Origin of the sequence: Leifsonia sp. fls2-241-R2A-40a, from assembly GCF_030209575.1 — a bacterium.
Classification (GTDB): Bacteria; Actinomycetota; Actinomycetes; order Actinomycetales; family Microbacteriaceae; genus Leifsonia.
Genome location: NZ_JARVRS010000001.1, coordinates 502,329 through 616,700, shown reverse-complemented (window position 1 = coordinate 616,700; position 114,372 = coordinate 502,329). Strand labels below are relative to the sequence as shown.

At 69.9% G+C, this 114,372-nt stretch carries 104 protein-coding genes, 2 tRNA genes and 1 riboswitch (2 of these 107 running past the window's edge); of the genes, 67 read left to right on the top strand and 39 right to left on the bottom strand.

Going from position 1 to position 114,372, the window contains the following annotated elements; translation table 11 throughout:
- The 11 genes from QRN40_RS03000 to msuE form a co-directional block, all read left to right on the top strand.
- Window positions 1-1,612: the 3' portion of an ABC-F family ATP-binding cassette domain-containing protein gene (locus QRN40_RS03000; RefSeq protein ID WP_285114000.1), read on the top strand. Its footprint begins 2 nt before the window's first position; 1,612 of the gene's 1,614 nt are visible here — the last part of the coding sequence; its start codon straddles the left edge of the window (only 1 of its three bases is visible, at window position 1); its stop codon occupies window positions 1,610-1,612.
- Between the two features lie 27 nt (window positions 1,613-1,639).
- A complete protein-coding gene (locus QRN40_RS02995; protein WP_285113999.1) occupies window positions 1,640-2,827 on the top strand; it encodes an Rv2578c family radical SAM protein in 1,188 nt (395 codons plus the stop codon).
- A gap of 92 nt (window positions 2,828-2,919) precedes the next feature.
- Window positions 2,920-4,137 (top strand): sensor histidine kinase, encoded by a 1,218-nt coding sequence (locus tag QRN40_RS02990; protein ID WP_285113998.1) that lies wholly within the window; start codon window positions 2,920-2,922, stop codon window positions 4,135-4,137.
- Complete coding sequence (locus QRN40_RS02985) at window positions 4,134-5,375, top strand: hypothetical protein (protein WP_285113997.1); 1,242 nt, start codon at window positions 4,134-4,136, stop codon at window positions 5,373-5,375. The genes QRN40_RS02990 and QRN40_RS02985 overlap by 4 nt, the downstream gene beginning before the upstream one ends.
- Window positions 5,372-6,076, top strand: a complete 705-nt coding sequence (locus tag QRN40_RS02980; protein WP_285113996.1) for a response regulator transcription factor — start codon at window positions 5,372-5,374, stop codon at window positions 6,074-6,076. The genes QRN40_RS02985 and QRN40_RS02980 overlap by 4 nt, the downstream gene beginning before the upstream one ends.
- A gap of 54 nt (window positions 6,077-6,130) precedes the next feature.
- The gene (locus tag QRN40_RS02975) at window positions 6,131-6,805 is read left to right on the top strand and encodes a thymidine kinase (protein ID WP_285113995.1); all 675 of its coding nucleotides are present in this window, start codon (window positions 6,131-6,133) and stop codon (window positions 6,803-6,805) included.
- 46 nt (window positions 6,806-6,851) lie between these two features.
- Window positions 6,852-8,159, top strand: a complete 1,308-nt coding sequence (locus QRN40_RS02970) for a UDP-glucose dehydrogenase family protein (RefSeq protein WP_285113994.1) — start codon at window positions 6,852-6,854, stop codon at window positions 8,157-8,159.
- A gap of 142 nt (window positions 8,160-8,301) precedes the next feature.
- Complete coding sequence (locus tag QRN40_RS02965; protein ID WP_285113993.1) at window positions 8,302-10,119, top strand: DUF4012 domain-containing protein; 1,818 nt, start codon at window positions 8,302-8,304, stop codon at window positions 10,117-10,119.
- A 54-nt stretch (window positions 10,120-10,173) separates the two neighbouring features.
- A complete protein-coding gene (locus tag QRN40_RS02960) occupies window positions 10,174-10,737 on the top strand; it encodes a hypothetical protein (protein ID WP_285113992.1) in 564 nt (187 codons plus the stop codon).
- Between the two features lie 84 nt (window positions 10,738-10,821).
- A complete protein-coding gene (locus QRN40_RS02955) occupies window positions 10,822-11,838 on the top strand; it encodes an LLM class flavin-dependent oxidoreductase (protein WP_285113991.1) in 1,017 nt (338 codons plus the stop codon).
- A gap of 88 nt (window positions 11,839-11,926) precedes the next feature.
- Complete coding sequence (gene msuE, locus QRN40_RS02950; RefSeq protein WP_285113990.1) at window positions 11,927-12,520, top strand: FMN reductase; 594 nt, start codon at window positions 11,927-11,929, stop codon at window positions 12,518-12,520.
- A 220-nt stretch (window positions 12,521-12,740) separates the two neighbouring features.
- On the opposite strand, the gene QRN40_RS02945 is transcribed toward msuE, so the two are convergent.
- The 3 genes from QRN40_RS02945 to QRN40_RS02935 all read right to left on the bottom strand — a co-directional run bounded on the left by QRN40_RS02945 (window position 12,741) and on the right by QRN40_RS02935 (window position 16,382).
- A tRNA-Pro gene (locus tag QRN40_RS02945) sits at window positions 12,741-12,814 on the bottom strand.
- A 65-nt stretch (window positions 12,815-12,879) separates the two neighbouring features.
- Window positions 12,880-13,860: a metallophosphoesterase gene (locus tag QRN40_RS02940; protein WP_285113989.1), complete on the bottom strand. Its 981-nt coding sequence runs from the start codon at window positions 13,858-13,860 to the stop codon at window positions 12,880-12,882.
- A complete protein-coding gene (locus QRN40_RS02935) occupies window positions 13,857-16,382 on the bottom strand; it encodes a transglycosylase domain-containing protein (protein WP_285113988.1) in 2,526 nt (841 codons plus the stop codon). The genes QRN40_RS02940 and QRN40_RS02935 overlap by 4 nt, the downstream gene beginning before the upstream one ends.
- Window positions 16,383-16,463: 81 nt before the next feature.
- Here QRN40_RS02935 and sp36 point away from each other — a divergent pair, with 81 nt between their 5' ends.
- Both sp36 and QRN40_RS02925 read left to right on the top strand, forming a co-directional pair.
- On the top strand, window positions 16,464-16,631 hold the full coding sequence (sp36, locus tag QRN40_RS02930) for a Sp36 family protein (protein WP_285113987.1): 168 nt from the start codon (window positions 16,464-16,466) through the stop codon (window positions 16,629-16,631).
- Window positions 16,631-17,101: a RidA family protein gene (locus QRN40_RS02925; RefSeq protein ID WP_285113986.1), complete on the top strand. Its 471-nt coding sequence runs from the start codon at window positions 16,631-16,633 to the stop codon at window positions 17,099-17,101. The genes sp36 and QRN40_RS02925 overlap by 1 nt, the downstream gene beginning before the upstream one ends.
- A 64-nt stretch (window positions 17,102-17,165) precedes the next feature.
- Here the strand turns inward: QRN40_RS02925 and acs are convergent, their stop codons facing one another.
- Window positions 17,166-19,115: an acetate--CoA ligase gene (acs, locus tag QRN40_RS02920; RefSeq protein WP_285113985.1), complete on the bottom strand. Its 1,950-nt coding sequence runs from the start codon at window positions 19,113-19,115 to the stop codon at window positions 17,166-17,168.
- A gap of 342 nt (window positions 19,116-19,457) precedes the next feature.
- Here acs and QRN40_RS02915 point away from each other — a divergent pair, with 342 nt between their 5' ends.
- From QRN40_RS02915 to QRN40_RS02895, 5 genes are all read left to right on the top strand, one after another.
- On the top strand, window positions 19,458-20,438 hold the full coding sequence (locus QRN40_RS02915; protein WP_285113984.1) for a TadA family conjugal transfer-associated ATPase: 981 nt from the start codon (window positions 19,458-19,460) through the stop codon (window positions 20,436-20,438).
- Window positions 20,435-21,340, top strand: a complete 906-nt coding sequence (locus QRN40_RS02910; RefSeq protein ID WP_285113983.1) for a type II secretion system F family protein — start codon at window positions 20,435-20,437, stop codon at window positions 21,338-21,340. Before QRN40_RS02915 ends, QRN40_RS02910 begins: the two co-directional genes overlap by 4 nt.
- Window positions 21,341-21,434: 94 nt before the next feature.
- Window positions 21,435-21,632, top strand: coding sequence for a DUF4244 domain-containing protein (locus tag QRN40_RS02905; protein WP_285113982.1), 198 nt, complete (start codon window positions 21,435-21,437; stop codon window positions 21,630-21,632).
- A 28-nt stretch (window positions 21,633-21,660) separates the two neighbouring features.
- Window positions 21,661-21,966: a hypothetical protein gene (locus tag QRN40_RS02900; RefSeq protein ID WP_285113981.1), complete on the top strand. Its 306-nt coding sequence runs from the start codon at window positions 21,661-21,663 to the stop codon at window positions 21,964-21,966.
- A complete protein-coding gene (locus QRN40_RS02895) occupies window positions 21,963-22,334 on the top strand; it encodes an Rv3654c family TadE-like protein (protein ID WP_285113980.1) in 372 nt (123 codons plus the stop codon). Before QRN40_RS02900 ends, QRN40_RS02895 begins: the two co-directional genes overlap by 4 nt.
- A gap of 24 nt (window positions 22,335-22,358) precedes the next feature.
- Here the strand turns inward: QRN40_RS02895 and QRN40_RS02890 are convergent, their stop codons facing one another.
- On the bottom strand, window positions 22,359-22,604 hold the full coding sequence (locus QRN40_RS02890) for a hypothetical protein (protein ID WP_285113979.1): 246 nt from the start codon (window positions 22,602-22,604) through the stop codon (window positions 22,359-22,361).
- Window positions 22,605-22,877: 273 nt separating this feature from the next.
- On the opposite strand from QRN40_RS02890, the gene topA reads away from it, so the two are divergent.
- From topA to QRN40_RS02805, 17 genes are all read left to right on the top strand, one after another.
- The gene (topA, locus tag QRN40_RS02885; protein WP_285113978.1) at window positions 22,878-25,715 is read left to right on the top strand and encodes a type I DNA topoisomerase; all 2,838 of its coding nucleotides are present in this window, start codon (window positions 22,878-22,880) and stop codon (window positions 25,713-25,715) included.
- The gene (tmk, locus tag QRN40_RS02880; protein WP_285113977.1) at window positions 25,712-26,332 is read left to right on the top strand and encodes a dTMP kinase; all 621 of its coding nucleotides are present in this window, start codon (window positions 25,712-25,714) and stop codon (window positions 26,330-26,332) included. Before topA ends, tmk begins: the two co-directional genes overlap by 4 nt.
- Window positions 26,333-26,376: 44 nt before the next feature.
- Complete coding sequence (locus QRN40_RS02875; protein WP_285113976.1) at window positions 26,377-27,567, top strand: DNA polymerase III subunit delta'; 1,191 nt, start codon at window positions 26,377-26,379, stop codon at window positions 27,565-27,567.
- On the top strand, window positions 27,564-29,123 hold the full coding sequence (locus QRN40_RS02870) for an alpha/beta hydrolase (RefSeq protein ID WP_285113975.1): 1,560 nt from the start codon (window positions 27,564-27,566) through the stop codon (window positions 29,121-29,123). Before QRN40_RS02875 ends, QRN40_RS02870 begins: the two co-directional genes overlap by 4 nt.
- A gap of 71 nt (window positions 29,124-29,194) precedes the next feature.
- On the top strand, window positions 29,195-29,881 hold the full coding sequence (locus QRN40_RS02865; RefSeq protein WP_285113974.1) for a TetR family transcriptional regulator: 687 nt from the start codon (window positions 29,195-29,197) through the stop codon (window positions 29,879-29,881).
- A gap of 80 nt (window positions 29,882-29,961) precedes the next feature.
- A tRNA-Thr gene (locus tag QRN40_RS02860) sits at window positions 29,962-30,037 on the top strand.
- 153 nt (window positions 30,038-30,190) lie between these two features.
- Window positions 30,191-32,749, top strand: a complete 2,559-nt coding sequence (locus tag QRN40_RS02855) for a PKD domain-containing protein (protein WP_285113973.1) — start codon at window positions 30,191-30,193, stop codon at window positions 32,747-32,749.
- A gap of 51 nt (window positions 32,750-32,800) precedes the next feature.
- Window positions 32,801-33,016, top strand: a complete 216-nt coding sequence (locus tag QRN40_RS02850; protein WP_285113972.1) for a hypervirulence associated TUDOR domain-containing protein — start codon at window positions 32,801-32,803, stop codon at window positions 33,014-33,016.
- Window positions 33,017-33,065: 49 nt separating this feature from the next.
- Complete coding sequence (locus QRN40_RS02845; protein ID WP_285113971.1) at window positions 33,066-34,565, top strand: D-alanyl-D-alanine carboxypeptidase/D-alanyl-D-alanine-endopeptidase; 1,500 nt, start codon at window positions 33,066-33,068, stop codon at window positions 34,563-34,565.
- Between the two features lie 58 nt (window positions 34,566-34,623).
- Window positions 34,624-35,199 carry an isochorismatase family protein gene (locus QRN40_RS02840; RefSeq protein ID WP_285113970.1) on the top strand — a complete coding sequence of 192 codons (576 nt, stop codon included), beginning with the start codon at window positions 34,624-34,626 and terminating at the stop codon, window positions 35,197-35,199.
- Between the two features lie 76 nt (window positions 35,200-35,275).
- Complete coding sequence (locus QRN40_RS02835; protein WP_285113969.1) at window positions 35,276-37,477, top strand: MMPL family transporter; 2,202 nt, start codon at window positions 35,276-35,278, stop codon at window positions 37,475-37,477.
- A gap of 67 nt (window positions 37,478-37,544) precedes the next feature.
- Window positions 37,545-38,459, top strand: coding sequence for a thiamine pyrophosphate-dependent enzyme (locus QRN40_RS02830; protein WP_285113968.1), 915 nt, complete (start codon window positions 37,545-37,547; stop codon window positions 38,457-38,459).
- Between the two features lie 4 nt (window positions 38,460-38,463).
- Window positions 38,464-39,192 carry an alpha/beta fold hydrolase gene (locus QRN40_RS02825; RefSeq protein ID WP_285113967.1) on the top strand — a complete coding sequence of 243 codons (729 nt, stop codon included), beginning with the start codon at window positions 38,464-38,466 and terminating at the stop codon, window positions 39,190-39,192.
- Window positions 39,193-39,250: 58 nt separating this feature from the next.
- Window positions 39,251-39,754: an Lrp/AsnC family transcriptional regulator gene (locus tag QRN40_RS02820; RefSeq protein WP_285113966.1), complete on the top strand. Its 504-nt coding sequence runs from the start codon at window positions 39,251-39,253 to the stop codon at window positions 39,752-39,754.
- Complete coding sequence (locus QRN40_RS02815; RefSeq protein WP_285113965.1) at window positions 39,754-41,217, top strand: NAD-dependent succinate-semialdehyde dehydrogenase; 1,464 nt, start codon at window positions 39,754-39,756, stop codon at window positions 41,215-41,217. Before QRN40_RS02820 ends, QRN40_RS02815 begins: the two co-directional genes overlap by 1 nt.
- Window positions 41,217-42,407 (top strand): thiolase family protein, encoded by a 1,191-nt coding sequence (locus QRN40_RS02810; RefSeq protein ID WP_285113964.1) that lies wholly within the window; start codon window positions 41,217-41,219, stop codon window positions 42,405-42,407. The genes QRN40_RS02815 and QRN40_RS02810 overlap by 1 nt, the downstream gene beginning before the upstream one ends.
- 43 nt (window positions 42,408-42,450) lie before the next feature.
- Window positions 42,451-43,212: a 3-hydroxyacyl-CoA dehydrogenase gene (locus QRN40_RS02805; RefSeq protein ID WP_285113963.1), complete on the top strand. Its 762-nt coding sequence runs from the start codon at window positions 42,451-42,453 to the stop codon at window positions 43,210-43,212.
- Between the two features lie 97 nt (window positions 43,213-43,309).
- Here QRN40_RS02805 and QRN40_RS02800 read toward each other — a convergent pair whose 3' ends face one another.
- Window positions 43,310-44,764 (bottom strand): helix-turn-helix transcriptional regulator, encoded by a 1,455-nt coding sequence (locus QRN40_RS02800; protein ID WP_285113962.1) that lies wholly within the window; start codon window positions 44,762-44,764, stop codon window positions 43,310-43,312.
- Window positions 44,765-44,877: 113 nt separating this feature from the next.
- On the opposite strand from QRN40_RS02800, the gene QRN40_RS02795 reads away from it, so the two are divergent.
- Complete coding sequence (locus tag QRN40_RS02795; RefSeq protein WP_285113961.1) at window positions 44,878-46,710, top strand: phosphoenolpyruvate carboxykinase (GTP); 1,833 nt, start codon at window positions 44,878-44,880, stop codon at window positions 46,708-46,710.
- A gap of 35 nt (window positions 46,711-46,745) precedes the next feature.
- Here QRN40_RS02795 and QRN40_RS02790 read toward each other — a convergent pair whose 3' ends face one another.
- Both QRN40_RS02790 and QRN40_RS02785 read right to left on the bottom strand, forming a co-directional pair.
- Window positions 46,746-48,737, bottom strand: coding sequence for an ABC transporter ATP-binding protein (locus tag QRN40_RS02790; RefSeq protein ID WP_285113960.1), 1,992 nt, complete (start codon window positions 48,735-48,737; stop codon window positions 46,746-46,748).
- A 50-nt stretch (window positions 48,738-48,787) separates the two neighbouring features.
- Complete coding sequence (locus QRN40_RS02785) at window positions 48,788-49,003, bottom strand: hypothetical protein (RefSeq protein WP_285113959.1); 216 nt, start codon at window positions 49,001-49,003, stop codon at window positions 48,788-48,790.
- 95 nt (window positions 49,004-49,098) lie between these two features.
- Here QRN40_RS02785 and QRN40_RS02780 point away from each other — a divergent pair, with 95 nt between their 5' ends.
- Genes QRN40_RS02780 through QRN40_RS02770 form a run of 3 tightly spaced genes read left to right on the top strand, consistent with a single transcriptional unit; the run spans window position 49,099 to window position 51,733 of the window.
- Complete coding sequence (locus QRN40_RS02780) at window positions 49,099-50,025, top strand: ABC transporter ATP-binding protein (protein WP_285113958.1); 927 nt, start codon at window positions 49,099-49,101, stop codon at window positions 50,023-50,025.
- A complete protein-coding gene (locus QRN40_RS02775) occupies window positions 50,022-50,906 on the top strand; it encodes an ABC transporter permease (RefSeq protein ID WP_285113957.1) in 885 nt (294 codons plus the stop codon). The genes QRN40_RS02780 and QRN40_RS02775 overlap by 4 nt, the downstream gene beginning before the upstream one ends.
- Window positions 50,903-51,733 (top strand): ABC transporter permease, encoded by an 831-nt coding sequence (locus tag QRN40_RS02770; RefSeq protein WP_285113956.1) that lies wholly within the window; start codon window positions 50,903-50,905, stop codon window positions 51,731-51,733. The genes QRN40_RS02775 and QRN40_RS02770 overlap by 4 nt, the downstream gene beginning before the upstream one ends.
- 93 nt (window positions 51,734-51,826) lie before the next feature.
- Here the strand turns inward: QRN40_RS02770 and QRN40_RS02765 are convergent, their stop codons facing one another.
- Window positions 51,827-53,224: an MFS transporter gene (locus tag QRN40_RS02765; protein WP_285113955.1), complete on the bottom strand. Its 1,398-nt coding sequence runs from the start codon at window positions 53,222-53,224 to the stop codon at window positions 51,827-51,829.
- A 157-nt stretch (window positions 53,225-53,381) separates the two neighbouring features.
- Between QRN40_RS02765 and QRN40_RS02760 the strand changes: the two genes are divergently transcribed.
- Window positions 53,382-53,810 (top strand): DUF2269 family protein, encoded by a 429-nt coding sequence (locus QRN40_RS02760; RefSeq protein WP_285113954.1) that lies wholly within the window; start codon window positions 53,382-53,384, stop codon window positions 53,808-53,810.
- 27 nt (window positions 53,811-53,837) lie between these two features.
- Here QRN40_RS02760 and QRN40_RS02755 read toward each other — a convergent pair whose 3' ends face one another.
- From QRN40_RS02755 to QRN40_RS02730, 6 genes are all read right to left on the bottom strand, one after another.
- Window positions 53,838-54,293, bottom strand: a complete 456-nt coding sequence (locus QRN40_RS02755; RefSeq protein WP_285113953.1) for a DUF1801 domain-containing protein — start codon at window positions 54,291-54,293, stop codon at window positions 53,838-53,840.
- A gap of 31 nt (window positions 54,294-54,324) precedes the next feature.
- Entirely contained in the window at window positions 54,325-54,801 is a 477-nt protein-coding gene (ribH, locus tag QRN40_RS02750) for a 6,7-dimethyl-8-ribityllumazine synthase (protein WP_285113952.1), read from the bottom strand.
- Complete coding sequence (gene ribA, locus QRN40_RS02745; RefSeq protein ID WP_285113951.1) at window positions 54,798-56,096, bottom strand: GTP cyclohydrolase II; 1,299 nt, start codon at window positions 56,094-56,096, stop codon at window positions 54,798-54,800. Before ribA ends, ribH begins: the two co-directional genes overlap by 4 nt.
- A complete protein-coding gene (locus QRN40_RS02740) occupies window positions 56,093-56,722 on the bottom strand; it encodes a riboflavin synthase (protein ID WP_285113950.1) in 630 nt (209 codons plus the stop codon). Before QRN40_RS02740 ends, ribA begins: the two co-directional genes overlap by 4 nt.
- 5 nt (window positions 56,723-56,727) lie before the next feature.
- Window positions 56,728-57,813 (bottom strand): bifunctional diaminohydroxyphosphoribosylaminopyrimidine deaminase/5-amino-6-(5-phosphoribosylamino)uracil reductase RibD, encoded by a 1,086-nt coding sequence (gene ribD / locus QRN40_RS02735; RefSeq protein WP_285113949.1) that lies wholly within the window; start codon window positions 57,811-57,813, stop codon window positions 56,728-56,730.
- Window positions 57,814-57,886: 73 nt separating this feature from the next.
- Window positions 57,887-58,039: riboswitch (FMN riboswitch) on the bottom strand.
- A gap of 66 nt (window positions 58,040-58,105) precedes the next feature.
- Window positions 58,106-59,158, bottom strand: a complete 1,053-nt coding sequence (locus tag QRN40_RS02730) for a sugar-binding transcriptional regulator (RefSeq protein ID WP_285113948.1) — start codon at window positions 59,156-59,158, stop codon at window positions 58,106-58,108.
- A gap of 121 nt (window positions 59,159-59,279) precedes the next feature.
- Between QRN40_RS02730 and QRN40_RS02725 the strand changes: the two genes are divergently transcribed.
- From QRN40_RS02725 to glpK, 3 genes are all read left to right on the top strand, one after another.
- On the top strand, window positions 59,280-61,019 hold the full coding sequence (locus tag QRN40_RS02725) for a glycerol-3-phosphate dehydrogenase/oxidase (RefSeq protein ID WP_285113947.1): 1,740 nt from the start codon (window positions 59,280-59,282) through the stop codon (window positions 61,017-61,019).
- Between the two features lie 133 nt (window positions 61,020-61,152).
- Window positions 61,153-61,929 carry an MIP/aquaporin family protein gene (locus tag QRN40_RS02720; RefSeq protein ID WP_285113946.1) on the top strand — a complete coding sequence of 259 codons (777 nt, stop codon included), beginning with the start codon at window positions 61,153-61,155 and terminating at the stop codon, window positions 61,927-61,929.
- Between the two features lie 69 nt (window positions 61,930-61,998).
- Window positions 61,999-63,519, top strand: coding sequence for a glycerol kinase GlpK (gene glpK / locus QRN40_RS02715; RefSeq protein WP_285113945.1), 1,521 nt, complete (start codon window positions 61,999-62,001; stop codon window positions 63,517-63,519).
- 103 nt (window positions 63,520-63,622) lie between these two features.
- On the opposite strand, the gene QRN40_RS02710 is transcribed toward glpK, so the two are convergent.
- From QRN40_RS02710 to sdhC, 9 genes are all read right to left on the bottom strand, one after another.
- Complete coding sequence (locus tag QRN40_RS02710) at window positions 63,623-64,360, bottom strand: HAD family hydrolase (protein ID WP_285113944.1); 738 nt, start codon at window positions 64,358-64,360, stop codon at window positions 63,623-63,625.
- Window positions 64,357-64,950 (bottom strand): GNAT family N-acetyltransferase, encoded by a 594-nt coding sequence (locus QRN40_RS02705; protein ID WP_285113943.1) that lies wholly within the window; start codon window positions 64,948-64,950, stop codon window positions 64,357-64,359. Before QRN40_RS02705 ends, QRN40_RS02710 begins: the two co-directional genes overlap by 4 nt.
- Window positions 64,950-65,960: a tryptophan--tRNA ligase gene (gene trpS / locus QRN40_RS02700; protein WP_285113942.1), complete on the bottom strand. Its 1,011-nt coding sequence runs from the start codon at window positions 65,958-65,960 to the stop codon at window positions 64,950-64,952. Before trpS ends, QRN40_RS02705 begins: the two co-directional genes overlap by 1 nt.
- 43 nt (window positions 65,961-66,003) lie before the next feature.
- On the bottom strand, window positions 66,004-66,840 hold the full coding sequence (locus tag QRN40_RS02695; RefSeq protein ID WP_285113941.1) for an exodeoxyribonuclease III: 837 nt from the start codon (window positions 66,838-66,840) through the stop codon (window positions 66,004-66,006).
- 9 nt (window positions 66,841-66,849) lie between these two features.
- Window positions 66,850-68,094 carry a YihY/virulence factor BrkB family protein gene (locus tag QRN40_RS02690; RefSeq protein ID WP_285113940.1) on the bottom strand — a complete coding sequence of 415 codons (1,245 nt, stop codon included), beginning with the start codon at window positions 68,092-68,094 and terminating at the stop codon, window positions 66,850-66,852.
- A 78-nt stretch (window positions 68,095-68,172) separates the two neighbouring features.
- Window positions 68,173-68,934, bottom strand: coding sequence for a succinate dehydrogenase iron-sulfur subunit (locus QRN40_RS02685; protein ID WP_285113938.1), 762 nt, complete (start codon window positions 68,932-68,934; stop codon window positions 68,173-68,175).
- Complete coding sequence (gene sdhA, locus QRN40_RS02680; RefSeq protein WP_285113937.1) at window positions 68,934-70,736, bottom strand: succinate dehydrogenase flavoprotein subunit; 1,803 nt, start codon at window positions 70,734-70,736, stop codon at window positions 68,934-68,936. Before sdhA ends, QRN40_RS02685 begins: the two co-directional genes overlap by 1 nt.
- A gap of 47 nt (window positions 70,737-70,783) precedes the next feature.
- Window positions 70,784-71,227, bottom strand: a complete 444-nt coding sequence (locus QRN40_RS02675; RefSeq protein WP_285113936.1) for a succinate dehydrogenase hydrophobic membrane anchor subunit — start codon at window positions 71,225-71,227, stop codon at window positions 70,784-70,786.
- A 1-nt stretch (window position 71,228) separates the two neighbouring features.
- A complete protein-coding gene (sdhC, locus tag QRN40_RS02670) occupies window positions 71,229-71,645 on the bottom strand; it encodes a succinate dehydrogenase, cytochrome b556 subunit (RefSeq protein WP_285113935.1) in 417 nt (138 codons plus the stop codon).
- Between the two features lie 162 nt (window positions 71,646-71,807).
- On the opposite strand from sdhC, the gene QRN40_RS02665 reads away from it, so the two are divergent.
- The gene (locus tag QRN40_RS02665; protein WP_285113934.1) at window positions 71,808-72,014 is read left to right on the top strand and encodes a hypothetical protein; all 207 of its coding nucleotides are present in this window, start codon (window positions 71,808-71,810) and stop codon (window positions 72,012-72,014) included.
- A gap of 3 nt (window positions 72,015-72,017) precedes the next feature.
- On the opposite strand, the gene QRN40_RS02660 is transcribed toward QRN40_RS02665, so the two are convergent.
- Entirely contained in the window at window positions 72,018-73,157 is a 1,140-nt protein-coding gene (locus tag QRN40_RS02660) for a mannose-1-phosphate guanylyltransferase (RefSeq protein WP_285113933.1), read from the bottom strand.
- A 74-nt stretch (window positions 73,158-73,231) separates the two neighbouring features.
- Between QRN40_RS02660 and QRN40_RS02655 the strand changes: the two genes are divergently transcribed.
- The 11 genes from QRN40_RS02655 to QRN40_RS02605 all read left to right on the top strand — a co-directional run bounded on the left by QRN40_RS02655 (window position 73,232) and on the right by QRN40_RS02605 (window position 84,820).
- Window positions 73,232-74,401, top strand: a complete 1,170-nt coding sequence (locus QRN40_RS02655) for a glycosyltransferase family 4 protein (RefSeq protein WP_285113932.1) — start codon at window positions 73,232-73,234, stop codon at window positions 74,399-74,401.
- A gap of 67 nt (window positions 74,402-74,468) precedes the next feature.
- Window positions 74,469-75,602, top strand: a complete 1,134-nt coding sequence (locus tag QRN40_RS02650; RefSeq protein WP_285113931.1) for a magnesium and cobalt transport protein CorA — start codon at window positions 74,469-74,471, stop codon at window positions 75,600-75,602.
- 180 nt (window positions 75,603-75,782) lie between these two features.
- Complete coding sequence (locus tag QRN40_RS02645; protein ID WP_285113930.1) at window positions 75,783-76,865, top strand: BMP family lipoprotein; 1,083 nt, start codon at window positions 75,783-75,785, stop codon at window positions 76,863-76,865.
- 212 nt (window positions 76,866-77,077) lie between these two features.
- Entirely contained in the window at window positions 77,078-78,598 is a 1,521-nt protein-coding gene (locus tag QRN40_RS02640; protein ID WP_285113929.1) for an ABC transporter ATP-binding protein, read from the top strand.
- A complete protein-coding gene (locus QRN40_RS02635; protein WP_285113928.1) occupies window positions 78,595-79,881 on the top strand; it encodes an ABC transporter permease in 1,287 nt (428 codons plus the stop codon). Before QRN40_RS02640 ends, QRN40_RS02635 begins: the two co-directional genes overlap by 4 nt.
- Window positions 79,878-81,170: an ABC transporter permease gene (locus QRN40_RS02630; RefSeq protein ID WP_285113927.1), complete on the top strand. Its 1,293-nt coding sequence runs from the start codon at window positions 79,878-79,880 to the stop codon at window positions 81,168-81,170. Before QRN40_RS02635 ends, QRN40_RS02630 begins: the two co-directional genes overlap by 4 nt.
- Complete coding sequence (locus tag QRN40_RS02625; RefSeq protein ID WP_285113926.1) at window positions 81,167-81,604, top strand: cytidine deaminase; 438 nt, start codon at window positions 81,167-81,169, stop codon at window positions 81,602-81,604. Before QRN40_RS02630 ends, QRN40_RS02625 begins: the two co-directional genes overlap by 4 nt.
- Window positions 81,605-81,617: 13 nt before the next feature.
- A complete protein-coding gene (locus QRN40_RS02620; RefSeq protein ID WP_285113925.1) occupies window positions 81,618-82,925 on the top strand; it encodes a thymidine phosphorylase in 1,308 nt (435 codons plus the stop codon).
- Window positions 82,926-82,935: 10 nt separating this feature from the next.
- On the top strand, window positions 82,936-84,051 hold the full coding sequence (locus tag QRN40_RS02615; protein WP_285113924.1) for an adenosine deaminase: 1,116 nt from the start codon (window positions 82,936-82,938) through the stop codon (window positions 84,049-84,051).
- Between the two features lie 24 nt (window positions 84,052-84,075).
- Window positions 84,076-84,534, top strand: coding sequence for a PTS sugar transporter subunit IIA (locus tag QRN40_RS02610; protein ID WP_285113923.1), 459 nt, complete (start codon window positions 84,076-84,078; stop codon window positions 84,532-84,534).
- A 13-nt stretch (window positions 84,535-84,547) separates the two neighbouring features.
- A complete protein-coding gene (locus QRN40_RS02605) occupies window positions 84,548-84,820 on the top strand; it encodes a PTS sugar transporter subunit IIB (protein ID WP_285113922.1) in 273 nt (90 codons plus the stop codon).
- Between the two features lies 1 nt (window position 84,821).
- On the opposite strand, the gene QRN40_RS02600 is transcribed toward QRN40_RS02605, so the two are convergent.
- Window positions 84,822-85,124, bottom strand: coding sequence for an ArsR/SmtB family transcription factor (locus QRN40_RS02600; protein ID WP_285113921.1), 303 nt, complete (start codon window positions 85,122-85,124; stop codon window positions 84,822-84,824).
- A 49-nt stretch (window positions 85,125-85,173) separates the two neighbouring features.
- Between QRN40_RS02600 and QRN40_RS02595 the strand changes: the two genes are divergently transcribed.
- The gene (locus tag QRN40_RS02595; protein ID WP_285113920.1) at window positions 85,174-86,361 is read left to right on the top strand and encodes an MFS transporter; all 1,188 of its coding nucleotides are present in this window, start codon (window positions 85,174-85,176) and stop codon (window positions 86,359-86,361) included.
- A 36-nt stretch (window positions 86,362-86,397) separates the two neighbouring features.
- On the opposite strand, the gene QRN40_RS02590 is transcribed toward QRN40_RS02595, so the two are convergent.
- Window positions 86,398-88,104 (bottom strand): phospho-sugar mutase, encoded by a 1,707-nt coding sequence (locus QRN40_RS02590; protein ID WP_285113919.1) that lies wholly within the window; start codon window positions 88,102-88,104, stop codon window positions 86,398-86,400.
- Entirely contained in the window at window positions 88,101-88,934 is an 834-nt protein-coding gene (locus QRN40_RS02585; protein WP_285113918.1) for a purine-nucleoside phosphorylase, read from the bottom strand. The genes QRN40_RS02590 and QRN40_RS02585 overlap by 4 nt, the downstream gene beginning before the upstream one ends.
- A gap of 82 nt (window positions 88,935-89,016) precedes the next feature.
- Between QRN40_RS02585 and QRN40_RS02580 the strand changes: the two genes are divergently transcribed.
- The 3 genes from QRN40_RS02580 to QRN40_RS02570 all read left to right on the top strand — a co-directional run bounded on the left by QRN40_RS02580 (window position 89,017) and on the right by QRN40_RS02570 (window position 93,449).
- The gene (locus QRN40_RS02580; protein ID WP_285113917.1) at window positions 89,017-90,453 is read left to right on the top strand and encodes an NAD(P)H-quinone dehydrogenase; all 1,437 of its coding nucleotides are present in this window, start codon (window positions 89,017-89,019) and stop codon (window positions 90,451-90,453) included.
- A 16-nt stretch (window positions 90,454-90,469) separates the two neighbouring features.
- The gene (locus QRN40_RS02575) at window positions 90,470-92,347 is read left to right on the top strand and encodes a cation:proton antiporter (RefSeq protein ID WP_285113916.1); all 1,878 of its coding nucleotides are present in this window, start codon (window positions 90,470-90,472) and stop codon (window positions 92,345-92,347) included.
- Window positions 92,348-92,591: 244 nt separating this feature from the next.
- A complete protein-coding gene (locus QRN40_RS02570) occupies window positions 92,592-93,449 on the top strand; it encodes a PDDEXK family nuclease (RefSeq protein WP_285113915.1) in 858 nt (285 codons plus the stop codon).
- A 61-nt stretch (window positions 93,450-93,510) separates the two neighbouring features.
- On the opposite strand, the gene QRN40_RS02565 is transcribed toward QRN40_RS02570, so the two are convergent.
- Entirely contained in the window at window positions 93,511-95,274 is a 1,764-nt protein-coding gene (locus QRN40_RS02565; RefSeq protein WP_285113914.1) for an acetyl/propionyl/methylcrotonyl-CoA carboxylase subunit alpha, read from the bottom strand.
- 94 nt (window positions 95,275-95,368) lie between these two features.
- On the bottom strand, window positions 95,369-96,007 hold the full coding sequence (locus QRN40_RS02560; RefSeq protein WP_285117427.1) for a Maf family protein: 639 nt from the start codon (window positions 96,005-96,007) through the stop codon (window positions 95,369-95,371).
- A 24-nt stretch (window positions 96,008-96,031) separates the two neighbouring features.
- Between QRN40_RS02560 and QRN40_RS02555 the strand changes: the two genes are divergently transcribed.
- Genes QRN40_RS02555 through QRN40_RS02540 form a run of 4 tightly spaced genes read left to right on the top strand, consistent with a single transcriptional unit; the run spans window position 96,032 to window position 100,421 of the window.
- The gene (locus tag QRN40_RS02555; RefSeq protein WP_285113913.1) at window positions 96,032-97,375 is read left to right on the top strand and encodes a class I SAM-dependent RNA methyltransferase; all 1,344 of its coding nucleotides are present in this window, start codon (window positions 96,032-96,034) and stop codon (window positions 97,373-97,375) included.
- Window positions 97,376-97,421: 46 nt separating this feature from the next.
- The gene (locus QRN40_RS02550; RefSeq protein WP_018190023.1) at window positions 97,422-98,081 is read left to right on the top strand and encodes a response regulator transcription factor; all 660 of its coding nucleotides are present in this window, start codon (window positions 97,422-97,424) and stop codon (window positions 98,079-98,081) included.
- Window positions 98,068-99,381: a sensor histidine kinase gene (locus tag QRN40_RS02545; RefSeq protein ID WP_285113912.1), complete on the top strand. Its 1,314-nt coding sequence runs from the start codon at window positions 98,068-98,070 to the stop codon at window positions 99,379-99,381. Before QRN40_RS02550 ends, QRN40_RS02545 begins: the two co-directional genes overlap by 14 nt.
- Complete coding sequence (locus QRN40_RS02540) at window positions 99,378-100,421, top strand: DUF8320 family protein (RefSeq protein ID WP_285113911.1); 1,044 nt, start codon at window positions 99,378-99,380, stop codon at window positions 100,419-100,421. The genes QRN40_RS02545 and QRN40_RS02540 overlap by 4 nt, the downstream gene beginning before the upstream one ends.
- A gap of 428 nt (window positions 100,422-100,849) precedes the next feature.
- On the opposite strand, the gene QRN40_RS02535 is transcribed toward QRN40_RS02540, so the two are convergent.
- Window positions 100,850-101,101, bottom strand: coding sequence for an acyl-CoA carboxylase epsilon subunit (locus tag QRN40_RS02535; RefSeq protein WP_285113910.1), 252 nt, complete (start codon window positions 101,099-101,101; stop codon window positions 100,850-100,852).
- The gene (locus tag QRN40_RS02530; protein ID WP_285113909.1) at window positions 101,098-102,744 is read right to left on the bottom strand and encodes an acyl-CoA carboxylase subunit beta; all 1,647 of its coding nucleotides are present in this window, start codon (window positions 102,742-102,744) and stop codon (window positions 101,098-101,100) included. The genes QRN40_RS02535 and QRN40_RS02530 overlap by 4 nt, the downstream gene beginning before the upstream one ends.
- 70 nt (window positions 102,745-102,814) lie before the next feature.
- Here QRN40_RS02530 and QRN40_RS02525 point away from each other — a divergent pair, with 70 nt between their 5' ends.
- Together QRN40_RS02525 and QRN40_RS02520 are read left to right on the top strand one after the other, a co-directional pair.
- On the top strand, window positions 102,815-103,576 hold the full coding sequence (locus QRN40_RS02525) for a biotin--[acetyl-CoA-carboxylase] ligase (protein WP_285113908.1): 762 nt from the start codon (window positions 102,815-102,817) through the stop codon (window positions 103,574-103,576).
- A 6-nt stretch (window positions 103,577-103,582) separates the two neighbouring features.
- A complete protein-coding gene (locus tag QRN40_RS02520; protein ID WP_285113907.1) occupies window positions 103,583-104,140 on the top strand; it encodes a PH domain-containing protein in 558 nt (185 codons plus the stop codon).
- Here QRN40_RS02520 and QRN40_RS02515 read toward each other — a convergent pair.
- Window positions 104,102-104,635, bottom strand: coding sequence for a GtrA family protein (locus QRN40_RS02515; protein ID WP_285113906.1), 534 nt, complete (start codon window positions 104,633-104,635; stop codon window positions 104,102-104,104). The genes QRN40_RS02520 and QRN40_RS02515 overlap by 39 nt on opposite strands.
- A gap of 119 nt (window positions 104,636-104,754) precedes the next feature.
- On the opposite strand from QRN40_RS02515, the gene QRN40_RS02510 reads away from it, so the two are divergent.
- Window positions 104,755-105,897, top strand: a complete 1,143-nt coding sequence (locus QRN40_RS02510; protein ID WP_285113905.1) for a 5-(carboxyamino)imidazole ribonucleotide synthase — start codon at window positions 104,755-104,757, stop codon at window positions 105,895-105,897.
- Here the strand turns inward: QRN40_RS02510 and QRN40_RS02505 are convergent.
- Together QRN40_RS02505 and purE are read right to left on the bottom strand one after the other, a co-directional pair.
- Window positions 105,894-107,252, bottom strand: a complete 1,359-nt coding sequence (locus tag QRN40_RS02505) for an LCP family protein (RefSeq protein ID WP_285113904.1) — start codon at window positions 107,250-107,252, stop codon at window positions 105,894-105,896. The two genes, QRN40_RS02510 and QRN40_RS02505, sit on opposite strands and share 4 nt — an antisense overlap.
- A gap of 10 nt (window positions 107,253-107,262) precedes the next feature.
- Window positions 107,263-107,766, bottom strand: coding sequence for a 5-(carboxyamino)imidazole ribonucleotide mutase (purE, locus tag QRN40_RS02500; protein ID WP_285113903.1), 504 nt, complete (start codon window positions 107,764-107,766; stop codon window positions 107,263-107,265).
- 138 nt (window positions 107,767-107,904) lie between these two features.
- Here purE and QRN40_RS02495 point away from each other — a divergent pair, with 138 nt between their 5' ends.
- Window positions 107,905-109,197 carry an acyltransferase family protein gene (locus tag QRN40_RS02495; RefSeq protein ID WP_285113902.1) on the top strand — a complete coding sequence of 431 codons (1,293 nt, stop codon included), beginning with the start codon at window positions 107,905-107,907 and terminating at the stop codon, window positions 109,195-109,197.
- On the opposite strand, the gene QRN40_RS02490 is transcribed toward QRN40_RS02495, so the two are convergent.
- The 4 genes from QRN40_RS02490 to rfbB all read right to left on the bottom strand — a co-directional run.
- Window positions 109,182-110,330 (bottom strand): glycosyltransferase family 4 protein, encoded by a 1,149-nt coding sequence (locus QRN40_RS02490; RefSeq protein ID WP_285113901.1) that lies wholly within the window; start codon window positions 110,328-110,330, stop codon window positions 109,182-109,184. The genes QRN40_RS02495 and QRN40_RS02490 overlap by 16 nt on opposite strands.
- A 57-nt stretch (window positions 110,331-110,387) precedes the next feature.
- A complete protein-coding gene (locus QRN40_RS02485) occupies window positions 110,388-112,718 on the bottom strand; it encodes a cell wall-binding repeat-containing protein (RefSeq protein ID WP_285113900.1) in 2,331 nt (776 codons plus the stop codon).
- Between the two features lie 115 nt (window positions 112,719-112,833).
- Window positions 112,834-113,685, bottom strand: coding sequence for a dTDP-4-dehydrorhamnose reductase (gene rfbD, locus QRN40_RS02480; protein WP_285113899.1), 852 nt, complete (start codon window positions 113,683-113,685; stop codon window positions 112,834-112,836).
- Window positions 113,685-114,372: the 3' portion of a dTDP-glucose 4,6-dehydratase gene (rfbB, locus tag QRN40_RS02475; protein WP_018190037.1), read on the bottom strand. 302 nt of this gene lie beyond the right edge of the window; the window shows 688 of its 990 coding nt (coding positions 303-990); its start codon lies beyond the right edge, outside the window — the gene reads right to left on this strand; it ends in the stop codon at window positions 113,685-113,687. Before rfbB ends, rfbD begins: the two co-directional genes overlap by 1 nt.

The window sequence follows — 114,372 nt, the reverse complement described above, 5'->3', positions numbered from 1 at the left end:
GCCAACGATCACACTCTCCCCCCTGCGCGCCGAAGGCGTCTCCGTGACCTACGGTGAGCGCCGTGTGCTCAGCGACGTCTCGCTGACGGTCGGCCCGGGTTCGCGGCTCGGCCTGATCGGCGAGAACGGAGCAGGCAAGTCGACGCTGCTGCGCGTGCTCGCCGGCGCCGAGGTCCCGGACGCGGGCGTGCTCGCCCGGCCCGAGCGCACCGGATTCCTCTGGCAGGAGGTGCGGTTCCAGCCGCACGACACGCTCGGCGCCATGATCGAGCAGTCCCTCGCGGCCGTCCGCGCCATCGAGCGCGAGCTCGAGCACGCGGCCACGGCGCTGGGCGCGGGCGAGCCGGGCGCCGAGGCGCGCTACGACACCGCCCTCGCGGCGGCGGAGCGCGCCGAGATCTGGAGCGTGGATGCGCGCCGCGACGAGCTGCTCGACGGGCTCGGGGTGGGCGGCATCCCGCTGGCCCGGCGGCTGAGCGAGGTGTCCGGCGGCCAGCGCAGCCGCTTCGCGCTGGCCGCTCTGCTGCTCGGACGCCCGGACGCGCTGCTGCTCGACGAGCCCACCAACCATCTGGATGATGAGGCCGCGGCCTTCCTCGAGGGCCAGTTGAGGGGATGGGCGGGCCCGGTGGTCTTCGCCAGTCACGACCGGACGTTCCTTGACGCTGTCGCGACCGGCCTGCTGGACCTCGATCCCGCCCGCTCGGGGACGACGGTGTTCGGCGGCGGCTACAGCGCCTATCTGGCCGAGAAGTCGGCCGAGCGTGCGCGGTGGGAGAAGCAGTTCTCCGACGAGCAGCAGGAACTGAAGGCGCTGGAGCACGCGGCGGCGGTGACGGCGCGCTCTATCGCCTGGTCCGGGAAGGTGCGCGACAACGACAAGTTCGTCAAGTCGGTGAAGGGGAACGCGCTCGACCGGCAGATCTCCCGCCGGATCCGCAACGCCGAGGGGCGGCTCGAGGAGTTGCGCACCACCCAGGTGCGGAAGCCTCCGGCGCGTCTGGGCTTCTCGGGCATCCCGTCCGGGTTCCAGGTGCTGGGCGACGGCTCCGGGCTGCTGGTGCAGGCGAGACAGGTGCGCATCCCCGGGCGGCTGGAGGTCGGCGAGCTCTCCGTCGCTCCCGCCTCGCGGATCCTCATCACGGGGGCGAACGGGGCGGGCAAGTCGACGCTGCTCTCGGTGCTCGCCGGGCGGCTCGATCCCCCGTCGGGGTCGGTGCAGCGCCGGAAGGGACTGCGGGTCGGGCTGCTGGAACAGGATGTCCGGTTCGGCGATCCGTCTGCGACTCCCCGCCGGGTCTACGAGTCGGCTGTCGGCGACCGCCGTGCGGAGACGGTGCCGCTGACCTCCCTCGGCCTGATCGCTCCGCGCGATCTGGACCGCCCGGTCGGCGCGCTCTCGATCGGCCAGCAGCGCCGTCTGGCGCTGGCGCTGATCATCGCGCGACCTCCGCACCTCTTCCTGCTGGATGAGCCGACGAACCACCTGTCGCTCGCCCTGGCCACCGAGTTGGAGGAGGCACTGGGCGCGTATCCCGGCGCGGTCGTGGTGGCTAGCCACGACCGCTGGCTACGCGCCGGATGGGAGGGGGAGACGGTGCACCTTGCTTAACCTTCGAACATATGTTCGAATGGAAGCATGAGATGGAGCGGTCAGGAGTTGTCGGTCGACGAGCCCTCGGCGCTGCCGGGGCTCGCTCGACTGAACAACCTGGTGCGCTCCGTGCGCACACCCGACTTCGCCGGCATCACCTTCCACGAGGTGCTGGCGAAGTCGGCCCTCAACAAGATCCCCGGCGGGGGAGGGCCCATGCCGTTCGGCTGGACGATCAACCCGTACCGCGGCTGCTCGCACGCGTGCGTCTACTGCTTCGCCCGTCCCACGCACACCTACCTCGACCTCGACTCGGGCAAGGACTTCGACAACGAGATCATCGTCAAGGTGAACGTGGCCGAGGTGCTGCGCAAAGAGCTGGCGAAGCCGAGTTGGGCCCACCATCCGGTCGCACTCGGTACGAACACCGACCCGTATCAGCGTGCGGAGGGGCGCTACGGGCTGATGCCCGGCATCATCGATGCCCTCGCCGATTCCGGGACGCCGTTCAGCATCCTGACCAAGGGTTCGCTGCTGCGACGTGATCTGGATCGCCTCGCCGAGGCGAACGAGCGGGTTCCGGTCGACCTGGCGATGTCGATCGCGGTTTACGACGACGAGTTGCAGCAATCGGTCGAGCCCGGCACTCCGACCACGAAGGCCCGGCTCGCGACGGTCACGGCGGTGCGCGAGCACGGCCTCGATTGCGGCGTCTTCCTCATGCCGATCATCCCGTACCTCACCGATACGAAGGCGCACCTCGACGACGCCCTGCGTCAGGCGAAGGAAGCCGGAGCGACGTACGCGCTGTACTCCGCCCTGCATCTGAAGCCCGGTGTGAAGGAGTGGTTCTACCTCTGGCTCGAACGCGAGCATCCCGAACTCCTGCCCCAGTACCGGCGCATGTACGGCCGCGGCACGTACGCGCCGCAAGAGTACCGACGCTGGCTCGCCGGGCGGATCAAGCCGCTCATGCGGTCGTACGGGCTCGAACGCGGGCAGGAGGACCCTCTGACCGGAGGCGTCCGGTCGAGTGCGCTCGGGATGCTGCGCGACGACGAGGGGGAGCGGCAGCCGGTCGGCTCTGCCGCGCGAAGCGCTTCCGGCGGGTCGAACGCGGTCCGCGCGGCCCGCGCGGCCGGGCACGCGGGCTCGTCCGCGGAGGCTCCGGACGCCGCCTCGATCGTCAGTGCATCGCTCACAGGGTTGGGCGTGCAGCCGACCCTCTTCTGAGGGGTACATCCGGCCGGGGTACACAGCGCCGCCGAGCGATGCCATAATCCCGAAGGGACCGAGCCGTTCTCGGTCCCGGAAGGGATGACGTCGTGTCACTCGGCCTGCCCAGCCACCTGGCGCGACCCGCGAACTCGCGCGCCCTGGCCACGGCAGCGCGGTGGGCCGGCCTGGTCTGCCTGGCAGCGGCCGTGGTGAACGTCGCCACCACGAGCCTCGCCAACGGCAACGTCACCTCGTGGCTGACGCTGCTCGTCCTCGCTCCGATGGTCGTCCTGCTGCTCGCCCTGGCACGGGGCCGCACCGTCGCTCTGACGATCTCCTACCTGCTGGTGGGCGCCGTCTGCACCTACTTCTACGTCGTCGCCCTGTTCATGGGCACCCCGGCGTATCACGACACCAATCTCTTCGTCGTCGCCTTGCCGGTCGTCGCGATGACTCTGGTCGGTGGCACCGGCACGGGCGCGCCGGCCGGCATCCTGTGGGCGACCCTCGGCTTCGCACTGGCCGAGGCCGCCGTGATCCTCGCGGCCGCGACGACCGACCGAGACTACGTGCCGGACGCCATCTCGCTCGGCGCGTACCTGCTGCTGGTCGGTGTCCTCGCCTTCGACGGGTTGACCCGCGGGACGCGCTCGCGAGCGCAGTCCGCGCTTCACCGTGCCGTGCGCGACGCCCGGCTCATCGACCTGCGTCGCGAGCTGGTCGCCGCATCCACGGCCGACCTCCACGACACCGTGCTGAGCGAGCTCGCGGCAGTCGCGCGCTCGCAGCCCGGCCCGCTGGACGAGCGGCTGGCCCAGCGGATCGAAGCAGACCTGCGCGGCCTGGCCGAGGGGATGCTGCAACCCGCCGGCGACGGTGCGGCCGCCCTCGCCGACGCCGACCCCTGGTACGACAGTGAGCTGCACCGGGCGATCGAGGCCGCGCGCGACGAGGGCCTCACCGTCGACATCTCCGGGGATCGTGCGCCTTACGCCCGCCTCGACGAGGACGCGCGCCGGGCGTTGGGCCTCGCGGTACGCCAGTGCCTCGTGAACGTGGTCCGCCACTCGGGAAGCGCCAGCGCCGAGGTCGCCCTGTCTGCGGGCGCCGGCTCACTGTCGGTGATGGTGGTGGATGCCGGAAGCGGGTTCCCCGCCTCGGCGCCGGCCGGAGACCGGCTCGGTCTCCGCCAGTCCGTCGGCGATCGCATCGCCCGCGTCGGTGGGACCGTCGACATCTATTCGAGCACCGATGTGGGCACGACCGTCATCCTGACCGTCCCGACCGAGCCGGGCGCCGCGGTTCCCGGAGGTCGCGCCGGATGACCGCCCTCAATCCGCGCACCATCGTCGGGGCGCGATCGGTCCCGCTCGAGCGCACGCCCCAGCGGCTGGACCCGCTCGGCGCCCAGTCGGCGTGGCTGCTCGTCCCGCTGCTCGGCGCCGTGGCCGTCGTGTACGCCGTGTTCTCGACCTTCCGGCACGCCGGCCAGGTGCGCGACCTCGCGCTGGCCCTGATCGCGATCGGGGTGCTGCTCCTCGCCGTGATCGTGGCGAGCATCCGCACGCACCCGGGCTTCGCCCCGTTCGGGCGCTGGTCGCACTTCTCGGTGATCGGTGTCGCCCTGACGGCCGGGTGCCTCTTCACCGCCTCCGTGTGGGGTCGCAACGAGCGCATCCAGGACGACTGGGGTCAGATCGCTGTCGCACTGCTGCTGGTCGCGATGCCGCTCTACCGGCCGATCGGCGAAGTGGCCGGGTCCGCGGTGGTGTCGGCGCTCGTCGTGGGCGGTCTTGCCGCGGCGCAGCACTCCATCGTGATCGCCAACAACCCGGTGGTGTACGCCACGGTGGCGGCGACGCCGATCCTCGCGCTCGCCGCGGGCGGCGCCGGCTACGCCTGGACCCTGACCGGCGAGACGCTGCGGTGGCGCGAGGTCGCCCGTGAGGGACAGTCGCGTCTCGAGGGGGAGTTGCGGCAGGCCGCCGGCCGCATGATCGCCCAGGAGCGGATGACCGCCCTGAACACGGAGGCCGTGCCGTTCCTCACGGCACTGGTGCGGGCAGGAACCGTCACGGCTGAGGACATCGAGCACGCTCGCACGATCTCGGACCGCCTCCGAGGCATGTCCGTCCGCGCCGTCGATCGCACATGGCTCGAAGAGACGGTCGACCTGGCGCTCGCGCCCCGGCTCGTGAACCCGGGGCCGCCCAGTTCGGACGGGCCGAATGCGCACGTCGACGACCCGTATCGCCTCGAACGGGTGCTGAACGCCGACCAGCGGGCCATCGTCGGCGCCCTGATCGCCACCGTTGCCGCCCGACCGGGCCTGGACGCGACCAGCCTCCGCGTGACCGCGAGCGACCCCGCCCGGCCGACCTTCCTCCTGGAGGCGGACATCGACGAGCCACGCGCCGAGCTGCGACGGGAGCTCCTGCCGCTGGTCAGCTCCCTCAACTCGGTGGCCGTGGAGGCCACCATGCGCGTTCGCGCGGGGCAGGTGGCCGTGCGTTTCGCCTACCCTGAAGGCGGCCATCTCGATCGTGGAGCGAGGAGACGATGACGAGCACCCGTCCGGAACAGCCGGGAATCAACGCACCGTCCGGAGGGCGGGACGCAGAGCCGCCGATCCGGCTGGCGATCCTCGACGACCACGAACTGCTGCTCGACAGCCTGGCGTCCTGGATCGAGAAGAACGCGCCCGAGTTCGACCTCGTCCTGCGCGCAGGCAGCTGGCTCGAACTCGTGCACAGCGACGCCTTCCCGACCGACCTCGTCATCATGGATCTGCAGCTGAAGGAGTCGGTCTCGATCGGCGCGCGCGTGCGCACCTGTCGCGCTGCCGGCGCGAAGGTCGTCATCCTGAGCGCCGTCGACACTCCTGAGGACCGGGATGCGGCGCTCGCCGCAGGCGCCGTCGCCTACGTCACGAAATCGCAGCCGATGACCGAGTTGGTGGCGGCCGCGCTCTCAGCTTCCGGACGCGGCGCCGGCCGGAGCGCCCCCGCGCCGACCGCGTGGCGGCCCAAGCCCCTCATCCCGGAATCGGCGCGGCCCCGGCTCAGCGACGGGGAGCGGCAGGCGCTGGTGCTGTACGCGGACGGACGCACCACCTCGGAGGTCGCCCGCGCGATGAACGTCCAGTACGAGACGGCGAAGACCTACCTGCGGCGCGTGCGCGAGAAGTACGGCAAGGCCGGGCGTCCGACGAGCTCGCGGGCCGACCTGATCCGGCGCGCAGCGGAGGACGGCTACCTCACCTGACGCGGCATCGCGGCGTCGCGGCGTTCATCCTCCGCTCCCGCATAGGATCGGTGCGTGGCAAAACTGTATTTCCGGTACGGCGCGATGAACAGCGGTAAGAGCACGGCTATGCTTCAGGCCGCGTACAACTATGAGGAGCGCGGTCACCGCGTCCTGCTCGCGAAGCCGTCGATCGACACCAAGGGCGACCTGGGCATCCTCTCGCGCCTCGGGGTCACCCGGGAGGTCGACTTCCTCATCACACCGGACACCGATGCGTACGGCGCCTTCCAGCGGCACCGCGAGCGGACCATCAAGCGCTTCGACACCGATGTCAGCGCGCTCCTGGTCGACGAGGCGCAGTTCCTCACCGAGGCTCAGGTCGACGATCTGCTCCGCATCGCGCTGCTCGACGGCGTCCCGGTGCTCGCGTACGGCATCCGCACCGACTTCCAGACGGTCGCCTTCCCCGGCAGCCGCCGCCTTCTCGAGGTGGCGCACAGCCTCGAGGAGCTGAAGACGATCTGCCGGTGCGGACGCAAGGCGATCTTCAACGCCAGGAAGATCGACGGCGTTTTCGTGTTCGACGGCGACCAGGTCGCGATCGACGGCGCGTCGGTGTCCTACGAGTCGCTCTGCGGCAACTGCTACCTTCAGGAAAGCCGAGGCGTCCTCAACAATGGCCGCCGGCACTGGCCCGTCGATGCAGCACCCGCCTATGTCGACGAGCCCGACCCCGATTTCACTTGAGGCCCGCTCCGCCCGAAGGCCCGAACCACCCGAAGGAACAGGACACATGAGAATTTCCGTGATCGGCTGCGGCTACCTGGGGGCCGTGCACGCCGCCTCGATGGCCCACCTGGGTCACCACGTCGTCGGCATCGACGTCGACGAGGCGAAGATCGCCTCGCTCTCCGCCGGCCGGGCGCCGTTCTTCGAGCCCGGGCTGCCGGAGGTGCTGGAGGGCGCTGCGGCGTCGGGGCGACTGCGGTTCACGACGGATTTCGCTGCTGCGGCTGACGCGGACGTGCATTTCGTCGCCGTCGGCACCCCGCAGGCCGCGGACGGTGACGCAGCCGACATGCGCTTCGTGGATGCCGCATTCGCGACCCTTCTCGAGTACGCGAAGCCCGGCGATCTCATCGTGGGCAAGAGCACCGTCCCGGTCGGCACCGCCGCCCGGCTCGCTGCTCTCGTGGCCGAGAAGCAGCCGGGCGCGACCCTCACCTGGAACCCCGAGTTCCTGCGCGAAGGATTCGCGGTGAAGGACACGGTCAGCCCCGACCGTCTCGTCTACGGTGTCCCGGACGGCGAGCCGGGGGAGCGCGCCGCTCGTCTGCTCGACGAGGTGTACGCCTCCGCCGTCGCGACGGGCACCCCGGTCATCGTGACGGACTATGCGACGGCAGAGCTCGTGAAGGTCTCGGCGAACGCCTTCCTCGCGACCAAGATCTCGTTCATCAACGCGATGGCCGAGATCGCCGAGGTGACCGGCGCCGATGTGACGAAGCTGGCGGACGCGATCGGCCACGACGCCCGCATCGGGCGCCGGTTCCTGAACGCCGGGGTCGGCTTCGGTGGTGGATGCCTGCCGAAGGACATCCGCGCCTTCAGTGCCCGCGCCCGCGAGCTCGGCCTGGGGGAGTCGCTGCAGTTCCTCGACGAGGTCGACAAGATCAACCTGCGCCGCCGCGCCCGGGTCGTCGACATGGTGCGCGAGGAGACCGGCCGTTTGGAGGGCGTGCGCGTCGGCGTGCTCGGTCTCGCCTTCAAGCCGCACTCCGACGACATCCGCGACTCGCCGGCTCTCGAGATCGCCATGCGGCTCGCCGAGTCCGGTGCGATCGTGACCGCGACCGATCCGCAGGCGGTGGAGAACGCGCGTCGGCGGGCGCCCGGCCTCGCGTTCGCCGAGAGTGCCGAAGAGGCCGTCCGGGATGCGGATGTGGTCCTGCTGATCACGGAGTGGCCCGAGTTCACGGGACTCGACCCGGAGGCGCTCGGCGCCCTTGTCGCTCAGCGAACGGTGATCGACGGACGGAACGCCCTCGATCCGGCCGCCTGGCGCGCCGCAGGCTGGACGTATCGCGGCCTCGGCCGCTGACCGCTCCCCGGCCGCTGGCCGATCCTCGGGCACTCCCGTATTGGGGGACGCCAAAAAAGTGAGGATTTGTTAGATTTGACGCATGGCGACAAGTCTGACCGACCCTGACGCGCCGCCGCGTCCCGCAGAAGCACCCCCCAGAGTGCCCCGACGGAGATGGCGGCTCGGCCACCCCGTTGCCATCGGCGTGCTCGTCGGCATCGGCATCATCCTGCTTTTCGCGATCGTCTGGATCTGCGTCCGCGGCTATCTGGCGCAGCGAGCGCTCAACGACGCGGTGCCCGCAGCCGACACGATCAAGACGGCGATCACCAGCGGCGACCTCGCCGCCGCCCGCCGCGCTTCGGACGAGCTGAGCAGCCACACCCACACTGCCGCGAGCCTGACCTCCGACCCGATCTGGATGACCGCGGAGGGCATCCCGTGGATCGGTCCGAACCTCGGCGCTGTGCGGACGGCCGCCGCGGCCTCCGACTCCGTCGCCTCGCACGTCGTCGGGCCGCTCGTCGCCGCCGGCGCCGCCGTCGACCTCCGCGCGCTGGCGATCCACGACGGCCGCATCGACCTCGCCCCGATCTCGGCCGCACAGCCGGCGGTCGCCAAGGCGGCGACCGCCTTCACTGCCGCACGGGCGAGCGTGGCGGCCATCGAGACCGGCGCGCTGTTCAGCCCGGTCGCCGGCGGCATCGACCGGTTGCACGGCGTCCTCGATCACGCGGCGCCGCAGATCGACGCCATCGACAACGCCGCCCGCCTCCTTCCCTCGATGCTCGGCGCCGCCGGTCCCCGCGACTACCTGCTGGCCGCCCAGAACCCCGCAGAACTGCGTTCCACCGGCGGGCTCATCGGAGCCGTTGCGCTCGTCCATGCGGAGAACGGCTCCCTCAAGCTCCTGCGTCAGGCCGCAGGAACCTCCATCGGGCCCTGGGATGCGCCGGTCGCGGACGTCCCCGTCGCCACCACGGGCCTCTACGGCCCGCTCGTCGGGCGGTTCTTCCAGGACGCCAACCTGACGCCCGACTTCCCGCTGGCCGCCGCCACCGCATCCCGGATGTGGACGACGACCTACGGCGACCAGATCGACGGCGTCATCGCCGTGGACCCGGTCGTGCTCAGCGGGCTGTTGAAGTCCACCGGTCCCGTGACGCTCCCGACGGGCGATCGGCTCACGTCGCAGAATGCCGTCAAACTGCTGCTCAGCGATGTCTACCAGCGCTACGCGGAGCCCGCGCAGCAGGACGACTTCTTCGCCTCAGCGGCGCGGGCGGTGTTCGACCGGCTGTCCTCGGGCGATGTCAATTCGAAGAAGCTCGTGAGCGCCCTGGCCGACGCCGGCGAGTCGCGCCGCGTGCTCATCTGGAGCGCGCATCCGAGCGATCAGAAGATCCTCGGCCAGACCACTCTCGCGGGCGGCCTGCCCGAATCCGATCTCTCCACCGCCGGGATCGGCGTCTACTTCAACGACGCGACCGGCTCGAAGATGGACTACTACCTGGGCAGTTCCGTCGCCGCCGGTTCGGCGGTCTGCCGAGCCGACGGGAAGCCGTCGACCGTCGTTCAGGTGACGCTCACGAACCACGCGCCCGCGGACGCGGCGACGTCCCTCCCGAAGTTCGTGACCGGCGGCGGCACCTACGGTGTCACTCCCGGCTTCATCAAGACCCGCGTCGCCGTGTACGGACCCACCGGCGGCCTCCTGGCGGCGACCCTCAGCGACGGGAAGAATCTGCCGACCGTGTCGGGCCTCGACCGCTCGCGTCCGGTGAGCCTCTTCACCGTGCAGCTCGCGCCGGGGGAGTCGCAGACCGTCACGGTCCAGTTCCTCAATGAGCAGCAGTCGGCGGCGAATCTGAGCGTCGTGACCACTCCCACGCTCCCCGGGGACGGATCCACCCCCGATGTGGGGGCACAGAACACCGTCAAGCCCATTGTTGTGCAGTGCTCTTCCGTCGTAAAGTGAGAATTACTCAACTACCCCGACCGTGAGCCGGGCCCCAAGAAGAAAGGCGGGCCGATGTTCAAGAAAATCCTGGCGGCTGTCGCCGTGACCGCGGGGCTGCTGCTTGCGGCTCCCGTAGCGGCTAATGCTGTCCCCTACACACACGGCGCCGAATGCCAGTTCGACGTGAGCGTGGTGCAGACCGGTGGCAGCGCCACCCTCATCTGCGTGCCGGGCACCTGGGCACCTGGTGAGTCCATCGACTGGACCGTCAACGGACAGGATGGAGGGTCCTTCACCCTCGCGTCCCTCCAGACGGGACCCAGCACGCTGCACTTCACCAAGCAGTCCAACGCAGACGGCAGCGATGTGCTCGCCGTCAAGCTCCCCGCTGACGCCTCCGGCACCTACACGGTCGTCGGACACGGTGCGACCAGCGGCCACGAGTGCTCTGCGACCCTGACGGTCCTTCCGGCCGACCAGGCGAGCACGGTTCTCGACCCGGGAAGCAGCAACGGGCTGGCCCACACGGGCTCGGTCGTCGCGACCTGGGCGGCATGGATGGGCGGCTCGCTCGTCGTCCTCGGTCTGATCGCCCTCGCGGTGGTCGGCTGGGTCCGCAAGCTCAAGGCCTCCTGACACCACACCCCTCAAGACGATTCCCGGTCGGACCTTCCTGGTCCGGCCGGGAATCGTCGTGTAGGGGGCTGCGTTGCAGCTGTGGTGAGCGCCACCAGCATCCCCCTCAACGTCCTCGACCTCGCCAGCCGTCCCGCCGGAGGCAGCAATGCCGACGCCGTCGCCGGCACCATCCAGCTCGCTCAGGCGGCGGAGCGCCTCGGCTACGACCGCTTCTGGGTCGCCGAGCACCACGGGATGCCGGCCATCGCCTCCAGCGCCCCGGCCGTGCTCATCGCGGGCGTCGCCGGCGCAACGGAGCGGATCCGCGTCGGCAGCGGCGGCGTGATGCTCCCCAACCACGCGCCTCTGGTCGTCGCGGAACAGTTCGGCACCCTCCGGGCGCTGTACGGCGACCGCATCGACCTCGGCATCGGCCGCGCTCCGGGCACCGACGGGGCCACCGCCATGGCGCTGCGCCGCAGTGCCGAGGGCCTCGGGGTGGAGGACTTCCCGCAGCAGCTGCTCGACCTGTTCGGCTTCTTCTACGGCGGCATGAGCGATGCCAATCCACTGAACGGCGTCGTGGCCATCCCGGGCCTCGGCGACGCACCGCAGATCTGGCTGCTGGGCTCCAGCGGCTACAGCGCCCAGGTGGCCGCGGCGCTCGGGATCCGGTTCGCCTTCGCGCACCACTTCGCCGGAGAGAACACCGAGGCCGCCCTCGACCTCTACCGCTCGCGCTTCGAGCCGAGCGACGCGCTGGCAGAGCCGCACACGATGATCGCCGTCAACGTGGTCTCCGACGAGGACCCGGAGACCGTGCGCGCCCTGTCGCTGCCCGGCCAGCTGTCCTTCCTGCGGATGCGCCGCGGCCTGAAGCCGGAGCCGGTGAGCGTGGAAGAGGCGCTCGCCTACGACTTCAGTCCGATGGAGGAGGAGTTCATCGCCAACCGCAACGCGCGGCAGGCGGTGGGGACGCCGGACGAGGTGAAGTCGCGGATCGACTCGCTGCTCGCCTCCACGCAGGTCGACGAGTTGATGGTCTCCTCCGGCGCTGCGACCATCGAGGGCCGCATCCGTTCGCTCGAGATCGTCCGGGAGATGTACCCCGCCGCATGACGGACCGTGACGGCGCCCCGCGCGGTGGCGGGCGTCCCCGGGTACCGTTGGGCCTCATCCCGGTCCCGAGCAAGAAGGCGGTTCCCACATGTCGCAACCACTCAGCGTGGTCGGAGTGAGCGGAAGCCCCACCCACCCGTCGCGCACCACCGTGCTCGTCGACGAGGTCTCGCGCTCTTACGCGGAGGCCGTCGGCGGGGTGTCCCGCACCATCCGCCTCGCCCCCCTGCTGCCGGAGCTCGGCGCCGGACCGTTCCGGACCAACCTCAGCCCGGTGGTCGTGGAGGCGCTGGAAGCGGTCGAGAACGCGGACATCCTCGTCGTCGGGTCTCCGGCCTACCGCGCGACCTACACGGGGCTGTTCAAGCTCTTCTTCGACCACATCGGCCAGTACGCCCTGGTCGACAAGCCTGTCGTGCTCACCGCCACCGGCGGCAGCGACCGCCACGCGCTGCTGGTCGAGCACCAGATGCGTCCCCTGTTCGGCTTCTTCTCGTCGCTCACGCTGCCCCTGGGGATCTACGCGAGCGAGAGCGACTTCGAAGACTACGAGATCCGCTCGCAGGACCTCCGAGACCGCATCGACACGGCGGTCTCCCGCACGCTGCCCCTCGTCCGGTCCGACGTCGAGACCGCGGCGCGATTGGCTGAGCCGGAGTTCGCTCGGCCGGATGCGTTCTGAGGGTTCACCGCGACATCGCCACGAGATCGCCACGAGATCTCCACGCCAGTCGCCGGGTGCGCCCCACCCGCTACCCCAGACGCCGCTCCTCGCTTCGCTCGGGGCGTCGCCTGGGGCCCCTCGCGGGCGGGGACCCCAGTAGTCGCCAGCGAGTGGTGAAAAGGAAGGAGCCCCGCCAGCTCGCAGAGCGAGCCGGCGGGGCTCCTTCCTTTTCATTACGTCGGGGTGACAGGATTTGAACCTGCGGCCTCTTCGTCCCGAACGAAGCGCGCTACCAAGCTGCGCCACACCCCGAAGGCCTCATCCAGGATACACGAGCCCGGGAGGGTTCATGACCACGGTGGCTGCCCCAGGACGGCTCAGGGAGCCGCGGTCAGCGTGACCAGGGTGGCCTCCGGCCGGCACGCGAACCGCACCGGCGCGTAGATCGACGTGCCCAGGCCGGCGGACACGTGGAGGTAGGCGGAGCGGAACGCGTGGCGCCACACGCTCAACCCCTTCACCTGTGCCCGGGGGATGTCGCAGTTGGTCACGAGCGCGCCGAAGCCGGGGACGCACACCTGTCCGCCGTGCGTGTGACCGGCGAAGATCATCGCGGCGCCGTACGTCACGAAGGCATCGAGCACGCGACGATACGGGGAGTGCGTCACACCGATGGTGACGGCCTGTCGCTCGGTTCGCGGACCCTGGTCCGGCCAGGTGTCGTCGTCCGAGAACGGGTCGTTCTCGCGCAGCTCGTCCAGCGCTCCCGGGATCGCCTCGACGCGGTCGAAGCGGATGTGCGGGTCGTCGACGCCGAAGAACTCCAGGTGGGTGCCGCGCACTTCGAGGCCGGCGGCCCGGTTGTCGAGGTCGACCCAGCCGAGGTCGCGGAAGAAGGCCGTCAGCGAGGCGATGTCGAGGCGCGCAGCCGTGGATCCCTGCTTCTTGGACGGCCCCATGAAGTACTTCAGCGGGTTCTTCGCCTGCGGGCCGAAGTAGTCGTTGCTTCCGTGGACGAAGACGCCCGGGATGCCGGCGAAGCCCGCATACGCGGCGCGAACGCCCTCGAGACCTCGGTCGTGGCCCAGCACATCCCCTGTCTCGACGATCAGGTCCGGCTTCAGTCGCGCAAGCGACCGGATCCACTCCTGCTTGTCGTGCTGCCATGGCGCCATGTGGAGATCGGAGAGATGCAGCACCCGGATGGGCTCAGCGCCTGCCGGGAGTACGGGAGCGCTCACTTCGCGCAGCGTGTACGCCTTGCGCTCCACGAGCGAACCATACGCGAACGCCGCAGCGCCCGCCCCGGCCAGGAGGGCCAGGGCGGACGCGGCCGGACGAAAAGCTCCGCGCGTCACTTGCCGCCGGCGCCCGGGGTCGGCGGTGCACTGGGCGCGCTGAGCGCCACGGTCACCTGCGAGCCGGATTTCGCCGCAGCGCCTCCGGCAGGGTCCTGCCCTTGCACGGTGGCGGTCGGGCTGTTGCCGCCGGTCGTCTTCACCTTGAAGCCCGCCGCGGTGAGCGCCGCGAGGGCGTCGGAGTACTTCTGTCCGACGACGTTCGGCACGGCGACGAGCGACCCGTTGCTGGTGAACAGCGTCACCACGGTGCCCTTGCCGACCTGGGTGCCGGGAGCGGGATCGGTCGCGGAGACGGTTCCCGCCGGCGCCACGGAGTCCTGCGGACCGCCGTCGGCGGAGTCCAGACCGAGACCGTTCAGGATCGACTTCGCCTCATCCGGCGATTTGCCGGTGAGGTCGGGGATGCCGACCTGGATACCGATGGTGAGCTTGTTAGGGGCGGCCGGGAAGTCGTCTCCGCCGTACTTGTCGACCGCCGCACCCATCATCGTGCGCATGACCGCGACGCGGGCGCTCGCCGGACTGGTGCCGTGCGTCGGATAGACCTTGCGGAAGTCGATGTGGCCCTGGATGTTCCCCACCCAGTAAGCGCCGGCGACCTTCGTCGTCGCGGCCACCAGCCACAGCTGGTCGTTGTACTCGGTGGTTCCGGTCTTGCCCAGCATGTCCTTGCCGGTCCGGTTCATACCGGAGGCCGTGCCGCCGCCCTGGAGCGGCCCCATCAGAGCCTTGGCCATGGTGTTCGCGACGGCCGGGTCGACCGACTGGGTGCAGGTGGTCGCGGGCGGCTTGACGTCCTTGCCCGTCGCATCCACGATCTTGTCGATCGCGATGGGGGTGCAGGTCTTGCCGTTGTTGGCGATTCCGGCGAAGGCGGTCGCCATCGTCAGCGGCGCGATGTAGTTGGTGCCTAGTACGGCCGCCGGGTTGGTGTCGAGCGGCTCGCCCTTCGCGGTGTGGACTCCGAACGCTTCGGCGTCCTTCTTGATCTCGCACAGGTCGAGCTGGCTCGCCATGCTGATGAATGCGGTGTTGATCGAGTAGGTGGTCGCACTCTGAGCGTTGCGGATGCCTGTCTCGCCGGAGGAGTCGTTCTGCGGCGTGTAGGTGCCGCCCCAGCCTCCGGTGCAGGAGTCCTTGAACGACCGGTAGGTGCGGATGTTCGCGTTGACGGACTCGTTGAGCGAGTGACCCTGCTTCAGCCACTCCGCAAGGGTGAACACCTTGTACGTCGAGCCCACCTGGAAGCCGCCGGAGCCGCCATACTGCTGATCGGTTGCGAAATTGATGGACGAGTAGCGCGGGTCCTTAAGGACGTCGGGGTCTTGGCTGTACAGCTTGTTCTGGGCCATGTACAGGACACGGCCGGTGCCCGGCTCGACTCCCGTCAGGACGCCGCCGATGTCCGCCCTCTCGTACACGGCAGGAACATACGACTGCATCGTCTGCTCCGCCACCTGCTGCAGCTGCAGGTCGAGGGTGGTGTAGATCTTGTACCCGCCGCGGTTGAAGTTCGAGGCGCGGGTGTCCTCGTCGGCGCCGAAGGTCGGGTCGTTGAGGATGGTCTTCTGGACGTAGTCGCAGAAGTATGCGGAGCCGCCGGCGGTCTGGCAGCCGCGCTCCGACTTGGTGATCACGGGCTGGATCGGCGTCTTGACCGCTGCCTCGTACTGCGCCTTGGTCAGCTTCTTGTACTGGTACATCTTGCCGAGGATGTAGTCGCGGCGTTCCTTGTTCTTCGCGTACCCGTTCGCGGCGCCGTTGGTCTTCGACTCCGGGTCGTCGATCTTCAGGCTCGTCGGTTCGTTCACGATCGCCACAAGGCTGGCCGCCTGCGGGGGCGTCAGCGCCGCCGCGGTGGTGTTGTAGTAGTACTTGGCCGCCGCTTCGATCCCGTAGACCGAGCCGCCGAATCCGGCGATGTTGAGGTACCCGACCAGGATCTGGTCCTTGGTGTACTTCTTCTCGATGCCGATCGCGTACTTCATCTCCTTGACCTTGCGGTCGGGGGAGACGCCGGTCGAGTCGGTCACGCACTGCTCGTACTTGGTCTTCTGCTCCTTGGTCTTCACCGGGAGCGCTTCGCACTTCTGGAGCAGCACGTTCTTCACGTACTGCTGCGTGATGGAGGAACCACCCTGCACGCCTCCGCCGGCGACCGTGGACAGCACACCACGGACGGTGCCCTGGATGTCGACACCGCCGTGGCTGTAGAAGCGGGGGTCCTCTCCGGCGATCGCCGCATCCTTCGCGGCCTGGGAGATCTGGTTGAACGCGACGGGCAGACGGTTCTGCGAATAGAACGTCGCCAGAGGCACGTCCTGGTCGCCGTTCTTGGCGTAGATGGTGGTCGGCTGGGCGAGCTGGTCGACGTTCAGATACTCCGGAAGACCCTCGAACACGCCGATGCTGTTGTTGGCGGCCATACCCGTGACCGCGATAGCGGGGGTGACGGCGGCGGTGACCAGAAGACCGGCCACGACACTCATGCCGATGAACGCACCGGCGGCGCCGAGCACACCTCTAGCCTGTGGTTTTTGCGCAGACATAGGATCAGAGTAGGTGATGAACCTGCAAAAACCCCCGATCCAAGGAGCACGATGCCGCGCTGGGAGTACCTGACCACCCCGCTGATGATCCACAACACCGCCGCGATCCTGAACAACTGGGGCTCGGACGGCTGGGAGCTGGTCCAGGTGGTGACCGGCCCGGAGGGCGGGCTCGTGGCCTACCTCAAGCGTCAGCTCCCGAACGAGGAGCAGGCCTGATGGCCGACGTGGAGGCGCGCCTCGCGGAACTCGGGATCGTTCTTCCCGACGTGGTCCCGCCCGTCGCCGCGTACACGCCAGCGGTGCTCGACGGGTCGTACGTCTACACCTCGGGGCAGCTGCCGATGGTCTCGGGAGCGCTGCCCGCGACCGGCAAGGTCGGGGAAGGCCCCGGGCTCGTCCCGCCCGCGGACGCGAAGGGCTATGCGCGGACGTCGGCGTTGAACGCGCTCGCGGCTGCCAAAAGCGTCCTCGGCTCGCTCGACCGCGTCCGGCGCGTCGTCAAGGTGGTCGGCTTCGTCTCGTCCGACCCCGCATTCACCGGTCAGCCCGCGGTCATCAATGGTGCCTCCGAGGTGCTCGGCGAGATCTTCGGCGACGCCGGAGTCCACGCGCGCTCGGCGGTGGGGGTGGCCGTACTGCCGCTCGACTCGCCCGTCGAGGTCGAACTCGTGCTCGCGGTCGACTAGACCCGCCTTCGACGAAGGGGCGGTGCCGATGGCGCCGCCCCTTCGTCGTACCGTCGTCGTCGCGCTACGAGAGCTTGGCCTGGATCGAGCTCATCACCGCGGTGTCGGCGAGCGTCGTCGTGTCGCCGACCTCGCGCCCCTCGGCCACATCCCGCAGCAGCCGCCGCATGATCTTCCCCGAGCGGGTCTTCGGCAGCTCCGTGACGATGAAGATGTCGCGCGGTCGGGCGATCGCGCCGATCTGCTCGGCGACGTGCTTGCGCAGTTCGGCCGCCACATCCAGCGCACCGGCCTGCTCGAGCTGGTTCTGCTTGATGATGACGAACGCCACCACCGCCTGACCGGTCGTCTCGTCGTTCGCGCCGACCACCGCTGCCTCCGCTGTGAACGGATGCGCGACCAGAGCGGATTCGATCTCGGCCGTCGACAGGCGGTGGCCCGAGACGTTCATGACGTCGTCGACACGGCCCAGCAGCCAGATGTCGCCGTCGGAGTCGTACCGCGCGCCGTCGCCGGCGAAGTACTTGTCGCCGAACTTCGACCAGTACGTCTCCTTGAAGCGCTCCGGGTCGCCCCAGATGCCGCGCAGCATGCTCGGCCACGGCTCGGTCACCACGAGGAGGCCGCCCTGGTCCTTGCCCACGGGCGTGCCGGTCTCGTCGATGATGTCGATGGAGATCCCGGGCAGCGGCACCTGGGCGCTTCCCGGCTTCAGCGTCGTCACGCCGGGGAGAGCCGACACCATGATCGCGCCGGTCTCGGTCTGCCACCACGTGTCCACGATCGGCGTCTTGTCGCCTCCGATGACCTCGCGGTACCACATCCACGCCTCGGGGTTGATCGGTTCACCGACCGATCCGAGCACGCGCAGGCTCGAGAGGTCGAACTTCTGCGGGTGCTGCCGCCCGATCTTCATGAACGAGCGGATGGCGGTCGGCGCCGTGTAGAAGATCGAGACCTTGTACTTCTCGATGAGCTCCCACCAGCGGCCGGGATGCGGGGTCTCGGGCGTGCCTTCGTACATGACCTGCGTGGCGCCGTTGGCGAGCGGCCCGTAGACCACGTAGGTGTGGCCGGTGATCCAGCCGACGTCCGCGCTGCACCAGTAGACATCGGACTCCGGGTGGAGGTCGAAGACGAACTTGTGGGTGAACGACGCCTGGGTCAGATAGCCACCGGTGGTGTGCAGGATGCCCTTCGGCTTTCCCGTCGTCCCGGACGTGTAGAGGATGAACAACGGCTGCTCGGCCGGGAACGCCTTGGCGACGTGGTCGGCATCCACGAGTGCGATCTCGTCGTGCCACCACAGGTCGCGGCCCTCGGTCCAGGCCACCTCGTTCTCGCCGCGCTTGACGACGAGCACGTGCTCGACGCTCGTGGCCTCCCCGGTCAGCGCCGCATCCACTGCGTCCTTCAGGGGGAAGACGCGACCCTTGCGCCAGCCGCCGTCCGCCGTGATGACGAGCTTGGCCTCGGCGTCGTCGATGCGGGAACGCAGGCTCTCGGCGCTGAAACCGCCGAAGACGACGGAGTGCACGGCGCCGATGCGGGCGACGGCGAGCATCGCGATCACGGCCTCCGGGATCATCGGGAGGTAGATGGCGACGCGGTCGCCCGCGCGGATGCCGAGGCTGGTGAGCAGGTTCGCGGCCTTCTTCACCTCTGCGGTGAGCTCGGCGTACGTGATCGAGCGGCTGTCGCCCGGCTCGCCCTCCCAGTGGATGGCCACGCGGTCGCCGTTGCCTGCCACCACGTGGCGGTCGAGGCAGTTGTACGCGACGTTGAGCTCTCCGTCGTCGAACCACTTGGCGAAGGGGGGCTCGCTCCAGTCGAGCGTGCGGGTGAATGGGGTGTGCCAGTGGAGCAGCTCCCGCGCCTGATCGGCCCAGAACCCGAGGCGGTCGGCCGCCGCGCGCTCGTAGAGTGCCGCGTCGGCGATGGCGTTCGCGGCGAATTCGTCGCTCGGCGGAAACCGGCGGGCTTCATGGAGCAGATTGTCGATTGTGTTGCTCATGGGGAGTTTTTTCGCTCCTTTGCGATGCGGTCGATACGAGTCGTGGCGCGACAATGCCTGACTCTACAACCTGCTGTGAGGGCGCCCCCAAGAGACTTGCGTTTGCATCGATTCTGCGTAAACTGGACCCCGGCCGAATGTAAATTCGTGCGTGCGGCGCAATCGATTCCCCCCAATCCTGCGCCGCAGTGGCCGCACCTGTTCCCCCCAATAGGTGCGGCCCCCCTTTGTTTAACGGCCCTTCGCCCTACTGAGGTGTCCACAGCGACGTCGCGCGGCGGGTTATGCACCGGTCTCGAGCACCCCGGCACGCGCAGTGTGCGGCGTCCGTAGCGTCGCAACATGACAAAGAACGACCTGCGACCTGCGGCAACCGAACCCGGACTCTGGCGCACCTTCGGCCCCCTGGCGCCCTACCTTCTGCGCCCCGGCATCACCGATCTCTTCGTGACCGGCGATGGGGAGTTGTGGAGCGACGGCCAGCCGGCCGGGCTTAGACGCGAGGGCGGTTGGCACGCCGACCAGCCGAGTGCGCGCGAACTGGCCGTCCGCCTGATCGCCGCAGGCGGCCGTCACATCGACGAGGCGACGCCCTTCGTCGATGTGCGGCTGCGGGGAGGTGTGCGTGCCCATGCCGTGCTGCCTCCCATCTCGACGGGAGGGGCTCTCCTCTCGATCCGCGTCCCGGCCCGGGAACAGCCATCGCTCGACGACCTCGTCGCGGGAGGGGGAGTGCGGCACGACGAGCGCGACCGGTTGCTCGCCGCCGTGCGAGCGCGAGCGAACCTTCTCATCACCGGGGCGAGTGGAGCGGGCAAGACCACCCTCCTCGCCGCGCTGCTGGGGAATGCCCCGCCGGACGAGCGCATCGTCGTGATCGAGGATGTCGCGGAGCTCCGCATCCCGCATCCGCACGTGGTCGGGCTGCAGACGCGCCAGCCGAACCTCGAAGGCGCGGGCGGCGTGGACCTGCGCCGCCTGGTGCGCGAGGCGCTCCGGATGCGGCCCGACCGGCTGGTGCTCGGTGAATGCCGGGGGGAGGAGGTGCGAGACCTCCTCGGTGCCCTCAACACCGGTCACGACGGAGGAGCCGGGACGCTGCACGCGAACTCGCTCGAAGACGTCCCGGCCAGGCTGGAGGCGCTGGGCGCTCTCGCGGGACTGGGCGAGCACGCGCTCGCGCGCCAGGCCATCAGTGCGATCGGCCTGGTCGTCCATCTGGATCGGGTGGAGGGGAGGCGGCGGCTCTCGGGCTTCGGTAGGCTGCGGCTCGATGGCGACGGCCGCCTGACCGTCGAGCGGACGGATGGCGCCGAGCCGTGAGAGGCACGCAGCCCGGCGCGGAGGCGGACGCGATCGCCGCTCTGGTGGAGTCGCTCGCGGTGCTGCTCGACGCCGGGCTCACGCCGCGGTCGGCGTGGGAGGTCGCAGCGGGGCACGGCGCGCATCCCGTCGCCGACCGGGTGGTGAGCGCACTGCGGCAGCATCGGTCCTCCGCCGAGGCGCTGCTCGGATGCGCGGACACCGACGACCTGCGGAGGATCGCCGCCGCCTGGCGCGTGGCGGAAGAGGCAGGCGCGCCGCTGGGTCCCGCGCTGCGCACGGTCGGTGAGACGCTGCGCGATGTCGCCGAAGCCGAGCGCGAGGCCGATGTCGCGTTGAGCGGCCCCCGGGCGACGGCGCGGCTGGTCTCGTGGCTTCCGGTAGCAGGCGTGGCTATGGCGGCAGCGATGGGCGCCGACCTGGCCGGGGCGGCGACGTCGGCGGTCGGTGCGGCAGCCATCGGGCTCGGAGTCTCGCTCCTGGTCGGCGGCCGGTGGTGGATGCGCGCTCTGGTGCGTCGCGCGGTCGCGCGCCGTCCGGCTGCGGGATTTCCGGAGGCGCTGGTCGCTATCGCGCTCGGCGGCGGTTCGTCGGCCGACGCCGCCCACACGATGGCCACGACAGCAGCGCGGGCGGCCGGTCTGGCGACGCAGGATGACTCCCGGGTCCGGCAGGTGCTCGCCCTGGCGAGCGCCGCCGGTGCCCCCGCAGCCGAACTGCTCACGGCCGCTGCTCGGCAGGAGCGACGCACCGCGCGCGCGGAAGGGCGCCGCGCGGCGACGACGCTCGGTGTGAAGCTCATGGTCCCGCTCGGTGTGTGCGTGCTCCCGAGCTTCCTTCTTCTGGCGGTGGTTCCCGTGATCCTCTCGCTGCTGTCGTCCACAACGACGGGTTTACGGTGACCGTCCACAGATCCGGTAGCGATCGCCGGGAGCGTCGATCCGCCCCGAAGGATGGACGTACGGGAACGACGAGAGGGGACCGGAAATGGGACGGATGATCGAGAGGACGGGAAGGCTGGGCCGGAAGCTCCGGTGGCGACTGGCCGAGGATCGTGGTGCGGCGACGGCGGAATACGCGATCACGATCCTCGCGGCGGTGGGCTTCGCCGGGCTCCTCGTCGCTCTGCTCAAAGGCGACGAGGTCAAGGCGCTGCTCGCCGACCTGGTGCACCGTGCGCTCTCCGGTGGCTGAACCGGCGCGCGAGAGTGAGCGGGGCAGCGTGACCGCTGAGTTCGCTCTCGCACTGCCTGCCGTCCTCGCGTGCGTGGCCCTCTGCATCGGAGCGGTGCACGGTGCCGCGCAGTTCGGAGCCCTGGCGGCAGGCGCGGCCTCGGCGGCGCGGCTGGCAGGTCGCGGCGACGATCCTGCGAGTGCGCCGGTTCCGGCGGGGACGGGGATGAACGTGGAAAGAGAAGGGAGCGCGGTATGCGTGGTCATGACTGCACCGGAGAACGGAGCGCTCGGTCGCCTCGGCATCCGGCTGAGCGCGCGGGCGTGCGCGCTCGACGAAGCGGCCGCGGAGTGACGGGAGGAGTTCCCTTCCTCCGGGCCGTGTCGGCCGACGACCGAGGAAGCGGTTCGATACTGGCGCTCGGCATCCTTGCCGCGGTCACCACGGTGGCGGCGGGAGGGATCGTCGTGGTGGGGGCCGGCGCGGCGCACTCCCGAGCGGCGGCCGCGGCGGACCTCGCGGCGCTCGCCGCGGCCGATGTCGCGAGCGGACGGGACGCGGGCGTGCCGTGCGAGACGGCGTCGGCCATCGCAGAGACGAATCACGCCGCGCTGTCGGCCTGCGAGCAGCAGGCGCTGGTCGTCACGGTGACCGCTTCCGTGTCCTACCTCGGGCTCGCGGCGACCGCCTCGGCGCGCGCAGGACCGCCCGGTGAGCGGTGACTCGCTTCCGGTGGGGTCGTCGGGTCAGTCGAAGACGGTCTCGAGGAAGCGGTAGCTGACCGCCGTCGGCTGCTGGCCTCGGCCGTCGTCGGAGGCGTACTCGAGCTCCGAGCCCGAGGCCCGGACGTAGAGGTAGTGCTTCGCGCCCACCGGGGCGGAGATCTCCAAGCGCGGTCGAGCGTCTCCCGAGTCGAGGAAGCCGGTCGCGATCGTCTTGCCCTCGAGGGGTCCGTCGATCAGTTTGGCGGTGTACGTCATCGTCGTTGCCATGCTGTCATTGTCCTCCCGAGCGGGCGCGCGGCAAAGGGTCCGGCAGGGCCGTCCCGCCGATGCGCGGCAGGACGGTTCGCGGCTGCGCCCAGGGCGAACGGCGACGAAGCGATTAGGTGTACAAGCGGCGAAGGTGTGTATGGTTTGCCTGTCGGACGCACGGACCACACTCGAGTGGACCGGGTCTGCAGGGGGAGCGCGCCACGCCGGTCCGGTCGTGAAGCAACGCAGTCAGCTGTGGCGACACAGTGTGTGCATATTAAGAGGAGTCAGGTGCCTGACACGAAGAAGCTCGTCATCGTCGAGTCGCCGAACAAGGTGAAGTCGATCGCCCAGTATCTGGGCGACGGCTACGAGGTCATGGCCTCGGTCGGGCACATCCGCGACCTGATCGAGCCGAAGAACCTTCCGCCGGAGCTCAAGAAGGGCTCGCTCGGCAAGTTCTCGGTCGACGTCGACAACGAGTTCGAGCCCTACTACGTGGTGTCCGACCAGAAGAAGAAGACGGTCGCCGACCTCAAGCGCGCGCTGAAGAACGCCGACGAACTCCTGCTGGCCACTGATGAGGACCGCGAAGGAGAGGCCATCGCCTGGCACCTCGTCGAGGTGCTCAAGCCGAAGGTCCCCGTCAAGCGCATGGTGTTCCACGAGATCACCCGCGAAGCGATCGAGCAGGCGCGGGACAACACCCGGGAGATCGACACCGCACTGGTCGACGCCCAGGAGACGCGACGCATCCTCGACCGGCTCTACGGCTACGAGGTCTCGCCCGTGCTCTGGCGCAAGGTCGGTCCCGGCCTGTCCGCCGGACGCGTGCAGTCCGCTGCGACCCGTCTCGTCGTCGACCGCGAGCGGGAGCGACTCGCCTTCGTCGCGGCCTCCTACTGGGGCCTGACCGCACAGCTCGCACCGGAGGACGCCAACGCGTTCGAGGCACGGCTGGCTCGCCTCGATGGCGACCGGGTCGCCACTGGCCGCGACTTCGACGACCACGGCCGCCTGACCTCCGGCGCCCGAACGCTCGACGAGGAATCCGCCACGACCCTCGCCGCCGCGCTGCGCCAGCCCAGCACTGCGGTCACCGTCGCCAAGGTCGACTCCAAGCCCTACTCGCGGCGGCCCGCCGCGCCGTTCACCACGTCGACCCTGCAGCAGGAGGCGGCGCGCAAGCTCCGCTTCTCCGCCCGGCAGACGATGAGCGTCGCGCAGTCGCTGTACGAGAACGGCTACATCACCTATATGCGTACCGACTCGGCGTCGCTGTCGCAGCAGGCGACCAACGCGGCGCGGACCCAGGCGGCTAAGCTGTACGGCCCCGAGACGGTGCCCGACAAGCCTCGCACCTACGCATCGAAGAGCAAGAACGCCCAGGAGGCGCATGAGGCCATCCGTCCGTCGGGCGAGACCTTCCGCACCCCGGCCGAACTCGAGCGCTCCCTGCGCGGACCGGAGTTCCGTCTCTACGACCTCATCTGGAAGCGCACGGTCGCCTCGCAGATGGCCGACGCAAAGGGACAGACCGCCTCGGTCACCGTCGAGGCGCGGATCACCGACGGACCTCTCGACGGAACCGTCGCCGAGTTCACCGCGAGCGGGACGGTCATCACCTTCCGCGGCTTCCTCAACGCCTACGAGGAGAGCCGCGACGAGGAGCGCAACGCCGCCGACTCGGCCGAGGCGAAACTGCCGCCGCTGATTGAGAAGCAGGCGCTCACCATCCGGGACATCGCAGCGGACGGTCACGAGACCACCCCGCCGCCGCGCTACACGGAGGCGAGCCTCGTGAAGAGCCTCGAAGAGCTCGGCATCGGCCGGCCCTCGACCTTCGCGAGCATCATCTCGACGATCATCGACCGCGGGTACGTCACCCAGCGCGGCCAGGCGCTCGTACCGAGCTGGGTCGCGTTCTCGGTCGTCCGGCTGCTCGAGGACTACTTCGGAGACCTCGTCCAGTACGACTTCACCGCGGAGATGGAGGACGACCTCGACCGGATCGCCGACGGCGAGGCCGAGCGGGTCGACTGGCTCAACAGCTTCTACTTCGGCAGCGACAAGCACAAGGGCCTCCGTCGCGTCATCGACAACCTCGGCGAGATCGATGCGCGCAGCATCAACTCGATCGCCATCGACGACGGGGTGACCCTCCGCATCGGCAAGTACGGCCCGTACCTCGAGGTCCCCGAAGACGGCGCAGGACCGGACGACCCGCCCCGGCGCGTGAACATCCCGCCGGAGCTGGCTCCGGACGAGCTGACACCGGCGAAGGCGCGGGAGCTCATCGAGGCGCCCGTCCAGACCGACCGCATCCTCGGCACGAACCCCGAGAGCGGCAAGGTCGTGCTCGCCAAGGACGGCCGTTTCGGCCCCTACGTGACGGAGGCGGATCCCGAAGAGGAGCCGTCGGTCGACGCGAAGACCGGTGAAGTCGTGGAGCCGGCCAAGCCGGCGAAGAAGGTCGCAGCGGCGAAGCCGCGCACCGCCTCCCTGTTCAAGTCGATGGACCTCTCGGCCATCGACCTCGACACTGCGCTCAAGCTGCTCGACCTGCCGCGCGTCGTCGGAGCCGACCCGGAGAGCGGGGAGGAGATCCAGGCCCAGAACGGCCGCTACGGTCCGTACCTCAAGAAGGGAACGGACACCCGGTCCCTTCCGAGCGAGGACGACATCTTCGAGATCGACCTCCCCGGGGCCCTCGAACTGTTCGCTCAGCCGAAGTACGGCAACCGCCGCGCGTCGAGCGCCCTGAAGGAATTCGACGCCGACCCGGTGAGCGGCAAGCCGATCCGCGTGAAGGACGGCCGCTTCGGCCCGTACGTGACGGACGGCGAGACCAACGCGACGATCCCGCGCGGCGAGACCGTCGACGAGGTCGACTTCGCCCGAGCCGTGCAACTGCTCGCCGACAAGCGGGCGAAGGGACCGGCCAAGAAGCCGACCCGCGCGGCGAAGGCCACCACCGCCAAGAAGCCGGCGGCCAAGAAGCCCGCAGCCAAGAAGCCCGCAGCGAAGGCCGCCACTGCAGCATCCACGGCCGCGAAGTCCACCACCGCGAAGGCGACGACGACGCGATCGACGACCGCGAAGGCGGCGACGAAGAAGTCCGCCGAGTGAGCGGCGGGCTCTTCATCACACTCGAGGGCGGGGACGGCGTGGGGAAGTCCACCCAGGCCGCCCTCCTCGAGGAATGGCTGCGCGAGGAAGGCCGCACCGTCGTCCGCACGCGCGAACCGGGCGGGACGGACGCCGGGGTCGAGATCCGCGAGATCGTCCTCCATCACCGCGGCGACATCGCCCCGCGGGCCGAGGCTCTGCTCTACGCGGCCGACCGGGCGCATCACATCGCGACGGTCGTGCGCCCGGCGCTCGCCCGCGGCGAAGTGGTGGTCCAGGACCGCTACATCGACTCCTCCGTCGCCTACCAGGGCGCCGGACGCGTCCTGGACGCGCAGCAGATCCGCGACCTGTCCCTCTGGGCCGCCGAAGGGCTCCTTCCCGATCTCACGATCCTGCTCGACCTCGACGAGGACGCGGCGCGTGCACGACTCGACACCGCCCGCACCCGCTACGACCGGCTGGAGGCGGAGCGATCCGACTTCCACGCCCGCGTCCGCGCGGCGTACCTCGAACTCGCGGCGCAGGAGCCGGACCGCTTCCTCGTGGTCGACGCAGCCCGCCCCGTGGAGGAGATCGCCTCGGAGATCCGCGACCGGCTCGCCGCCCGCGTCTGACCGGAGGGCACGGGGTGTCCGCGGTGCCAGCTAGCCTGGAGACCATGACGGTGTGGGACGAACTGACGGGGCAGGACGACGCCATCGAGGTCGTCCGCGCCGCGGCGGAAGGTTCCGGCGCCGGCGACGGCGGAGGTGCCGCCGAGCGCGGCATGACGCACTCCTGGCTCATCACGGGCCCGCCCGGATCCGGCCGATCGAACCTCGCCTACGCGTTCGCGACCGCGTTGCTCAGCCCCGGAACCCCCGACGGCGACCTCGCGACGCAGCGTCAGGTCGAGGCCCGAACCCACCCGGACCTCGCGGTGCTCAGCACCGAACGCGTGATCATCTCCATAGACGAGGTGCGCGCCCTGGTCTCCAGCTCGCAGTTCGCGCCGTCGGTCGGCCGCTACCGCGTGATGGTCATCGAGGATGCCGACCGCATGACCGAGCGAACGTCCAACGTGCTGCTGAAAGCGCTCGAAGAGCCTCCCGAGCGCACGGTGTGGATCCTCTGCGCACCCAGCGATGCCGACCTGCTGCCGACCATCCGGTCGCGGGTCCGCACCGTACGACTGCGCATCCCGAGCGTCGGCGACGTCGCGCGGCTGATCCAGCGGCGCGACGGTGTGGATGCGACGACAGCCGAGCGCGCTGCGCGGCACGCGCAGAGCCACATCGGGATGGCGCACCGCCTGGCGACCCACGACGAGGCGCGGCGTCGCCGGGAGCAGACGCTCGAACTGGCCCTCGGCATCCGCTCGGTCTCCGACGCGGTCCTCGCTGCCGCGACCCTGCTCGAGATCGCCGGCGCCGACGCCAAGGCGATCACCGAGGAGCGGGACGCCGAAGAGCGCGAGCACGCCCTGCGGTCCCTCGGGATCGCGCCGGGCGGCACGATCCCGCCCGCTCTGCGAGGCCAGCTCCGGCAGCTCGAGGAGGACCAGAAGCGCCGGGCCACCCGGAGCCTCCGTGACGGCATCGACCGCATCCTCGTCGACCTGCTGTCGCTCTACCGCGACGTCATGATGCTCCAGCTCGGGAGCGACAGCGAGCTGGTCAACCAGGAGCTGCGCCCGGAGCTCGACGCTCTCAGCGCCCACACGACTCCGGCCGCTACGCTCGCCGCGATGGATGCCGTTGCGACCGCCCGCGAACGCATCGACGGCAACGTCGCCCCGGCTCTCGCCCTCGAAGCCATGCTGACCACCATCCTGCGCGGCGCCACCGCGCGAAAGGGGATCGACCTGTGACCATCAGACCCGGCCGCCCAGGGGCCCGCCGGCATGCGGCGCGCACGGTCGTCGTCGCGCTGGCCGCCGTGGTCGCGCTGACCCTCACCGGATGCGTCACCTGGTTCCTCCCCGCGAAGACGGTCACGACCTCGAGCCCCGCCCCCGACAACGTCTCGGCCGCGCTGCAGCCGTTCTACAGCCAGGTGCTGCACTGGACCAACTGCTCCAGCGGGAAGCAGTGCGCGACCGCCAAGGCCCCGCTCGACTGGAACGACCCCGGCGCCGGGCAGATCGAGCTGGCACTCATCCGGCAGCCGGCGACGGGCACCAAGCAGGGGTCGCTGCTCACCAACCCGGGCGGCCCGGGCGCATCGGGCTACGACTTCGTGAAGGACTCGGTCGACTTCGTCGCCGACAAGACGCTGCAGGAGCACTTCGACATCGTCGGCTTCGACCCCCGCGGTGTGGGACGCTCGACGGCCGTGAAGTGCTACGACGCCTCCCAGATGGACGAATACCTCTACGGGATCACCCCGGGGACCCGCGGGTCCGACCAGTGGATCGCCGAGAACACCGCCACCGCCAAGGACTTCGGTGACGCCTGCCAGAAGAACACCGGGGCGCCGCTTCCCAAGGTCGACACCGTCAGCGCGGCGCACGACCTCGACCTGCTCCGCGCGACTCTGGGCGACACGAAGCTGAACTACCTCGGCTACTCCTACGGGACGTACCTCGGCGCGGTCTACGCGGGCCTCTACCCGGGCAAGACCGGGCGGCTGGTCCTCGACGGCGCGCTCGACCCCGCCGCCAGCAACTTCGAGGTGACGGAAGTGCAGGCGAAGGGCTTCGAGAGCGCCTTGCGCGCCTATCTCACCGACTGCCTCACGCGGAAGGACTGCCCGTTCAGCGGCACCGTGGACGACGCGATGGGGACGGTCGGACAGCTCCTGGCCGTCGTGGAGAAGAGCCCGATCCGCAACTCGGACGGCCGCGAGCTCGGTGCCAACACGCTGGTCACGGCCATCATCACCCCGCTGTACGACGCCACCGCGTGGTCGTACCTCGACAAGCTGTTCGATTCGGTGATGAAGGGCAGCGCGTCGGTGGCGTTCACCCTGGCCGACACGTACAACAACCGTCAGGCCGACGGCACCTACTCCGACAACTCGACCGAGGCGTTCGTCGCGATCAACTGCCTCGATTACACGTACGACGCCGACCCGGCGGTCATGCGCCAGCAGGCCGCCGAGCTGGCGAAGGCGGCTCCGGTGATCGGTCCGTACATGGCCTACGGCGACATCGGATGCGCCAACTGGCCGTATAAAGCGACGGGCCACCGCGGTCCGATCTCGGCGGACGGCTCGGCGCCCATCCTCGTCGTCGGCACCACCAACGACCCGGCGACGCCCTACGTGTGGGCGAAGAACCTCGCCTCCGAACTGCAGAACGGCCACCTTCTCACGTACAAGGGCGAGGGCCACACCGCGTACAACAAGTCGAACTCTTGCGTGAACAACACGGTCGACTCCTACTTGGTGAAGGGCACCCTCCCGTCGACGGGCAAGACCTGCTGACGGCGGCATGCGCAGAGCGAGCAGCGCGAGTGGTGCAATTTTGCAGGGAATGAAATAATCGAGCCGTGTCAGTGGCTACCGATTCCACGCTGAGCGAACTCGGGCTCCGCGAGCGGAAGCGCATCGCGACCCGCAGGGCGATCCAGCTCGCCGCCGTCGAGCTCGCGGGCGAGCGCGGTTTCGACCGCGTCACGATCGACGAGATCAGCCACGTGGCGAACGTCTCGCCGCGCACCTTCTTCAACTACTTCCCGTCCAAGGAGTCCGCGATCATCGGCGAGCTCCCGGAGCTGCCCGACGAGGACAGCATCGAGCGGTTCATCGCCGCGGGCCCCGAGGAGCCCATCCTGGACGGCATCAGCACCCTCCTCGTCGCGGCCATCGACGTCGGGGACACGGGCGGCCACGAGCTCGACGAGACGGACGGCGGCCCGGTGAGCATGCAGCGCCTCCATACCCTGCGGCGTGCGCTCCTCAAAGACAACCCCGAGCTGTTCGCCCTCCGCATGGCGAGCATGCACAAGTTCGAGGATGCGCTCAGCGGCGTGGTGCAGCGCCGCCTGGCCCACGACGATCCTGCTCTCGCTGACGATGTCGAGGGGCTGCATCAGCGGGCGCGGCTCGTGACCTATGTGGCCTTCGCGGGCATGCGGCACGCGTGGTCCTGCTGGGCCGACCACGGGGGAGTGGAGCCGCTCGCGGACCGGTTGCGGAGCTCCTTCCAGCAGCTTTCCGCGCTCGGCACTCAGGTGCGCTGACCTCCTGCAGGCACGTTCCGCAGCACCCCGCCGGATCAGGTAAGCTATCTGACTGTGCGTCGGGCGGAAGCCCGGCCCACGCCGCCCTAGCTCAGTCGGCAGAGCATCTCACTCGTAATGAGAAGGTCAAGGGTTCGATTCCCTTGGGCGGCTCCACACTCGCCTCGCACGCACCCGGGCATTTCCTCGACCGCCACTTCTGCGACGGCCACTTCCTGGACGGGCATTTCTACTATGCGCGCCTCCGTTCGGTGGCGTAGCCTGGACCCAAGCAAAAATGAGGATCAATCAAGTCTGCCCGAGGCTGTCATGGATGCAACGACGAGGTCCCTCCGAGTGCGTGCGCTCGGTCTGCTCACCGCAACGCTGAGTGCGCTGCTGCTGGTCGGGGGAGGTGTCGGCCTGGCGACGCCCGCGGCGGCGGATACGATGCCGCCGGACCCGACCAATCCCGCCTCGCCGCCGACCGTCGGCGCCACCGCTCTGCCCACTGTCCAGATGGACGGCGTGGCCTGGGCGCAGGTGGTGGTCGGCGACACCGTGTACGTCGCGGGCAAATTCACGACGGCGCGGCCCTCCGGCTCGCCGGCGGGTTCCAACACCACACCCCGCAGCAACCTGCTCGCGTACAACATCACGACGGGCGTCCTCCTCAGCAGCGTGAACATTCCGCTGAATGCGCAGTCCATGGCGATCACGGCCTCTCCCGACGGCTCGCGCGTGTACGTCTCCGGAGACTTCACGAGCGCCGGGGGTGCCACGTACTACCGGATCCTCGCGATCAGCACGGCGACCGGTCAGCCGATCGCGTCGTTCCGGCCGGTCGTCGGGAGCCAGGTGCGCGCCCTCGCCGCGACCAATTCCGCCGTCTACGCGGGAGGCGCGTTCACCAGCGTCAACGGCACCACCCACAACCACATCGTGAAGCTCGACCCCTCGAACGGCGCGGTGATCGGCTCCTTCAACCCGTCGGCCAATGACGCCGTGTGGGCGCTCGCCGTCAGCCCCGACGGCAACCGTGTCTACGCCGGCGGCCCCTTCACGATCATGAACGGGGAGTCCCACTACGGGCTCGCGATGCTGAACGCCTCGACGGGCACGGCCCTGTCGTTCCCGGTCAACAACATCGTGCGCGACGCGGGAGCGAAGGCGGCGATCATGTCGCTCGCGGCGACCTCGGACCGCGTCTACGGCTCCGGCTACGTCTTCGGCCCCGGGGGCAACCTCGAAGGCAGCTTCGCGGCAGACGGCACCACCGGCGCGCTGATCTGGCTGGAGGACTGCCACGGCGACACCTACTCGGTCGCGCCCCTCGGTGACGCGCTCTACGTGGCCGGGCACCCGCACGACTGCCGCAACGTGGGCGGTTTCCCCGAGACGAATCCACGCACGCACCACCAGACGATCTCCTTCTCCAAAGCGCGGACAGGCACGCTCACCAATGACGGGAACACCGCCTACGCCAACTTCCGGGGTCAACCGTCGCCCACCCTCCTGAACTGGTTCCCCGACTGGCTGACCGGCACGTTCACGGGGCAGGGTCAGGCCGCGTGGACGGTCGCCGGTGACAGCCGCTACCTGGTGGTCGGCGGCGAGTTCCCGGCGGTGAACGGCAAGGCCCAGTACGGGCTCACGCGCTTCGCCTACGACTCCGTCGTGCGCAGCACCACCGGCCCGAACAACAACGCCGCGCTCACCCCGAACGCGACGTCGACCGTCCCCGGTCAGGCGACCGTGAGCTGGACGGGCACCTACGATCAGGACAACGTGGCACTGACCTTCGCGCTGGCGCGTGACGGCGACACGGCGCACCCCGTCTACCAGACGACGCGGAACATCGTCTTCTGGAACCGCCCCGCCATGAGCTTCACCGACATCGGCCTGGCTCCCGGAAGTGGGCATACCTATACGCTCACGGTCACCGACCCTGACGGCAACCGCATCTCGCGCGTCGGCAACTCCGTCGTCGTTGCCGGAGGCGGCGCCAACCAACCGCCGACCGCCTCGTTCACGGCGGGCACCAATGGTCTTGCCGTCGCCGTCGACGGCAGGGCGTCGAGCGACCCGGACGGCAGCATCTCCTCGTACGCCTGGACCTTCGGCGACGGCGGGACCGCGACCGGATCCTCCGCGAACCACACGTACGCGGCCGCCGGCACCTACACGATCACGCTCAAGGTGACCGACAACCTGGGCGCGACGGGAACGACGACGCGGCAGGTGACGGTGACCGCCACCTCCGGCAGCACGCTCGCTAAGGACGCGTTCGAACGCAGCGTCGCGAGCGGCTGGGGATCGGCGGACACCGGCGGGACCTGGACGGGAGCCGGCAGCGCCACCTCCTACTCGGTCGCATCCGGCACCGGCCGCATGAACGATGCGGCGGGGACGACGAGGACGGAGACGTTGGGCGGGGTCTCCTCCAGCAGGACGGACTCGACGGTCACCTTCACCACGGACCTGGCCCCGTCGGGCGGCGGAGTCTTCGTCTCGGCGATCGGTCGCCAGGTGGGAACCGTGGCCTACGAGGGGCGCGCCTGGCTGAGTGCCAGTGGGGCGGTCCAGGTGCAGCTGCTCGCCAACGGGACCACCCTTCAGGCGGCGACGGTGGCTGGCCTGACCTACAGTGCCGGGCAGCAGCTGAACCTGCGTGTGCACGTCGTCGGGACCTCCCCGACGACCCTCCAGGCCAAGCTCTGGTCGGCGACCCAGGCGGAGCCGGCGGGGTGGCAGGTGAGTGTCACCGACAGCACCGCGGGCCTCCAGTCTGCCGGGTCGGTCGGGCTCCGTGCCTACCTGTCGGGCACGGCGACGAATACCCCGGTCACCGTCCGCTTCGACAACTACACGGTGGCGCCCGTGGCGTGAGAGCGACGCCGGACCCTGGCGGCGGATCACCCGTGGTGGTTGGCTGCGGTCATGGCGGACGAGTTGAAGCGCGGCGATCACGTCGAGTGGTCATCCCACGGCGTGGACGTGCCGGGCGAGGTCGAGAAGAAGGTCACCGAGGACACCGAGGCGGCGGGCCGCACGGTCCGCGCGTCGAAGGACGACCCGCAGTACCTGGTGAAGAGCGACAAGACGGGCAAGGAGGCGGTGCACAAGCCGGACGCCCTCCACAGGAAGAAGGAATGACGAATCGGGGAGCGTAGCAGCATTCAGAAACCCCCGGTAACATACCCGGATGCGCGAATCGGACAAGCCGGAGACCGGTGTGCCCGGCACCAAGCCCGGCGGTGGCGTGCTCGCGGGAGTCCTGACGGCGATCCGCACGCACCCGAAGACCTGGATGGCGGCGGGAGCTGCGGTCGTCTTCGTGCTCCTCGCTTCCGGCAGCGTCGCACTGGGCGCGACGGTCGGCTCGCCGGCCGAGGCTGCAGGGCGGCCGACGCCGAGCGCGAGCGCTACCCGCTCGTCCACCCCGACGCCGACGCCCATCCCGACCGCCGACCCGGCGCGCCCGGTGCCCGCCAACCAGCCGGCCGCGACCCGCATCCGCACCTGTTCCGTGGGCGGCCTCGCGACCGACGGCCGCCTCGGAACCCTCGAGGCCCAGGTGGTGAACGCGAAGACGGGCCAGACCCTGTTCGACCGCAACGGCGTGAAGCCGGGTCCGACCGCGTCGGTGCTGAAGACTCTCACCTCCGCGGCGGCCCTCTCCACGCTCGGTCCCGACTACCGGGTGTCCACCACGGTGGTCGCAGGCAGCACGCCCGGCCAGGTCGTTATCGTGGGCGGCGGCGACGTCACGCTGTCGCGTCTGCCGGACGGCCAGGCCTCGTTCTACACCGGCGCGCCGACCATGCAGGATCTCGCCAACCAGGTGAAGCAGGCCATGGGCGGCCAGCAGATCACCTCGATCGTCGTGGACGCCTCCCTCTTCGGCGCGCCGTTCTGGCAGCCCAGCTGGGATGAGCACGAGGAGCGCGTCGTCGAAGGGTCGACCCCGTACATGACCGCGCTCATGGTCGACGGCGATCGTGACGATCCCACCGCGGTGGAGTCGCCGCGGAGCACCGACCCGGTGGCGCGGGCCGTGCAGTACTTCCAGCAGTACCTCGGCACCAACGTCGGCGTCAGCCAGGGTGTCGCACCCGCCGGCGCGCGCCAGCTCGGCGTCGTGCAGTCGCAGCCTGTGACGACCCTGATCGATCAGGCGATGCGCGTCTCCGACAACACGATCATGGAAGAGCTCGCGCGCCTGGTGGCCATCAAGAACGGCGCGGGCAACACCTTCGACGCGCTCAATGCGGGAGTGCTCGCCGGGCTGAAGGGCTACGGGATCGACACCGCGGGCATCCACATCGCCGACGGCTCCGGCCTCAGCGGCGACAACGCGGTTCCGCCGTCGTACCTCACGCAGCTCTTCATCAAGGTGCTGAACCGGCAGAACGGGCTCGGCGTCGTCTACGACGGACTACCCGTCGCGGGCAAGTCCGGGACGCTCGGGCCGGGCTACAACCGGTTCACCGGCTCCAGCGCGGTCGCCCGGGGCTCGGTCTTCGCCAAGACGGGATGGATCGACCACGGGTACACCCTCTCGGGCATCGTCAACGCGGCGGACGGCACCCCGCTGACCTTCGCGGTCTTCGCGCTGGGCGACGTGAGCGACAATGCGAAGCAGGCGATCGACAGTCTCGTCGCAGGGTTCTACAACTGCGGGGACAACCTCTCCAACGGCTGAGGCGCGGTCCGGAACGCGACCACACCATCCCGCAGCGATCATCACCCCGGAGGACGGCATGACCAAGGCGCTCTTCATCGTCGACGTGCAGAACGACTTCACCGAGGGAGGGGCGCTCGGGGTCGACGGCGGCTCCGCGGTCGCCGCCGGCATCACCGAGTACTTGGCGGAGCATGCCGACGACTACGCGCTCATCGTCGCCAGCCGCGACTGGCACGACGGTCACAATGACAACGGCGGCCACTTCGCATCGGACTCCGAGCCGGACTTCGTGGACAGCTGGCCGGTGCACTGCGTCGCCGGGACGCCGGGCGCCGACTACCACCCCGCGTTCGACACCGCGCGGGTGGGCTTCCACGTGCGCAAAGGTCAGGGCGTGCCCGCGTACTCGCTGTTCGAGGGCCGGACGGAGTCGGGCGAGACCGTGCACCAGCTGCTGGACGAGCACGGCATCCAGACCATCGATGTCGTAGGGATCGCGACCGACTACTGCGTGCGGGCGTCGGCTCTGGATGCGCTCGCGAACGGCCGGCAGGTCCGGGTGCTGACGTCCCTGGTGGCGGGGGTGGCCCCGGCGTCGTCCGAGGCGGCGCTCGCCGAACTGGCCGAGGCGGGGGCGGAAGTGGTCGCCTGAGCCTGCCTCCCGCGTGGACGCCGGCGCGCATCCACGCTATGGTAATTGCTAGCTAGTCTAGTAATCAGGAGGCGAAGTGCCCAAGGAAGCCGAAGACCGGCCCGCCAGCCCGCACGCACCGGCGCGATGGCTGCGGATCGTGGTCCCGACCGTCCTGGTCCTGATCTGGCTGGTCGTCGCCGGCATCGGGGGGCCGACCTTCGGCAAGCTCTCCGGCGTCTCCAGCAACGATCAGGCGGCCTTCCTTCCCGCGAGCGCTGAGTCCACCGAAGTGCAGGACTGGCAGAAGCGGTTCACCGACTCCGGGTCGATCCCCGCCATCGTCGTCGTGCAGGCGGACGACAGCATCCCGAAGAGCGAGCTCGGGACGACCTACGCCGACCTCGGGACGAAGCTCGGCCATGTGGACGGCGTCCAGGCCCCGCCGGAGGGCGCGAGCACCAGCGTGGCCGGCCCGATCCCGTCGGAGGACGGTCGGGCGGTCGAGTACATCGTGCCTGTGGCCAATACCGACGAGGTGAAGACCGTCGTCGCCGACCTGCGGGCCGTGGCCGACGAGAACGTGCCCGACGGCGCGCGCGCCTGGGTCACCGGCCCGGCGGGGCTGACGGCCGACCTCGTCAACGCGTTCGGCGGGATCGACGGCATCCTGCTCCTTGTCGCGGTCGCGGCGGTGTTCGTCATCCTGCTGCTGGTCTACCGGGCCCTGCTGCTGCCGTTCCTCGTGCTGTTCACCTCGATCTTCGCGCTCTGCGCGGCCATCCTCTTCGTCTACCTGTTCGCCCTCTGGGGATGGATCAAGCTGTCCGGGCAGAGCCAGGGCATCCTGTCGATCCTCGTCATCGGCGCGGCGACCGACTACTCGCTGCTGCTGGTCGCGCGCTACCGCGAAGCGCTCGAGGTCGAGCAGTCGCGGTGGGTAGCGATCCTCCGTGCCTGGAAAGCGTCCCTCGAGCCGATCGTCGCCTCCGGCGCGACCGTCATCCTGGCCCTGCTCTGCCTGCTCTTCTCGGACCTCAACTCGAACAAGAGCCTCGGGCCGATCGCCGCGATCGGGATCGTCTTCTCGCTGCTGTCCGCGCTCACGCTGCTGCCGGCACTGCTGGCGATCTTCGGGCGCGCGTCGTTCTGGCCGTTCCGGCCGGTCGTCGGCGGCCGTCATCACAAGCCCGTCGAGGGCGCTGCGCTCAGTGGGCTGGAGGGCATCCGCGGTCTCTGGCTGCGCGTCGGGCGGCTGATCGCCCGCCGACCGCGGGTCACGTGGATCGTCTCCTTCGTGCTGCTCGCGGCGTGCGCGCTCGGACTGACCCAGTTGAAGGCGAACGGAGTGCAGCAGACGGACGTCATCCTGTCGCAGTCGGACGCCGTCGACGGGCAGGCGATCGTCGCCAAGCACTTCGACGCCGGGTCCGGGTCTCCCGTGCTGATCGTCGCGCCGGAATCGAAGGCGGATGACGTGCTCGCCGCGACCCAGAAGACCGACGGTGTCGCATCCGCAGCGTTCTACACGGGCGGTGGACGGCCCCAGGAGGGCGCGCCGGCGGAACCGGTCGTGAAGGACGGCCACGTGCTCATCCAGGCAACGCTCGCCTCCGAACCGGACTCGTCCGCCGCCGAGCGCGTGGTGAAGGACCTGCGCGGTTCGCTCTCCGACGACGGCTCGGTGCTCGTCGGCGGTGTGACGGCGATCGCCCTCGACACGAACGAGACGGCACAGAGCGACCTGGCGAAGATCATCCCGATCGTGCTGGCGGTGATCCTCGTCATCCTCATGCTGCTCCTGCGCTCGATCGTCGCGCCGGTGCTGCTGATCGGCAGCGTCGTGCTCTCGTATGCGGCGGCGCTGGGAGTCTCGGCGCTCGTGTTCAACCACGTCTTCGGATTCCCGGGTGCGGACGCCGCGGTGCCCCTGTTCGGGTTCGTGTTCCTGGTGGCGCTCGGGGTGGATTACAACATCTTCTTGATGACACGGGTGCGCGAGGAGTCGCTGCGCCTGGGGACGCGTCCGGGCATCCTGCGCGGACTGGGTGTCACGGGCAGCGTCATCACGTCGGCCGGTGTCGTGCTGGCCGCGACGTTCGCGGCGCTCGCGGTCATCCCGATCCTGTTCCTCGTGCAGATCGCGTTCATCGTCGCCTTCGGGGTGCTGCTGGACACCGTCGTCGTGCGGTCGCTCCTGGTACCGGCCGTGTCGTACGACATCGGCCGCGCCATCTGGTGGCCCTCGAAGCTCTGGCAGGACAAGATGCACAGTAGAAGGGCGGAAATCTCGTCCTGATCCGGCAGATTGACCAACGTCTGCTGTACGACTTGGTGCCTGATCGTGGGTGCGGGAGAGTTGCATCATGACGCTGACCGCCCCGCAGCGCGCTGCTGCGCGCCCTGACGACGCCGCCCTCCTGCGTCGCCTGTACCGGACGATGGCGATCGTCCGGCGCCTCGAACGCGACGCGATCGCGATGGAGGGGCAGGGCGTCAGCGCGGCACATGTGCCGCTGCGCGGCTCGGAAGCGGCCCAGGTCGGAGGGACCGCAGCGCTGGACCCTGCGGTCGACTTCGTCTCGCCGGGAGCCGGAGAGCTGGGAGTGGCCGTCGCCCTGGGCGCCGACCCGGTCGCCCACCTCGCAGCGCGCCGTGGGCGCGGCCGGTGGCGCGGGCACCTCGGGAATGCCGATACGCCCCAGGCGGTCGGCGATCCGGCCGCGAGCAGTGCCGTGACCCACGCGGTCGGCTGGGCACTCGCCGCCAAGCTCGACCGCACGGGCGGCGCGGCCCTGGCGTACCTCGGCGGTGACACGGACGCCGCCACGCAGGGGACCGTGCTGCGGGACGCGATGGATGCGGCGGCGGCCTCGAGCCTTCCCGTCGTGTTCTTCCTGCAGGACGACCGGGACATCCCGGTTGCCGACCATGCGGTGCCCGCTGTGCGGGTCGACGGCGACGACGTGCTCGCCGTCTACGACGCGACGGCCGAGGCTCTGGACCGCGCACGCAGCGGCGGAGGACCGACGGTCATCCTGCCGATCACCGCTCGATCCTCGGATGGGGCGGGGCCCTCGCTCGTCTCCGGCGAGACGCCGAGGCGGCCGGCCCGCGACCCGCTCGCCCTGTGCGAGCAGAAGCTCCGCCAGACGGGAACGGTCGGCGACGAGTTCTTCGCCGAGGTGGCCGACACGGCCGGAGCACTCGCGGACCGGGTGCGCGACGGCGCCCTCCTCGGTGCCGATTTCTTCGGTGCCGACGTGCTGCGGGAGCAGTGACGGCGTGCGCATCCACGTCGACCGCCACCCGGGTCCGGACCCGGTGCTGCTCGTCCACGGCTTCGCGTCGAACGGCTCGATGACCTGGGAGGCGACAGGCTGGGTCGCCGCGCTCGCCGCTGCGGGCCGCGGAGCGATCGTCCCCGACCTGCGCGGCCACGGCCGGAGCGACAGCCCGCACGAAGCGGCCGCCTACTCGCCCGAGCTGCTCGCGCAGGACCTTCTCGGCGTCCTCGACGAGCAGGGCGTCGAGCAGGTGGATGCGATGGGCTACTCGATGGGGAGCTGGGTCTCGCTCGCGCTGGTCGGCCTCACCCCCTCGCGCATGCGGCGCCTGGTGGTCGGGGGCGTCGGGACGGTCGAGCAGTTCGGGCACTGGGGAGTCTCGGCCGTCCAGGCCGCACTCCGCGACGAGCCGTCGGCGCTCGATGCGAGCAGTCCGCTCGCGCCCCTGCTCGCCTCCCTCCGCCAGGCGCCCGGCGTCGACCGGGAGGCCCTCGCGGCCTGCGCCGCCGGGATGGCGGCGCACCCGCTGCCGCTCGCCAGCACGGTCCCCACGATGCTGGTGGTCGGCGACGCCGACCCGGTCACGGACGGCGCCGACGAGGCCGCCCGGCTGCTCGGCGCCGAACTGGTGGTGCTGCCGAAGCGCAACCATGTCACGACGTTGAGCGCGCGCGGGTTCAAGCAGGCGGCTCTGCCGTTCCTGGGGGCTGCGGTCGGCGTGCTGTAGTGCATGGCGCGGACGCGTACCCTGCGTCGTACGATGTGCGAGGACCGAAGGAGGTCGCATGATCGACAAGCTCGACGCCGATCTGATCGCGCTGCTGACCACAGAGCCGCGGCTCGGCGTGTTCGAGGCGTCACGGCGGCTGGGGGTCGCGCGGGGGACGGTGCAGGCGAGGCTCGACCGGTTGCAGCGCTCGGGGGTGGTGCGCGACTTCGCTCCGACGGTCGACACCGACCGGCTCGGGTACCCCGTGACCGCCTTCGTGACCGCCGAGATCGCCCAGGGCGAGTGGGATGTGACCGTCGTCGAGCACCTGGAGGCGATCCCCGAGGTGCTCGAGGTGCACACCATCACCGGCGCCGGGGACCTGATGATCCGCGCGGTCGCGCGATCGAACGCCGACCTGCAACGGGTGATCGACCGCATCGTGAGCGACCCGGGGATCATGCGGACATCGACCGTCATCGCCCTGGCGACGAAGATCGACCACCGCGCGGTCCCCCTGGTGCTGGCCTCGGTCACGACAGACGATGAAGACGAAGAGAATGAGGAGGAACGCGGCTGATGGATGAGAAGGCTCTGCTCGAGCGAGTGCCCGACGGTCTGTACATCGGGGGAAAGTGGACGGCCGGGTCCGCCGGCACGTTCCCGGTGTTCGACCCGGCGACCGGGGAGCGCATCAAGGAGATCGCGGACGCCTCGCCGGAGGACGGCATCCGGGCACTGGATGCCGCCGTCGCGGCCGCCGAGGACTGGGCGGCGACGCCCGCCCGTGAGCGCGGCGAGATCCTGCGCCGCGCCTTCGACCTGCTGCAGGAGCGGCGCGACGAGTTCGCGCTGCTGATGACGCTCGAGATGGGCAAGCCGCTGGCGGAGGCGAACGGCGAGGTCACGTACGGCGGCGAGTTCCTCCGCTGGTTCTCCGAGGAGGCCGTGCGCATCTCCGGCCGCTACGGGAGCAACCCGGAGGGGACCGGCCGGATGATCGTGTCGCAGCATCCCGTCGGCCCGTGCTTCCTGATCACCCCCTGGAACTTCCCGCTGGCGATGGCGACCCGCAAGATCTCGCCGGCGCTCGCCGCGGGCTGCACGGTCGTCATCAAGCCGGCCGAGCTGACGCCGCTCACGACCCTTTACTTCGCGCGGCTGCTCGAGGACGCGGGACTGCCGCCGGGGGTGCTCAACGTCGTGACGACGACCACCTCCGGAAAGGTGTCGGCGCCGATCATCGCCGACTCGCGGCTGCGCAAGCTGTCGTTCACGGGGTCGACGGAGGTGGGGCGGAAACTGCTGCAGCAGGCGTCCGAGAACGTGCTCCGCACCTCCATGGAGCTCGGAGGCAACGCGCCGTTCGTCGTATTCGACGACGCGGACCTCGACCGGGCGGTCGACGGCGCGATGCTCGCGAAGTTCCGCAACATCGGAGAGGCCTGCACCGCGGCGAACCGGTTCATCGTGCACGAGGCCGTCGCCGACGAGTTCGCCTGCCGGGTGACAGACCGGGTCAACGGGTTGAAGATCGGCCGCGGCACCGAGGACGACGTCACGATCGGTCCGCTGATCAACGAGGACGCCATCCACAAGGCCTCCGAACTGCTCGAGGACGCCGTCGAGCGCGGCGCCTCGGTGCTCACCGGCGGCTCCCGCGTCGACGGGACGGGCACGTTCTTCGAGCCGACCGTGGTGACGGATGTGCGCCCGGGCAGCGAGATCCTGCGCCAGGAGATCTTCGGTCCGGTGCTGTCGATCATCCGCTTCTCCGACGAGGACGAGGCGGTGCGGCTGGCGAACGACACCGAATTCGGGCTGGTGTCGTACGTCTTCACGAAGGACCTGGCGCGCGGTCAGCGGATGATCGAACGCCTGGAGACCGGGATGATGGGGCTCAACGTCGGCGTCGTCTCCAACGCGGCGGCGCCGTTCGGCGGTGTGAAGCAGTCGGGCCTCGGACGCGAGGGCGGCTTCGAGGGCATCCACGAGTACCTGAACACGAAGTACACGCTCACGCCGAACCCGTTCGGTCTCTGATGACGCACGCCGAAGCGGTCATCGTCGACGTCGTCCGCACGCCGTCCGGTCGGGGGAAGCCCGACGGCGAGCTGTCCGACATCCACCCGGCCGACCTCCTCGCGGGCGTGCTGCTCGAACTGGTCGGGCGCACCGGCATCGACCCCGCGGTCGTCGACGACGTGATCGGCGGATGCGTCACGCAGTCGGGGGAGCAGGCCGGCAACATCACGCGCACGGCGGTGCTGAGCGCGGGGTTCCCAGAGAGCGTGCCCGCAGTGACCATCGACCGGCAGTGCGGGTCGAGCCAGCAGGCGGCCGCGTTCGCCGCTCAGGGAGTGATCTCGGGCGCGTACGACGTCGTCATCGCCTGCGGGGTGGAGTCGATGAGCCGGGTTCCGATGGGGTCCAATCTGCAGGGAGCCTCCCTCGGCGGCGCCCTCCTGAAGACCCGGTACCCGGACGGGCTCGTGAACCAGGGCGTCTCGGCGGAGCTCATCGCGGACCGGTGGGGCTTCAGCCGTGCCGAGCTGGACGACTACGCCGCCGAATCGCACGGACGCGCCGCGTGGTCGGCGGCGAACGGCTCCTACGACGGCGAGCTCGTCGCGGTGCCGACCCCGGACTCCGGCAGCGTGGTCGCGGACGAGACGATCCGCCCGGGCACGACCGCGGAGAAGCTCGCGCAGCTGCAGCCGGTGTTCCGCACCGACCGGCTCGCCCAGCGGTTCCCCCAGCTGGAATGGCGGATCACCGCCGGCAACTCGTCGCCCCTCACCGACGGCGCCTCCGCTGCACTCATCATGAGCGCGGAGGCAGCGAAGCGGCTGGGCCTGCGCCCGCGCGCCCGGTTCCACTCGTTCGCGGTCGCCGGCGACGACCCCCTGCTGATGCTCACCGGCATCCTCCCGGCGACCCGCAAGCTGCTCGACCGCAGCGGCGTGCGCCTGGACGAGATCGATGCGTACGAGGTCAACGAGGCCTTCGCGCCCATCCCGCTGCTCTGGAAGAAGGAGTTCGGAGCGGACCCGTCGCGCCTCAATCCGCGGGGCGGAGCGATCGCGCTCGGCCACGCGCTCGGATCGTCCGGGACGCGGCTGCTCGCGACGCTGGTCAACGAACTCGAGGCGCGCGGCGGGCGCTACGGGCTGCAGACCATGTGCGAGGGTGGCGGCACGGCCAACGCGACCCTCATCGAAGTGCTGCGCTGACCCCTGCGCCGGCGCCACATCCATATCCGACAGAAGGAGAACCATGCAGCTCGACGGATGCTCAGCCCTCGTCACCGGCGGAGCGAGCGGACTCGGCAACGCCACCGCACACGCCCTCACCGACGCCGGTGCACACGTCGTCATCCTCGACCTCCCGAGCTCCGAGGGGGAGAAGGCGGCGACGGCCCTCGGGCCGAACGCACGCTTCGTGGCGGCGGACGTCACGGACGAGGAGCAGGTGCAGGCGGCGGTCGACACGGCATCCGGCCTGGCCCCGCTGCGCGTCGTCGTCAACTGCGCAGGGATCGCGACGGCTGAGAAGGTCATCGGCCGGGACGGGCTCATCCCGCTCGACCACTTCGAGCGCGTCGTCCGGGTCAACCTGGTCGGAACGTTCAACGTGGTGCGGCTGGCTGCTGCGGCCATCGCGCAGACCGAGCCGGTGGGGGAGGAGCGCGGCGTCATCGTGAACACCGCCTCGGTGGCTGCCTCCGACGGACAGATCGGGCAGGCCGCCTACTCGGCCTCGAAAGGCGGCGTCGCGGCCCTGACGCTGCCGCTCGCGCGCGAGTTCGCGCGCAGCCTCATCCGCGTGATGACGATCGCGCCGGGCATCTTCGAGACGCCCATGATGGCCGGGCTGCCGCAGGCCGCGCAGGACTCGCTGGCCGCCCAGGTGCCGCATCCCTCCCGCCTCGGGCGTCCCACCGAGTACGCGGCCCTCGTGCGCGCGATCGTCGAGAACCCGATGCTCAACGGCGAGACGATCCGCCTCGACGGCGCGATCCGCATGCAGCCCAGGTAGGCCGCGCTCACCTCCGCCCCGCCCCGGCCCCCCGATTCGTGACGAATGTGCGCCATTCGTGACGAATGACGGTGATTCGTGACGAATCCGGCCCGGGTCAGGCGCCGGAGTGGGCCTCGAGGAAGGCGTAGACGTCGGAGTCGTCGACGCCCGGAAACGAGCCGGACGGCAGCGGCGACAGGATGTGGGCGTGCAGCCGCGCGCTCGGCCACGCCTTGCCGGCCCACCGGCCGGACAGGTCCGACGGCGCCCGCTTGCAGCACGACTCGTCGGGGCAGCGCGACTCCGCGCGGTCGGTCGTCTCGCGCCCGCGGAACCATTTCGCCTCGTCGAACGGCACTCCGACGCTGATCGAGAAGCCGCCCTCGGCGGTCGTGCCCGTCTGCGTCGCGCACCAGTACGTCCCGGCGGGCGTGTCCGTGTACTGGTACAGCTCGGTCGTCCGGTTCGTGTGCGTGAACGCGCTGCGGGCTCCCCACTTGCGGCAGACGACCTGCCCCTCGATAGAGCCGGTCACATCCGTCGGCAGCGGCAGTCCGTCGTTCTCGTACCCCTTGTACAGCGCACCGTCGTCGCCGACCCGGAGGAAGTGCATCGTCATGTCGAGGTGGGTCGTCGCCAGGTTCGTCAGCCGCAGCGCGGCCGCCTCGTGGGTCACGCCGAACGCGTCGCGGAAGTCCTCCACCGCGAGATCCTTGTCCTTCTTCGCCTGCTGCAGGAACGCCACCGCGGCGTCCCGGGGCATCAGGCAGCAGGCGGCGAAGTAGTTGATCTCCAGTCGTTGACGGAGGAAGTCGGCGTACGACTCCGGCCGGGTGTGTCCGAGCAGGCGGTGCGCCATCGCCTGCAGCGCCATCGAGCGGAGGCCGTGGCCGCCCGGGATGGACGCCGGAGGCAGGTAGATGCGCCCGTTCTCCAGGTCGGTGATCGAGCGGGCTGACCGGGGCAGGTCGTTCACGTAGATGAGCTCGAACCCGAGCCGCTCGGCCATCACGCTCACCTCGCGGTGCGTGAGGGCGCCGCGCACGTGACCGGAGGAACGCACCTGCTGCTCGGCGAGCTCCTCGATGGCGGGGATGTAGTTGTCCTGCGCGCGCATCCGCTCGCGCAGCTCGGTGTTCGCCCGTCGGGCCTCCTCGGGTGTCGCGATGGCCTCGCTGGCGCGGCGGCTCAGCTCGCGGTGCAGGCCGACGAGCGCCTGGAGCGTCTCGGTCGGCGTTCCCTTGGTGGCCTTCACCGCGGGCAGGCCGAGCGTCGCGTAGAGCGAGCCGCGCTGCGCCCGGGCGAGCTCGATCTCAAGCGCGGCGCGCTCGTCCGGCGGCTCGGCCGACAGCAGGTCGGCGGGTTGAACGCCGAGGGCCGAGGCCAGCGCGCTCAGCAGGGAGATGCGGGGCTCACGTTTGCCGTTCTCGATCAGCGACAGCTGGCTCGCCGCCACCCCGGCGGCGGCGCCGAGGTCGTCGAGGGTCATGCCGCGACGCGTGCGGAAGTGCCGGATGCGGTGGCCGAGAGTGGCGACGTCGATGTCGCCCGAGTCCACGGATGCGCTCATGGCTTCACGTTAGCGAAAGAATCGCGATTCTTACAGAGGAATTCATGGGGAGAAGGCCGCGAACATCGCGGATGCTGGATGCAACACCACTTCTTTCGACGAAAAGGACTCCCATGAGCATCGCCGAGCTGCCCCTCGCCGACACGGCATCGTCCGACGGACTGGATGCCGTCCGTGCCTGGGTCGACGACATCGCCGCCCTCGCCCAGCCGCAGGAGATCGTCTGGTGCGACGGCTCCCTCGCAGAAGCGGACCGTCTCACCAAGCAGCTCGTCGCCGAAGGAAAGCTGATCCGGCTGAACCCGGAGTGGCGGCCCAACAGTTTCCTCGCCCGCACCGACCCCGGCGACGTCGCCCGCGTGGAGGACCGCACCTTCATCTGCTCGGAGGACGAAACGGATGCGGGCCCCACCAACAACTGGCGCGAGCCTGCCGCCATGCGCGCCGAGCTCCGCGACGTCTTCGCCGGAAGCATGCGCGGACGCACGATGTACGTCGTCCCGTTCTCGATGGGACCGGTCGGCGGCCCGATCTCGCAGGTCGGCATCCAGCTCACCGACTCGGCCTACGTCGCGGTGAGCCTCGGGATGATGACCCGCGTCACCGGGCGGGTGCTCGAGCTGATCGCGGCCGGCCGGCCGTGGGTGCCGACCGTGCACAGCGTCGGCTTCCCGCTGATCGACGCGCAGGGGATCGCTCGCGACGACGTCCCGTGGCCGTGCAGCCCCACCAAGTACATCGTGCAGTTCCCCGAGACGCGCGAGGTGTGGTCGTACGGTTCGGGCTACGGCGGCAACGCCATCCTCGCCAAGAAGTGCTTCGCACTGCGCATCGCGTCGGTGATGGCGCGCGACGAGGGCTGGCTCGCCGAGCACATGCTCATCATCAAGGTCACCTCGCCGGAGGGCCGGGTGTTCCACATGGCGGCGGCGTTCCCGTCGGCGTGCGGCAAGACCAACCTCGCGATGCTCGAGCCGAGCATCCCCGGCTGGAAGGTCGAGACGATCGGCGACGACATCGCCTGGCTGCGCCAGGGTCCGGACGGGCGTCTTCGTGCCATCAACCCGGAGGCCGGCTTCTTCGGCGTCGCACCGGGCACCGGCGAGAGCACGAACCGCACCGCGGTGAACACGCTGTGGGGGAACACGATCTTCACCAACGTGGCACTGCGCGACGACGGCGACGTCTGGTGGGAGGGCTTGACCGATGAGCCGCCCGCGCACCTGGTCGACTGGGAGGGGAACGATTGGACGCCCGACAGCGGTCGCCCGGCCGCGCATCCGAACTCCCGCTTCACCGTGAGCGCCGCGCAGTGCCCGTCCATCGCCGATGACTGGGACGCCTTCGACGGCGTGCCGATCGACGCCATCCTGTTCGGCGGACGGCGGGCGACGAACGTCCCGCTCGTCGCCCAGGCGCGCGACTGGCGCCACGGGGTGTTCATCGGGGCGACGGTCTCGTCGGAGAAGACGGCGGCCGCAGAGGGGGTCGTGGGGGAGCTGCGGCGCGACCCGTTCGCGATGCTGCCGTTCTGCGGCTACAACATGGCGGACCACTGGGCGCACTGGCTCGAGGTGGGGGAGAAGCTGGGCACGAACGCTCCGGCCGTGTTCCAGGTGAACTGGTTCCGCAAGGGGGCCGACGGCAGGTTCCTGTGGCCCGGATTCAGCGAGAACGCGCGGGTCGTCGAGTGGATCGCGCGACGCGTCGAAGGCAGCGCCGACAGCGTGGACACGCCGATCGGGCGCCTCCCCGTCGTCGACGAGCTCGACCTCGACGGCCTCGACCTGCCGTCCGCCGACGTCGACGCGCTGTTCGAGGTGGATGCGGACAGCTGGCTCGCCGAGTGCGACCTCACCGAGGAGTTCTTCGGCCGGTTCGGAGGCCGCGTTCCCGCCGCACTCCGAGCCGAGCTCGCGTCGCTCCGCTACCACCTCCGCGCGTAGGCCAGCAGCGCGGCTACTTAGGCGTACGGCGGCTGCTAGACGAGGAGCTGGTGCTTGGCGAGGTCGCGGTAGAGCGGGGTGCTCTCCACGAGCTCGGAGTGAGTGCCGGAGCCGACGACGCGGCCGTGGTCCAGGACCACGATCTGGTCGGAGTCGACGACCGTGGACAGGCGGTGCGCGATCACGAGCAGGGTGCGGTCCTCGGCGACCGCGTCGATCGCCTCCCGCATCAGCTGCTCGTTGCGGCCGTCGAGGCTGGAGGTGGACTCGTCCAGCAGCAGCACGGGCGGCGCCGCGAGCAGCGCGCGGGCGATCGCCAGGCGCTGGCGCTCACCGCCGGAGAGCATGATGCCGTCCTCGCCCACGGGCGCGCCGAGCCCGAGGTCGCTGCGCTCCAGCACCTCGGTCAGGTTCACCGCGTGCAGCACGTCGATGCACTGCTCGTCGGTGGCGTCGGGGGACGCGAGCGTGAGGTTGTCGCGCAGCGAGCCTGCCAGAACCGGCGCATCCTGCTCGACGTAGCCGATCTGCGACCGCAGCGCGACCCGGTCCAGCGTGCGCACATCCATGCCGCCGAAGCGGACCTCGCCGCCCTGCGGGTCGTAGAAGCGCTCGACCAGCGCGAGGATGGTCGACTTGCCCGCACCGGACGGCCCGACGAGCGCGGTGCGCTTGCCCCGCGGGACGCGGAAGCTCACGCCGTGCAGAACCCCGCCGTGCCGCTGGGCGCCCTCGTCGGCGCCGACACCTGCTGCAGCCTCGGCTTCGGCCAGGACGTCGGCGCCGGTGAAGGCCTCGAAGGCCAGGCGCTCCGGCGTCGGCGTCGCCGTGGCTGCTGAGCGTGGGCTCTTCTGTGTGCCGGACGCATCGCCGGATGCGTCGCCGGGGGCCGCCTGATCCGGATATGCGAACCGCACTTCCGCGAACTCGATCGCGGGCGCCTCCGGTGCCAGCCCTTCGTTCGCGGCACCGACCGTGAGGGCGAGCGGGGCGATCTCCCGGTCCCGCTGGTCCTCGGTGGGGAGGTCGAGGATCTCCTGGATCCGGCCGAGCGCACCCAGCGCCGAGTTGACCGCCGCGATCGCGCCGAACGCCTGGCCCAGAGGCAGGATCATCATGAACAGGAACAGGATGAACGCGACCAGGTTGGCGACCGTCAGCGCCCCGCTGGCGACCCGGAAGCCGCCGACGCCGAGCACGACCAGGAACGAAACCTGCATCGCGATGCCCGCGACCGGGACGACCAGAGCCGAGATCTTCGCCACCTGGATGCCCATCTTCCAGGCTCCCGTCGCGTCGGCGTCGACGGCGGCGATCTCGCGTTCCGTCGCGTTCGACGCGCGGATCGTCCGCACCGAGCTGATCGCCCGCTCGACCGCTGCGGCGAGGTCGCCGACCTTGTTCTGCGCCTTCTGGCTGGCGACGCGGATGCGGCCGGACAGCAGGACGACCGTCACGATGGAGATGGCCACGACCAGCACCGTCAGTCCGAGCAGCACCGGGTCGATGATCAGCATGGCGATGAGCGCGCCGATGAACGTGAGGGCGCCGCCGATCGCCTCCACGAGTCCCTGGGTCAGCACGGCCCGGAGCAGCGTGGTGTCCGAACCGACACGGGAGACCAGGTCGCCGGTGCGGCGGGTGTCGAACTCGCTGATCGGCAGCCGCAGCAGTCGGCCCACCAGCTTGCGCCGCGACGACAGCACGACGCCCTCGCCGGTGCGCTGCAGCAGATAGTGCTGGTAGCCGGAGATGAGCCCGGAGACGACGACCAGCGCGACCAGCGCCCAGACCAGGCCGCCGAGCGGCTCCTGGTTGCCGACCACGGTGATCACCTGGCTCACGAGCAGCGGCTGGGCGAGGCTCGCCGCTGCGCCGAGGATGCTGAGCACGATGACGACGGCGAGCACGCGCTTGTGCTCCAGGAGGTAGGGGAGCAACTGCGAGAAGCGGGCGCGGGGCCCGGCGTCGTCGGCGGCGCGCCCGAGGCCGCGGCGGCGGCGCGTGGGGGCGGTGGTGCTGGACATGACGGTGTCTCCGTTTCGGGGGAGGAGGGACGTCGGAGCGGCGTCTGCCGCTAGCTCCGACCGTACTTCTTGTGAACTGCCTGTTTGCTGACACCGAGCGCCAGGGCGATGAGCTGCCAGGTGGCGTTCGCGTTGCGGGCACGCCGGACGGCCACGCCCTCGAGCCGGTCGAGTTCGCGGTGCATCTTGGAGATCGCGCGGAGGGCGACGATCGGGTCGTCGGAGTCGGCGTCGCCGGCGAGCGTGTGCAGGGTTCCGGAGTCCATGTCGTCAACCGTAGTTGACGCCTTTCCGTAAGTCAACGTGGATTGACGGTCCGCACCCCTTCGAATGTCGCCGGTCGCGGCTACAGTGCTGAACTATGCCGACGCCCGTCATCGCCGCCCGCAACCTGGTCAAGAAGTACAAAGACTTCCCGGCCGTCGACGGCATCAGCTTCGAGGTCGAGCCGGGGGAGTCCTTCGGGCTGCTCGGGCCCAACGGCGCGGGAAAGTCGACCACCATGCGGATGATCGGCGCGGTCTCCACGCGCACCGGCGGCGACCTCAGCATCCTGGGCCTCGACCCCGACCGCTACGGTCCGGAGATCCGCTCGCAGCTGGGCGTGGTGCCGCAGGCAGACAACCTCGACACCGAGCTGCGGGTCCGGGACAACCTCATCGTGTACGGCCGTTACTTCGGCCTGCCCGCGGCTCGCGTGCGGGCCCGCGCCGACGAGCTGCTTGCCTTCGCCCAGCTCGAGGACAAGGCCAAGGCGAAGGTAGACGACCTGTCCGGCGGCATGAAGCGCCGCCTCACGATCGCGCGCGCCCTCATCAACGACCCGCGCATCCTGCTGCTCGACGAGCCGACGACCGGTCTCGACCCGCAGGCGCGCCACATCCTCTGGGACCGCCTGTTCCGCCTCAAGGAGCAGGGCACGACGCTCGTCCTCACCACGCACTACATGGATGAGGCCGAACAGCTGTGCGACCGCCTGGTCGTCGTCGACAAGGGCGCCATCATGGCGGAGGGTTCGCCCGCCGCACTGATCCGCGAGTACTCGACACGCGAAGTGCTCGAGGTGCGGTTCGGCTCCGAACGCAACGCCGAGGTGGCCGAGCAGCTCGACGGGATCGGCGAGCGGATCGAGGTGCTGCCCGACCGCCTGCTCGTCTACAGCGACGACGGCGAGGCCGAGCTGGTCCGGATCGTCGGTCGCGGCCTGCACCCGCTTACGAGCCTGGTGCGGCGCTCCAGCCTGGAGGACGTGTTCCTCCGGCTCACCGGACGGAGCCTGATCGAATGAGCGTCGCGGTCGGCCCGGCAGGGCGTGGGGGCGGTCGCGACCCGGGCTCGGACACTCGCGAGGAGTCGCGAGCTGCGCTGGCGGCCGCGGTCCGTCCGCGGCGGTTCGGCGCGTGGTACGTCGCGGAGCACCGCTTCCGGGTGATGCGCTCCTACCTCCAGACGCTGCTCGTCACCGGTTTCGGCAACCCGCTCCTCTACCTCCTGGCGATGGGCCTCGGGCTCGGCACCCTGGTCAGCGCCAACCTGGGTCCGAACGCGGTCGACGGCGTCAGCTACCTCGCCTTCGTCGCGCCGGCCCTGCTCTGCACGGCCGCGGTGACGGTCGCCAGCGAGGAGTTCACCTATCCGGTCCTCCTGGGGTTCAAGTGGAACCCGACCTTCTTCGGCATCAACGCCTCCCCGATCGCGCCCGGCCAGATCATCGACGGCGTGCTCATCTCGGTGGTCGCGCGGCTGCTCGGTACGAGCATCGTCTACTACGCCTTCATGGTGCTCTTCGGCGCCGTGCCGAGCCCGTGGGGCTGGGTGAGCATCCTCATCGCCACCCTCGGCGCCCTCGCCTTCGGCGTGCCGATCATGGCGTACGTCGCGACGATCGAGCAGGACACCGGGCAGATCGCCATGCTGCTGCGCTTCGTGCTCTTGCCGATGACGCTGTTCTCCGGCACGTTCTTCCCCCTGTCGAGCATGCCGCCGTTCCTGCAGTGGATCGGCTGGATCTCCCCGCTCTGGCACTCGACCGAGCTGTCGCGCGTGTTCTCGTACGGCATGAGCGAGCCGCTCTGGCTGTCCGTCGTCCACGTCGTCTACTTGCTCGCGCTGTTCCTCTCCTTCTGGATGTGGAGCCGGCGCATCGCCTCGAAGAGGCTGAACAAGTGACCGCCACCGACCAGCGCACCACCACGTCCGCGCCGCGGTCGCGGCCGATGCGCGCGCTCTACGCGGGGAACTCCCGCTCGGTGATGCAGCGCGGCTGGTCGGCGACCCGCAGCACGAACTGGCTCGTCATCCTGTCGGGGTTCTTCGAGCCGATCTTCTATCTGCTGTCGCTCGGCATCGGCTTCGGGAGGCTGGTCGGCGACATCCAGACGACATCGGGCCAGTCGGTGCCGTATGCCGCCTTCATCGCCCCGGCGCTGCTCGCGACGGCGGCGATGAACGGCGCCGTGTACGACTCGACGTGGAACGTCTTCTTCAAGATGCACTTCGCGAAGCTCTACGAGGGGATGCTGGCGACCTCCCTCGGGCCGCTCGACGTCGCGCTGGGGGAGATCCTGCTCGCGCTGGCGCGCGGTGCCCTGTACGCCCTCGGCTTCATGCTCGTGATGCAGGCGCTCGGCCTCAACCTGTCGTGGTGGGCGCTGCTCGCCCTGCCGGCGGTGCTGCTCATCGCGTTCGGCTTCGCCAGCTTCGGGATGGGCATCACCAGCTACATGAAGACGTTCCAGCAGATGGACTGGATCAACTTCATCCTTCTGCCGATGTTCCTGCTGTCCGCGACGTTCTACCCGATCACCGTCTATCCCGAGCCGGTGCAGCTGATCATCAAGGCGCTGCCGCTGTGGCACGGGGTCGAGCTGGTCCGTGGGCTCACGACGGGCGACGTGTACCCGGGGATGCTGTGGCACGTCCTGTACTTCGTCGTGATGGTGGTGCTCGGCCTCATCCTCACCACCCGCCGGCTGCGCGCCCTGTTCCTCGACTGAACGCAGAAGCCGCCGAGCGGTGACTCGTTGCTGCAATCCACGACGGATTGCGACGAGATGTCACCACTCGGCGGCTTCGACCGGCGGAGGGAGTCAGCTGACGTTGTCGGTGAAGTCGATGTCGCGGGTCTCCTTCGACAGCAGCAGCGCGATCAGCGTCAGCACGCCGGCCAGCGACAGGTACACGCCCACCCAGACCGTGCTGCCGTGGGCGAGCGTCCACAGCCAGACGGCGATGGTGGGGGCGACCGCAGCGCCGAGCACGCTGGAGAGGTTGTAGGAGATCGCCGAGCCGGTGTACCGGACGTTGGTCGGGAACAGCTCGGGCAGCTCCGCGCCCATCGGGCCGAACGTCAGCCCCATCAGCGTGAAGCCGATGATCAGCAGCGCCATGGTGCCGACCGTCCCGCCCGCGAACAGCGGGACGAACAGCAGACCGAAGACGATGATCCCGATCGTGACCCAGATCAGCGTCTTGCGGCGGCCGAAGCGCTCGGCGAGCGGGCCGGCGACGAGGGTGAAGATGCCGAAGAACACGACGCCGATGATCAGCATGATCAGGAAGTCGTTGCGGTTGAACCCGAGACCCGGCACGAACGATGCTTCGGCGAACGGCTTGCCGGCCTTCTCCGCGGCGGCACGCGCCTGGTCGACGGTCGACGCCGTGGTGCCGTAGGTCAAGGTGAACGCCGTCATCAGGTAGAAGAGCACGTAGGTGGCCAGCATGATGAACGTGCCGAGCACGATCTGTCGCCAGCTGGTGCGGAAGACGCGGGCGAGCGGCAGTTTGGCGACCTCGCCGGTGTCGACGACCTTCTGGAAGGCCGGCGTCTCGACCAGCTTGAGCCGCACGTACAGGCCGACGATGACGAGTACCGCGCTCAGCAGGAACGGGATGCGCCAGCCCCACGCCGCGAACGCCTCGGGCGAGATGGTCAGGCTCAGGATGAGGAACAGCACGTTGGCGACGATGAAGCCGATCGGCGCGCCCAGCTGCGGGAACGTCCCGTAGATCGCACGCTTGCCGGCGGGGGCGTTCTCGGTCGCCAGCAGCGCCGCGCCGCTCCACTCGCCGCCGAGTCCGAGGCCCTGGCAGAACCGCAGCACGACGAGGAGGAAGGGGGCCCAGAACTCCCAGCCCGGGACCTGCGCGGTCGGCAGGCAGCCGATCAGGACGGTCGCGATGCCCATGGTGAGCAGCGACCCGACGAGGGTGCCCTTACGTCCGATCCGGTCGCCGAAGTGGCCGAACAGGATGGAGCCGACCGGTCGCGCGATGAACGCGACGCCGAAGACGGCGAACGAGGACAGCAGCGCCGTCGTCGGATCCTGGTTGACGAAGAAGAGGGAGGGGAACACCAGGACGGCGGCGGTCGCGTAGACGTAGAAGTCGTAGAACTCGATCGACGTGCCGATGAGGCTGGCGAGGATGACGCGGCCGCGAGTGTTCGCGGGCGCCGGGGTGATGGTGACGGGGGCCGTCGTAGACATGCGTGTGAAGTGCTTCCGGGCAGAGGGCAGGTCCGCTCGGCGTGCGCGGCGTCGGTCGGGCGGAGCGCGCGGAGCGGGAGGTCGGAAAGCGCTTGTGGCGCCCTTCTACCCTATGCGCCGCCCGTGAGCGCTCCCAATCGCTGGGTACGCTGAGAGCATGGAAACACTCTTCGCCGTGCTGCACGTGGTCGCCGCCGTCTTCATCGTCGGGCCGATGGCCATCCTCCCCATGACCGCGATGCGGGCCGTCCGAGCGGGCGACGCCCGCCAGGTGGACACGCTGGCGAAGTCGACGAACCTGCTGTCGCTTCTGTCGCTCCTCGTGGTGCTGTTCGGTTTCGGAGTGATGGGCCTGTCCGACAAGAAGTACGACCTGAGCATCACGACCCCGTGGATCCTGTGGTCGATCATCCTGTACGTGATCGCCCTGGCCCTCACGCTCTTCCTGGTCGTGCCGACCATGCGCCGTGCCGCCGAGGCGCTGCGCGACGGCACGGCGTCGCGCTACCCGGCGATCGCCGCCGGCTCAGGCGTCGCGAGCCTGCTGCTCGTCGCAGTCGTCGTGCTCATGGTCTGGAAGCCGTAGTCCCTCCGGGCGGAGAGGCGAAGGCGCCTAAGCCGCTCCGGCAGCACGTCGCACGATCTCGGCGAGCCGGCTCCACGCAGCCTCTGTCGGATCGATGAGCGCGTACGAGGTCGCCCAGAGACCGCTCTCGTCGTCCAGCTGCGCCTCCGGGCTCACCCCGAAGGTGGAGTAGCGGACCTTGTCCTGCTGCCCGCTGCGGAAGAAGACCACGACCTTGCCGTCCCTGACGTACCCGGGCTGGCCGTAGTAGAGCTTCGGCGAGAGCCCGGGGGCGACGTCGGCAACGATCGCATGCAGGCGGAGCGCCAGTTCGCGATCGCCGTCCGGCATCCCCTCGATCTTCGAGAGCACGTCCTGGGCGTCGGCGGCCGCCTTCTCCGAGTCCTTCGCCCGCTTCGCCTCCGCCTTCAACTCCGCCGACCTGGCCTTCATCGACGCGCGTTCCTGCGGCGAGAACCCGTTCGAAGCGTCGGTGTCGTTCATGCTGCCGTCCCTCCCGCTGCGGGCATGCCCCTCAGCCGCGCAGCGCGCGGAGGCTCAGCGCGGTCGCCATCGCGGCGTGAGCCGCCTCGGCGCCCTTGTCCTCCTTCGAGCCGGCGAGACCGGCCCGGTCGATGCCCTGAGCCTCGTCGTCCAGCGTCAGGACGCCGAAGCCGACCGGCTTGCCCGTGTCGAGCGCCACGCGCGTCAGGCCGTCGGTCGCTGCAGCGGACACGTACTCGAAGTGCGGGGTCCCGCCGCGGATGATGACGCCGAGGGCGACCACCGCATCCGCACCCGACTCGAGTGCGGCCTTGCTGACGACCGGGAGCTCGAAGCTGCCCGGCACCCGCACCAGCGTGTGCGACGCGCCGGCCTCCTCCAGCGTCCGCTGCGCGCCCGCGATGAGGCCGTCGCTGATGGTCTCGTGCCAGCTCCCGGCGACGATCACGACGTTCAGGCCGCTCCCGTCGATCCGCTCCTGTGTGCTGGGGGCTCCCGCGCCGCTCATCGTGTGGTCCTCTCCGCCGCGAGTCCCGCGGTCGTCTCTGCTGCGGACACCGGATCGATGTCCCCGATCGCGTGACCCATCCGGTCGCGCTTGGTCTCCAGGTAGCCCTCGTTGAAGGTCCCGACGCCGACGACGAGCGGCACGCGCTCCTCGACCTCGATGCCGTGCTCCTCCAGCTGGCGCACCTTCTCCGGGTTGTTGGTCAGCAGGCGCACCGACTCGATCCCGAGGTCCTGCAGGATGGCCGTCGCCGCGCCGTAGTCGCGCGCGTCGATCGGCAGGCCGAGGGCGAGGTTCGCGTCGAGCGTGTCCAGGCCCTCCTCCTGCAGCTTGTAGGCGCGGAGCTTGTTGATGAGGCCGATGCCGCGGCCCTCGTGGCCGCGCAGGTAGACGACGACGCCGCCGTCGCGCTGGATGGTGTCCATCGCGGCGTCGAGCTGCGGTCCGCACTCGCACTTCAGCGAGCCGAACGCCTCCCCGGTCAGGCACTCCGAGTGGACGCGCACCAGGGTGCCGTCGCGCTGCGGCGTCCCGGCGACGATGGCCACGTGGTCGGCGCCCGTCATGCGGTCGCGGTAGGCGCGCATCCGGAACGGTCCGTGCGTGGTGGGCACGGTCGTCTCGACCTCGAAGATCACACGGGACGTCTCCGGGATGGGCGCGACCGTCTCCAACGGCTGGTCGCAGTGGAACTCCTGGAGGTAGTCGATCAGCGCCTCGATGGTGACGACGAGCACGCCTTCCCGCTGGCCCAGCTCGATCAGGCTCGGGAGGCGCATCATCTCGCCGTCGTCGGCGACGATCTCCGCGATCGCCCCGACCGGCGTCATCCCGGCGAGCGTGAGCAGGTCGACGGCGGCCTCGGTGTGGCCGTCGCGCTCGCGGACGCCGCCCTCGACCGCACGGAGCGGGAGGATGTGGCCGGGCCGGTGGAGGCTCGACGGCGTGGACTCGAGGTTGGCCAGCACGCGGAGCGTGTGGGCGCGGTCGGCGGCGCTGATGCCGGTCGAGAGCCGGTCGGCCGCATCCACGCTCACCGTGTAGTTGGTCCCGCGGGAGTCCTCGTTGTTGGCGACCATGACCGGCAGTTCGAGCCGGTCGGCGATCTCGTTGGTCATCGGCGCGCAGATGAAACCGGAGGAGTTCTTCACCGTCCAGGCGATCCACTCCTGGCTGGCGAGCTCCGCGGCGAGGACGACGTCGCCCTCGTTCTCGCGACTCTCGTTGTCCACGACGATGACGGGCCGGCCGGCGCGCAGCTCGGCGAGGGCTTCGGGGATGGTGGCCAGGCTCATGACGAGCTCCGTTCGCTCAGTGCGGGTTCGAGCGCGAGCATGCGCTCCACATGACGGGCGAGGATGTCCGTCTCGATGTTGACGCGGTCGCCCACGGCGCGGTCGCCGAGTGTGGTCGCGGCGAGGGTCTCCGGGATGAGGGACACCTCGAACCAGCCGTCCTCGCGTCCGCCGCCGACCTCGCTCACCGTGAGCGAGACGCCGTCGATCGCAATCGAGCCCTTGCGGGCCACGAGCGGCGCGTGCTCCGGGTCGAGGCTCAGCCGGACGACCCGCCAGGCGCTGCCGTCGGTGATCGCGAGGATGGTGGAGGTGCCGTCGATGTGGCCCTGCACGATGTGGCCGCCGAGGCGGTCGCCGACCTGGGCGGCGCGCTCGAGGTTCACCCGACGGCCGGGCTGCACGCCGTCGAGCGTGCTCATGGCGAGCGTCTCGGCCATGACGTCGGCCGTGAAGCCCTCCGCATCCTTGTCGATGACGGTGAGGCACACCCCGCTGACCGAGATGGAGTCGCCGTGCCGGGCGTCGCTGACGGCCAGCGGGCCGCGCACGGTGATGCGGGCGGCGTCGTCGGTGCGTTCCACGGCGGTGACCTCGCCCAGCTCTTCGATGATTCCGGTGAACATGGTCGTCAGCCCTCCTGGGTGATGGGGAAGATGTCGGCGCCGGCGACGTCCACCGGCACGTGGTCGGCGGCCCGCGGGGCGCCGGCCGGGACGGGAACGGCCCGCACGAGCAGGTCGCCGCCGAGGCGCTCGACGTCGACGATGCGCAGCCTGCGCTGCTCGCCGATCGTCTCGACGCCGATGTCGCCGAGGGCGACCCGCGGGCCGCCGATCAGGGTCGGCGCGAGGTAGATCGCGTACTCGTCGACGAGTCCGGCGGCGACGAATGCGCTTGCCAGTGTAGGTCCGCCCTCGACGTAGGCCCGGCGGAACCCGCGCTGGTGGAGGTCGGCGACCACCTCGTGCAGGTCGTGGGTGCCTTCGAAGACGACCGGGTTCGGGTGGCGGAACACCGCGGCGTCCTTCGGGATGGCCCGGGTGCCGACGACGACGGGCGTCGGCTGCGTCCCCAGGAGTTCGCCCGCGTCTCCGCGCGCGGTGAGGCTCGGGTCGTCGGCGAGCACCGTCCCGGTGCCGACGATGATCGCGTCGGAGGCCTCGCGCTGCTCGTGGACGCGCTGCCGCGCCGCAGCGCCGGTGATCCACCGGCTGGTCCCGTCCGCAGCGGCCGCGCGGCCGTCCAGGCTGCTCGCCCACTTCACGACGATGTACGGACGCCCGAGGCGCGCGGCGGTCAGCCAGTCGCCGAGGAACGCGTGGATCTCGTCGCGCAGCACGCCGTCGATCACCTCGACACCGGCTTCGCGGAGACGCTCGGCCCCGCCACCGGAGTGGTGGCCCGGGTCGTCGATGCCGTAGACGACGCGGGAGACGCCCGCCTCGATCAGCGCGATCGAGCAGGGGCCGGTGTGGCCCCAGTGGTTGCAGGGCTCGAGGGTGACGACCGCCGTCGCGCCGCGTGCGCCGCCCTCGGGCAACTTGCTGAGGGCATCCACTTCGGCGTGCGGCGTGCCGACACCGCGGTGCCAGCCCTCGGCCAGGACGCGCCCCTCAGCGTCGAGGATCACGCAGCCGACCCGCGGGTTCAGTCCCGTGGCGGGGCCGTTGGCGGCGAGCTCGAGCGCCGTGCGCATGGGGGCTTCCCACGTCATCCCGTTGCCATCCTGTCTCTCGCTGGAGACGTGTCACCGGGGTCGCGTGGGCGCCAGCCCATGCAGGCTGCCCACCGTGCCTCCTCCCATCCGGACTGAGCGGCAGGCTGTCGCCTGCACGCATTACCGTCGGTGCCGGAATTCCACCGGCTCAGCAGGGCGCCTGGGCGTCCCGCTCGCGGACTGTCACCGCCGGTTCGGACTTTCACCGACCCCGGAGCACGTATTTCGTTGTCGAGTGTAGATCAACGCGTTGCCGCGCGGTCTATTCCCGCGACGATGAGACGCCGGATTACGCGGCGACGGTGCCCGCGTCGGAGTGGACGGCCGCGACCTCGGGGGCGCTCGTCGGCTCGACCGGGTGCACGGGCTGGGTGAGCTGCACGAGTGCGCGGGCGGTCCCCTCGTCCACGATCAGGTCCGTGATCAGCCCGGCCGCGAGGGCCCCGCGGAGGCTGTGCACCTTCGACGGGCCGGACACGATGCAGACGCGGCGCGACACCCGCTTGATGAGGTCGATGTCGGGGCCGCTGGCGCGCTCGTTGAGCGGGATGCCGTGGTGGCTGCCGTCCTCGCGGAAGAAGACGGTGGCGACGTCGCCGACCACGCCCGATTCGTCGAGCGAGGCGAAGTCCGACGGGTCGAGGTAGCCGCCCGCGTAGACGTGCGAGCGCACCTCGGAGAACGGGGAGCCGAGGCCGAACAGCGCAACATCCATCCGCTCCTGGATGTCGAGGATGCGCCGGGTGCTGCGCTCACGCCACATCGCGACCTTGGTCTGCGGGTCGTCGAAGAGTGCGGGAACGGGGAACTCCTGGATCGTCCCTGAGTAGGTGTCGCCGAAGCGGCGCAGGATCTCCGACGCGTAGAGCACGCCGGTCGTGTAGGTGTTGCCCGCGCCGTTGAGCTGGACGAACTCGACGTTGTGCAGCTCTTTGGGGATGAGGTGCCGGCTCAGGGCGCTCATCGTCGAGCCCCAGGCGATGCCGACCGTCTGATTTGAGTCGATGAACCGGTCGAGAATCCGTGCAGCGGAGATGGCGACCCGCTCCAGGCGGTCGACGTCGCTGATCGCGCTCGGCATCGGGACGATGTGCGCGGCGACGCCGAAACGCTCGTGGATCGCCTGCTGGATGCGCGTCGCACCTTCGTGCGGTTCGGCGATCTGGATGGTCACCAGTCCGGACGACCGGGCATAGCTGAGCAGGCGGGAGACGCTGGAGCGCGACGTGTGCATCTCGTGCGCGATCGCCTCCATCGTGAGGTCCTGCATGTAGTACAGGTGGCCGGCCTTGAGGGCGTCGCGCACCTTGTCGGGCAGGTGCTCCGGTTCGAGCTCGGGCATTCGGGTCTTCTCCTCTGGCGAACACAGGTGCACGTATGTGCATCGAGCTTGATCGAAGTTGTGCCGCCACCAAAACTATAGCTGCACCACCACCCGCCAAGAGAAGCATCAGGAGAACACCGTGACGACGAAGTCGACCACCCGCACCGAGGTCCAGCGCCTCCGCGAACGCCCGCGAGCACAGGTGCTCGTCGTCGGCGGCGGCATCAACGGACTCGGCACCTTCCGCGACCTCGCGCTCCAGGGCGTCGACGTCGTGCTCGTCGAGCGCAACGACTTCGTGTCCGGCGCGTCGGCCGCATCCAGCCACATGATCCACGGCGGCATCCGCTACCTCGAGAACGGGGAGTTCCGGCTCGTCAAGGAGTCGGTGACCGAGCGCAACGGCCTGCTCAAGATCGCGCCGCACTACGTGAAGCCGCTCCAGACCACCATCCCGATCTATTCGACGTTCTCCGGCATCCTCGCGGCTCCGCTCCGGTTCCTCACCCACAAGCAGGGCAAGCCGAAGGAGCGCGGTGCGTTCCTGATCAAGACCGGGCTCACCATCTACGACGCGTTCTCCCGCGACGGCGGATCCGTCCCGCGTCACACCTTCCTCGGCCGGAAGAAGTCCCTGCAGACGCTGCCGGCGCTCAACCCCGCGCTCAAGTACACGGCGACCTACTTCGACGCGTCCGTGCACGACCCGGAGCGCCTCGCGCTCGACGTGCTCGCAGACGGCCTCGCTGCCGGCCCGCACGCCCGCGCCGTCAACTACGTCGAGGCGATCGGCGCCCGCGACGGCGGGGTTCTGGTCCGCGACCGCGAGACGGGGGAGGAGTTCACCATCACCGCGGAGGTCGTCGTGAACGCCTCCGGCCCGTGGACCGACCTCACCAACGAGGCGCTCGGCGAGGAGACCCGCTACATGGGCGGGACCAAGGGCTCGCACATCGTGGTCGACAACCCCGCGCTGCTCGAGGCCTGCCAAGGCCGCGAGATGTTCTTCGAAAACAACGACGGCCGCATCGTGCTGATCTACCCGCTCAAGGGCAAGGTCATGATCGGGACCACCGACATCGACGCCGACATGTCCGAGCGCGCGGTGATCACCGAGGACGAGATCGACTACTTCATCGAACTCGTCTCGCACGTTTTCCCATCCATCCCGGTCACGCGCGAGCAGATCGTCTACACCTTCTCGGGTGTGCGCCCCCTGCCGCACCACGACGACACCGCTCCCGGATTCGTCTCCCGCGACTACCGGATCGTGCCCGGCACGGTCGCCGGCCTCGGCGACACCACCGTGCTGAGCCTCGTCGGCGGCAAGTGGACGACGTTCCGCGCGCTGAGCGAGCACCTCACGAACGAGACGCTCGCCGCGCTGGGCGCCGAGCGCACCGTCCAGACGCTGGGACTCCCGATCGGCGGAGGCGCCGGCTTCCCGACCACCCCGCAGGCGGAGCGCGACTGGATCGCCCGCTACGGCGCCGATGTGGGCACGGATCGCGCCACGACCCTGTTGCACCGCTACGGCAGCAAGGCGGCGTACGTGATCGATGCGATCGCGGGATGGGACGGCGATGACGTGCCCCTGGCCGCCGCGCCCACGTACTCGCGCGCGGAGATCGACCACCTCGTCCGCAGCGAGCACGTCGTGCACCTCGCCGATGTGTTCCTGCGCCGCACCAGCCTCGCCTTCACCGGCGCGGTCACGGTGCCCCTGGTGCGCGAGATCGCCGAAATAACGGCAAACGCCATCGGATGGTCGCCAAACCGCCGGGCGGAGGAGGAAGATGCGTTCGTAGCGGACCTCGCCGACGCCCACCGGGTGCAGTTGAAGTCGGGGGACGGGAGCGAAGCCGCCGCCGTTCGATAAATGCACGAACGTGCATGACACGGTTCTTGTCAAGGTGTGCGCGACCGCAATAGCGTTCAAGTGCCCACCCTGACGAGAGCCTCACCAGAACGCACAACAGGGTGCGGGTCAACTGAACAACTGGAAGGTCAACGTGGACAATATCGGTGTAGATTTCCTGTCCGAGCTGGTGGGCACAGCGATGCTGGTCCTGCTCGGTACCGGTGTCGTGGCGAACGTCGCCCTCATCAAGAACAAGGGCTTCAACGGCGGGTTCCTGATGGTCAACTTCGGCTGGGGCATCGCGGTGTTCTCGGGCGTTGTGGTCGCCTACAACTCCGGTGCGCACCTGAACCCGGCAGTGACGCTCGGTCTGGTCGCCAACGGCGCGAAGGCCTTCGGATCGGCTGCGGCGCACACCCTGGTACCGGTCAACTTCATCTCGGTGCTGTTGTACATCCTGGCTCAGCTGATCGGCGCGATCATCGGCGCCGTTCTGACGTTCCTCGCGTACAAGAAGCACTTCGATGAGGAGCCGGACCCGGCGAACAAGCTCGGCGTCTTCTCGACCGGACCTGCCATCCGCAGCTACGGCTGGAACCTGGTCACCGAGATCATCGGCACCTTCGTCCTGGTGTTCGTCGTGATCGCGTTCGGCCACCAGCCCGGCCAGGCCGCGGGCCTCGCCGCCCTCGGCGCCCTGCCTGTCGCGCTTCTCGTTATCGGCATCGGCGCCAGCCTCGGTGGTCCGACGGGGTACGCCATCAACCCGGCACGTGACCTCGGTCCGCGCATCGCGCACGCGATCCTCCCGATCAAGGGCAAGGGCACGAGCGACTGGTCGTACTCGTGGGTGCCCATCGTCGGCCCGATCATCGGCGGTCTGCTCGCCGGCTGGATCGCGCTGCTGCTGCTCCCGCTCATCAAGTGAGACCAGAGGCCGGCCGGCACCCCCGGCCGGCCTCTCCCGTTCCACCCCCAAAGAACAAAGGAGTTACCTATGGCCGACTACGTCGTCGCCATCGACCAGGGCACGACCAGCACTCGTGCGATCATCTTCGACAAGTCCGGGTCGATCGTCTCGACCGGACAGCTCGAGCATGAGCAGATCTTCCCGAAGGCGGGTTGGGTCGAGCACAACCCGGTCGAGATCTGGAACAACACGCGTGAGGTCATCGGCCAGGCGCTCTCGAAGGCCGACCTGACCCGTCACGACATCGCTGCCGTGGGCATCACCAACCAGCGCGAGACCGCGGTGGTCTGGGACAAGAACACGGGCGAGCCGGTCTACAACGCCATCGTCTGGCAGGACACCCGCACGCAGCCGATCGTCGACCGCCTCGCGGCCGACGGAGGCGTCGAGCGGTTCAAGCAGATCGTGGGCCTCCCGCTCGCGACCTACTTCTCCGGCACGAAGATCACCTGGATCCTCGAGAACGTCGAAGGGGCGCGCGAGCGTGCCGAGGCGGGCGACCTGCTGTTCGGCAACACGGACGCCTGGGTGCTCTGGAACCTGACGGGCGGACCGGACGGCGGCGTGCACGTCACCGACGTCACCAACGCCTCGCGGACCATGTTCATGGACCTGGAGACGCTGACCTGGCGCGACGACATCCTCGAAGCGTTCGGTGTGCCGAAGTCGATGCTCCCGGAGATCAAGAGCTCGTCCGAGGTCTACGGCCAGGTCGAAGCGTCCAGCCTGCTGCGCGAGGTCCCGGTCGCGGGCATCCTCGGCGACCAGCAGGCCGCGACCTTCGGTCAGGCGGCGTTCGATCCGGGCGAGTCCAAGAACACCTACGGCACGGGCAACTTCCTCATCTTCAACACCGGTGAGGAGATCGTCCACTCGAAGAACGGTCTGCTGACCACGCTCGGCTACAAGCTGGGCGACGAGGCGCCGCACTACGCGCTCGAGGGCTCGATCGCTGTCACCGGTTCGCTGGTGCAGTGGCTGCGCGACAACCTCGGCATCATCTCCAGCGCCCCGGAGATCGAGGACCTCGCGAAGACGGTCGACGACAACGGTGGCGCGTACTTCGTGCCGGCGTTCTCGGGCCTGTTCGCGCCGTACTGGCGGTCGGATGCGCGCGGCGCCCTCGTGGGCCTCACGCGCTACGTCAACAAGGGTCACATCGCCCGCGCCGTCCTGGAGGCCACGGCCTTCCAGACGCGCGAGGTGCTGGACGCGGTCAACGCCGACTCCGGCGTCGACCTGCAGGAGCTGAAGGTCGACGGCGGCATGATCGCCAACAACACGCTCATGCAGTTCCAGGCCGACATCCTCGGTGTGCCGGTTGTCCGTCCTGTGGTCGCCGAGACCACGGCGCTGGGTGCCGCCTACGCCGCCGGCCTCGCCGTCGGCTTCTGGTCGGACCTCGACGACCTGCGCAAGAACTGGCAGGAGGACAGCCGCTGGACGCCGAACATGGATTCCGAGGAGCGCGAGCGCCAGCTGCGCCTCTGGAAGAAGGCCGTCACGAAGACGTTCGACTGGGTCGACGACGACGTGCGCAACGCCTGACCAGCCCCACACAAAGCGCCGCCCGGCACCTGCCGGGCGGCGCTTTTGTGCACCTGGTTGACGCAACACGCCGTTCCGGCGGGCCGGCCGGCGGCGTGTTGCGTCAACTCGACGCGAGGAGGGCGGGCAGCTCGGCCAGAGTGTGGATGGTGCGGACGCCGGCGAGGTCGGCGTCGCGCTCGTCGTCGACCGTCGGGATAGCGTGCCGGCGGTTCAGCCAGACGCCGGAGAGGCCGGCGCGGGCGGCGCCGATGGCGTCGGTGCGCAGGCGGTCGCCCACGTACGCGGCCTCCGTGGGCCGGACCCCGAACGTGTCGCACGCACCACCGAAGATCGCCGCATCCGGTTTGACCACCCCGACCTCGCCGGACGCGATGAGGTGCTCGATCCGGGCGTCGAGCCCGACCGCCTCGACCTTGCGGCGCTGGAACGCCAGGTCGCCGTTGGTGATCAGCCCGAAGCGGATGCCCGGGATGGTCGCCTCGAGGGTGTCGAGCGCAGGCAGCGCGTCGTCGTGCAGCGACCACGCCGCGACGTAGTGCTCGAAGTAGTCCGCGAACCAGGCGCTCGCCTGCGCGTCGGTCAGCTCGACTCCGTGTCGCGCGGCGAAGTCGCGCGCGCGGGCCTGGCGCTGGCCTTCGAAGTCGAGCCGGCCGGCGAGGTAGGAGTGGTAGTGCTCCTCCTCCAGGTCGTGCCAGACCGTCGTCAGCTCCTCCGCATCGGCCGCTCCATAGGGCGCGCCGAGGGCGGCGGCGTAACGCAGGATGCCCGACTCGACCGCCGCGCGATGGGCGAACAGTGTGTCGTCGAGGTCGAACAGCACGACACGAGGAGGCGTCACAGCGCCGCCTGCACGAAGCTCGCTTCGGGCCACCCGTCCGCCGGCGTCCGCGCATCCTCTCGCTCCAGCGTGCCACGCCACTCGTCGAAGCGCCGACCGCGCTGCTCGGCGGCGAGCGGTTCCGTGCCGGCCCACCGGAAACCGGCACGGCGGGCGACTGCCGCACTCGCCGCATTTCCGACGAGCGCCCGCCAGACCATCCGTCGGAGCGCCAGACCGTCCGGCGCGGCGCCGAAGCCGTAGTCGATCACCAGGCGCGCGGCCTCCGACATGACGCCGCGACCGCGCGCGTCGGCGGCGAGCCAGTAGCCGATCTCGCCCTGACGATCGTGGATGTCGCCGATGCTGATCATCCCGACCAGCACGTCGTCCATCCGGATCGCCCAGGTGCACAGCCGGCCGCTCGCCCAGCCGTCGGGGACGAGGCTCGTCACGAAACCGGCCGCGTGCTCGCGGCGGTAGGGCGACGGCACGGTCGTCCAGCGTGCGACGGCGGGATCCGCGCACAGTGCCGCGATCCGGTCCACGTCGTCGTTCGTGGGGATGCTCAGCGTGACGCGTTCGCCGGAGAGCACGACCGGCGCAGGCATCAGCGGGCCCGTCGGAGGAAGCCGACCCGTTCGTACGCCTTCGCGAGGGTCGCCTCGGCGACCTCGCTCGCGCGGTCCGCGTTGACGGCGAGGATGCGGTCGAGCTCGGCCGGGTCGGCCAGGAGGTCGAGAGCGCGCTGCCGGATGGGGGCGAACTCGTCGACCACGACCTCCACGAGCGCCTTCTTGAAGTCGCCGTAGCCCTTGCCCTCGAACTCCAGCTCCACCGATTCGATGGAGCGGCCGCTCAGCGCCGAGAAGATGCTGAGCAGGTTGGAGATGCCGGGCTTGCCTGCGCGATCGAAGGAGACCACACCATCGGTGTCGGTCACGGCCCGCATGATCTTCTTGCGGGTCACGTCGGGCTCGTCGAGCATCCACACGATCCCGGCGCCGGAGTCCGCCGACTTCGACATCTTCGACTCCGGGTTCTGCAGATCGTAGATGCGCGCGCTGTCCTTGAGGATCATCGCCTGCGGCACGACGAACGTCTGACCGAACCGGCTGTTGAAGCGCTCGGCGAGGTCGCGGGTCAGCTCGACGTGCTGCCGCTGGTCGTCTCCGACCGGCACGATCTCGGTGTCGTAGAGCAGGATGTCGGCGGCCATCAGCACCGGGTAGGCGAACAGCCCGACGGAGGTGGCGTCGGCACCCTGCTTCTGCGACTTGTCCTTGAACTGCGTCATGCGCGACGCCTCGCCGAACCCGGTGATCGTGTTCAGCACCCAGGCGAGCTGCGCGTGCGCAGGAACGTGGGACTGCACGTACAGCGTCGAGGCGGAGGGGTCGATCCCTGCGGCGATGTACTGGGCGGCGGTGCGGCGCGTCTTCTCGCGGAGCTCGGCCGGGTCCTGGGCGACGGTGATCGCATGCAGGTCGACGACGGAGAAGAAGGCGTCGTGCGTGCTCTGCAGCTCTTTCCACTGCAGGAGGGCGCCGACATAGTTGCCGAGGTGGAGCGAATCGGCCGACGGCTGCATGCCGGAGTAGAGGCGAGGGCGAGTGGTCATGGTCTGCTTTCGAAATCGTGGGGGATGCGGGAGCGGAGGGCCGTCAGAGCGCGTAGTCGACGACCACAGGCGTGTGGTCGGACCATCGTTCGTCGTAGGCGGCTGCGCGGTCCACCGCGTAGTCCGTCACCCGGGCCGCGAGCGCCGGCGACGCGAGCTGGTAGTCGATGCGCCAGCCCGAGTCGTTGTCGAACGCCTTCCCGCGCCACGACCACCAGGTGTAGGGGCCGTCGACGTCGCCGGCGCGCTTGCGGACGACATCGACCCAGCCGAGCCCTGCTCCGTCGTTGTACGCGGGGTCGTCCTCCGCGCCGAGGATGCGGTCGAAGTACGCGCGCTCCTCCGGGAGGAAGCCGGCGCGCTTGACGTTCCCCTTCCAATTGCGGATGTCGAGCGTGCGGTGCCCGACGTTGAGATCGCCCATCACCACGGCGAGTTCGTTGTGCTTCTGCAGCTCGGGGAGCCGCGCCTCCATCGCGTCGAGGAAGCGGTACTTCTCGGTCTGCTTGTCGGTGCCGGCCTCTCCCGAGTGCACGTAGGCGCTGACCACGGTGACGACCGTGCCGTCGACCTCGTAGTCGGCCTCGAGCCACCGGCCGGCGCTGTCGAACTCCGTCGGTCCGAGCTCGACCCGGTGGATGGATGCGCGGTGCCGGCTGGCGATCGCCACCCCCGCGCGCCCCTTGGCCGTCGCCGGGTCGTGGACGATGTCCCAGTCGTCGCCGAGCAGCTGCTCGAGGTCTTCTGACGAGGCCCGGACCTCCTGGATCGCGAGGATGTCGACGTCGCGCCCCTCGAGCCACGACCCCATGCCCTTGCGGAAGGCGGCGCGGATGCCGTTGGCATTGATCGTGGCGATGCGCAGGGAACTCGAGGGCATGCCTCCAGCCTACCGGGGGCTGCCGACAGCGTTCGGGGCTTCTCCGACGCCGTCCAGCAGGTCGTTGAGCCGCTGCTCGGCGCGTCCCACTCGGCGCTGGGCCGGCAGCCGGGCCATCCAGCGCGCGCGGGCCAGATCCTCGCGAGCATGCGTCAGTTCGGCCCGCGCGACGAGCACCCGGGCCTCGAACTCGGCCGCGGCCTGCTCGGCGGCGGCCTGCTCGGGGGTGATCGCGCGCGGCGAGAGCCCGCTGTCGAACATCCCGATGGCGATCCACGACGCGGACAGCAGGATGACGCGCGCGATCAGGTTGAACCACAGGAGTAGTCCGATGAAGACGGCGAACGTCGCCAGCAGCGGGTTCTTCGACGTTCCGAACAGATAGCCGCTCAGCACGCTGAGGCTGGCGAGCACCAGCGACCCCAGCAGGACTCCGAAGAACAGGTTTCGCCAGGGGATGGCGACCCGCGACATCACCCGGAACATCGCTCCCAGCGTGACGATGTTCAGTGCGACGGAGACGACCAGCCCCGAGAACCGGGCGATGGCGTTCGTCCAGAACGAGTCGGAGCTCAGATTCATCCAGTCGAGCAGCAGGGTCAGCGTCTGCGTGCTGATGACACTGATCAGAGCCGAGACGACGAAGAGCACGCCGAAGATCAGAGCGAGCCCGAGGTCGCGGACCTTCTGCAGCGCGTAGTTGGTGGTGTCGCGGCTGAGGCCGAACACCGCACGCACCGCCTGGCGCGAATAGTAGAGCCAGCCGATCGCGGTCCAGATCAGGCCGATCGCGGCGAGGACGCCCGTCCAGCCGAATGAGGTCGCGCTCTGCAGTTCGGAGGCGGGGATGATGCCTTGCGTCGTCGGGGTCGAGATGAGCCCCGGCACAGCGCGGTTCAGGAGCGACACAAGAGCGTCGAAGACCTGGTCGTTGCCCGCCAGCCAGACGCTGGAGATCGAGAACCCGACCCAGATGGCCGCGAACACCGCGAACAGCGACTGGTACCCGATCCCCGCCGCCCGCAGGTTGCCATCCGAGTGCGAATAGTTGATGTACACGCGGTACGGCCGCAGGGCCTTCACCCACTTGGCCCAGATCGACACGCGCGCCACCGGCTTCTCGAGCCGCCGCCGCAGCGGGTCCGCGCGCTCGAGCAGCCGCTGCGCCAGCGTCTCCTCGGGCTCCTCCCACCCTTCGGCGCGCTGCATCCTCGGATCGGGCTCCGCCGGAGCGCTTCGGGAGTTCTTGGCCACGCCGCCAGGATAGCGAGCGTGCAAACGGCCCGCTCTACCGAAGTGGAGCGGGCCGTTCGGCGCCAGGTCAGCGAGCGGTCAGGGGCGGCCGCGCATGATGGCCTGCTTCACCTCGGCGATCGCCTGCGTCACCTGGATGCCGCGGGGGCACGCGTCGGTGCAGTTGAAGGTCGTGCGGCAGCGCCACACGCCCTCCTTGTCGTTGAGGATGTCGAGACGCACCTGGGCGTTGTCGTCGCGCGAGTCGAAGATGAACCGGTGCGCGTTGACGATCGCCGCAGGGCCGAAGTACTGGCCGTCGGTCCAGAAGACCGGGCACGACGAGGTGCACGCGGCGCAGAGGATGCACTTGGTGGTGTCGTCGAAGCGCGCACGGTCGGCGACCGACTGGATGCGCTCCTTGCCCTTCTCGGGCTTCGAGTTCGCGACGAGGAACGGCTGGACCTCGCGGTAGCTCTCGAAGAAGGGCTCCATGTCGACGATGAGGTCCTTCTCGAGCGGCAGGCCCTTGATCGCCTCGACGTAGATCGGCTTCGAGATGTCGAGGTCCTTGATCAGCGTCTTGCAGGCGAGGCGGTTGCGGCCGTTGATGCGCATCGCGTCCGACCCGCAGATCCCGTGCGCGCAGGAGCGGCGGAAGGTCAGCGACCCGTCCTGCTCCCACTTGATCTTGTGCAGGGCGTCCAGGATGCGGTCGGTCGGGAAGAGCTCGACGTCGAAGTCCTGCCAGCGCGGCTCCGAGTCCACGTCCGGGTCGAAGCGGCGGATGATCAGGGTGACGGTGAAGGACTCGACCGGGGCCTCGGGGGCCGGGGGAGTCTCGAGCACGGCGTTCGACATCAGTACTTCCTCTCCATCGGCTGGTAGCGGGTCACGACGACGGGCTTCCAGTCGAGCGTGATGTGGTCTGCCGCGTCCGACGAGTGCGGGTCGCCGGTGAGGTAGGCCATGGTGTGCTTCATGTAGTTCTCGTCGTCGCGCTTCGGGAAGTCGTCGCGCATGTGGCCGCCGCGCGACTCCTTGCGGTTGCGGGCGGAGTAGACGACGACCTCGGCGAGGTCGAGCAGGAAGCCGAGCTCGACGGCCTCCAGCAGGTCGGTGTTGTACCGCTTGCCCTTGTCCTGCACCTGGACGTTGCGGTAGCGCTCGCGCAGACCGTGGATGGTCTCGGTCACCTGGGCCAGCGACTCGTCCGTGCGGAACACCTGGGCGTTCCGGTCCATCTCGTCCTGCAGCTCCTTGCGGATGGCGGCGATGCGCTCGGTGCCGGTGGAGGCGCGCAGGTCGCCGATCATGTCGCGGACGGCCGCGGCCGGGTCCTCCGGCAGCGGGACGAACTCCGCGGTCTTGACGTACTCGACGGCGTTGTTGCCGGCGCGCTTGCCGAAGACGTTGATGTCGAGGAGCGAGTTCGTGCCGAGGCGGTTCGATCCGTGGACCGAGACGCAGGCGCACTCGCCGGCGGCGTAGAGGCCCGGCACGACCGTGGTGTTGTCGCGCAGCACCTCGGCGGCCACGTTGGTCGGGATGCCGCCCATCGCGTAGTGCGCGGTCGGCATCACCGGGACGGGCTCGACCACCGGGTCGACGCCCAGGTAGGTGCGGGCGAACTCGGTGATGTCGGGGAGCTTGGTCTCCAGGACCTCGGCGCCGAGGTGCGTGCAGTCGAGCAGCACGTAGTCCTTGTGCGGGCCGGCTCCGCGTCCCTCCGCCACCTCCTGGACCATGCAGCGGGCGACGATGTCGCGCGGCGCGAGGTCCTTGATCGTCGGGGCGTAGCGCTCCATGAACCGCTCGCCGGAGGCGTTGCGGAGGATCGCGCCCTCACCGCGGGCTCCCTCGGTGAGGAGGATGCCCAGTCCGGCGAGACCGGTCGGGTGGAACTGGAAGAACTCCATGTCCTCCAGCGGCAGCCCCTTGCGCCAGATGATGCCGACTCCGTCACCGGTGAGGGTGTGGGCGTTGGAGGTCGTCTTGAAGATCTTGCCGAAGCCGCCGGTGGCGAAGATGATCGCCTTCGAGTGGAAGACGTGCAGCTCTCCGGTGGAGAGCTCGTAGGCGACGACGCCGGCGGGCTGGGGCACGCCGTCCACGTCGCTCATGATCACGTCGAGCACGTAGAACTCGTTGAAGAAGTTGATGCCGAGCTTCACGCAGTTCTGGAACAGCGTCTGCAGGATCATGTGGCCGGTGCGGTCGGCCGCGTAACAGGCGCGGCGGACGGGAGCCTTGCCGTGGTCACGGGTGTGACCGCCGAAGCGGCGCTGGTCGATCTTGCCCTCGGGCGTGCGGTTGAACGGCAGGCCCATGTTCTCGAGGTCGATGACCGCGTCGATGGCCTCCTTGGCGAGGATCTCCGCCGCGTCCTGGTCGACGAGGTAGTCGCCGCCCTTGACGGTGTCGAAGGTGTGCCACTCCCAGCTGTCCTCCTCCACGTTGGCGAGCGCCGCGGCCATGCCGCCCTGCGCCGCGCCCGTGTGGGAGCGGGTGGGGTAGAGCTTCGAGATCACGGCGGTGCGGGCGTGCGGGCCCGCCTCGATCGCCGCGCGCATGCCGGCGCCGCCGGCGCCGACGATGACGATGTCGAACTCGTGATAGTGGACGCCGTCGATGACGGTGGATTCAGTAGCTTCTGTTGTCACAGGGTTTCCGTGTCGGTTCGTCACTGGTTACAGGATGCGGGGCTCGATCAGCGCGCGGGGCAGAACGACGGGAGGTCGGACGCCGCAGCACCGGCGGGGCACGGGTCGAATGTGAAGATGACGAGTGTCCCGAGCACGATCAGCACCACGACCGCGGCGAGCACGGCCCACTTCAGGATGCGGTTGACCGTGCGGTTGGACGCGTAGTCGTTGATCAGCGTGCGCATGCCGTTGCCGCCGTGGATGAGCGCGAGCCACAGCATCAGGAGGTCCCAGACCTGCCAGAACGGGGTCGCGTACTTGCCCGCGACGAACGCGAAGTCGATCTGCTTGACGCCCTGGCCGAGGACCAGGTTGATGAGCAGGTGACCGAAGATCAGGATGACCAGCACCAGGCCGGAGGCCCGCATGTAGATCCAGCCCCACTTCTCCCAGTTCTTGCCGGAGCGGGAGGAGCGGGCGGGGGTGCGCGGCGCTTCGATGGTCGTCACGTCAGTTCACCTCCGAGAAGATGTGCACGAGCTGCACCGGGACGAATCCGGCCATCAGGATGACCCAGAGAGCGATGACGATCCAGAACATGACCTTCTGGTACTTGACGCCCTTGCTCCAGAAGTCGATCGCGATGATCCGAAGGCCGTTGAAGGCGTGGAACACGATGGCGCCGACGAGGGCGATCTCGCCGAGCCCCATGATCGGGTTCTTGTAGGTGCCGATCACCGCGTTGTAGGCCTCGGGGCTGACGCGGATGAGCGACGTGTCCAGGATGTGGACCAGAAGGAAGAAGAAGATGGCGACGCCGGTGATGCGGTGGAGTACCCACGACCACATCCCCTCGCGACCTCGATACAGAGTGCCGCCCGGCCGGGTCTTGGCCGGCTGCAGGGTCCCTGCCGCTTGGTTAGACACGGACAACCCTCCCTGGTTGCGTTCGGTGATGGGCGCGGTGAGCGCAGCGCAAGTCTATGCCGCGTGCCCCACGATCGCTTCTTAGGGTGACCTTGGTTATCTCGACGTCGAGATAACCTGGCCGCCTCGACGCCACGACCCCCTCGGCGTACCGTCCACGGCATGACACAGGACGAACCGATCATGCACGGGAGCACCGACGCGACGGACGAGGCGAAGGTCGCCGGGATCGTCGAGCAGGTGCGCGCCGACGTGCGGTCGCGGGACTCCGAGGACTCGGAGCTGCTGCTCACGCAGAGGCTCGACGAGACGGGCATCCGGCTGCCGCCGGAGGAGATCGCCCGGCTCGTGGCCGAGATCCGGGGCTGACCCCTAGAGGACGTCCGTCGATCCGGTGAGCTTCAGCGCATCCACCACCGCTTTCACCCGCTGGGCGTTCTCGCTGGTCGTGACCAGGAGCGCGTCGGGGGTGTCGACGACGACGATGTCCTTCACGCCGATCAGGCTGATCACGCGCTTGCTCTGGCTGATCACGATCCCGCTCGAGGCGTCGGAGAGCACGCGCGCGTTCTCGCCGAGGATCGCGAGGTCGGACTTCCGGCCGCCCGAGTTCAGCTTGGCGAGCGAGGCGAAGTCGCCGACGTCGTCCCAGTCGAAGTAACCCGGGATGACGGCGAGGCGTCCGGCGGCCGCGGCGGGCTCGGCGACCGTGTAGTCGATGGCGATCTTCTCGAGGCCCGGCCAGATGCGGTCGACCGCGGGCCCGCGCAACGCCGGGTCGTCCCACGCCTCGGCGAGCTGCAGCAGACCTTCCAGGAGCTTCGGCTTGTTGCGGCCGATCTCCTCCAGCAGGCGGTCGGCGCGGGAGATGAACATGCTCGCGTTCCAGAGGTACGAGCCGTCGGCCACGTACCGCTCCGCGGTCGCCAGGTCGGGCTTCTCCTTGAACGAGGTGACGGTGAGGGCGCTCGGGGCGCCCGCCACCTCCAGCCGGTCACCGAAGTGGATGTAGCCGAAGCCGACGGCGGGCTCCGTGGGCTGGATGCCGATCGTCGTGATGTAGCCGGCGCTCGCGGCGGCCGCGGCCTCGCGGACCGCGGACTGGAACAGCGGGAGGTTGTTGATGACGTGGTCGGCCGCGAACGAGCCGATGATGACGCCCGGCTCGCGGCGTTCGAGGATGGCGGCGGCGAGCCCGATGGCCGCGGTGGAGTCGCGCGGCTCCGACTCGAGGACGACGTTCGGGTCTTCCAGCGACGGCAGCTGCGTCTCGACGGCCGCGCGGTGGGCGCGTCCGGTGACCACCATGATGCGGTGCTCGCCGGAGAGCGGCGCCAGCCGGTCCCAGGTGTCGCGGAGGAGGGTCTGACCCGAGCCGGTGAGGTCGTGCAGGAACTTCGGCGCATCGGCCCGGGACAGCGGCCACAGCCGGGAGCCGATGCCGCCGGCCGGGATCACGCTGTAGAAGCGCTCGATCGGGCTGCCCTGGGTGATCCTGCGCTTCTGAGTCATGCCGAAAGGATACCGAGCGGTCCCGGACACCGGCTGTTCACGGTCACGACACCGGCGGCTCCTAGCGTGGCGTCATGCGGGTCGCAGTGGTCAGCGAGAGCTTCCTCCCCACGGTGAACGGGGTCACGACGAGTGTGCTGAGGGTGCTCGACCACCTGGCGGCGCAGGGGCACGAGGCGATCGTGATCTGCCCGGATGCGGGGGCCCCGGCCGAGTACGCGGGATTCCGCATCCACCAGGTCCCGTCGGTCGCGTACCGGCAGTTCCCCGTCGGTCTCCCGAGCCCGCAGGTGCAGCGCATCCTCACGGCCTTCGCTCCGGACGTCCTGCACGCCGCCTCCCCCTTCTTCCTGGGGGCGCAGGCGATCGCGGCGTCGAACCGTCTCGGAGTGCCGTCGGTTGCGATCTACCAGACGGATGTCGCGGGCTTCGCGCGCCGCAACGGCCTCGGGATGACCTCCTCCATCGCCTGGAAGTACGTGCGCTGGGTGCACGAGGGCGCCGACCTCACGCTGGCCCCGTCCGCTGCGAGCGAGTACGACCTCCGCATCGCGGGCGTGACGCGGGTCGCGCGCTGGGGCCGCGGCGTCGACCTCGAGCGGTACCACCCCAATAAGAGGAGGACGCCCGCGGCGGCCGCGCTGCGCGAGCGGCTCTCGCCGGACGGCGAGACCGTGGTGGGCTACGTGGGCCGCATCGCTCCCGAGAAGCAGGTGGAGCGGCTGCGCGCGCTCCGCGGCATCGGGGGAGTGTCGCTCGCGATCGTCGGCGACGGTCCGTCGCGCGACGCGGTCGCCCGCGAGCTCCGCGGGATCCCGGTCACCTGGCTCGGCCGGCTCGGCGGCGACGACCTCGCCACCGCCTACGCGGCCTTCGACGTCTTCGCGCACACCGGCTCGGAGGAGACCTTCGGCCAGACGGTCCAGGAGGCGCACGCCTCCGGCCTCCCGGTCGTGGCCCCGCGTGCCGGCGGACCGATCGACCTGGTCGAGCACGGGGTGGACGGGCTGCTCATCCCGCCGTCGGAGGACCGCGCCCTGCGCGCGGCCGTCTCCATGCTCGTCCGGGACGGGTCGCTGCGGCGCCGGATGGGGGAGGCGGGCAGGCGGGCGGTCCTCGGCCGCAGCTGGGAGGTCGTCTGCGGCGAGCTGATGCGCCACTACGAGCGGGTCATCCTGAACGCTGTCGCAGACGTGGATGCGCCCGGCGTCCTGCCCGCGGAGGGATCGCGAGCGTACAGTTAGGTGGCCCCCGCCGGCCGCCCTGTCCTGTCCTGCGCAACTCACGTCCTCTGCACCCTGGAGGTGACCGATGGCCAACCTGAACCGACGCGGCATCCCGATGCCCTTCGTCACGCGCACCCGCCGGGTCGAGCCTCCCTCCAAGGTCACATCTGCTGCGCCTGCCCACGAGGCCGGCCGCCGGGCCAGCATGGTCGACAGCGCCATCTACGCGGACGGCGTCCGGGTCGCCTCGCCGACGAACCTCGCCGAGACCTACGCGGCGCTCGACCGCACGCCGGGCGGCGTCGCCTGGATCGGCCTCTACCGGCCGACCGAGCAGGAGCTGATGTCGCTGTCGGAGGAGTTCAACCTCCACCCGCTGGCCATCGAGGACGCCATCGTCGCGCATCAGCGGCCCAAGCTGGAGCGCTACGACACCGTGCTCTTCGTCGTGCTGAAGGCGGCCAACTACCTGGACGTGCCGGAGGAGGTCGACTTCGGCGAGCTGCACCTCTTCGTCGGACCGAACTTCGTCATCACCGTCCGCCACAGCGAGTCCCCCGACCTGTCGCACGTGCGACAGCGGATGGAGAGCGAGCCGGAACTGCTCGCGCTCGGCCCGCAGGCGATCCTCTACGCGATCATCGACGCGGTGGTGGATGCGTACAGCCCGGTCGTCGCCGGTCTGGCGAACGACATCGACGAGATCGAGACGCAGGTCTTCGGCGGGGATGCCCTGGTCTCCCGCCGCATCTACGAGCTGTCCCGTGAGGTGATCGACTTCCAGCGGGCCACGCATCCCCTCTCCGCCGTGATGCTGGCGCTGGAGCGCGGCTCGGTGAAGTACGGCGTGACCCAGGAGCTGGAACGCCGCCTCCGCGACGTGGCCGACCACCTCACGCAGGTGAACGAGCGCGTGGACGGATTCCGCTATCTGCTGCGCGACATCCTGACGGTGAACTCCACGCTGGTCTCCGAGCGCCAGAACGAGGAGATGACACGGCTGGCCCACTCCAGCAACCGGCAGGGCGAAGAGGTCAAGAAGATTTCGTCGTGGGCCGCCATCCTGTTCGCCCCCACGCTGATCGCCAGCATCTACGGGATGAACTTCGTCCACATGCCGGAACTGCAGTGGCCGCTCGGCTACCCGCTCGCCGTCCTGGCGATGGTCGGGCTGAGTGCTCTGCTCTACGGCATCTTCAAGCGCCGCGGCTGGCTCTGACGCCCCCTCCCCGAACGGGGCACGGCCTGCTCGGATGAGCACGTGCCAATCGCGTGAGCGTTTGTAACGCTTGCATGAAGAAGCCGGATTTTCGAACGGCGCCGTTCGTCACATTCGGTAACGTGAACCGCAGAAGCCTGCTATTACCCGCACAGGCTACGCATCTTGGAGGAAACAACCTTGACAATCACAGCCCGTAAGGCCGGCCTCGTCGGCCTGGCGGCGATCGGCGTCATGTCGCTGCTCGCCGCGTGCTCGGCTGCCCCGTCGGACAGCTCGTCCGGCGGCGCCGCGAAGAGCGACTTCCAGCCCTGCATGGTCTCCGACTCCGGCGGATTCGACGACCACTCGTTCAACCAGCTCGGTTACGAGGGCCTGCAGCAGGCGGCCAAGTCGCTCAACGTGAAGTACAAGTCGGCCGAGTCGAAGAGCGAGAACGACTTCGCTCCGAACATCCAGAGCATGGTCGACGCCAACTGCAACCTCGTCGTGACGGTCGGCTTCCTTCTCAAGGACGCGACGGAGAAGGCCGCGAAGGCGAACCCGGACGTGAAGTTCGCGATCATCGACGACAACGAGATCCAGGCGAAGAACGTCAAGCCGATCATCTTCGACACGGCCCAGGCCGCGTTCCTGGCCGGCTACGCCGCCGCCAGCTACTCGAAGACCGGCATCGTCGGCACCTTCGGCGGCATGCAGATCCCGACGGTCACCATCTTCATGGACGGCTTCGCCGATGGCGTGAAGTACTTCAACGACCAGAAGGGCAAGTCCGTCAAGGTCGTCGGCTGGGATGTCGACAAGCAGAACGGCTCCTTCACCGGTGGCTTCGACGCCAACGAGACCGCGAAGAACACGGCTCAGGGCATCATCGACCAGAACGCCGACGTCATCATGCCCGTCGGTGGCCCGATCTACCAGTCGGCCGCGCAGGCGATCAAGGACTCCGGCAAGCCGATCGCGATGATCGGTGTCGACGCCGACGTCTTCCAGTCCGACCCGACCGTGAAGGACCTGCTCCTCACCTCGGTCATGAAGGGCATGAAGCCGGCGACCAACGACGTCGTCACCCAGGCCGCCAACGGCAAGTTCGACAGCACCCCCTACGTGGGCACGCTGAAGAACGACGGCGTCGGCATCGCTCCGTTCCACGACTTCGAGTCGAAGGTCGACGCGGGCCTGCAGGGCGAACTCGACAAGATCAAGGCCGGCATCATCGACGGCTCGATCAAGGTCAGCTCGCCTTCGTCGCCCAAGCAGTAACAGCGCGACGAACGCACTCGACGGGGAGGTCAGCTCAGGCTGGCCTCCCCGTTCCGTTCGGCACTTGTCCGTACTGCTCACCTGAGCACACACTGACATATGTGCAAAAAGGTAGGGTGATGGGGCGCATCGTGGCCACCAGCCGCTGCGTGCCCTCCCATCGATGGACCCTTGTGCTCACGACGGGCGAGTAGAGAAGGAAATCCACCCGAATGAAGCTCGAACTCCGCGGCATCACCAAACGGTTCGGTGCCCTGGTCGCGAACGACCACATCGACCTGACGGTCGAACCCGGCGAGATCCATTGCCTGCTCGGCGAGAACGGCGCAGGCAAGTCCACCCTCATGAACGTGCTCTACGGCTTCTACCAGGCCGACGAGGGCGAGATCCTCCTGGACGACGCCGTCCAGCGGTTCTCCGGCCCCGGCGACGCCATGAAGGCCGGAATCGGCATGGTGCACCAGCACTTCATGCTCATCCCCGTCTTCACCGTCGCGGAGAACGTCATGCTCGGCCACGAGCAGACGAAGTTCGGCGGTCGCCTCGACCTCAACGCCGCGCGCGCCAAGGTTCGCGAGATCTCCGCTCGGTTCGGCTTCGACGTCGACCCGGACGCGCTGGTCGAAGACCTCCCCGTCGGCGTCCAGCAGCGCGTGGAGATCATCAAGGCCCTGTCGCAGAACGCCAAGGTCCTCGTCTTCGACGAGCCGACCGCCGTGCTGACCCCGCAGGAGACCGACGAGCTGATGGCGATCATGCGCCAGCTCAAGGAGCAGGGCACGGCCATCATCTTCATCACGCACAAGCTGCGCGAGGTGCGCGAGGTCGCCGACCGCATCACCGTCATCCGGCTCGGCAAGGTGATCGGCGAAGCCGCCCCCACAGCCACCAACGTCGAGCTGGCCTCCATGATGGTCGGACGCGCGGTCTCGCTGACCGTCGAGAAGGAGCCGGCGACGCCGGGCGCCCCGGCGCTCGTGGTCAAGGACCTCTCGGTCATCGACCCCATCGGGCAGCTCGTCGTCAACAACGTCAGCTTCGAGGTGCGCGCGGGCGAGATCCTCGCGATCGCGGGCGTGCAGGGCAACGGCCAGACCGAGCTGACCGAGGCGATCATCGGCCTGCAGCCGCGGGTCCAGGGCGAGATCCTGCTGGACGGCACGCCGATCCAGGGGCACAGCGTGCGCCGGGTGCTCGACGCCGGTGTCGGTTTCGTCCCGGAGGACCGCAACGAGGACGGCCTGGTCGGCGAGTTCAGCATCCAGGAGAACCTGATGCTCGACCGTTCGACGAGCGATCCGTTCGTCAAGGGCGGCAACATCCAGTTCTCCTACCTCAAGGACTTCGCCGAGGAGAAGGTGCGCGAGTTCGACGTGCGCACGCAGTCGATCGACACGAAGGTCGGCCGCCTCTCCGGCGGCAACGCGCAGAAGGTCGTGCTCGCCCGCGAGCTGAGCCGGGAGCTGCGGCTGTTCGTCGCCGCCCAGCCGACCCGCGGTCTCGACGTCGGCTCCATCGAGTTCGTCCACAAGCGGATCGTCGAGACCCGCGACTCGGGCGTCCCCGTGATCGTCGTCTCGACAGAGCTCGACGAGGTGGCGGCGCTCGCCGACCGGATCGCCGTGATGTACCGCGGCGGCATCGTCGGAATCGTGCCGGGTGACACCTCCCGTGAAGTCCTCGGCCTCATGATGGCCGGCGAATCGCCGCAGCAGGCAGGAGCAGCAGTATGACCGGGACCGACACCGCGCCGGCCCAGCCCGCGGAGCCCGGAGCGCCGGCTCCCGTCACCGGACGCGACGAGGAGCCCTCGCGCTGGAACCGCACCGTCCGCGACATCATGAGCGGCTCGGTGGTCATCTCCATCCTCGCCGTCGTGCTCGCGCTGATCGTCGGAGCGATCCTGATCGCCGCGACGGACCCGCAGGTGCAGCGCGCGGCCGGGTACTTCTTCGCACGGCCGGGCGATACCTTCTCGGCGATCTGGACCTCGGTGTCCAACGCCTACGTCTCGATGTTCCAGGGTGCGATCTACAACTTCCGCCGTCCCTCGTTCTCGGCAGGTATCCGCCCGCTGACCGAGACGCTGACGTTCGCCACGCCGCTCATCGTCAGCGGGCTCGGCGTCGCACTGGCGTTCCGCGTCGGGCTGTTCAACATCGGTGGGCAGGGGCAGATCCTGATCGCCGCGGCCGCCTCCGCGTGGGTGGGCTTCTCGTTCGACCTGCCGCCCGTGCTGCACCTGGTGCTCGCGGTCGCCGCGGGCATCGCCGGCGGCGCGATCTGGGCCGGCATCGTCGGCGCGCTGAAGGCGCGCACCGGCGCGCACGAGGTGATCGTCACGATCATGCTCAACTACATCGCCTTCTATCTGATCGCCTACATGCTGCGTACGCAGGGGCTGCTGCAGGCGCCGGGGTCGAACAACCCGAAGGCGCCCCCGATCCACGCCAACGCGGTCTTCCCGCCGCTGTTCGGCGAGCAGTACAACCTCACCTGGGCGTTCGTCGTGGTGATCGGCGCCACCGTGTTCGTGTGGTGGCTGATCAACCGCTCGAGCCTCGGCTTCCGTTTCCGGGCGGTCGGCGAGAACCCGAACGCGGCGCGCGTCGCGGGCATCAACGTCAAGAACGTGTACGTCTACGCCATGCTCATCGCCGGTGGCCTCGTCGGCATCGCGGGTGCGAGCCAGGCGCTGGGCGTCTTCCCCCAGGGCATCAGTTCGGGCGTGGATGCGGGCATCGGCTTCGACGCGATCACCGTCGCCCTGCTCGGGCGCTCGCGCCCCTGGGGCGTGTTCATCGCCGGTCTGCTGTTCGGAGCGCTCAAGGCCGGTGGCTACACCATCCAGGCCGCCAACGACATCCCGATCGACATCGTGCTCATCCTGCAGTCGCTGATCGTCCTGTTCGTCGCCGCACCGCCCCTGGTGCGGGCCATCTTCCGCCTGCCGGAGCCGGGGAGCTCGCCCCGGAGACCGCGTCCCATCGTCTCGAAGGAGGTGGAGGCCAAGTGACCACCACCGCCCCCGTCGTCCCCGACTCCTCGCCGATCGTCCTCGAGAAGGCGGAGATCCGCTCCTGGAAGGCCCCGATCGCGTTCGGTGTCTTCGTCGTGATCAGCGTCATCCTGTTCTTCGGGTTCGGGCGTCACGGGCAGAGTGCGTTCCGCTTCTCCGAGAACTCGGACGCGATCAAGCTCCCGCCGCTGACGGTCGACACGTTCGTCACCACCACGGTGGTCACGATCCTGCTCCTCGCCATCACCGCGTGGAGCGCGTACCTGTCCTACCGTGCCCGCAAGACGCCGATCTGGCTCGTGATCGTCTTCTCGCTGCTGTTCATGTTCGCGTTCCTCGCATGGGCGGACTCGGGCAGCCCGTACCCGGTGCCGGTCACGGGCCTCCTCCTCGGCACGATTACCCTCGCTGTGCCGCTGGTGTTCGGCGCCCTCGGCGGTGTCGTCTCCGAGCGCGGCGGCGTGGTGAACGTCGCGATCGAGGGCCAGCTGCTCGCAGGCGCCTTCGTCTCGGCGATGACCGCGACCCTCACCGGCAGCTGGGTGGTCGGCCTCCTCGCGGCGATGGTCGCGGGCGTGCTCGTCTCGTTCCTGCTCGCAGCCTTCGGGATCAAGTACCTGGTCGACCAGGTCATCGTCGGCGTCGTGCTCAACGTGCTGGTCATCGGCCTGACGAGCTTCCTGTACTCCAAGGTGCTGGCCGGCAACCCGCAGCTGCTCAACCACCCTCCGCGTCTGCCGAACTGGCCCATCCCGCTGCTCAGCGACATCCCGATCATCGGCAAGGTCCTCTTCGACCAGTCGATCATCGAGTACCTGATGTACATCGCGGTCTTCCTGGTGTGGTTCGGGCTGTTCAAGACCCGGTGGGGACTCCGCCTCCGCTCCGTCGGCGAGCACCCGGAGGCCGCGGACACGGTCGGTATCAACGTCAACAGCACCCGGTTCTGGAACGTGTCCCTCGCGGGCGCGATCGCCGGCCTCGGCGGCGCCTACTACACGCTGGGCTCGGTGGGCGCGTTCTCCAAGGAGATGACCGCCGGTCAGGGCTTCATCGCCCTCGCGGCCGTCATCTTCGGTCGCTGGGACCCGATCCGGGCCACCCTGGCGGCGCTGCTCTTCGGCTTCGCGACGAACCTGCAGAACGTGCTCAGCATCATCGGATCGCCGGTGCCGAGCGAGTTCATGCTGATGCTGCCCTACGTGGTGACGATCCTGGCGGTCGCCGGTCTCGTCGGCCTCTCGCGGGCTCCGGCCGCCGACGGGAAGCCGTACATCAAGTCATGAGCGCCGAGATCCCTACTCCCGACTCCATCGACTGGGATGCGCTGCGCTTCGCCGCGACCGAGGCGATGACGCACGCCTACGTGCCGTACTCGAAGTTCCCGGTGGGATCCGCCGCGCTCGTCGACGACGGACGCATCGTCAGCGGCTGCAACGTCGAGAACGCCAGCTACGGCGTCACCCTGTGCGCCGAGTGCGGCCTGGTGTCGTCGCTCGCGATGACCGGTGGCGGCCACCTCGTCGCCTTCACCTGCGTCAACGGCGACGGCGACATCCTGATGCCGTGCGGCCGGTGCCGCCAGCTGCTGTACGAGCACTCGGCGGAGGGGATGCTGCTCGAGACGGTGTCCGGCATCCGCACCATCGACCAGGTGCTGCCCGACGCCTTCGGGCCGCGCCAGCTCGCCGCCTACGCGGCCGAGCACGAGAACGACTGAACAGGAACCCTTCGTGACCGACCGTGCAGCAGAGGTCGAGGCGTTCGACGCCGTCGACCTGATCCGGACCAAGCGCGACCGCGGCGAGCTCACCACCGCCGAGATCGACTGGCTCATCGACGCGTACACCCGCGGCTACGTGGGTGACGAGCAGATGTCGGCCATGACGATGGCGATCTTCCTCAACGGGATGACGCGCCGCGAGATCAAGGACATGACACTCGCCATGATCGCCTCGGGCGAGCGGATGGACTTCTCCGCCCTCGGCAAGCCGACGGCCGACAAGCACTCCACGGGCGGGGTCGGCGACAAGATCACGCTGCCCCTGATGCCGCTCGTCGCGACCTTCGGCGTCGCGGTCCCGCAGCTGTCGGGTCGCGGGCTCGGCCACACCGGCGGGACGCTCGACAAGCTGGAGAGCATCCCCGGCTGGCGCGCCAACCTCAGCAACGAGGAGATGTTCGCGCAGCTGCAGAACGAGGGCGGCGTCATCTGCGCCGCCGGGTCGGGCCTCGCGCCCGCCGACGGCAAGCTGTACGCACTGCGCGACATCACCGGCACGGTGGAGGCCATCCCGCTCATCGCCTCCTCGATCATGTCGAAGAAGATCGCCGAGGGGACCAGCGCGCTGGTGCTCGACGTGAAGTTCGGTTCCGGCGCATTCCTCAAGGACATCGAGCGCTCGCGCGAGCTGGCGCGCACGATGGTGGAGCTGGGCCGGGATGCGGGCGTCGCGACGTCCGCGCTGCTCACGGACATGAACGTCCCTCTGGGGCTCGCCATCGGAAACGCCAACGAGGTCCGCGAGTCGGTCGAGGTGCTCGCCGGCGGCGGCCCCGCCGACATCGTCGAGCTGACGGTTGCGCTGGCGCGCGAGATGCTCGCGCTCGCCGGCCGTCCGGACGAGGACGTCGAGGCGGCGCTGAAGGACGGCCGCGCGATGGACAAGTGGTGTGAGGTCATCCGCGCGCAGGGCGGCGACCCCGACGCCCCGCTGCCGGTCGCCAAGGAGACCCACACCGTCGTCGCGGACCGCGACGGAATCCTCGTCGAGCAGGAGGCGCTGCCGTTCGGCATCGCCGCCTGGCGGCTCGGTGCGGGCCGCGCCCGCAAGCAGGACCCGGTGCAGCACGCCGCCGGGATCGACCTGCACGCGAAGCCCGGCGACCAGATCCGCGCGGGCCAGCCGCTGTTCACACTCTCGGCGGACGAGCCGGCCCGCTTCGAGCGCGCGCTCGAGGCGCTCGAGGGCGCCTACCGCATCGCGGAGCCGGGAACCGCGTTCGAGCGCGGCCCGCTGATCGCCGACCGCATCGCCTAGGGTTGGATTCATGAGCGACTGGAACGAGTACACGCTGTCCGACGGCACCGAGATCCGGCCGCTGCCGAAGGTCTCCCTGCACGACCACCTCGACGGCGGGCTGCGCCCGACGACCGTCCTGGAGCTGGGGGAGCAGATCGGCCTGCAGCTTCCTGCGCAGGATGCGACCGAGCTGGGCCGCTGGTTCGCGACGAAGTCGAACTCGGGCTCGCTGGTCGAGTACCTCAAGACGTTCGACCTGACCACCGCCGTCATGCAGACGCGCGAGGGCCTCACCCGCGTCGCCCGCGAATTCGTGCAGGACCTCGGCGCCGACGGCGTCGTCTACGGCGAGATCCGCTGGGCGCCCGAGCAGCACCTCACCGGCGGTCTCACGCTCGACGAGACGGTCGAGGCCGTTCAGGAGGGCGTGGAGCAGGGCATCGACGACGTACGTGCAGCGGGTGGCCGCATCCGTGTCGGTCAGTTGGTGACGGCCATGCGTCACACCGACCGCGGGCTCGAGATCGCCGAGCTCGCCGTGCGGCACCGCGACCGCGGCGTCGTCGGCTTCGACATCGCCGGCCCGGAGGCGGGCTTCCCGGCCTCGAACCACCGCGCGGCGTTCGACTACCTCGCGGCGGAGTTCTTCCCCGCAACGGTGCACGCCGGCGAGGCCGACGGGCTCGACAGCATCCGGAGCGCACTCCTCGACGGCCGCGCGCTGCGTCTCGGCCATGGTGTCCGCCTCGCCGAGGACATCACGGTGGAGCGCCAGGACGACGAGAACACCTACGTCACGCTCGGCACCCTGTCGCAGTGGGTCAAGGACCGCGAGATCGCGCTCGAGACCAGCCCGACCTCGAACCTGCAGACCGGTGCGATCGCGGCGTGGGGCGACGACATCCTCGACCACCCGTTCGACCTGCTGTACCAGCTGGGCTTCCGGGTGACGGTGAACACCGACAACCGCCTCATGAGCGGGACGACCCTGACGCGCGAGCTGAGCATCCTCGCAGACGCGTTCGCGTACGACCGCACCGACCTGGAGATCTTCCAGCTCAACGCGGCGGCCGGCGCGTTCCTGCCGCTCGAAGAGCGTGAAGAACTGGCCGAGATCATCACAGCAGGTTTCGAGGGTTCGTAACCGCCCGGGCGTTACGCTGAAGATATGTCACTGCCACCGCTGCCTGATTCCGCCATCACCGTCGGCGCGCACGCCGACGACTGGCGCCAGGCGGTCCAGCTGGCAGGGGAGGCGCTGGCCCGTTCCGGCGCGACCGAACAGGGTTACGCGCACCGGATGATCCAGGTGATCGAGGAGTTCGGCGCGTACATCGTCATCGCTCCGGGGCTCGCGCTCGCGCACGCCCGTCCAGGGCCGGACGTGAACTCCGACGGGCTGTCCGTGGTGACGCTCGACGAGCCCGTGGTCTTCGGTCACCCGCACAACGACCCCGTGTCCGTGGTGCTCGGCCTCGCCGTCTCCACGCCCGAGGCGCACGTGACGAGCGTCGCCGAACTGGCGAACGTGTTCAACGACCCCGAGGCGATCCCCGCCCTGGCGGCCGCGACCGACGTGGCCGACGTGCAGCGCATCCTCACCCTGAGCGAGGAGTCGTCGCGGTGAGCAGGGTCGAGCGGTGAAGATCGTCGCGATCTGCGGTGTCGGTGTCGGGACCTCCGGCATCCTGAAGGTGAACGCCGAGCGCGTGCTCGACCGCCTGGGGATCGACGCGGACGTCACGGCGTCGGACGCCGCCCACATCGACGAGGCAGCGGCCGACGCCCAGGTGGTCCTGACCTCGCCGGAGCTGGTCGAGCGGATCGGCCGCACCAACGCCGACGTGATCGTGGTGCAGAACTACTTCGACCTGGAAGAGCTGGAGCGCAAGCTCGACGAGGCCCTGGGCTGACTCAGTCGCCCAGCAGGGCCTCGACGAGCCCGGGGAACCGCTGGTCGAGCTCGTCCCTCCGCAGCTGGATCTCGTGCGTGCGGCCCGAGACGATCGTGCGGGTGACGCCCGCCTCGCGCAGCGTCTTGAAGTGGTGCGCCATGGTCGACTTCTGCACGTCGACGCCCCACTCGGTCATCGATTTGGGATGCGGCCGGCCGTCGGCGAGCACGCGAACGATCTGCAGCCGGATGGGGTCCGCGACGGCGCGCAGCACGTCGACGAGCTGCACATCCGCGATGTCGGGGGTGGGGTAGTCGGTCATGATCCCAAATTGTTTGACAATCATCGAACAATAGTCGTACCTTAACGGTATGACGTTCGTCGAACAATCGTACCGCAGGTCGCTCCCTGCGCTGCTCGTCCTCGCGCTCGCGCTCTTCGTCGTCGGCACCAACGCCTTCGTGATCGCCGGTCTCCTCCCGCAGGTGGCGGACGGCCTGGGCGCGACGCCCACCGAGGTGAGCTGGTCGATCACGAGCTATTCGCTCGTGGTCGCCGTCGCCGCGCCGGCGGTCTCCATCCTGCTTCCGCGCGTACCGCGCGCCACCCTGATGGCGGCGGGCCTGGCTGTCTTCGCCGTCGGGACGGCGGCCTCCGCGCTCGCGCCCGATCTGACCTTCTTCATCGCCGGACGCACCTTCTCCGGCCTGGGCGGAGCAGCTCTCGTTCCCACCGCCACCGCAGCTGCCGCATCCCTCGCCCGGCCCGAGAAGCGCGGGCAGGCGCTCGCCATCGTCGGAGCCGGCTTCACGCTCGCGACGGCGGTGGGCTCCCCGCTCGGAACCGCGCTCGGCGGTCTCGCCGGATGGCGGTTCGCCCTCTGGTGCATCGTCGGGATCGCGGCGGTGCTCGTGGTCGCCATCCCGCTGGCCGTGCGCGGAGTGCCTGTGCCGCCCGCGGTGTCGTTCCGGCGCCGTCTCGCGCCCCTCGCCGACCTCCGCATCGTCGCCCCGCTCGGGACCACGCTGCTCATGATCGCGGGGTTCAACATCGTGTACATCTTCTCGGCGGCGGTCACCCGTGCGTCCACGGGCGGGTCCGGCGGCTTGCTGGCTATCCTGCTGCTCGCCTACGGCGTGGCCGGTGTCGCGGGCAACACCATCGCCGGTCCGCTCACCGACCGCTTCGGAAGCCGGGTCGTCGCGGCCGCCGCGCTCGCCGGCCAGGCGGTCACCCTGGTCGCCGTGGCGTTCGCGGAGGCCTCGTTCGTCGCATCCATCGTCGCCTTCGCGCTGTGGGGCGTCGCCGCGTTCGCGATCGCCATCCCGGTGCAGCACCGGCTGGTCCACGTCGAGCCGGAGAACGCCGCACTCGCGCTGTCCTGGTACTCGACGGCGATGTACGTGGGGATCGCGATCGCCCCGCCGATCGGCGCGTTCGCGCTCGCGGCCGGCGGCGCGGTGGCCGTTCCGCTCGCCGGGGCGGTCGTGACCGTCGCGGCGCTCGCGCTGTTCCTCCTCGGCTACCTCGCGCGGGCGCCGCGGACGGTGGCGGCGTAAGCGGTCGCCGACCGTCCGCGGTCGCGCGCAGCGGCCTCAGGCCGTGAGCAGCCGCATCGCCTCGGCGAGGGCTGCGACGCGCGCGGTCGCGGTCTCGCGGCGCTCGCTCACCGTCCCATCGTCGCTGGAGGCGTCGATGTAGATCTTGAGCTTCGGCTCGGTGCCACTCGGCCGCACCATCACGCGGGAGCCGTCCTCCAGCAGGATGCGCAGCACGTCGCTCGGAGGCAGCCCGCCGAAGCCGTCGCGCAGGTCGTCGATCTCGCTGACCCGCACGTCGCCCAGGTGACTCGGCGGAGTCGATCGCAGGGCCGACATGATCTCGCCGATGCGCGAGAGCTCCGTCACGCGGAGCGAGATCTGGTCGCTGGCGAAGTAGCCGAACCGCTCGGCGAACGCATCCAGGTGCTGGGCGACGGTCACTCCGTCAGCAGCCAGGCCGTTCGCCAGGTCGAGGAAGGCGACGGCGGCCGAGATGCCGTCCTTGTCCCGGACGGTCTCCGGGTTGACCAGGTAGCCTAGCGCCTCCTCGTAGCCGTAGATCAGCCCGGGGGCACGGGAGACCCACTTGAACCCAGTGAGGGTCTCGGCGAAGTCGAGGCGGTAGGCGCGTGCCACGGCCGCGAGGGCGGGGGAGGACACGACAGAGCAGGCCAGCGTGCCGAGCGCGCCACGCTCGTCCGCGCGCGCGGTGGCGAGCTCCGCGGCGCGCCAGCCGAGCAGGGCTCCGACCTCGTTGCCGGAGAGCCGGCGGTAGCCGTCCGGGCTGGTCGCATCGGGGATGGCGACCGCGAGCCTGTCCGCGTCCGGGTCGTTGGCGATGATCAGGTCGGCCGACGCCTCGCGGGCCGTCGCGAACGACAGGTCCATCGCGCCCGGCTCCTCCGGGTTCGGGAAGGCCACCGTCGGGAAGGCGGGATCCGGGTCGATCTGCCGGGCCACCGGGGTCGGGACGGCGAAACCTGCGCGGGCGAACACCTCGCGCGCGGTGCGCCATCCCACGCCGTGCATCGCCGTGTAGACGAACGACACCGCATCCCTCGGGCTCTCGGTGGCGGCCACGGCGACCGTCGCGTCGATGTACGCCTGCTCCACATCCTCGGGGGCGATTTCGTAGCGGTCGGAGCGCGCGAGGTCGGCGACGCTTCCCTCGGCGACCTCGAGGATGTGCGCCGCGATCTCCGCGTCCACCGGCGAGACGATCTGGGAGCCGTGGTTCTCGCCGCCGAGGTACACCTTGTACCCGTTGTCGTTGGGCGGGTTGTGGCTGGCCGTGACCATGACACCGGCGCTGGCATCCAGGTGCCGCACCGCGAAGGCCAGCACGGGCGTGGGGAGCAGCCGGGGGAGGAGGACGGCGCGGATGCCCGCACCGGCCATGAGCTCGGCGGTGTCACGGGCGAAGACGTCGGAGTTCTTGCGGCCGTCGTACCCGATCACGACGGAAGGCGTCCCGCCCTCCGCGTGCTCGAGCAGCCAGCGCGCGAACCCTGCCGCCGCCTGCGCGACGAGCACCCGGTTCATGCGATTGGGACCGGCGGCGATCTCCCCGCGCAGCCCCGCCGTCCCGAAGGCGAGCCGTTCGTCGAACCGCGAGTGCAGGTCGGCGACGGCCTCGGCCGAGCCCGCCTGCGCGGCGACGATCAGCGCCTCCAGGTCGTCCCGGGTCTCCGGGTCGGGATCCTGGGCGAGCCAGGCGCGGGCGTCCTCCAGAAGCTGCGGGGTGTCCTTCGGCGCGCTCACAGGGCCCCCACGATCTGAGCGAGCAGGGCACTGATCACCGGCTCGGCGGCCCGGCCGGCCTCGATGACCTCCTGGTGGCTGAGCGGGGTCTTCTGGATGCCGGCCGCGAGGTTCGTGATGAGCGACATCCCGAGGATCTCCATGCCGGCCTGCCGTGCCGCGATGGCCTCGAGCGCCGTGGACATCCCGACGATGTGCCCGCCCATGGCCTTCGCCATCTGGACCTCGGCGGGCGTCTCGTAGTGCGGTCCGCGGAACTGCGTGTAGACACCCTCGTCGAGCGACGGCTCGATGGTGCGGGCGACGTCGCGCAGGCGGGTCGAGTACAGGTCCGTCAGGTCGATGAAGGTGGCGCCCTCGAGCGGCGAGTCCGCGGTCAGATTGATGTGGTCGCTGATGAGGACCGGCGTCCCCGGCTTCCAGTGGTCCTTGATGCCGCCTGCGCCGTTGGTCAGGACCATCGTGGTCGCTCCCGCGGCCGCGGCGGTGCGGACGCTGTGGACGACGCGACGGACGCCGTGGCCCTCGTAGTAGTGCGTCCGGGCGCCGATGACCAGCGCGTGCTTGCCGTTCGGGAGGCGGATCGAGCGCAGCGTGCCGACGTGCCCTTCGAGCGCCGGCTTGCTGAAGCCGAGGATCTCGGTGGCGGGGACGGTGGCGACGGTCTCGCCGATGAGGTCCGCGGCCTTGCCCCAGCCGCTGCCCAGCGTGAGCGCGATGTCGTGGCGCTCCACGCCGGTCTTCTCGGCCAGCTGGCCGGCGGCCTCCCGGGCGATCTCGAACGGATCGGTGGCAGGGTCGTCGAGCGGGTTGGTGTGGGAATCCAGCATGAGCCAACTCTACTGAGGGCGGCTTTCCACAGCCCCATACCGGGATGCGCATCGGTGCACCCCCATACGGAAGAATGGGGGCATGGCGTATGAATTCGAGCGCAAGCAGCGCATCGCGATCCTCGGCGGCGGTCCCGGCGGCTACGAGGCGGCGCTCGCGGGCGCGCAGCTGGGTGCCGATGTGACGCTGGTGGAGCGTTCCGGCGTCGGCGGCTCCGCGGTGATCACGGATGTCGTGCCGTCGAAGAGCCTCATCGCCACGGCCGAGGCGACCAACTCGCTCTCCGAGGCGACCGACCTGGGTGTCCAGTTCTACTCGCGCGGTGAGACCGGCAAGCCGGTCCGCCCCGAGATCGCGGTCAACCTCGCCGCCGTGAACAAGCGCCTGGTCGGGCTCGCACGGCAGCAGTCGGAGGACATGCGGGCGGAGCTCGTCCGCTCCGGCGTCCGCATCGTGTCCGGCGAGGGGCGGCTCGACGGACCGAGCGCGGTCATCGTGTCGACGTCCAAGGGCGACGCGGGCACCGACTTCGACCGCGTCGAAGCCGACACCATCGTGATCGCGGTCGGCGCCAGCCCGCGCATCCTGCCGTCCGCCGTCCCGGATGGGGAGCGCATCCTCACCTGGACGCAGCTGTACGACCTGCAGTCCGTGCCCTCCCACCTCATCGTGGTCGGCTCTGGCGTGACCGGCGCCGAGTTCGCCTCGGCGTACACGGCACTCGGCTCGAAGGTGACGCTGATCTCGTCCCGCGACCAGGTGCTGCCGGGCGAGGACGCGGACGCGGCCGGCGTCATCGAGAACGTCTTCCGGCGCAACGGCATGCAGGTGCTGTCGAAGTCGCGGGCCGAGTCGGTGGTCCGCACCGAGGACGGCGTCGTCGCGACGCTCACCGACGGGCGGACGATCGAGGGATCGCACTGTCTGATGGCCGTCGGCTCGGTGCCGAACACCGCGGGCATCGGGCTCGAGGAGGCGGGCGTCCAGGTCACCCAGAGCGGCAACATCCGCACCAACCGGGTCGCCCGGACGTCAATCCCGAACATCTACGCCGCAGGCGACTGCTCCGACTCGCTGCCGCTCGCCTCGGTCGCCTCGATGCAGGGCCGCACGGCCGTGTTCCACGCCATGGGCGACGCGGTCCAGCCGATCGAGCTGCGCAACGTCAGCTCCAACATCTTCACCCAGCCCGAGATCGCGACGGTCGGCTGGAGCCAGAAGCAGATCGAAGAGGGCATCGCGCAGGGCGACATCTACAAGCTGCCGCTGAAGTCGAATCCCCGGGCGAAGATGCTCGGCATCCGCGACGGCTTCGTGAAGCTGTTCGCGCGCACCGGCTCCGGCACCGTGATCGGCGGCGTCATCGTGGCGCCGCGCGCGTCCGAGCTCATCTTCCCGCTCGCGCTCGCCGTGGAGCAGCGCCTCACCGTCGACCAGGTCGCCCGAGCGTTCACCGTGTACCCGTCGCTGTCCGGCTCGATCACCGACGCAGCACGCGCCATGCACATCGTGCTCTGACGGAAGGGGCCGGGGGATGGAGGTCGGGCTTGTCATCGGGGTCCTGGCGGTGCTCACCATCGCGGCGGCGACGACGATCGGTCCGAAGCTCGGGATCGCCTCTCCGCTGATCCTCGTCGCGGTCGGGATCCTGGTGAGCCTGCTTCCCTTCGTGCCCGCGCTCGAACTGCAGCCCGAGTGGATCATCGCCGGGGTGCTTCCGCCGTTGCTGTACTCGGCTTCTGTGTCGATGCCCGCCATGAACTTCCGGCGCGAGTTCGGAGCGATCGGCGGGCTTTCCGTGCTGCTCGTGATCGTCAGCTCGGTGCTGCTCGGGCTGTTCTTCGCCTGGGTGATCCCGGGGCTGGGCCTCGCCTGGGGCGTTGCGCTCGGCGCCATCGTCAGCCCCACCGACGCGGTGGCCACCGGGATCGTGAAGCGCGCGGGCGTCTCGCCGCGGGTCGTCGCGATCCTCGAAGGCGAGAGCCTGCTCAACGACGCGACCGCACTCGTGCTCCTGCGCGCCGCCATCGCCGCCGCGGCGGCAGCCTCCTTCACCCTCGGTGCGGTGACGCTGTCGTTCGTGTACTCGGTCGTCGTCGCCATCGTCTTCGGCGGCGTCGTCGGCTGGCTGAACCTGCGCGTGCGCGCGCGGGTGAAGGATGCCACGGTCAACACGGTGATCTCATTCACGGTGCCGTTCCTCGCCTCCATTCCGGCCGAGGCGCTGGGTGCCTCCGGCCTGGTGGCGGCGGTCGTCGCCGGCCTGGTGACGGGGAGCCGTGCACCGCGGGTGCTCTCGCCGGAGCACCGCCTGTCGGACGCCCAGAACTGGCGGACGGTCGAGCTCATCCTGGAAGGGCTGATCTTCCTCACCATGGGCCTCGAGCTCTTCGGCATCCTCCAGAAGGTGCAGAACGACCACTCGGGCGTGGCGCCGGCGATCGGCGTGGCTGCGGGTGCGCTGGTGCTCACGATCCTCGTACGGGCCGGCTTCGTGGCACCGCTGCTCGCGCTGCTGGCGAGACGCAGTCGACGCCGCCAGAACATGCGGCCGCAGTTACAGCAGTTGCAGGAGCACTTGACGGACCCGGAGGCGCTGCAACGCGGTATCGCCGCGCGGCTGGCGGGAACGGGGCAGCGCGCGTTGACGCCGGCGGATACCGAGGCCGATGAATCGGGAGCCGGGTCGGGAATGGACGTCCCGGCCGAAGGCGACGTCCCACCCGACGTCGACGCTGCGGCGGCCGTCGTCGCCATGGACCCGCTGCTCGGCCCCCGAGGCGAAGGGCCCCGGATCACACCGAAGCAGGCCGAGCGGCGACGCCGGCGGCTGATCCGCCGAGGCATCCCGACGGTCGAGAACCTCACGCGATTCGGGACGCGGCTGCGCCGGGTCATCGCCGACATCGAGTACTTCACCGGTGCCCCGCTCGGCTGGCGCGAGGGCACGATCGTCATCTGGGCCGGGATGCGCGGAGCGGTCACGGTCGCCGCCGCGCAGTCGCTGCCGTCGACGACGCCCGGGCGGTCGGTCCTCGTGCTCATCGCGTTCCTCGTCGCCGCCGGATCGCTACTGCTCCAGGGCGGGACGCTCGGCCTGGTGCTGAAGGCCGTCAAGCCGTCCCGGGCCGACCCGGCGGCCGAACGCGACGAGCGCCGCCGGCTGATGGAGCTGCTCTACGAGGCCGGGAAGTCCGTGCCGCAGCCCAAGACCACGGAGCGCACCGCGGAGGCGTTCGCTGAGCACAAGTCCGCGCGGCTCGCGCGACTGCGGGCACAGCGGGCAGCCCTGCTGGATGCGCGCGATGACGGCACCTTCAGCGCCGATGTCCTCGCGGGTGCGCTGAGCAACCTCGACGCCGACGAGATCAGCATCGACCTGAAGGGCGACCCCACCGAGGCCACCGGCTGACCGCCTCCTCCTCCTCCCCTCCTCCTCCTCCTCCGCGCACGGTCGAAAACGGAGGATACCGCCGAGATTTCCACGCCTCCCTTCCTCCGTTCCCTGCGATCGCCCTGCGTGTCGGGGTGAACATCCTCCCTTTTCCGCGGCTCAGCACCGGCCAGAATCCGCTCACCGTTCCCCTCGTCCCGCCGAATTCCACATATCCACGTCGACATCCGAAGGCCGGCGTGGGCTTCGTCACGATGGAGTCATGACATGGAGACTTCGGTTGGCAGAGCTGGGAGGTGCCGCGTCCACGCGCCAGCTGCGAGCGGCCGGGGCGACGGATCGGGCACTCTCCGCTGCGGTGGTGAGCGGTGAACTTCTCCGTCCGCGGAACGGTCGCTACGTCGTCCCCGCTGCCGGGGAGTCGCTCCTCGCGGCTGTCGCCCTGGGGGCGCGGCTTTCCTGCGTTTCGGCGGCTCGCACCTACGGCCTATGGGGCGGCGAGGACGCACGAACGCACCTGGTGGTGCCGCCGAAGGCCGGCCGGTCCGGCGCAGGCGATCCCGGTGTCGTCAGGCACTGGAGGCCGTGCCACGACCACGCGGAGATCTGGCGTGTCTCTCTGGCGGATTGCCTCCACACCGTCGGCCGCTGCGCAGACCAGGAGACGGCCGTCGCGGTGTTCGACACGGCCATCTCCACGGGGCGGATCACGCGTCACGGGTTGCAGCACGTGTTCGCCCAGGAGCCGCGCCGATCGCGCGACCGGGCCGCCCTCGCGCGACCGGGCTCCGAATCAGGAGTGGAGTCGCTGCTGCGACAACGTCTCTCCGCTCGCGGCCACCTCATAGAGCAGCAGGTCTTCGTGCCCGGGGTGGGCACGGTCGACTTCCGGGTCGACGGCGTGCTGTTCGTGGAGGTGGACGGCTTCCTGTTCCACTCCGACCGCTTGGCCTTCGCTCACGACCGAAAGCGTGACACGGCGATGACGCTCCGCGGCGAGAGGCGGCTGCGGTTCTCCGCTGGTGAAGTGATCAGCCGGGGCGAGGACGTCGTCGACACCATCGAGGCGGTCCTCGACCGGACGAAAAGGGAGGAAGAGCGTGCGCTGCGCCGGGGTTGAACGGAGATGGGAGGAACGAACGTCCGGATCGGGCCCGAAGGCCCTCCCTTTTCGAGGCCGCTTAGACGATGTTGAGCAGCAGGTGGCCCGACGAGACGGTCTCGCCGACGGCGGCGTTGATGCCGGAGACGGTGCCGTCCTTGTGAGCCGTGAGCGGCTGCTCCATCTTCATCGCCTCGAGCACGAGCACGAGGTCGCCCTTCACCACGGGGTCGCCGTCGGCGACGGCCACCTTGACCACGGTGGCCTGCATCGGCGCCGTGACCGAGTCACCGGTCGCGGTGTCCACGGCGTGGGCCCCGCCGCGGCGGCGCGGCGCCGGCGCGGCGGCCGACTCGCCCGCACCGCCGCTGAGCAGCTTGGCGGGCAGGGAGACCTCGATGCGCTTGCCCTCGACCTCCACCACGACGTTGCTCCGGCGCTCGGCGAGGGTCTGGTCGCCCAGCTCGCCGGACCAGGGCTCGATGTCGTTGTTCCACTCGGTCTCGATCCAGCGCGTGTACACCGAGAACGGCTCGCCGTCCTGAGGGGCGAAGGCGGGGTCGCGAACGATGGCCCGGTGGAACGGGAGCACGGTCGGCAGGCCGGCGACCTCGAACTCGTCGAGTGCGCGACGCGAGCGCTCCAGCGCCTCCTCGCGGCTGGCTCCGGTCACGATCAGCTTGGCGAGCATCGAGTCGAAGGCGCCGCTGATGACATCCCCGGCCTGGATGCCGCTGTCGACCCGGACGCCGGGACCACCGGCGGCCTTGAAGACGTGGACCGGACCGGGCGAGGGGATGAAGCCGCGGCCGGCGTCCTCGCCGTTGATCCGGAACTCGAACGAGTGGCCGCGCGGGGCCGGGTCGTCGTAGTCGAGCTCGCCGCCCTCGGCGAGGCGGAACTGCTCGCGGACGAGGTCGATGCCCGTGACCTCTTCGGAGACGGGGTGCTCGACCTGGAGACGCGTGTTCACCTCGAGGAAGGAGACGGTGCCGTCCTTGCCGATCAGGAACTCGCAGGTGCCGGCGCCCTGGTAGCCGACCTCCTTGAGGATCGCCTTCGACGACGAGTACAGCTTCTCGGTCTGCTCGGGGGTGAGGAACGGCGCGGGCGCCTCCTCGACGAGCTTCTGGTGACGGCGCTGCAGGGAGCAGTCGCGCGTCGACACGACGACGACGTTGCCGTACGCGTCGGCGAGGCACTGGGTCTCGACGTGACGCGGCTGGTCGAGGTACTTCTCGACGAAGCACTCGCCGCGGCCGAAAGCCGCGATCGCTTCGCGGGTGGCCGACTCGAAGAGCTCGGCGACCTCTTCGCGGTTCCGGGCCACCTTGAGGCCGCGGCCACCGCCGCCGAAGGCGGCCTTGATGGCCACGGGCAGACCGTAGACGTCGACGAAGTCGAGGACCTCGGCCGCGTCCGCGACCGGGTTGAGGGTGCCTGGGGCCAGCGGAGCGCCGACCTTCTCGGCCACGTGCCGTGCCGACACCTTGTCGCCGAGGCGCTCGATGGCGTCGGGCGACGGGCCGATCCAGGTCAGGCCGGCGGCGATGACGGCGCGGGCGAAGTCCGCGTTCTCGGCGAGGAAGCCGTAACCGGGGTGCACGGCGTCCGCCCCGGACCGCCGCGCGACGGAGAGCAGCTTGTCGATGACGAGGTACGTCTCGGCGCTGGTGGTGCCGTCCAGCGCGTACGCCTCGTCGGCGAGGCGGACGTGGAGGGCGTCTCGGTCCTGGTCCGCATACACGGCGACGGACGCGATTCCGCTGTCCTTCGCCGCACGGATGACACGGACGGCGATCTCGCCGCGGTTTGCGATCAGAACCTTGGTGATACGGGGCACAGTTCCCTAGCCTATTGCTCGATATCGAACGGGATTTGGTCGATCCCCACAAAAATGGCCGACCAGAAGCTCCGGCAGCCTACAACGGTATGCGTCAGCGCCGGCGATTCCAGAGCGATGTCCACGGGACGCCCAGTTCACGGACCAGGTCCCGGAGGGTCGACAACGAGAGCCCCACCACGGTGCTCGGGTCGCCGTCCACGCGCGTGATGAAAGGGCCGCCGAGGCTGTCGATCGTGAAGGCGCCGGCGACCTCCAGGGGTTCGCCGCTGGCGACGTACGCGTCGACCTCCTCGTCCGTCACGTCGGCGAACGTCACCGAGGCGACGGCCGCCGCGCCCGTCGCGGCGTTCTCGCGACCGTTGCGGTGATCGATCAGCCAGTGACCGGAATGCAGCATCCCGGTGCGGCCCCGCTGCTGCAGCCAGCGCTCGCGGGCGACCTCCGGACGGTGCGGCTTGCCGCGGATGGCTCCGTCGATCGCGAACGCCGAGTCGCCGCCCAGGATGAGGCCGTCGATCGGCTCGCCGTCCAGGGTTCCGCGCACCGCCTCCGCCTTCGCACGCGCCAGCAGCTGCACCATCGCGGCGGCATCCAGCGGCCCGTGCTCCGCCTCCGCGGCGGCGACGGCGGCGGGCTCGTCGACGTTCGACGGGACGATCACCGGCTCGATGCCCGCGGCGCGGAGCAGCGCGAAGCGGGCGGGCGAAGTGGAGGCGAGGTAGAGGCGCATGGTCACCTGTGGGATGCTCGAAGGATGCCCCAGGAAGATGAGGTCGAGCTCGACATTACCAACGTCGCCCACGGTGGCGTCTTCGTCGCCCGGCACGAGGGGCGCGTGGTCTTCGTGCCCGACACGATGCCGGGGGAGCGCGTCCGCGCCCGCATCGCGGACACGACGCACGAGCGGTTCTGGCGGGGCGAGGTCACCGGCGTGGTGGAGGGGGCGCCCGAGCGGCAGCCGCACGTGTGGTCCGCTGCCGCGATCGAGCGGCCGCCGGCGGAGCGTGCCGGGGGCGCGGAGTTCGGGCACATCCGGCTCGACCACCAGCGGGAGCTGAAGCGCCGTGTGATCGAGGATGCGCTCCAGCGCACGGGCAAGCTGAGCCCCGAGGCCATCGCGACCGCGGGCGTCGACGGCGGTCCGGTGACCGTGGAGGCCGTTGCGGGCGAGACCGCGGACGGGACCGGCTGGCGCACGCGCGTCCGTCTGCAGGCCGACCGCGACGGCCGCATCGGACCGTACGCACCGCGGTCGCACACCGTCATCCCGGTCGCCGACCTCCCTCTCGCGACCGACGCGGTGCAGGAGGCGACGCCCTTCGGCCAGGTGTTCCCCGGCGCCGAGTCCGTCGACATCGTGGCGACCGGCCTCGGAACGGCGCACGTCCTCGTCAACGACGCACCGGTCCGCCCGGAGCGGCGCGGTGGGAACGCCGGACGGGGGCGCGGCGGCCGCGCACCCCGGGCCGCCCGTCCCTCCCGGCCCAGCCCGCGCCCGGTCCCGATCCGCGAGCGGGTGGGCGACCGCGAGTTCCGCCTCGACGCCCGCGGGTTCTGGCAGGTGCACCGCGGCGCCGCGCAGACGCTGACCGAAGCCGTCCAGTCCGCGGTCGACGAGGCGCTCTTCGACCCGCGGGCCGCGAATCTCGACCTGTACGGCGGCGTCGGACTGCTCGCTGCCGCTCTCGGGGACCGCTTCGGTTCCACACTGCGCATCACGTCCGTGGAGAGCGACGAGGCCGCGACCGACGACGCCGCGGAGAACCTCGCCGAATGGGTCGGCGCGTCCGCACTCACCGACCGTGTCGAGCGCTACGTCGCGCGACTCGCCGCCGACGCCTCCGCCGCAGAGCGCGCGCGCCTCCGGGCAGCCACCGTCGTGCTCGATCCGCCGCGCTCCGGCGCAGGACGGGACGTGGTCGACGCGATCGCCTCCGTCACGCCGGCGCAGATCGTCTACGTCGCCTGCGACCCGGTCGCGCTCGCCCGCGACCTGGCCTTCTTCGACGGCCACGGATACCGCCTGCGCGGGATGCGCGCCTTCGACCTGTTTCCCAACACCCACCACGTCGAGGCCGTCGCCACCCTGACGCGCTGACCGCGGCCTGCCCGCGCGGAGACGATCACCCCCTACGATGGTCAACATGGTGCGGGTGGCAATCGTCGATGATCACGAATCCGTGCGTCTCGGGCTGAAGGCGGCCTGTCAGGACGCCGGCTACGACGTCGTCCTCACCGCGCCGACGGTGGACGATTTCGTCGCGCAGCTCGGCTCGCAGGAATGCGACGTCGTCGTGCTCGACCTGTCGCTCGGCGACGGATCGAAGGTCACCGACAACGTCAAGCGGGCCCAGGCGACGGGAGCAGCGGTCCTCGTGCACAGCATCGCGGACCGGGTCGCCAGCGTCCGCGAGGCGCTCGCCGCGGGCGCTGCGGGCGTCATTCCGAAGTCCTCGCCGACGACGACCGTCATCAGTGCGATCGCGACGGTCGCGCGCGGCGACGTGCTCAACAACCTGGAGTGGGCGACCGCGATCGACGCCGACAGCGACTTCGCGAAGGCGCAGCTCGGCCGCCGCGAGCGGGACGTGCTGCATCTCTACGCCTCCGGCCTGCCCCTGAAGGCGGTCGCCGCTCAGCTCGGGATCGCGAACTCGACCGCCCGTGAATACCTCGACCGCATCCGCGTGAAGTACGTGGAGGTCGGGCGTCCGGCGCCGACGAAGGTGGACCTGCTCCGCCGGGCGGTGGAGGACGGCATCCTTCCCGGGCTCGACCCGGAGACGGGCAATGAGCGTTCCTAGCGGGGTTCGCACGGGACTCCCGCTCGAGACGACGAAGCCCCGCAACCCTCTCAGCCGAGCTCGCATCGAGCGCATCGCCGACCGCACGGTGTCGGCGTTCGGGCTCGTCTTCGGTCTGCAGACCCTGCCGACCGCGCTCGGTCAGCTCTCCTTTCTCCGCGAGCCGTTCGGTGCCGCGTGGATGATCGCGGTGTTCGGCGGTCTGGCGCTCACGGTCATCCTCGCGGTGGTGCAGCGTGGAGTGAAGATCGCGATGGGCGTCCTCTCGGTCGTCTATCTGGCGGCGATCGCCACCTGGCCGCTGCTGGTGCGCGACCCCAGCGCCTTCAGCACCGACAAGCCGTGGGTGTGGTTCCTCTGCTCGGTGTTCACCGCGTTCGCGGCGGTCGCCTACCCGTTGTGGCTGGCGATCGCGTACACATTCGTGGCACCGATCGCCTACGGGATCGTGCGTGCGCTTCCGGCCGGCGGCGGTGTCGGGTTCGAGCTGGCCGCCCTGGACACGATCTACGCGACCATCCTCGGCGGGGTCATCCTCGCGATCATCGCGATGATGCGTCAGGCATCCAGCGCCGTGGATGCGGCCCAGAGCCAGGCGCTCGCCCGCTACGCCAACGCGGTGCGCCAGCACGCGACCGAGGTGGAGCGGGTGCAGGTCGACGCGATCGTGCACGACAGCGTGCTCACCACGCTCCTCTCCGCAGCGTCCGCGCGCAGCCCAGAGCAGAAGGAGCTCGCCGCCGCGATGGCTGCGGACGCGATCGGGCACCTGCACGCCGCGGAGGCCGCGACTCCCGAGGATCAGACCCTGGTGGGGCTCGATCGCCTCGCCGAGCGGCTGGAGACCTCGGCCAACGCCTTCTCGTCGCCCTTCGGCGTGGAGGTGCGGGACGTCGAGGTCCACACGCTCCCCGTCAACGTGGCCGAGGCCGTGTATTCGGCGACCGTGCAGGCGATGGTCAACAGCATGCAGCACGCCGGTGGTCCGGAGGTGCGGCGCAGCGTCTCGATCCGCGGCGGCGGACCGGCGGCGACGGTCGAGATCGTCGTCACCGACGACGGCCGCGGCTTCACCGAGGCGGAAGTGCCCGCCGAGCGCCTCGGGCTGCGGATCAGCATCCGCGACCGGCTCGCCAAGGTCGGCGGCCGCGCGCGCATCGAGTCGGAGCCCGGCGTCGGGACGACGGTCACGATCCTCTGGCCGTCCGCCGAGCACCAGCCTGTCGGCGTGCCCGCAGCGGCCTCGGCGTTCCACGACTCGAGCATCGGCTTCGCCGGGGATGCGGGGGCGGCCGAGTGATCACTCTCAACCGCGTCCTCTTCCTCAGTCTCGGTGCGCTGTTCTCCGCGTACCACCTCTTCCTCGCGCTGTCGTCGCTGTCCACCCCGCGCGCGCCGGGCCCCGCTGTCGTGGCCATGGTCCTGTATACGATCGCGACGGTGCTGAGCCTGTGGCCCACGAGCCCGACGAAGATGCCGCTGTGGCTCGCCGCCTTCGATCTCGCGGTCTGCGTCGTCATCCCGATCCTCGTCACCAGCCAGCTCGATCCGGCGAAGGACAACGGGTACGCCACCTGGTACGTGGCCGCCGTCGGCACGCTCATGACCATCTGCGCCGTGCGACGGCAGCAGGTGGTCGCGTGGGCCGGCGTCGGATTCCTCGCCGTGCAGACGGTCGTGTGGGCGGGCCTGGGTGCGCTCGCGGGCCTGGGCGTGATCGGTTCGGTGGTGTGGGTCGGCGTCGCCGTCGTCATCGCGGGGTCGCTCGCCAAGGCGGGTCGTGACGCCCTTCAGTTCGCCCGCGCTGAGCGCGAGGCGACCGAATGGCAGGCCGCCCAGGAGGCGCACGTCATGGAGCGTCAGCTGCGGCTGCGGCAGACGTACCGCGTGGCCGCTCCGATGCTGGCCGAGATCGTCCGCCGCGGGGGAGACCTGACCGAGGCGGAGCGCCGCGAGTGCCGTTATCTCGAGGGCGCGATCCGCGACGAGATCCGGGGGCGCCGCCTCCTGAACGACGACGTCCGTCGCGAGGTGATGGACGCGCGCCGCCGTGGCGTGGTCGTCAGCCTCCTGGACGAGGGCGGGATCGACGACCTGGACCAGCGCGGCCTGGAGGCCGTGCTGCGGCGCCTCGCGGAGGCGATCCGGGGCACGACGACGGACAAGCTGATCGTCCGCACCGTCCCGCGCTCGTCGAAGACGGCGGTGACCGTGGTGGGACTCCGCATGTCCGACGACGGCGCGGCGAACGCGCTGGGCGCCGAGTCGGAGGACGACGAGGTCGACCTCTGGCTCGAGATCCCGCGTCCCGTCGTCGTCGGCGCGTCCGCGCAGGCCTAGCGCCGCTGATTTGGCGCAAATCGTGCTGTACCGCCGACGTGAGCGCACATTCGGCACGAATCGTGGAGGCGGACGTCTCCCTTAATGGGAGAAAGGGGCCGACACCCGAATTGTCGGCCCCTTTTCAAACCCCGAGTCAGGGCGACAACCCGAATATCGCCCTGACTCGCCCCCAAAGCACTCGCCCGCTTACCCTAGTCGGCGAGTGATTGGCGGTGTGACTCACGAGGAGAGACACCTAGCAATAACCATATTGTCGGCGTACCCAGTAAATACATAGTCGTCATTTTGGAGGACACCTGGGGGACATATCACGACCCCCGTTCGAGGTGCATGCGCGGCTTTCCGCCTGACCCGCAGACAGGGGATGCCCCGATCGGGGTACACCGCCCCGCGGTAGCCTCCGCACGGCCCCACGCGGATCCCGGTCAGCCGGAGAACGACCGCCAGGCGCCGTACCCCGGGCTCAGCGGGCGCCGGAGCGCGCGCTGCGTTCGGGCCCAGCCGTCCGGCCCGGGCGCGGCCTGGGCGCGCTTGTCCGCGGCTGCCTGCTCGGCGGCCGCAGCGGTCAGCACCGCCGTCACCGCCGCGATCTCCTCCGGGGTCAGCCCACGCGTGAGGAAACGCAGCTGCGACGGGTCCAGCGGCGCAGCGCCGGCGTCGTTCGCCTCCGCGCTCACAGCGGGATGTTCCCGTGCTTCTTCGGCGGGAGCGACGCCCGCTTGGTGCGGAGCGCACGCAGGGCCTTGATGACGGACACGCGGGTGGCCGCGGGCTCGATCACGCCGTCGAGCTCGCCGCGCTCGGCCGCGAGGAACGGGCTGGCCACGTTGTACGTGTACTCGTTCGCGAGCTTGGTGCGCACGGCGGCCACATCCTCGCCGGCCTCCTCCGCGCGCTTGATCTCGCCGCGGTACAGGATGTTGACGGCGCCCTGGCCGCCCATCACGGCGATCTCGGCGGTCGGCCACGCGAGGTTGATGTCGGCGCCCAGCTGCTTGGAGCCCATGACGATGTAGGCGCCGCCGTACGCCTTGCGCGTGATGATCGTGACCAGCGGCACGGTCGCCTCGGCGTACGCGTACAGCAGCTTCGCGCCGCGGCGGATGACGCCGGTCCACTCCTGATCCGTGCCGGGGAGGTAGCCGGGCACATCCACGAGAGTCAGGATCGGGATGCTGAACGCGTCGCAGAAGCGGACGAACCGCGAGGCCTTCTCGCCCGCGTCGATGTTCAGCGTCCCGGCCATCGAGCTCGGCTGGTTGGCGACGATGCCGACCGACCGGCCTTCGACCCGCGCGAAGCCGATCACGATGTTGGGCGCGAACAGCGGCTGCACCTCGAGGAACTCGCCGTCGTCGACGATGCCCTCGATGACCGTCTTCACGTCGTACGGCTGGTTGGGGGAGTCTGGGATGAGCGTGTTGAGCCGGCGGTCGGCGTCCGTGATCTCGAGCTCCGGCTCGGACTGGAACACCGGCAGCTCGGCCAGGTTGTTCTGCGGTAGGTAGCCGAGCAGCGTGCGCGCGTAGTCGAGCGCATCCTCCTCGTCGCTGGCCAGGTAGTGGGCGACGCCGGAGACCTTGTTGTGCGTGAGCGCACCGCCGAGCTCCTCGAAGCCGACGTCCTCTCCGGTGACCGTCTTGATGACGTCCGGACCGGTGACGAACATGTGGCTCGACTTGTCGACCATGATCACGAAGTCGGTCAGAGCGGGGGAGTACACCGCACCGCCGGCAGCCGGGCCCATCACGATCGAGATCTGCGGGATCACGCCGGAGGCAGCGGTGTTGCGGCGGAAGATCTCGCCGTACTTGCCGAGGGCGACCACACCCTCCTGGATGCGCGCGCCACCGGAGTCGAGGATGCCGATCATCGGCACGCCCGTCTTGAGCGCGTGGTCCATGACCTTGATGATCTTCTCGCCCGCGACCTCGCCGAGCGAGCCGCCGAAGATGGTGAAGTCCTGGCTGAAGACCGCGACGTTGCGGCCGTGGATGGTGCCGACGCCGGTGACGACCGCGTCGCCGTAGGGGCGCTTGGCCTCCATCCCGAACGCGTGGGTGCGGTGGCGGACGAACTCGTCGAGTTCCACGAACGAGCCGTGGTCGAGGAGGAGGTCGATGCGCTCGCGGGCGGTCAGCTTGCCCTTCGCGTGCTGCTTCTCGATCGCCGCCTGGCCGCTCGCGGTCACGGCCTCGTGGAACCGGTCCTTCAGGTCGGCGAGCTTGCCGGCGGTGGTGGTCAGGTCGGGGAGCTGGTCGGTCTGACGGGGTTCGGTGTCGGTCACGCCGTTCACTCTACCGGCCAGACGAATGGCCATGCCGTTGACGAAATCCTACAAATCCGCCCGCCTGCGCTGGCAGACTGGCCCAGTGCGAGAGACTGGCCACGTGGACTTCCGACGCAGCCGTGCCCTGGTCCCCGTGCTCGAGGTGCTCCCCGAGGCGGGTTCCACCAACGACGTGCTGAGCGCGCGGGCGGGGGATCTTCCCGACCTCTCCGTCCTCGTGACGGACAATCAGACCGGCGGCCGAGGCCGCTTGGGCCGCGCCTGGGTCACCCCGCCGGGACGGGCGCTCGCGATCTCGGTGCTCCTGAAGCCCATCGGACTGCCGCCGGCATCGTTCGGCTGGTTCCCGCTGCTGACGGGCCTGGCGATGAGCCGCGCCCTGGGTCGCTTCGTGCCGGGCGGGGTCCAGGTGAAGTGGCCGAATGACGTTCTCATCGGGGGCGACAAGGTCTGCGGCATCCTCGCCGAACTGCTCCCCGGGATGTCAGGGCTGGTCATCGGCGCGGGGGTGAACCTCACGCAGACCCGGGAGGAGCTGCCGACCGAGACCTCGACCTCTCTTCTGCTGGCCGGTGCCACGAGCGTCGAGCCGGACGACATCCTCTCGGCATACCTCATCGAACTGTCGACGGTGTACCGCGAGTTCCTGGCGGCCGGGGGCGATCCCGTCCGCAGCGCGCTGCGCGACGAGGTGGTGGAGGCGTGCCACACCATCGGCCGCTCGGTGCGCGTCCAGCTGCCGTCCGGCGACGACCTGCTCGGCACAGCGGTCGGCATCGACGACGACGGCCGGCTGATCGTGGACTCGGATGCGGGCCGCACCGCGGTCGCAGCGGGCGACGTGACGCACCTGCGGTATTAATTGAGCATGAGCAGCAGCCCGGACGGGACGTCAGAGCAGCCCGCCCAGCCACCCGAGCGCGTGGTGGCCCGGCTGCGGTCGAACGCCCGACGGCTCTTCTGGCCGAGCCTGGTGCTCATCCTCGTCGCCGGGGCGGTCGGCTACTTCGCCGGGCGCGTCGGGCAGGTCTGGGAGGTCGTGCTGCTGTGGTCCGCTGCGGCCGCCGTGGTGCTGCTGCTGTTCCTGCTGCCGCTGGCGGCCTGGCTGAGCCGCCGCTACACGATCACGAACCGCCGGCTGATCCTGCGCCACGGGTTCTTCGTGCGCGTCCGTCAGGAGCTGCTGCACAGCCGCGGGTACGACGTCAGTGTGCGGCGCACCTGGCTGCAGAGCGCCTTCCGGTCGGGGGATGTGCTGATCAACTCGGGGCTCGATCACCCGGTCGTGCTGAAGGACGTCCCGAAGGCCGACCAGGTGCAGCGCGCGCTCTCCGAGCTGATGGACCACTCCCAGACGGTCGTCGCCGTCCGGCGTCAGCAGTCGGAGTCAGTCTCCGACGAGACCACGGTCTGGGGTGCTCGCTAGCGTCGAGCCGGTGATCGGCGCGGTGCCGCGGACGCGGCGCGACGCCGCGCGGTCGGGCGAGAACACCCACCAGCGGTAGAACGCGAACCGGAACACGGTGCCGAGGGCGAGGCCGACGACGTTGTTGGAGATGTTGTCGGCCAGCAGGCTCTGGTAGCCGAGCAGGTAGTGCGAGACCCAGACGCAGAGCAGCGGGATCGCCATTCCGGCCAGGCTGACGACGAAGAACTCGACCCCTTCGCGGGTCGCGTTCTCGTTGCGGTTGCCCGAGAACGCCCAGTAGCGGTTGCCGATCCAGTTGGTGCCGATGGCGACCAGGGTGGCGATGGCTGTCGAGAACAGCGTCTTGTGCGGCACATTCACCAGCACGAGCAGCATCAGCACGTTGAAGACGAGCAGATTGACCACGAAGCCCACCGCCCCGACCGCGCCGAACTTGATCAGCTGCGGGAGGAGCCGCGCCTTGTGCGCCGGCGTTCGGGTGTCGGTCGTCATGCCCCTGCCTGGAGATGCGGGATGATTGTCAATGCGTTCGTCACAGTACGCGGACCAGGTTTCGCGTTCCTGTGAGTTCCCCCGGCCAGCATGAAAAGTATCAGAGGAGCGGATGGGCCATGTCTAGTCACATCGTCGGAGTGATCGGTGGCGGTCAGCTGGCCCGGATGATGATCCCCCCGGCCATCGAATTGGGCGTCGACATCCGGGTGCTCGAGGAGTCCGAGGGCATGAGCGCCGATATCGCGGCGACCGGCGTCGGCGACTACCGCGACCTGGACACCGTGCTCGCCTTCGCGGAGACGGTGGATGTGATCACGTTCGACCACGAGCATGTGCCGCAGGCGATCCTGCGGGAGCTCGTCTCGCGCGGTGTCCCCGTCCACCCCGGGCCGGATGCGCTGCTCTACGCGCAGGACAAGCTCCAGATGCGCGCGAAGCTCAGCGAGCTCGGGCTCCCGGTCCCGGACTGGGCCGCGGTGGAGTCGGCCGACGACCTGGCGGCCTTCCTCGCCGACCACGGCGGCCGGGCCGTCGTGAAGACGGCGCGCGGCGGGTACGACGGCAAGGGCGTCCGCGTGGTGTCGCACGCCAACGACGCGGACGACTGGTTCCTGGCGCTCGCCGAGGACGGCCGCGGAGGCGCGCTGCTCGTGGAAGAGCTGGTGCCGTTCCGCCGCGAGCTCGCACAGCTGGTCGCGCGCCGGCCGTCCGGCGAGGTGGCGGCCTGGCCGGTCGTGGAGACGGTGCAGCGCGACGGCGTCTGCGCCGAGGTCATCGCGCCGGCGCCCGGCTCGACCGGCCGGGTGGCCGAGATGGCCGCGGACATCGCGCGCCGGGTCGCCGACGGACTGGGTGTCACGGGCGTACTGGCCGTCGAGCTGTTCGAGACCACCGACGGTCGCGTGCTCGTCAACGAATTGGCCATGCGGCCGCACAACAGCGGCCACTGGTCCATCGAGGGAGCCGTCACCAGCCAGTTCGAGCAGCACCTGCGCGCGGTGCTCGACCTGCCGCTCGGGTCGACCGAGCCGCGCGCCGACTGGTCGGTGATGGTCAACATCCTCGGCGGCCCCGCGGAGGGCTCGCTGCAGGACCGCTACCCGGGCGCGCTCGCCGCGCATCCCGAGGCCAAGTTCCACGGCTATGGCAAGCAGCCCCGGCCGGGCCGGAAGGTCGGCCACGTGACGGTCGTCGGCGGCGAGGACGTCGACGACGTCGTGTACCGCGCCCGGGCCGCAGCGGCGTTCTTCGAGGGCTAGGAGCCCTTCGGTTTCGCGGTCGCCGGGTGGGTCGCCTGGCGCACCAGCTGCTGGATCTGTGCGTAGTCGGGGTTCGCCGGGTCGATCGTCGGCGGCACGAGCTCCAGCTGCTGCACCGGCAGCTTCCGTGTCTTCATGCCGAGGTCGACGAAGTATCCGAGCATCGACTGCGGGATGTCGGTCTTCATGACCTGCGCACCCGCCGAGGCGATGCCCTGGAACTTGGAGACGACGTTGACCGGGTTGACCTGCTTCAGGATGGCGTCCTGCAGCTCGCGCTGACGGCCCATCCGGTCGTAGTCGCTGGAGCCGTGCCGGGCGCGTGCGTACCACTGGGCGTGGTAGCCGTCGAGATGACGCTTGCCCGGCTCGATCCACTCGACGACGCCGTTGAGGTTCTCGTCTCCGCCGATCGGGATGCGGTCCTTGACGGTGATGTCCACGCCGCCGAGCGCATCCACCAGGTCGGCGAATCCCTGCATGTCGATGAGCACGTAGTACTGGATCTTCAGCCCTGTCGCCCCCTCGAGCGCATCCCGCATGGCGTCGATGCCGGGCTCGCTCTTGTTCTTCGTGGCGTTCGGGTACAGCTTCGGCTTGTAGAGCTCCACCTCGGTGTAGATCGAGTTCAGTTGGCAGACGTCGACGTCGCAGCGGTCGTCGTAGCCGTAGCCGTCGGGGTACTCCTTGTGCAGCGGCGACGAGGCCGGGAAGGGCACCGGGTCGAGGTCGCGCGGAAGGCCGATGGTGACCGCCTGGCCGGTGGAGGCGTCGACGCTGACGATCGACATGCTGTCGGGGCGCAGGCCGTCCCGGTCGGGACCGGCGTCGCCGCCCAGCAGCATGATGTTGTACCGGCCGTCGACCGGCGGCTGTGACGGGCCGGCGGAGAAGATGTCGCCGAGGGCGCCGCGAGCGGACCCGGCGACGACCGACGCGTAGCCGGCCGTCCCGGTGACGCCGACGAGGACCAGCACGGCGAAGGCGGCGATCCACCCGCGCGAGCCGGGGGCGGTGCGCACGAGCCGCACCAGCCGCAGGGTGTCGAGGGTGAGGACCACCCAGAGCACGGCGTAGAGGATGAGCAGGGTCTGCACGAGCGTCAGGCTGCCCGACTGGGTGAACAGCGTGTAGATCGCCGACGGCGCGACGAGGTACACGACGAGCGTGACGAGCGCGAGCAGCCAGAGCAGCAGGGTCGCGAGCACGCCCACCCTGCCCAGCATGCGGTTGCCGGCCACGACCTGGGCGGAGCCGGGCAGGAGCATGTTCATGGTGACCAGCCACCAGCCGCGCTTCGTCATCGTGTGCGACGAGGAGGCGTCGGGGTGGCGGAGCGGCGTTGCGATCGTCATGGCGCGGTTCTCACAGTTGGGCTTGCAGGGCCTGGTTCTTCTGCTCGACGCTCGCCTCGAGGTCGGCGGCGAAGCGCGCGAGCGCGTCGGCGAGGGAGTCGTCGGAGGTGGCGAGGATCTTCACGGCGAGCAGCCCGGCGTTGCGCGCCCCGCCGATCGAGACCGTGGCCACCGGGACCCCGGCGGGCATCTGGACGATGGACAGCAGCGAATCGAGGCCGTCGAGACGGGCGAGCGGGACGGGGACGCCGACGACCGGGAGGGTGGTCACGGCTGCGAGCATCCCGGGCAGGTGGGCCGCGCCTCCCGCTCCGGCGATGATCACGCGGATGCCGCGACCGGCCGCGTCCTTGCCGAAGGAGATCATCTTCTCGGGCGTGCGATGTGCCGACACGACCTCGACCTCGTGCGCGACGCCGAACTCGGTCAGGAGCCGGGAGGACTCCTGCATGACCGACCAGTCGGAGTCCGACCCCATGACGACGGAGACCAGTGGAGACGGGGATGCGGGCATAGCGAACATGCTAGGTGCCGCCTGGCGCCGGGCCGGTCCGCCACGCGGAGCGCGCCCAGCTGACCCCTGAACGGGTCACAGGAACTGCCCAGGGCAAGCCCGTAGCGTCGCCCCCTTATGACGGGTACAGGTGGAATCGTGGGTGAGAAGACGAAACAGACGACGGGCGGCCGGCTGGCAGCACTCGACGGTCTGCGGGGAATCGCCGCGGTGGTCGTCCTGCTGCACCATGCCATGTACACGAACCCGGACTTCCCCGGTGCGCCGGGCGGTGGCTCGGCCCCGACGGGGTCGGCGATGTGGTGGATCAGCTACACCCCGCTGAAGCTGATGACGGCCGGCGTCGAGTCGGTCGTCGTGTTCTTCGTGCTCTCGGGACTCGTGGTCACGCTGCCGGTCATCCGTCACCGCGGATTCGACTGGGTGGCCTACTTCCCGCGGCGCGCGGTGCGCCTGCTCGTCCCGGTGATGGCGTCCGTGCTGCTCGCGGCCGTCTGGGTCATGGCCATCCCGCAGCGCTCCACCCAGCCGGCCGGGAGCTGGCTCAGCAGCTCGTCGACGCCGAACTTCGGGTGGGAGTACATCCTCAAGGCCTGGGACCTCCTGGGCGGCGACGGCCAGATCAACAACCCGCTCTGGTCGCTGCGCTGGGAGCTGATCTTCTCGCTCGCGCTGCCGGTCTTCGCGGTGGCCGCGCTGGCGGTCCGTAAGTGGTGGATCGGCGGTCTTGCTGCGGCGTGCGCGATCAGCTATCTGGGCGTCCACGCCGGCTCCGGCGCGATGACCTATCTCCCAGCGTTCTTCGTCGGAGCAGTGATCGCCGTCCGGCTCGAGGCCGTGCGCAACGTCGCAGAGCGGATCAACACCCACTGGTACCGTCACCCGCTCTGGGCGGGCCTGACCGTCGGCAGCCTCCTGCTGCTGATCGCGCCGTGGCTGTTCGGCCCGGGCGTCGGCGACATCCCGGAGCTGGAGCCGGCGCTCAAGGGCCTCGTCCCGCTGGCGGCGGCGGGTCTGGTGGTCGCCGCGCTCGGCTGGAAGCCCCTGCGCGCCGTGCTCGAGACCCGGCCGATCCAGTTCACGGGGACCATCTCGTTCAGCCTGTACCTGGTGCACGTGCCGATCCTGATCTTCAGCACCTACCTGTTCGCGGAGGAGCCCTGGTACGTGGCGCTGCTGTTCGGCATCCCCGTCGCCGTGGTCGTGTCGATCGGGTTCACCTGGCTGATCGAGAAGCGCAGCCACGGCTGGTCGAAGGCCGTCGGCTCCTGGGCGTCCGAGCGGTACAGCACCTGGTTCGGCCGCGAGGAGCGCGAGGAGGAGGGACGCGACGCGTCCTCGGCTCCCCGCGAGGTCGCGCAGAAGTCCGGGCCGTCCGAGTCGCGCGACGACGCTCTCCGGCCGCAGGAGGCGGGTCAGAGATCGGCGTGAAGCTGCCAGACCCGCTCGGCGGAGTCGCGCCAGCTGAACGCCCGCGCCCGGTCTGAGGCGAGCACGCCCAATCGGGCGCGCAGTTCGGAATCGGACAGCACGCGCCCGATCGCGGCGGCAAGGCGTTCCGCGTAGGCGTCGTCGGCCTCGCCGGGCCGGGGGCGCTCGACGACGAGGCTGGCGCCTGCCGCCACCTCCACGAGGGCGGGGTCGTCCGAGTGGATGACGGGGAGCCCGAACTTGAAGGCCTCGACGATCGGGAGGCCGAAGCCCTCCGCGAGGCTCGGGAAGACGAAGACCGTCGCGCGGTCGAGCGCCACGGCGAGGTCGGCATCGTCCAGACGGCCGAGAGCGCGGACGCGGTCCTCCGGGAGGCCGGCGGCCGCGGCGACGCCGGTCGCGGACTGCTCGCCGACGCGGTCGGCCCCGGCGATCAGGAGCGGGATGCCCTGCGCCTCCGCGCGGGCGACGGCGCGGATCAACGGGGCCACGCCCTTCCGCGGCTCGACGGTGCCGATGGTGAAGGCATACCGCTCGGGCAGGCCCAACCGCGCGGCGCGCTCGTCGGCGTCCGCGGGGAGCCGCAGAGCCGTCGCGGGCGCCCCGCCGATGACACGGATCCGGTCGCCGAAGTCCAGCACCTCGCCGAGCCGGTCGGCGACGGCGTGGGTGGGGACGATGACGGCGTCGGCGTGCTTCCGTGCGCGCTTGGCCATCGCCTTCGTCCAGATCGTCCCGGTCGTGCCGAGCGCTTCGGGATGCGTCCACGCGAGGGTGTCGTGGATCGTGACGGCCACCTGCTGGTGGTGCTCCTGATGACCATGTCGCCGTAACGGGGCGAGGAGGGTCGGCGCGTGCAGGATCCCGGGCGGTCCGCCGACGGCGAGCCCGGACTGCCAGGCGAGCGCCAGCTCCCGGTGCGCCAGCGGGAGCCGGGTGACAGCCGCGACGCCGGGGAGGCGGTCGCGGACGAACTGCAGCTGCTCGTCGGTGATGTTGGAGACGACGGCCTCGACGTCGCAGTCTCGCGGAGCCGTGCGGATCAGCTGGCGGGTGAGTTCTTCCGTGTAGCGGCGGATGCCGCCCGGAGCGTCGCCGACCAACTCGTCGACGATCACTCGGAGGGTGATCATGCTGCTCCCGTCTCGTCCCCGCGTTCTGTGCGTCCTCCGTCTATGTAAGCACGATGCTCAGCAGGAGCGGAGGGTATCGATGGACGCGGCGAGCACGCTCTTGCCGCCGAGCAGCCACGCGCGTTGCACGTTCTTCGCGACGAGGTCCCTCAGGACGGAGCGGGGAACGCAGGAGCCGTTCACCGTGAAGAGCGGTGCGCCCTTGGCGGCGGCCAGGGCCGATCCGGCCAGTGCGTCGGGGAAGCCGAGTCCGCTCGCCACGTACGCCTGGGTGTACGTCGGGAACGAGGTGTTCCCGACGACCTCGGCCGTCTCGAAGCGGTCGGAGCCGGCGAGACGCGTGACGGAGATGCCCTGCTTGCCCAGGCTCGCCTGCACGCCGGGCGAGACCACGGTCGTCCCGCCGACGAGCTTCACGGTCTTAGTACCCGCCTCCGTGAGGAACGCGGCCGTGCCCGCATCCACCGCGCCCCAGCCTCCGTTGACCAGCAGCACGGGAGCGCCCTGCGCGCCCGCGGCCGCACCGGCGGCCAGCGCGTCGGGGAAGTTGGTGCCGGTCGCCACGAAGGCGGCGGGGATGGCGGAGCCGAACGCCTTGCTGGCCAGGCGCCGCGAGGTGTCGAAGCGGTCGGAGCCGGCGATCCGCTCCACCGGGGCGAGCTTCGCCAGCGCCGTCTCCACGGCGGCCGGAACGGCACTGAGGCCGCCCACGATGACGATGTGCCGGGGATGCAGCGAGGCGATCTCCGCGCGGACCGACTCCGGGAGGGTCGGACCGGTCAGCAGCAGCGGTGCCTTCTCCTTCGCGGCGGCGGGCCCCGCGCTCAGCGCATCCGGGTAGTTGAGGCCGGTCGCGACATAGACCGTGTCGGCCGTGGCCGGGTACGCCTGCTTGGCGATCGCGACGCTGGTGTCGAAGCGGTCGGACCCGGCGATGCGCTGGGTGGCGACCACGTCGCCGGTGACGGCCGGGCCGGTGGAGAAGGTTCCCCACGCCGCGCTCACCGTGTAGCTGGTCGCGCCGGCCGGCGCCCCGGCGAGCGACACCGACCACGTGCCGTTCACGATGCTGGCGGTGCGCACCGTCGTCTCGGAGGCGAGCTTGAGCTTGATGAAGTCGCCCGGGAACGCGCCGGCGACGGTCCCTGAGATGACGCCGCCGGCGGACGTCGGGAGGGAGGTGACGGTCACGGTCGCCGGGACGGACACGGCCGGCTCCCACGTCGAGGAGTATCGCGCGGTCACGCTGGAACCGCCCGTGGACGACGCCATCGGGTAGAAGGCCGTGAAGTACTGCGGGTCGGTGCACGGCAGGTCCGGACCGGCCGACACCAGGCCGACCGCGGTGCTCCCGCTGACGGCCGCCCCGCCGCTGTCGCCGTGGTCGGAGCAGGTGGTCGCGATGATCGAGTTGATCGTGCCAGGGGCGCCCTGCACGGATACGGGTTCGTCGGTGGCGAGGATGCTGCCGCAGGACCATCCTGTCGTGGAGCCGCTCTTGCAGAGGGGAGCGCCGACGACGGCAGGACCGACGCCGGTCACGGCCTGCGGCGTCCCCGCCAGGGGAGCACCGCGTCCGCCGCCCCACTTCAGCAGGGCGGGGCGGGGCGTGTGACCGGCGCTGAGGGCGATCAACGACGAGTCGGCGTCGTTGCCGAACTGGACGCTGCCGGGGACCCATCCACCCAGGGCGTTGCCGAGGGTGGCGAGGACACCGGTGACCGTGGGGGCCGTGAGGTTGATCTCGTAGAGGATCGGCGCGTCGGCGCAGTGGCCGGCGGAGAGCAGCTGCGGTGCGCCGCCGGGCAGTGCGAAGCCCGGGAAGGCTGCGGAGCAGCGCGATCCTGAGCCCCCCGGTCCGTTGCCGATGAAGTAGGGCTGGCCGCCGTACACGTCGGCCAGCGGATGCAGCGGAAGGTCGCCGAAGTCGCGCTTCGGAGCTGCGCCGACGACCGCCTCGGCCCCGGCCGCGCGTGCGAGGCCGGCGGCGTGGGCGTCGGGCGTGTAGACCGTGACCGTCGCGCCTTCGACCTGCGGCGTCACCGCGGCGCCGGTCTGCGCGCCGAGCGCGGTCGCGAGGGCTCCGGCGTCCTGGGCGGCGGCCGCGTCGGCGAGGTACTGCGCGGGCGGGATGTGCAGATCGCGCGTCACCGCTGCGGCCAGGCCGGGGTCGAGGTTCCGGGCGGACTCCTCGAACGCCTGCGCGGAGCGGGGGGAGATCTTCGGAAGCCCCTTCGGGGTCGCGTCGGCGTCGACGGTCGCACCGGGAGCGATCGGCTGCGGGGTCGGCGCGGGTGCGTCAGCCGGTGCGTCGGCCCACGCCGGCGCGGCGATGAGGAGGCCGGCGGAGACGGCGACGGTCGCGGCGAGAGCGAGTGCGCGTTTCATGGTTCCCTCGAGGACAGGCGCAGGATCGCTTACTGTCCCCGTTCCCCCACGCAGACGGTGATCGCACAAAGATATTGCCCGCTGAGGCGAGAGGGCAAACCCGACTCGCCCCGATCTACGGTGCGGCGAACAGTCCGTCCGTCGCCGCGGCCGCGAGCGCATCCTCCCAGGGACGCATCGGGGCGAGCCCCGCCGCGGTCCAGGCGTCGTGTCCGAGCACCGAGTAGGAGGGGCGCGGCGCGGGGCGCACGAAGGTGGAGCTGTCCGTCGGCGTGACGCGCTCGGGGTCGAGCCCGGCCTGGGCGAAGACCGCCCGCGCGAACCCGAACCAGGTCGTCTCGCCGGAGTTCGTGCCGTGGTAGACGCCCGCGGGCGCCTCCGCGTCGAGGAGCGCCACGATCTGGGCCGCGAGGTCGCCCGTCCACGTCGGCTGGCCGGCCTGGTCGTCGACGACGCTCACCGTCTCATGGCTGCCCGCGAGCTTCACCATGGTCTTGGCGAAGTTGGGACCGCCGGCGCCGTACAGCCAGGCCGTGCGCACGACGAAGGTGCCCTCGGGATGCGCCGCCAGCGCCAGCTCCTCGCCGGCCGCCTTCGTGCGTCCGTAGGCGTTGATCGGGTCGCGGGGGGTGTCCTCGGCGTACGGCTCCGAGGCGTGGCCGTCGAAGACGTAGTCGGTGGAGACGGTCACGAAGCGGGCTCCGTGCTCCGCGGCGGCGACGGCGAGGTTCTCCGTGCCGCGCGCGTTGATGGCGTACGCCTCGTCCTCGTGGGTCTCCGCGTCATCCACCTTGGTGTAGGCGGACGCGTTGATTACCACATCGTGGCCGGCGACCGCCGCGAGCACCGCATCCCGGTCCGTGACGTCGAGGTCGGCGCGGGTCAGCGCCGTGACCTCGCGGCCGGCGAGTGCCTTCTGCAGGTCGCGGCCGAGCATCCCGGCCGCACCGGCGATGAGGTAGCGCATCAGTTGTCGAGCGCCGCGCGGGCCTTCAGCGGCTCCCACCAGGCGCGGTTGTCGCGGTACCACTGCACCACGTCGGCCAGACCCTGCTGGAACGGGACCAGCGGCTCGTAGCCGAGCTCGGACTGGATCTTGGAGATGTCGACCGAGTACCGCAGGTCGTGGCCGAGGCGGTCGGCGACGCGGTCGACGTACGACCAGTCCTTGCCGGTCGCGTCGAGCAGCAGCTGCGTGAGCTCCTTGTTGGTGAGCTCGGTGCCGCCGCCGATGTTGTAGATCTCGCCCGCGCGCCCGTTCACGAGCACCATCGCGATGCCGCGGGTGTGGTCGTCGACGTGCAGCCAGTCGCGGATGTTGTTGCCCTCGCCGTAGAGCGGGACGTGCTTGTCGTCGATCAGGTTGGTGACGAAGAGCGGGATGACCTTCTCGGGGAAGTGGTACGGCCCGTAGTTGTTCGAGCAGCGCGTGATCGACAGGTTGAGACCGTGGGTGCGGAAGTAGCTGCGCGCGAGCAGGTCGCTCCCCGCCTTGGAGGCCGAGTACGGCGAGTTCGGCTCCAGCGGGCGGTCCTCGGCCCACGAGCCCTCGGCGATGGAGCCGTAGACCTCGTCGGTGGAGACGTGGACGAAGCGCTTCAGGTTGTTGCGCAGGGCCGCGTCGAGCAGCTGCTGCGTGCCGAGGACGTTGGTC

Coding starts and splice junctions, on each gene's coding strand:
- QRN40_RS02995 (WP_285113999.1), top strand. CDS start 1,640: ATGAGATGGAGCGGTCAGGAGTTGTCGGTCGACGAGCCCTCGGCGCTG.
- QRN40_RS02985 (WP_285113997.1), top strand. CDS start 4,134: ATGACCGCCCTCAATCCGCGCACCATCGTCGGGGCGCGATCGGTCCCG.
- QRN40_RS02980 (WP_285113996.1), top strand. CDS start 5,372: ATGACGAGCACCCGTCCGGAACAGCCGGGAATCAACGCACCGTCCGGA.
- QRN40_RS02970 (WP_285113994.1), top strand. CDS start 6,852: ATGAGAATTTCCGTGATCGGCTGCGGCTACCTGGGGGCCGTGCACGCC.
- QRN40_RS02960 (WP_285113992.1), top strand. CDS start 10,174: ATGTTCAAGAAAATCCTGGCGGCTGTCGCCGTGACCGCGGGGCTGCTG.
- msuE (WP_285113990.1), top strand. CDS start 11,927: ATGTCGCAACCACTCAGCGTGGTCGGAGTGAGCGGAAGCCCCACCCAC.
- sp36 (WP_285113987.1), top strand. CDS start 16,464: ATGCCGCGCTGGGAGTACCTGACCACCCCGCTGATGATCCACAACACC.
- QRN40_RS02925 (WP_285113986.1), top strand. CDS start 16,631: ATGGCCGACGTGGAGGCGCGCCTCGCGGAACTCGGGATCGTTCTTCCC.
- acs (WP_285113985.1), bottom strand. CDS start 19,115: ATGAGCAACACAATCGACAATCTGCTCCATGAAGCCCGCCGGTTTCCG.
- QRN40_RS02915 (WP_285113984.1), top strand. CDS start 19,458: ATGACAAAGAACGACCTGCGACCTGCGGCAACCGAACCCGGACTCTGG.
- QRN40_RS02905 (WP_285113982.1), top strand. CDS start 21,435: ATGATCGAGAGGACGGGAAGGCTGGGCCGGAAGCTCCGGTGGCGACTG.
- QRN40_RS02890 (WP_285113979.1), bottom strand. CDS start 22,604: ATGGCAACGACGATGACGTACACCGCCAAACTGATCGACGGACCCCTC.
- QRN40_RS02875 (WP_285113976.1), top strand. CDS start 26,377: ATGACGGTGTGGGACGAACTGACGGGGCAGGACGACGCCATCGAGGTC.
- QRN40_RS02855 (WP_285113973.1), top strand. CDS start 30,191: ATGGATGCAACGACGAGGTCCCTCCGAGTGCGTGCGCTCGGTCTGCTC.
- QRN40_RS02850 (WP_285113972.1), top strand. CDS start 32,801: ATGGCGGACGAGTTGAAGCGCGGCGATCACGTCGAGTGGTCATCCCAC.
- QRN40_RS02845 (WP_285113971.1), top strand. CDS start 33,066: ATGCGCGAATCGGACAAGCCGGAGACCGGTGTGCCCGGCACCAAGCCC.
- QRN40_RS02840 (WP_285113970.1), top strand. CDS start 34,624: ATGACCAAGGCGCTCTTCATCGTCGACGTGCAGAACGACTTCACCGAG.
- QRN40_RS02830 (WP_285113968.1), top strand. CDS start 37,545: ATGACGCTGACCGCCCCGCAGCGCGCTGCTGCGCGCCCTGACGACGCC.
- QRN40_RS02820 (WP_285113966.1), top strand. CDS start 39,251: ATGATCGACAAGCTCGACGCCGATCTGATCGCGCTGCTGACCACAGAG.
- QRN40_RS02815 (WP_285113965.1), top strand. CDS start 39,754: ATGGATGAGAAGGCTCTGCTCGAGCGAGTGCCCGACGGTCTGTACATC.
- QRN40_RS02810 (WP_285113964.1), top strand. CDS start 41,217: ATGACGCACGCCGAAGCGGTCATCGTCGACGTCGTCCGCACGCCGTCC.
- QRN40_RS02805 (WP_285113963.1), top strand. CDS start 42,451: ATGCAGCTCGACGGATGCTCAGCCCTCGTCACCGGCGGAGCGAGCGGA.
- QRN40_RS02800 (WP_285113962.1), bottom strand. CDS start 44,764: ATGAGCGCATCCGTGGACTCGGGCGACATCGACGTCGCCACTCTCGGC.
- QRN40_RS02795 (WP_285113961.1), top strand. CDS start 44,878: ATGAGCATCGCCGAGCTGCCCCTCGCCGACACGGCATCGTCCGACGGA.
- QRN40_RS02790 (WP_285113960.1), bottom strand. CDS start 48,737: ATGTCCAGCACCACCGCCCCCACGCGCCGCCGCCGCGGCCTCGGGCGC.
- QRN40_RS02785 (WP_285113959.1), bottom strand. CDS start 49,003: ATGGACTCCGGAACCCTGCACACGCTCGCCGGCGACGCCGACTCCGAC.
- QRN40_RS02780 (WP_285113958.1), top strand. CDS start 49,099: ATGCCGACGCCCGTCATCGCCGCCCGCAACCTGGTCAAGAAGTACAAA.
- QRN40_RS02775 (WP_285113957.1), top strand. CDS start 50,022: ATGAGCGTCGCGGTCGGCCCGGCAGGGCGTGGGGGCGGTCGCGACCCG.
- QRN40_RS02765 (WP_285113955.1), bottom strand. CDS start 53,224: ATGTCTACGACGGCCCCCGTCACCATCACCCCGGCGCCCGCGAACACT.
- QRN40_RS02760 (WP_285113954.1), top strand. CDS start 53,382: ATGGAAACACTCTTCGCCGTGCTGCACGTGGTCGCCGCCGTCTTCATC.
- QRN40_RS02755 (WP_285113953.1), bottom strand. CDS start 54,293: ATGAACGACACCGACGCTTCGAACGGGTTCTCGCCGCAGGAACGCGCG.
- ribH (WP_285113952.1), bottom strand. CDS start 54,801: ATGAGCGGCGCGGGAGCCCCCAGCACACAGGAGCGGATCGACGGGAGC.
- ribA (WP_285113951.1), bottom strand. CDS start 56,096: ATGAGCCTGGCCACCATCCCCGAAGCCCTCGCCGAGCTGCGCGCCGGC.
- QRN40_RS02740 (WP_285113950.1), bottom strand. CDS start 56,722: ATGTTCACCGGAATCATCGAAGAGCTGGGCGAGGTCACCGCCGTGGAA.
- ribD (WP_285113949.1), bottom strand. CDS start 57,813: ATGACGTGGGAAGCCCCCATGCGCACGGCGCTCGAGCTCGCCGCCAAC.
- QRN40_RS02730 (WP_285113948.1), bottom strand. CDS start 59,158: ATGCCCGAGCTCGAACCGGAGCACCTGCCCGACAAGGTGCGCGACGCC.
- glpK (WP_285113945.1), top strand. CDS start 61,999: ATGGCCGACTACGTCGTCGCCATCGACCAGGGCACGACCAGCACTCGT.
- QRN40_RS02705 (WP_285113943.1), bottom strand. CDS start 64,950: ATGCCTGCGCCGGTCGTGCTCTCCGGCGAACGCGTCACGCTGAGCATC.
- trpS (WP_285113942.1), bottom strand. CDS start 65,960: ATGACCACTCGCCCTCGCCTCTACTCCGGCATGCAGCCGTCGGCCGAT.
- QRN40_RS02695 (WP_285113941.1), bottom strand. CDS start 66,840: ATGCCCTCGAGTTCCCTGCGCATCGCCACGATCAATGCCAACGGCATC.
- QRN40_RS02685 (WP_285113938.1), bottom strand. CDS start 68,934: ATGTCGAACGCCGTGCTCGAGACTCCCCCGGCCCCCGAGGCCCCGGTC.
- QRN40_RS02665 (WP_285113934.1), top strand. CDS start 71,808: ATGACACAGGACGAACCGATCATGCACGGGAGCACCGACGCGACGGAC.
- QRN40_RS02660 (WP_285113933.1), bottom strand. CDS start 73,157: ATGACTCAGAAGCGCAGGATCACCCAGGGCAGCCCGATCGAGCGCTTC.
- QRN40_RS02655 (WP_285113932.1), top strand. CDS start 73,232: ATGCGGGTCGCAGTGGTCAGCGAGAGCTTCCTCCCCACGGTGAACGGG.
- QRN40_RS02650 (WP_285113931.1), top strand. CDS start 74,469: ATGGCCAACCTGAACCGACGCGGCATCCCGATGCCCTTCGTCACGCGC.
- QRN40_RS02640 (WP_285113929.1), top strand. CDS start 77,078: ATGAAGCTCGAACTCCGCGGCATCACCAAACGGTTCGGTGCCCTGGTC.
- QRN40_RS02635 (WP_285113928.1), top strand. CDS start 78,595: ATGACCGGGACCGACACCGCGCCGGCCCAGCCCGCGGAGCCCGGAGCG.
- QRN40_RS02625 (WP_285113926.1), top strand. CDS start 81,167: ATGAGCGCCGAGATCCCTACTCCCGACTCCATCGACTGGGATGCGCTG.
- QRN40_RS02615 (WP_285113924.1), top strand. CDS start 82,936: ATGAGCGACTGGAACGAGTACACGCTGTCCGACGGCACCGAGATCCGG.
- QRN40_RS02610 (WP_285113923.1), top strand. CDS start 84,076: ATGTCACTGCCACCGCTGCCTGATTCCGCCATCACCGTCGGCGCGCAC.
- QRN40_RS02600 (WP_285113921.1), bottom strand. CDS start 85,124: ATGACCGACTACCCCACCCCCGACATCGCGGATGTGCAGCTCGTCGAC.
- QRN40_RS02595 (WP_285113920.1), top strand. CDS start 85,174: ATGACGTTCGTCGAACAATCGTACCGCAGGTCGCTCCCTGCGCTGCTC.
- QRN40_RS02585 (WP_285113918.1), bottom strand. CDS start 88,934: ATGCTGGATTCCCACACCAACCCGCTCGACGACCCTGCCACCGATCCG.
- QRN40_RS02580 (WP_285113917.1), top strand. CDS start 89,017: ATGGCGTATGAATTCGAGCGCAAGCAGCGCATCGCGATCCTCGGCGGC.
- QRN40_RS02575 (WP_285113916.1), top strand. CDS start 90,470: ATGGAGGTCGGGCTTGTCATCGGGGTCCTGGCGGTGCTCACCATCGCG.
- QRN40_RS02570 (WP_285113915.1), top strand. CDS start 92,592: ATGACATGGAGACTTCGGTTGGCAGAGCTGGGAGGTGCCGCGTCCACG.
- QRN40_RS02560 (WP_285117427.1), bottom strand. CDS start 96,007: ATGCGCCTCTACCTCGCCTCCACTTCGCCCGCCCGCTTCGCGCTGCTC.
- QRN40_RS02555 (WP_285113913.1), top strand. CDS start 96,032: ATGCCCCAGGAAGATGAGGTCGAGCTCGACATTACCAACGTCGCCCAC.
- QRN40_RS02550 (WP_018190023.1), top strand. CDS start 97,422: ATGGTGCGGGTGGCAATCGTCGATGATCACGAATCCGTGCGTCTCGGG.
- QRN40_RS02545 (WP_285113912.1), top strand. CDS start 98,068: ATGAGCGTTCCTAGCGGGGTTCGCACGGGACTCCCGCTCGAGACGACG.
- QRN40_RS02530 (WP_285113909.1), bottom strand. CDS start 102,744: ATGGCCATTCGTCTGGCCGGTAGAGTGAACGGCGTGACCGACACCGAA.
- QRN40_RS02520 (WP_285113907.1), top strand. CDS start 103,583: ATGAGCAGCAGCCCGGACGGGACGTCAGAGCAGCCCGCCCAGCCACCC.
- QRN40_RS02515 (WP_285113906.1), bottom strand. CDS start 104,635: ATGACGACCGACACCCGAACGCCGGCGCACAAGGCGCGGCTCCTCCCG.
- QRN40_RS02510 (WP_285113905.1), top strand. CDS start 104,755: ATGTCTAGTCACATCGTCGGAGTGATCGGTGGCGGTCAGCTGGCCCGG.
- QRN40_RS02505 (WP_285113904.1), bottom strand. CDS start 107,252: ATGACGATCGCAACGCCGCTCCGCCACCCCGACGCCTCCTCGTCGCAC.
- purE (WP_285113903.1), bottom strand. CDS start 107,766: ATGCCCGCATCCCCGTCTCCACTGGTCTCCGTCGTCATGGGGTCGGAC.
- QRN40_RS02490 (WP_285113901.1), bottom strand. CDS start 110,330: ATGATCACCCTCCGAGTGATCGTCGACGAGTTGGTCGGCGACGCTCCG.
- QRN40_RS02485 (WP_285113900.1), bottom strand. CDS start 112,718: ATGAAACGCGCACTCGCTCTCGCCGCGACCGTCGCCGTCTCCGCCGGC.
- rfbD (WP_285113899.1), bottom strand. CDS start 113,685: ATGCGCTACCTCATCGCCGGTGCGGCCGGGATGCTCGGCCGCGACCTG.